The following is a 114,969-nucleotide window of genomic DNA, read 5'->3' as shown; positions in this document are numbered from 1 at the left end:
GAGCGTCTGCACCGAGGCCAGTCCCGAAGGCTTCGACGTGGTGCAGTACAACTCGTTGACCACCACCAACGCCTCGGCCGACGTGCTGATGAATCGGCTGGTGGACTTCGACACCGCCAGCGGCAAGGTCGTCCCGAGCCTGGCCGACAGCTGGGAAGTCAGCACCGATGGCCTGACCTACGTGTTCAAGCTGCACCCGCAGGTGAAGTTCCACACCACCGACTACTTCAAGCCGACCCGCGAACTGACCGCCGAAGACGTCAAATTCAGCTTCGACCGCATGCTCGACCCGGCCAACCCGTGGCACAAGGTCGCCCAGAGCGGCTTCCCGCACGCCCAGTCGATGCAGTTGCCGAGCCTGATCAAGAAGATCGACGCACTGGATCCGCTGACCGTACGTTTCACTCTCGACCACCCGGACTCGACGTTTCTGGCCACCCTGAGCATGGGATTCGCCTCCATTTATTCTGCTGAATACGCCGACAAGCTGCTGAAGGCTGGCGCGACCGATAAGCTCAACAGCCAACCGGTCGGCACTGGCCCGTTCGTGTTCACCCGCTTCCAGAAAGACGCCTCGATCCGCTACAAGGCCAACCCGGACTACTTCCGCGGCAAACCGGCAGTGGACCCGCTGATCTTCGCCATCACCCCGGACGCCAACGTGCGCCTGCAAAAACTGCGGCGCAACGAGTGCCAGATCGCCCTGTCGCCAAAACCATTGGACGTACAGGCCGCGAAGCAGGAGCCGACGCTGAAAGTCGAAAAGACTGACGCGTTCATGACCGCCTTCGTCGGCATCAACAGCCAGCATCCACCACTGGATAAACCGGAAGTGCGCCAGGCGATCAACCTCGCCTTCGACAAGGCCAACTACCTCAAGGCTGTATTCGAAGACACCGCCGAAGCCGCCAACGGTCCGTATCCGCCGAATACCTGGAGCTACGCGAAAAACCTGCCGGGTTACGCCCACGACGTGGACAAGGCCAAGGCACTGCTCGCCAAGGCTGGATTGAAGGACGGTTTCCAGACCACCATCTGGACGCGCCCGTCCGGCAGCCTGCTCAATCCGAATCCGAGCCTCGGCGCACAACTGCTGCAATCGGATCTGGCAGAAATCGGCATTCAGGCGGAAATCCGCGTGATCGAATGGGGCGAACTGATCCGTCGCGCCAAGGCTGGCGAACATGACCTGCTGTTCATGGGCTGGGCCGGCGACAACGGCGACCCGGACAACTTCCTCACCCCGCAGTTTTCCTGCGCGGCGGTCAAATCCGGCACCAACTTCGCCCGCTATTGCAATGCCGACCTGGACAAGCTGATCAGCGCCGGCAAGACCACCAGCGAACAAGGCGTACGTACCAAACTGTACGAACAGGCACAGGCGCAGATCCAGCAGCAGGCCTTGTGGCTGCCGCTGGCGCATCCGACTGCGTATGCGCTGACGCGTAAAGACGTGCAGGGTTACTCGGTGAGCCCGTTCGGGCGGCAGGACTACTCCAAGGTCACCCTCAAGTAATCCGCCCCGGCTTGCAGCAACTACAGTCGCTGCAAGCTACATCCAGCCACACTCCGCCATCGATAACGGTTCCCCATCGCCAACGATGAAGTGGTCGAGCACCCGCACATCGATCAGCTCCAAAGCCTTCTGCAAACGCTTGGTCAATAATCGATCAGCCTGACTCGGATCGCTGTTTCCCGACGGATGGTTATGACACAGGATCACCGCTGCCGCGTTGTTGGCCAGGGAACGCTTCACGACTTCCCGGGGATGCACGGCGGTGTTGTCGATCGAGCCGCGAAACAGAGCCTCGAAGGTGAGCACTTGATGCTTGGAATCCAGAAACAAGCAACCAAATACCTCGTGCGGCTCGTGGCGCAGCATGACTTTGAGGTAATCACGAACCACTTGTGGGTTTTCAAGCGCTGTTTTTTGCCGTGAACGCTCGGCCAGATGTCGCTTGCTCATTTCTTGAGCAGCTTGCAGCTGGGCGAACTTTGCAGGGCCGAGACCCAATTGCTTGCTGAATGCTTCCTGATCGGCCTCAAGCAACAATCTCAAGCTGCCAAACTGATTCAACAAGTGCCGCGCCAGATCAACTGCACTTTTCCCCGGCACGCCGGTTCGCAGAAAAATCGCCAGCAGTTCCGCATCCGAAAGGCTCGCAGAGCCCTGTTCCAACAACCTTTCCCGCGGCCTTTCCGCCGCCGGCCAATCGCGAATACTCATACACATTCCTTGTCTGTGGGCGCCGCTGTTCCGTAGCGGTCGCTGTGATATCGTAGCCCATCTTTTTTGCGGGCGAATTCACTCTGGGGAGGGGGTTTCGCCACGTATGTCACCAACGAAATGAAAGGCAGACCTATGCAGCGGCTGTATCGGAAACGCATCGTTCTGGGCGTCGGCGGCGGCATTGCTGCCTACAAGAGCGCCGACCTTGTGCGCCGCCTGATCGACCAGGGCGCCGAAGTGCGCGTGGTCATGACCCGCGGCGGCAGCGAATTCATCACCCCGCTGACCATGCAGGCCCTGTCCGGCCACCCGGTTCACCTGGACTTGCTCGACCCGGCTGCTGAAGCCGCAATGGGCCACATCGAACTGGCCAAATGGGCCGATTTGGTGCTGATCGCCCCGGCGACCGCCGACTTGTTGGCCCGTCTGGCCCAAGGCATTGCCAACGACCTGCTGACCACGCTGGTGCTGGCCACCGATGCTATCGTCGCGGTCGCTCCGGCCATGAACCAGGCCATGTGGCGCGACCCGGCGACCCAGGCCAACCTGCAACTCCTTGAAAGTCGCGGCCTGAAGACCTTCGGCCCGGCCTCCGGCAGCCAGGCCTGCGGCGACGTCGGCATGGGCCGCATGATGGAAGCCACCGACCTGGCCCAGCTCGCGGCGGACTGCTTCCAGCGTCAGGCGTTGACCGGCAAACACGTAGTGATCACCGCCGGCCCGACCCAGGAAAACATCGACCCGGTGCGCTACATCACCAACCACAGCTCCGGCAAAATGGGTTTCGCCCTGGCGGAAGCGGCGGTGGAAGCCGGCGCCCGCGTCACGCTGATCAGCGGCCCGGTGCATTTGCCGACGCCGGATCGCGTCACCCGCATCGACGTGGTCAGCGCCCGCGACATGCTCGCCGCGTGTGAAGCCGCGATCCCTTGCGACATCTTTATCGCCTCGGCGGCAGTTGCGGACTACCGTCCGGAAGTCGTCGCCCCGCAAAAATTGAAGAAAGACCCTACGAGCGGCGACGGCTTCGTCCTGCAAATGGTGCGTAACCCGGACATCCTGGCCACCATCGCGACCCGTCCCGACCGTCCGTTCAGTGTCGGCTTCGCCGCCGAGACCGAACACCTGCTCGACTACGCTGCGCGCAAGCTGAAGGACAAGAATCTCGATCTGATCGTCGCCAACGACGTCGCCAACCCGAGCATCGGTTTCAACAGCGAAGAAAACGCCTGCAGCGTCATCGACCGTGCGCTGCACGCCACGGTTTTCGCCCAGACCAGCAAGAGCAAGATCGCTCGCCAACTGGTCACTTTTATCGCCGAACGTCTGAACCAGGTTTAATTTACATGCACGCTTTGCAAGCCAAGATCCTCGACCCACGCATCGGTACCGAATTCCCGCTGCCGCAATACGCCACACCGGGCTCCGCCGGCCTCGACCTGCGCGCCATGCTGCAAGAGGACATCGTGATCAAGCCGGGTGAAACCGTGCTGATCCCTACCGGTCTGTCGGTCTATATCGGCGATCCGAACCTCGCCGCGTTGATCCTGCCGCGTTCGGGCATGGGCCATAAGCACGGCATCGTGCTGGGCAACCTCGTCGGCCTGATCGACTCCGACTACCAGGGCCCGTTGATGGTGTCCTGCTGGAACCGTGGCCAGACCGAATTCACCATGCCGGTCGGCGAGCGCCTGGCTCAACTGGTACTGGTACCCGTGGTGCAGGCGCACTTCGAAATGGTTGAAGAGTTCGTCGAGACCGAGCGCGGCACGGGTGGTTTCGGCCATTCCGGCACCAAGTGATCGGCTGAAAACCCGTCGTGGCGAGGAGGCATTCCCCGCCACGAACTTCAAAATGTCATCTGCAAGGTTTAGCGCTGAAAATCAACGCATTGGCAGGCCAACACCACGCCGGACAAGGCGTCATGGCCCTTTCACACCACGAACTCTCTGTGAAAACCGCCGTCATACCCTTCAGTTTGAACTTGCCGTCGAATAGTCGTCGGTGTGTCCAGCCACTTTCGAGATGGAGCATTTTCGCAGATGAGCACCCCCGCCCAAGTCGCCCCGAAGCTTCCCGACAGCATCTTCCGCGCCTATGACATTCGCGGCACCGTGCCGGAATTCCTCAATGGCGAAACCGCCTACTGGATCGGCCGCGCCATCGGCTCCCAGAGCCTGGCCCAGGGCGAACCGAACGTGTCCGTCGGCCGTGACGGCCGTCTGTCCGGTCCGGAACTGGTTGCCGAACTGATCCGCGGCATCGCCGAAAGCGGTTGCCATGTCAGCGACGTCGGCCTGGTGCCGACGCCGGCGCTGTACTATGCCGCCAACGTGCTGGCCGGCAAATCCGGCGTGATGCTCACCGGCAGCCACAACCCGTCGAACTACAACGGCTTCAAGATCGTTATCGCCGGCGACACCCTCGCCAACGAACAGATTCAGGTCCTGCATGAACGCATCAAGACCGGTAATCTGAGCAGCGGCACGGGCAGCGTGACCCAGGTCGAGATCCTCGACCGCTACACCACTGAAATCGTCCAGGACATCAAACTGGCCCGCCGCCTGAAAGTCGTGGTCGACTGCGGCAACGGCGCAGCCGGCGTGATCGCCCCGCAACTGATCGAAGCGCTGAACTGCGAAGTCATCCCGCTGTTCTGCGAAGTCGACGGCAACTTCCCGAACCATCACCCGGACCCGGGCAAGCCTGAGAACCTCGTCGACCTGATCGCCAAGGTCAAGGAAACCAACGCCGACATCGGCCTGGCCTTCGACGGCGACGGCGACCGCGTCGGCGTGGTGACCAACACCGGCACCATCGTGTTCCCGGATCGCCTGCTGATGCTGTTCGCCCGTGACGTGGTGGCGCGCAACCCGGACGCGGAAATCATCTTCGACGTCAAATGCACCCGTCGCCTGATCCCGCTGATCAAGGAATATGGCGGTCGGCCGCTAATGTGGAAGACCGGTCACTCGTTGATCAAAAAGAAAATGAAACAGTCCGGCGCACTGCTGGCCGGCGAAATGAGCGGGCACATTTTCTTCAAGGAACGCTGGTTCGGTTTCGACGACGGCATTTACAGCGCCGCACGGCTGCTGGAAATCCTCAGCAAGGAAAAATCTTCGGCCGAGGAGCTGTTCGCGACCTTCCCGAACGATATTTCCACGCCGGAAATCAATATCCATGTGACCGAAGAGAGCAAATTCAGCATCATTGATGCACTGCACGATGCGCAGTGGGGCCCAGGCGCCGACCTGACCACCATTGACGGCGTGCGGGTCGACTACGCCAAAGGCTGGGGCCTGGTGCGCGCATCCAACACCACACCGGTGCTGGTGCTGCGTTTCGAGGCCGATGACGAGGCTGAACTGCAGCGCATCAAGGCTGTGTTCCATGCCCAACTGAAACGCGTTGCACCTGATCTCCAACTACCGTTCTGATTGCTGATTCACCCGGAGCCCTGAATGACCCTCGAACGCGATGCCGCCGCCAACACTGCCAAGGTCCTGTCCGAAGCGCTGCCTTATATCCGCCGATACGTCGGCAAGACCCTGGTGATCAAATACGGCGGCAACGCGATGGAAAGCGAGGAGCTGAAAACCGGCTTCGCCCGCGACATCGTGCTGATGAAGGCCGTGGGCATCAACCCGGTAGTGGTGCACGGGGGTGGCCCGCAGATCGGTGATCTGCTCAAGCGCCTGTCGATTGAAAGCCATTTCGTCGATGGCATGCGCGTCACCGACGCCGCGACCATGGACGTGGTGGAAATGGTCCTCGGCGGTCAGGTCAACAAAAGCATCGTCAACCTGATCAACCGTCACGGCGGCAGCGCCATCGGCCTGACCGGTAAAGACGCCGGGCTGATTCGCGCGAAGAAGCTCACCGTCACCCGCCAGACCCCGGAGATGACCCAGCCGGAAATCATCGACATCGGCCATGTGGGCGAAGTGGTCGGGATCAACACCGAACTGCTGAACCTGCTGGTCAAAGGCAATTTCATCCCGGTGATCGCACCGATCGGCGTGGGTGAAAACGGCGAGTCGTACAACATCAACGCGGACCTGGTGGCCGGCAAGGTTGCTGAAGCGCTGAAAGCCGAGAAGCTGATGCTGCTGACCAACATCGCCGGCCTGATGGACAAGTCGGGCACCGTGCTGACCGGCCTGAGCACCCAGCAGGTCGACGACCTGATCGCCGACGGCACCATCTACGGCGGCATGCTGCCGAAGATCCGTTGCGCGCTGGAAGCGGTTCAGGGCGGTGTGGGCAGCTCGCTTATCATCGACGGCCGCGTACCGAACGCGATCCTGCTGGAAATCTTCACCGACACCGGTGTGGGTACGCTGATCAGCAATCGCAAGCGTCCGTAAGCGATAGCGCAAACAAGAAGACCCCGCTCAGCCTGGCTGAGCGGGGTCTTTTTTTGCCCTTGAAGAAGCGATCAGACGCCGAACTGGGCGCGATAGGCTTCAACGGCTGGCAGGTGCTGCTTGAGTTGCGGGTCGTCTGCCAGGAATTCCAGTACCTGGTTCAGCGACACGATGCTGATGACCGGGATGCCAAAATCACGCTCGACTTCCTGGATTGCCGACAGCTCGCCGTTGCCGCGCTCCTGACGGTTCAGGGCGATCAGCACGCCGGCGGCCTTGGCGCCGTCCTGGGAAGCGATGATCTGCATCACTTCACGGATCGCGGTGCCGGCGGTGATCACGTCGTCGATGATCAGCACGTCGCCGGTCAGCGGTGCGCCGACCAGGCTGCCACCCTCGCCGTGGGCCTTGGCTTCCTTGCGGTTGAAGCACCATGGCAAGTCACGGTTGTGGTGTTCGGCCAGTGCCACGGCAGTGGTTGCCGCCAGCGGGATGCCTTTATAGGCCGGGCCGAACAGCACGTCGAACGGAATGCCGCTCTCGGCGATGGCTGCGGCGTAGAAACGACCCAGCTGCGCCAGCGCGGAACCCGAGTTGAACAGGCCCGCATTGAAGAAGTAAGGACTGGTACGCCCGGACTTCAGGGTGAACTCACCGAAGCGCAAAACGCCGCGATCGATGGCAAAACGAATGAAATCGCGCTGATACGCTTGCATGAAAAAAACCCCAAATACCACGGATTTAGCTAATTAGCTTGACGCCGTGTATCATACACGCACGCGATTTTTGGGGCCATTTATGCGGATCATCAGTGTGAACGTCAATGGTATTCAGGCTGCAGTCGAGCGCGGTTTGCTCAGTTGGCTGCAAGCACAGAATGCCGACGTCATCTGCCTGCAGGACACCCGTGCCTCCGCCTTTGAACTGGATGACCCAGCCTTCCAACTGGACGGCTACTTCCTTTATGCCTGCGATGCTGAAGTCCCTGCCCAAGGCGGCGTGGCTTTGTATTCGCGGTTGCAACCGAAGGCTGTCATCAGCGGTCTCGGTTTCGAGACGGCCGACCGCTACGGGCGCTACCTGCAAGCAGATTTCGACAAAGTCAGTATTGCCACCTTGCTGCTTCCTTCGGGGATGAACGGCGATGAGGACTTGAACCAGAAGTTCAAGCTCATGGACGACTTCGGCAAGTACCTGGACAAACAGCGGCGCAAACGTCGCGAGTACATTTATTGTGGCTCGCTGTACGTCGCGCAGCAGAAGCTCGACATCAAGAACTGGCGCGACAGCCAGCAATCCCCGGGCTTCCTGGCGCCGGAGCGCGCCTGGATGGACGAGATTGTCGGCAACATGGGCTACGTAGATGCCCTGCGCGAAGTCAGCCGCGAAGGCGACCAGTACAGCTGGTGGCCGGACAACGAACAGGCCGAGATGTTGAATCTGGGCTGGCGCTTCGACTACCAGATCCTGACTCCGGGACTGCGGCGCTTCGTGCGCAGCGCACGCCTGCCACGTCAGCCACGGTTCTCGCAGCATGCACCGCTGATCGTCGACTACGACTGGACGCTGACCATCTGAGCGGCCTTTCGCAGACACAAAAAAACCGACATCACTGTCGGTTTTTTTGTGGGCGATCGTTCGTTATTTGATCAACCGCCAGGTGAACGGATAGCGGTAAGGGAAACCCTCGTTGGCTTTAACCCCACCGATAATTGTCAACACCAGCGCCGCGATGGCCAGCAGGCCAAACAGCACGAACCCGATAAGCAACAGCATCAGCACGAAGCAGATCATCGAAGCGATCGCCACGGTGATCTGGAAATTCAACGCTTCCTTGCCCTGGGCGTCGATGAACGGATCGGTCTCGCGTTTCATCTGCCACAGGACCAGCGGCCCGATCAGCGTGCCGAACGGAATCCAGATCCCCAGCAAGGCGGACAAGTGACAAAACATGGCCCATTGGCGAACCTCCTGGCTCGGCTTGGGCAGCAACTCTTGCTCATCACTCATCGTGTCCTCCTTGCGGGTTACGAACCTGCTCAGTCGGCCAGTGCAGCCTTTTGCAGTTCGAAGATCTCGTTCATGCCTTTCTTCGCCAGCTCCAGCATCGCGTTCAACTCTTCAGGCTGGAACGGCGCGCCTTCGGCAGTGCCCTGCACTTCGATGAAACCACCGGTGCTGGTCATCACCACATTGAGGTCGGTCTCGGCAGCGGAATCTTCAAGATAGTCCAGATCCAGCACCGGCTCGCCCTGGTACATGCCCACGGAAACGGCGCCGATCATTTGCTTGAGCGGGTCGCCGCCTTTCAGGCCGCCGCGCTTCTTGATCACTTTCAGTGCATCGACCAGCGCAACCATGGCGCCGGTGATCGACGCGGTGCGGGTACCGCCGTCAGCCTGGATCACGTCGCAGTCGACGTAAAGGGTGACGTCGCCCAGCTTGGACATGTCCAGCGCGGCGCGCAGGGAACGACCGATCAGGCGCTGGATTTCCAGGGTACGGCCGCCCTGCTTGCCGCGGCTCGCTTCACGCTGGTTACGCTCGCCGGTGGCGCGCGGCAACATGCCGTATTCGGCGGTCAGCCAACCCTGGCCCTGGCCTTTGAGGAAACGCGGCACGCCGTTCTCGACGCTGACGGTGCAGATGACTTTGGTATCACCGAATTCGACCAGTACCGATCCCTCGGCGTGTTTGGTGTAGTTGCGGGTAATGCGGATCGAGCGGAGCTGATCGGCAGCGCGACCACTTGGACGTTTCATAGGAGATACCTGTACTGGGGACGGAAAACTGCGGAGCATTATAGAGCTGTGCACCGCGCCTGGGCACTCGTTAAAAAATCCGGCCGACGACCGAAGGCCCTGAAGCGCGCTTTGCCGACGGCCTGCAGCCCTTTGTCACACCGTGTGTTTGGGCGCATCCGCCGCACTGCGCTACAATCCTGCGCCTTTGCTGCCAGTCGGCTTAAATTCATTGATATCGAGCTGCGGAGCTTCCATTCGCGCCGATCTGTATCGCGAGGTCACCCCATGGTGCACAGCATGACCGCCTTCGCCCGCGTCGAAAAAGCCGGCGTTCAGGGCACCCTGAGCTGGGAACTGCGCTCGGTCAACAGCCGCTACCTGGAACCCCACCTGCGCCTGCCTGAGTCGTTCCGCGACCTCGAAGGCGCCGTCCGCGAAGCCCTCCGCCAGGGCCTGTCGCGCGGCAAACTGGAATGCACCCTGCGCTTCACCGAGGAAAGCACCGGCAAGCCGTTGCAGGTGGATCGCGAGCGCGCCGCGCAACTGGTCGCCGCGGCCGAAACGGTTGCCGGCCTGATCAAGAATCCGGCGGCGCTGAACCCGTTGGAAGTGTTGGCCTGGCCAGGCGTACTGGTCGCCGACGCCACCGACCCGCAGGCGCTGAACGCCGAGGCGCTGGCCTTGTTCAATCAGGCTCTGAAAGACCTCAAGGCCGGCCGCGAGCGCGAAGGCGCGGAGCTCGCCCGCCTGATCAATGATCGCCTGACCTCCATCGAGGAAGATGTGGTGACCCTGCGCGAACTGGTTCCGCAGATGCTCGCCACCCAGCGTCAGAAAGTCCTCGACCGCTTTGCCGACATGAAGGCCGAACTGGACCCGCAGCGCCTGGAACAGGAAATGGTCATCCTCGCGCAGAAGAGCGACGTGGCCGAAGAACTGGATCGCCTGAGCACCCACATCATTGAAGTTCGCCGGGTGCTGAAATCCGGCGGGGCCGCCGGCCGGCGCCTGGACTTCCTGATGCAAGAGCTCAACCGCGAAGCCAACACACTGGGCTCCAAGGCCTTCGACCCGCGCAGCACACAGGCAGCGGTCAACCTCAAGGTGTTGATCGAGCAGATGCGCGAACAAGTGCAGAATATTGAGTAAGGCTACCCCGACATGACCCACAGCACCGGCACCCTGTACATCATTTCCGCCCCTTCGGGTGCGGGCAAGAGCAGTCTGGTCAAGGCCCTGACCGACACCAATCCGGACATTCGCGTCTCGATTTCCCACACCACCCGCGCCATGCGCCCGGGTGAAGTGGACGGCGTGAACTATCACTTCGTGACCCGCGAAGAGTTCGTGAAAATGGGCGAGCACGGCGATTTTCTGGAACGCGCCGAAGTCTTCGGCAACTTCTACGGCACCTCGCAAAGCCGCCTACAGCAGACCCTGGACGAAGGCCACGACCTGATTCTGGAAATCGACTGGCAAGGCGCCGAGCAAGTGCGCAAGCTGATGCCGCAGGCCCGTTCGATCTTCATCCTGCCGCCATCACTGCAGGCCCTGCACCAGCGCCTGACCAACCGTGGCCAGGACAGCGACGAGATCATCGATGGCCGGATGCGTGAAGCGGTCAGCGAAATGAGCCACTACGTCGAGTACGACTACCTGATCATCAACGACGATTTCGCCCATGCGCTGGACGATCTGAAGGCGATTTTCCGCGCCAATCAGTTGCAACAGAAACGTCAGCAAGTGCGTTTCGGCAAATTGCTGGCTGAATTGCTGGGCTGAAACAGCACTTCCCAAAACCGCTGCAAGGGCTTTACATTGGCACTTGCAGCGCGTTGAAGAGTCTGGTCAAAAAATCAGCGCTTCCCTAATCGCTGGTGATTTTTTAAACTGTTGAGTCCGCTCGCCCAACCGGGCAGCGCGCATATTGCATTCGCTCCGAGGAATACCATGGCCCGCGTAACCGTTGAAGACTGCCTAGAACACGTGGAAAACCGCTTTGAGCTGGTCATGCTCTCTACCAAGCGTGCCCGTCAACTGGCCACCGGCGGCAAAGAGCCCCTGGTTCAGTGGGAAAACGACAAACCGACCGTAGTTGCGCTGCGTGAAATCGCTGAAGGCCTGATGAGCTACGAGTTCATCGCCGAGCAGGAAATCGTCCACGAAGACCCTGTCTTCGCTGCGTTCGAGGACGAGTCCAACGAGGCCGTCTAAGCCTATGCCTGGTCGACGTAGCACGGCGCGGGATCACAGCCTACGGCAGGAGTTATCATGCCGAGCATAGACGCCCTCGCCGATCGCTTATCGACCTACCTCGGCAACGACCAGGTCAACCTGGTCCGCCGAGCGTATTTCTACGCCGAACAAGCCCACGACGGCCAACGCCGCCGCAGCGGCGAGGCGTACGTCACGCATCCTCTTGCCGTGGCGAATATTCTTGCCGACATGCACATGGACCATCAGAGCCTGATGGCTGCGATGCTGCATGACGTGATCGAAGACACCGGTATCGCCAAGGAAGCGCTGCAAGCGCAGTTCGGTGAAACCGTGGCCGAACTGGTCGACGGGGTCAGCAAACTGACCCAGATGAACTTCGAGACCAAGGCCGAAGCCCAGGCTGAAAACTTCCAGAAGATGGCGATGGCGATGGCACGCGACATTCGCGTGATCCTGGTCAAGCTCGCCGACCGCCTGCACAACATGCGCACGCTGGAAGTGCTGTCCGGCGAGAAACGCCGGCGCATCGCCAAGGAAACCCTCGAGATCTACGCCCCTATCGCCAACCGGCTGGGCATGCACGCGATCCGCATCGAATTCGAAGACCTCGGCTTCAAGGCGATGCACCCGATGCGTTCCGCGCGGATCTACCAGGCCGTCAAGCGCGCCCGGGGCAACCGCAAGGAAATCGTCAACAAGATCGAAGAATCCCTCGGCCACTGCCTCGCCATCGACGGCATCCAGGGTGAAGTCAGCGGTCGCCAGAAACACCTCTACGGCATCTACAAGAAAATGCGCGGCAAGCGTCGGGCCTTCAACGAGATCATGGACGTCTATGCGTTCCGGATCATCGTCGACAAGGTCGATACCTGCTACCGCGTGCTGGGTGCTGTACATAATTTGTACAAACCGTTGCCGGGACGCTTCAAGGATTACATCGCGATCCCCAAGGCCAACGGCTATCAGTCGCTGCATACCACGCTGTTCGGCATGCACGGCGTACCGATCGAAATCCAGATCCGCACCCGCGAAATGGAAGAGATGGCCAACAACGGCATCGCCGCCCATTGGCTGTACAAGTCCAGCGGCGACGAGCAGCCGAAAGGCACTCACGCCCGCGCCCGTCAGTGGGTCAAGGGCGTGCTGGAAATGCAGCAACGCGCCGGCAACTCGCTGGAATTCATCGAGAGCGTGAAGATCGACCTGTTCCCGGACGAGGTCTACGTGTTCACGCCCAAAGGCCGGATCATGGAGCTGCCCAAAGGCTCCACGGCGGTCGACTTTGCCTACGCGGTGCACACCGACGTCGGCAACAGCTGCATCGCCTGTCGGATCAACCGTCGTCTCGCGCCGCTGTCCGAACCGCTGCAAAGCGGCTCCACGGTCGAGATCGTCAGCGCCCCCGGCGCACGGCCGAACCCGGCGTGGCTCAACTTCGTGGTCACCGGCAAGGCGCGCACACACATCCGCCATGCGCTGAAACTGCAGCGCCGCTCCGAATCCATCAGCCTCGGCGAACGCCTGCTGAACAAGGTGCTCAACGGCTTCGACAGCGCGCTGGAACAGATTCCGGCCGAACGCGTGAAGGCGATGCTCACCGAGTACCGCCTCGAACTGATCGAAGACCTGCTCGAAGACATAGGCCTCGGCAATCGCATGGCCTACGTCGTGGCGCGCCGCCTGCTCGGCGAAGGCGAGCAACTGCCAAGCCCGGAAGGCCCGCTGGCGATTCGCGGCACCGAAGGTCTGGTCCTCAGCTACGCCAAATGTTGCACACCGATCCCGGGCGACCCGATTGTCGGTCACCTGTCGGCAGGCAAAGGCATGGTCGTGCACCTGGACAACTGCCGCAACATCAGCGAAATCCGTCACAACCCGGAAAAATGCATCCAGCTCTCGTGGGCCAAGGATGTCACCGGCGAATTCAACGTCGAACTGCGCGTCGAGCTGGAACACCAGCGCGGCCTGATCGCCCTGCTGGCCAGCAGCGTCAACGCAGCCGACGGCAATATCGAGAAAATCAGCATGGACGAACGCGATGGTCGCATCAGCGTTGTCCAGTTGGTGGTCAGCGTCCACGACCGTGTGCACCTGGCCCGCGTGATCAAGAAACTGCGCGCCCTGACCGGGGTGATCCGCATCACCCGCATGCGTGCATAACCACCTAATTACAAGGAGTCATTCATGACCAAAACCGTTATCACCAGCGACAAGGCCCCAGCCGCCATCGGTACTTACTCTCAGGCGATCAAGGCCGGTAACACCGTTTACATGTCGGGTCAGATTCCCCTCGATCCAAAAACCATGGAACTGGTCGAAGGCTTCGAAGCCCAGACCGTCCAGGTGTTCGAGAACCTGAAAGCCGTGGCCGAAGCCGCCGGCGGTTCGTTCAAGGACATCGTCAAGCTGAACATCTTCCTCACCGACCTGAGCCACTTCGCCAAGGTCAACGAGATCATGGGCAAGTACTTCGACCAGCCGTACCCGGCGCGCGCCGCCATCGGCGTGGCAGCCCTGCCAAAGGGTTCGCAGGTTGAAATGGATGCCATTCTGGTCATCGAGTAATGCGCACGGCGCGGCCTCAGACGCCGCGCCGATTGCTCTGCGGTAAAGAAAAGGTTTTGAAAGGATTCCACCATGCGCAAAGCGCTTGCTCTCTCGCTGCTCGCCATTTTCCTCGGCGGTTGCGCCAGCAACCCTGCCGACCGTGACATCAGCGGCACCTGGATCAATCAGGTCGCCATCGATGCCGCTGCCAAGGGCGGCCCCCTGCGCGAAGCGCTTCAGGCCTACGGCCCGAACCTGGAGTGGGACGTCAACACCAAGGCCGGCCAGGCCCGCTACACCAACGGTTTTGAAAACGTGGAAGGTCGCTTGCTCGGCGAACAGTCCGGCGCCTGGAAAGTCGACTTCTATGGCAGCTCCGCCAGCGAGCTGAAACGCGACGGTGGCCAACTGCAACAAGCCGCCAACGAAAACGAACCGGAACAGGTCTTCGACCGCGCGCAGATTCCGGTGCCGGAAGGCGCACCAATCGGCGCCAGCTTCGAACGCGCACTGTATTCCGCTTATCTGGGCGGCAACTGGACGATCACCAGCGGCCAGGGCGAAGGCGCTACCGTGCAGTTTCAGGCTGACGGCCAAGTCTCCGGCCTGCCGGGTGCCGACCGCTATGCCCTGTGTCTCGCCGGCGATTGCGCGTCGATGAGCAGCGGCAACGACAGCATGTGGTTGCAGCAGAACGGTCAGGGCAACAACTGGATCTTTGTGCGCAAGGGCAAGGAACTGGAAATCCTGCAGGCCGTGAACACGGCACTGGCGGACGAACAACCGCAGTTCACCCCGGGTGAGCGCAAGTGGTTGCTCAAGAAGCAGTGATCGGCGCTTGAGACAAAAAAGGCGGGAGCAAACATTTGCTCCCGCCTTTTTGACACTCGAAAGTCAGCAACGCCCCTCTAGAATCGCGGCATACCCCTCACGATAACTCGGATACTTCGGCACCCAGCCCAGCGTCTTCGCCCGCGCATTGCTGCAACGCTTGCTGCCGGTGCGCCGTACGCTCTCGTCTTCCGACCATTCGGTGACACCCAGATATTCCCGCAACCACGCCACCACCTCGGCCAGCGGCGCCGGCGCATCGTCCACGCCGATATAGATGTCATCCAGCGTCACGCCCTTGCGATCCGCGTCCAGCAAGAACGCCATCAACCCCGCCGCGTCATCGGCATGGATGCGATTGCCATACAGCGGCGGATCGACCGCCACGCGATAGCCACGACGCACTTGGGTCAGCAGCCATTCACGGCCGGGGCCGTAAATGCCGGTCAGGCGCACGATGCTCGCGGGAATGCCGCTGTTGAGCGCAACCTGCTCGGCCTCCAGCATCAACCGACCGGAATAACCCGCAGCGACGGTTTCGGATTTTTCATCGACCCACTCGCCGCTCTGCTGCCCATAAACACTGCTGCTGGAAACGAACAGCAGCCGCTCAGGCTCCTGCCCGTAATCGTTCAGCCAACCCAGCACATGCTGCAAACCCTGCACATACGCCGCACGATAACCGGCCTCATCGTGATCGGTGGCTGCCGCGCTATACACCAGGTAATCGATAGCGCCCACCGGCCAGGTTGCCGGGCAATCCTCATTGAACAAGTCACCGGCGACACCGATAACGCCGTCCGGCAAACGTGAAATATCACGGCGCAGGCCATAGACCTGGAAGCCGGCAGCCAGCAATTGCGTGGCCAGACGGCTGCCGACATCACCGCAACCGGCGATCAAAACAGAAGGCGCGGACATCAAAAATCTCCCATCGGAAAGCGACAGACTAGCCTCGGCAAGGGACGAGCGGCTAGCAATGAAGGAAAAAAAGCAACTCTATTACTTCTGTTAACAAGAATTACTTGCAATAATGCACGCCACTTTTGTTCTCGGCCTCACGAGGCCTGGAAGAGCATTACCGTTTTTCTATCTCAGGTCCGGCCAGCATGACACGCATTCAAAACTCCGCTTCGCCAACCAACCGACCTCGCGCCTGGAGCGCCGTGGCTGCCCTGCTGGTCAGCCTGATGCTGGCGCCAGCCGCCTTCGCTGACGCACAAACCCCGGCTGCGCCAGCCGCCACCGAGCAGAGCGCTCCGGCCGCCGCACCTGCCGCGACCGACCCGGTGCAGGCCGTAGACGCCAGCGCCGCCGACGCGCCGGAAGTCCTTGAAGCCGACAACACCCTGGGCATGGCCCACGACCTGTCGCCATGGGGCATGTACCAGAACGCCGACGTGATCGTTAAAGCCGTGATGATCGGCCTGGCCATCGCCTCGATCATCACCTGGACCATCTGGATCGCCAAGGGCTTCGAGCTGATGGGCGCCAAGCGTCGTCTGCGCGGCGAGATTGCCGCCCTGAAAAAAGCCGCCACGCTCAAAGAGGCCAGCGCCACCGCCGCGAAGGAAGGCACCCTCGCCAACCTGCTGGTACACGACGCGCTGGAAGAAATGCGCCTGTCGACCAACGCCCGCGAAAAAGAAGGCATCAAGGAGCGCGTAAGCTTCCGCCTCGAGCGCCTGGTCGCAGCCTGTGGCCGCAACATGAGCAGCGGCACCGGCGTCCTCGCCACCATCGGTTCCACCGCACCGTTCGTCGGTCTGTTCGGTACCGTGTGGGGCATCATGAACAGCTTCATCGGCATCGCCAAAACCCAGACCACCAACCTTGCCGTCGTAGCACCGGGTATCGCTGAAGCGCTGCTGGCTACCGCACTGGGTCTGGTGGCCGCGATTCCTGCCGTGGTCATCTACAACGTCTTCGCCCGCTCCATCGCCGGTTACAAGGCTCAGGTGTCCGATGCGTCGGCTCAGGTGCTGCTGCTGGTCAGCCGCGACCTCGACCACCAGCCTGAGCGCAGCAGCTCGCATCCGCACATGGTGAAAGTGGGGTAATCGGCCATGGGCCTGCATTTGAAAGAAGGCGCAGACGACGATCTGGCCGAGAACCACGAAATCAACGTCACGCCGTTCATCGACGTGATGCTGGTGCTGTTGATCATCTTCATGGTGGCCGCGCCGCTGGCCACCGTGGACATCAAGGTTGACCTGCCTGCCTCGACCGCCAAACCGGCACCGCGGCCGGAGAAACCGGTGTTCCTCAGCGTGAAGGCTGACCAGCGCCTGTTCCTGGGCGATGACGAAGTGAAAGCCGAAACCCTCGGCGCCGCACTCGACGCCAAGACCCAGGGCAAGAAAGACACGACGATCTTCTTCCAGGCCGACAAAGGCGTGGATTACGGCGACCTGATGAGCGTGATGGATAACCTGCGCGCCGCCGGTTACCTGAAGGTCGGCCTGGTCGGACTCGAGAGCGCAGTCAAGAAATGATCACGACGCGCCATAAGCTGACGCGTTACAGCGGTAGCCTGGCCGTGGTGCTGGGTGTTCACGCGCTGGCCATCGCGCTGGCGCTGAACTGGACCGCCCGCCCGCCCATCGAATTGCCGCCGCAGGCAATGATGGTCGAGCTGGCACCGGTTCCGGCCCCGCCACCGCCCGCACCGCCGAAAGTCGTCACGCCACCGCAGCCACCGGCTCCGGTTGAAGAACTGCCGATCCCGAAACTGGCTGAAGCGCCAAAAGCCGAGATCGCGGTGCAGAAACCGAAGCCTAAGCCGAAACCAAAACCGCCGAAGCCGATCGAGAAGAAACTGCCCGATCCGCCGAAGGAGAAACCGTCCGAAGAGAAGCCCGCCGATACCCAGCCGACTCAGGCCCCGACGGAGAAATCCGCCCAGCCTGCACCGGGCCCGTCGCCTGCACAAATGGCCGCCAAGGCCAGCTGGCAAGGCACCCTGCTCGCGCACCTGGCCAAGTACAAGAAGTACCCGGCCAGTGCTCAGGCACGGGGCAAGGAAGGCTTGAACCGGTTGCGTTTCGTGGTCGATGGCGAAGGCAACGTGCTGTCGTTCGAACTGGTGGGGCGCTCCGGCAACGCCGATCTGGACCGGGCCACCCTGGAAATGATCCGCCGCGCCCAACCGCTGCCCAAGCCACCGGCCGACATGCTGACCAATGGCGCGATCGAAATCGTTGCGCCGTTTGTGTACTCGCTGGAACGCCGCCGCTGATTCGCACTCACGCAGCTCGGCCTGATTCAGCCAAAAAGGCACCGAAAGGTGCCTTTTGCTTATCCATCCACGGCAAACCGGCATTGCCCGGTGTCGCATTCATCACTCAGTCTGATAACGTGCGTCTATCGATTGCAGCCGGTATGCTTGGCCCGCATCTTCATGGACGCTTGCTATGACTCTCACAGAATTACGCTACATCGTTACCCTCGCCCAAGAGCAGCATTTCGGCCACGCGGCCGAGCGTTGCCACGTCAGCCAGCCGACCCTGTCGGTGGGCGTGAAAAAGCTTGAAGACGAACTCGGTGTGCTGATTTTCGAGCGCAGCAAAAGCGCCGTTCGCCTGACCCCGGTCGGCGAAGGCATCGTCGCCCAGGCGCAGAAAGTGCTGGAGCAGGCCCAGGGCATCCGCGAGCTGGCCCAGGCCGGCAAGAACCAGCTGACCGCCCCACTGAAAGTCGGCGCAATCTACACCGTCGGCCCCTACCTGTTCCCGCACCTGATTCCACAACTGCACCGGGTCGCCCCGCAGATGCCGTTGTACATCGAAGAAAATTTCACCCACGTGCTGCGCGACAAACTGCGCAACGGCGAGCTCGACGCGATCATCATCGCCCTGCCGTTCAACGAAGCCGACGTGCTGACCCTGCAACTCTACGACGAGCCGTTCTACGTCCTGATGCCGGCCCAGCACCCGTGGACCCAGAAAGAATCCATCGACGCCGCGCTGCTCAACGACAAGAGCCTGCTGCTGCTCGGTGAAGGCCACTGCTTCCGCGATCAGGTGCTGGAAGCCTGCCCTACCCTGACCAAGGGCAACGACGGCGCCAAGCACACCACGGTCGAATCCAGCTCGCTGGAAACCATTCGTCACATGGTCGCGTCCGGTCTGGGCATCTCGATCCTGCCGCTGTCGGCGGTGGACAGCCACCACTACGCCCCCGGCGTGATCGAAGTGCGCCCGCTGTCGGCACCAGTGCCGTTCCGCACCGTGGCCATCGCCTGGCGCGCCAGCTTCCCACGGCCGAAAGCCATCGAGATCCTCGCCGACTCCATTCGCCTGTGCTCGGTCGCCAAGCCTGCCGCGCCGGTTACGGCCGGGTAAGTCAGCGTCATGACTGAGCTGTCGCAGGTCTCGGTCACCGCACTCAAGGGTGTCGGTGAAGCCATGGCCGAGAAACTGGCCAAGGTCGGCCTGGAAAACCTTCAGGACGTGCTGTTCCACCTGCCGCTGCGTTATCAGGATCGCACCCGCGTGGTGCCGATCGGCGCATTGCGTCCCGGGCAGGACGCCGTGGTCGAAGGCACCGTCAGCGGCGCCGACGTGGTCATGGGCCGGCGTCGCAGCCTCGTCGTGCGTTTGCAGGACGGCACCGGCGGCTTGAGCCTGCGCTTCTACCACTTCAGCAACGCGCAGAAAGAAGGTCTCAAGCGCGGCACGCGGATTCGCTGCTACGGCGAAGCCCGGCCCGGCGCCTCGGGGCTGGAGATCTACCACCCGGAATACCGCGCCATCAACGGCGACGAACCGCCGCCGGTGGATGAAACCCTGACCCCGGTCTACCCGCTGACCGAAGGCCTGACCCAGGCGCGCCTGCGTCAGTTGTGCATGCAGACCCTGACCCTGCTCAAGCCATCCACCCTGCCCGACTGGCTGCCGACCGAACTGGCTCGCGACTATCAACTGGCGCCGCTGGCCGACGCGATCCGTTACCTGCACAACCCGCCCGCCGATGCCGACGTCGATGAACTCGCCCTCGGTCATCACTGGGCCCAGCATCGCCTGGCTTTCGAAGAACTGCTGACCCATCAACTGTCCCAGCAGCGCCTGCGCGAAAGCATGCGCTCCCTGCGCGCGCCGGCGATGCCGAAAGCCACCAAACTACCGGCGAAATACCTGGCCAACCTCGGCTTCAACCCGACCGGCGCCCAGCAACGAGTCGGCAACGAAATCGCCTACGACCTCAGCCAGCACGAACCGATGCTGCGGCTGATTCAGGGCGACGTCGGCGCGGGCAAAACCGTGGTCGCCGCCCTCGCCGCGCTTCAAGCGCTGGAGGCGGGTTATCAGGTCGCGTTGATGGCGCCGACCGAGATCCTCGCCGAGCAGCACTTCATCACCTTCAAACGCTGGCTCGAACCGCTGGGCATCGACGTGGCGTGGCTGGCCGGCAAGCTCAAGGGCAAGAACCGCGTCGCCGCGCTGGAACAGATCGCCAGCGGCACGCCGATGGTGGTCGGCACCCACGCGCTGTTCCAGGACGAAGTGCAGTTCAAGAACCTCGCGCTGGTGATCATCGACGAACAACACCGCTTCGGCGTGCAGCAACGTCTGGCGCTGCGGCAGAAAGGCGTCGGCGGGCGCATGTGTCCGCATCAACTGATCATGACCGCCACACCGATTCCGCGGACGCTGGCGATGAGCGCCTACGCCGACCTCGACACCTCGATCCTCGACGAACTGCCGCCCGGTCGAACCCCGGTCAACACCGTGCTGGTCACCGACACCCGCCGCGTCGAAGTCATCGAACGGGTGCGCAGCGCCTGCGCCGAAGGCCGTCAGGCCTACTGGGTGTGCACGCTGATCGAAGAGTCCGAAGAGCTGACCTGCCAGGCCGCCGAAACCACTTTCGAAGACCTGACCGCCGCCCTCGGCGAGTTGAAGGTCGGGCTGATCCACGGCCGCATGAAACCTGCCGAAAAAGCCGCCGTCATGGCCGAATTCAAGGCCGGCAACCTGCAACTGCTGGTCGCCACCACCGTGATCGAAGTCGGCGTCGACGTACCCAACGCCAGCCTGATGATCATCGAGAACCCTGAGCGTCTCGGCCTTGCGCAACTGCACCAGTTGCGCGGTCGTGTCGGCCGGGGCAGCGCGGTCAGCCATTGCGTGCTGCTCTACCATCCGCCGCTGTCGCAGATCGGTCGCCAGCGCCTGGGCATCATGCGCGAGACCAACGACGGTTTCGTCATCGCCGAAAAAGACCTCGAACTGCGCGGCCCCGGCGAAATGCTCGGCACCCGCCAGACCGGCCTGCTGCAATTCAAGGTCGCGGACCTTATGCGCGACGCCGATCTGTTGCCCGCCGTGCGCGATGCCGCCCAGGCATTGCTCGAACGCTGGCCTACCCACGTCAGCCCGTTGCTCGACCGCTGGCTGCGACACGGGCAGCAATACGGCCAAGTGTGAGCACCGTCGCAGTTTCTGACAGCTCGTTCCAACCAAGCTGGTTATACTCCAGCAATTGTTTCAAAAACGGATACAGACCATGACCGAAGCTGCTCTCGCTCCCGAATCACCGCACGCTCCGTCTGTTATTCGGCTGCTGCTCAACAAGCTGGGCGTCGCCTACGAAGAAGTGCTCGACCACCACGGCCTCAACGCCTCGCGCAAAGTGCAGGCGGTGTTGCTGGACGACGCGGTCGGTGCGCTGATGGTGCTGTTTCCACAGAGCCAGCTGCTGGATCTCAACCGCCTCGCCGAACTGACGGGCCGTCGCCTGACCGCCGTGTCCACCGAGCGCCTGGAAAAGATGCTCGGCAAACACAGCCTGAGCCTGTTGCCGGGCCTGCCGGCGCTGACCAGTTCGCCGTGCCTCTACGAAGAAAGCCTGCTGCGTGAACCGAAGTTGCTGATCAACTCCGGCGAGCCGGGCCTGCTGCTGGAAATCGCCAGCGAAGACTTCAAGACCATGCTGACCAAGGCCAGCGCCGCCAACTTCGGCGAAGCCCTGAGCAGCATCCGCCCGAACCTCGACCGCCCGGACGATGACCGCGAGGAAATCACCCAGGCCGTTCAGGCGTTCACCGCGAGACGCATCCAGCAGCGTCTGGAAGCGACCATCGAGATTCCACCGCTGGCCGAAACCGCACAAAAAATCATCAAGCTGCGCGTCGACCCCAACGCCACCATCGACGACATCACCGGCGTGGTCGAAACCGACCCGGCGCTGGCTGCGCAAGTGGTGAGCTGGGCGGCGTCGCCGTACTACGCGTCGCCGGGCAAGATCCGTTCGGTGGAAGACGCGATCGTCCGCGTACTGGGCTTCGATCTGGTAATCAACCTGGCGCTGGGCCTGGCCCTCGGCAAGACCCTGAGCCTGCCGAAAGACCACCCGCAACACACCACGCCGTACTGGCAGCAGTCGATCTACACCGCCGCCGTCATCGAAGGCCTGACCCGCGCCATGCCGCGCGCCCAGCGTCCGGAATCCGGCCTGACCTACCTCGCCGGCCTGCTGCACAACTTCGGCTACCTGCTGCTGGCCCACGTGTTCCCGCCGCACTTCTCGCTGATCTGCCGCCACCTGGAGGTCAACCCACACCTGTGCCACAGCTATGTCGAGCAACACCTGCTGGGCATCAGCCGCGAACAGATCGGCTCCTGGCTGATGCGCTACTGGGACATGCCGGACGAACTGGCCACCGCCCTGCGCTTCCAGCACGACCCGAACTACGACGGCGCCTACGCCGAATACCCGAACCTCGTCTGCCTGGCCGTGCGCCTGCTGCGCAGTCGCGGAATCGGCTCCGGGCCGGATGAAGACATTCCGGATGCGCTGCTGGAGCGCGTTGGTTTGAGCCGCGACAAGGCCAATGATGTGGTCAGCAAAGTGCTTGAGGCGGAAGTGCTGCTGCGGGAACTGGCTTCGCAGTTCAGCCAGGCTTAAAAGCATCGCGGGCAAGCCACGCTCCCACAAGATCTACGCGATCCCTGTGGGAGCGGGCTTGCCCGCGATGAATCCAACTCGGTCCAACTGAACGCATCAAGCCTTTGGCTTGGCCTTCCTAGGCTTCAAATACTTCATCAACCCCTGAAACCACATGACCAGCGCCGGGTTGCCCTTGAGCTGAATCGACTTGTCCTGAATCCCCTGCATGAACGCCAGTTGCTTGTTCTTCGCCTGCATCGTGGCAAACCCGAACGCCGCGTCCTTGAACGCAATCGCAAACGCCGGCTCCGCCACCACACCAGACTTGCTGGTAATGCGCTGGTCCTTCACCACGAAATGCCGCGCCACCTTCCCGTCCAGAGTCTGCAGCTGAAACACCAGATCCTTGTCACCCAACTGCTGCTGGAACGCAGGATTTGTCCGACTGGCCTTACCCATCAACAGACCCAGCATCCACAGAAGAAAACGAAATTTCATGCGCACAGCCTCAAAAGGAAAATGAACGGCTGGGGGAGTGTAAGGGATTCGGATGGATTCGCCACTATCCTGGATTGATAGAAGACGATGCAGGTCTTTTCTCGCATGATGACTACCAAGTCACGCTTGCAAACCCTTGAGCCTGATCGTTCCCACGCTCCGCGTGGGAATGCCTCCCGTGACGCTCCGCGTCACACCATCCCCCGTCCTACACCTGAAGAAACACATTCCTGTAGGAGCTGCCGATAGCAATGGTTTCTTGTTCCTCTACCCCGCAAATCCTTGGGAAATCTCCTTCAAACTGCGGTGCTGTCCGTGAACTAGGCAGGCTGGACCATCGTCGATAGCCTCTATGTGTCACCGCAAAATCGGTGACCGGATGTGCAAGTCCGAAAACCGGAGCAAATCTTTCCAACTCAAAAGGATTTACACCGATGATCGACCCAACCTTCACTGACGAAGAAGTTTCCCCTTACGAATTCCCAGACTCAAAGAAACTCCACGAAGCCGCCGAACGCGCCCTCGACCACCACTTCAAACCCACCGCCCCACGCCCCAAACGCCTGGGCGGCCTGTTCGCCCTCTGCCCCAACGCCGACGCCGAAGCCCTCATGGCCAACGCCTCCGAAGACCTCCTGTCCATCAGCGCCTTCGCCGCCAACCTGGCCGACGACCTCGACGGCCCCCGCCGCTCAATGGCACTGGGCCTGAGCAGAATGGCGGACGGCGTACGGTTGATGGTGGAAGGCACGCTCGATCACATTGAGTTTCGGGAGTATCACGCCAAGCCGTAGCTGAATTGCGGGCGGCAAAAAGGGGACGTTGAGTCCCCTTTCCTGATCTTCGGCAGCAGCGACTAGCGAAAGTCCTCCGCGCTTTTTGGTCGCGTCTCCAACCCGAAATCCGCCAACCGATGTACGTAAGCATGACCACCGGCATTACAGGACTGCCGGAATACAACTTTGTCCCCCTTGAGTACCGTCAGAAAACTTACGAAGGCCTGGCTAACGAGGTAGGTATACGCACCGCTTTTGAACTTGATGATGTTCAGGTTCACGCTGCCTTCCGACGCATCTACAACAAAGAATTTGCCCTTGGGTGGCGTAGCATTCTTCGGGTAGACCATCTCGATATTCCCCGGCACACCGTAGCGATACTGAACAGAACCGGCCGTGGGCTTGCTGTTTCCCCGCGCACAAACAGAAACCGTCTTGCCGCCCTCCAGCGGGCAGCTGAAGTAAATGTCTTCGTCATCCGAGCACAACGTTCCATCCTGCCCGCCCTTCAACGGCGCCGTCTCCTGCGAAACGCGCTCCGGCGCTTTCGCGATATCAGCACAGTTGGACAGGCAAATTAGCTTCGAAAGATCCGGATCATCGCTTTCAGTGAACAGGTAAGTCGCTGAACCATCGCGGTTGCGGGCGTGATAAACGGGAACACTGACGGCCAGCCCTTTGGCCGACACCGGCACCTTGGTATCCCCGCCCGAGACGACCCAGCCTTCGGCCTCCCCGCATAACGCATCCAAAGCGACTTCACTGAACGAGTCTTTCGTAGGCACGGCGAACGGCTTGGCATCACCTCGGCAGTCGTAGCCATGCCAGTAGGGCCCGGTGTTCATATCAATGTCGATCGAGAAAACATAAGCGCCGTCGAGCACCACTTTGCCGCTGTCATAGGTGAAAACCAGCCAACGGCGCGACTTCGCCTGGGAGTAATTTTCTTCCTGAAGGATGTAGCGCTCGCCATCTCGATACAGCCAGAAGTCACTCATCGCCCCTGCCGGCTCCGCCGTCTCGGAAAGGCGCTGCCCGGAATGTGCGTCCACCAGAAAGTTGTCTTTCAGCGCCAGCGCACAGTCGCTGTCAGCATCCCTGCACGACGTGAGAGACGGGAACATCGGCGCCGCCACCGCAGAGAAAGAACACATCAATAACGCAATCAAACCTAATCTTTTCAACTTGCCACCTGTTTCAAAGCGAGTAATCCATCACTTCTTCAAGCTGCCAGCATGGCCCACGGGCAAACCGATACTCGAAGACATAATCGGTATCTGGTTTCTGCAGGATGGCGACGGCGTGATCACCCTGCTCTTCCTTGACGGTCAACGTCAGGCCCTGGGCCTCTCGCTTCGCTACATCCGGGATGATCGGGAAATTGAGCTGATCGCCGCTGAGGCTGCTTTTTTGCATCTCGGGCTCGGGATCACCGGCCACGGTCGTGACCATTTTCAGCGGCTGCTGGACGAAGGCTTTCTGCACCTCTTCGCGTTCAGAGAAGGTTGAGAGGAACGTTGAAAAGTTGGGTGAGGGGCAAGCGACACTCGCCTTGTCACCCTCGGTTTTGAGTGGCTTCTGACGGTTACCCTGATCCAGTTTCGAATCCGAAATCATCCTTCCATCCAGATCCGCCAAGTACTTCTTGATGCTCGCCGCATCCTTGTAAGCACACTCGACTTCTACGCCATCTTCCCGATTGATACCGTCAAGGCAGTTCTGTAACTCAGGATCTGGCAGGTCACCCCGAAAGAACTGCAAAGCCAAGTGGTCACCGTCCTTGAAGAGCGGCAATTCCAGCACCGAATAGGAATCTCCTTCGAAATGCTCGTGCAGAACTTTGTGTTTTGTCAGGACAAACATGGACTTCCCCGCTCGCTCAGGGAATTTGCGCTCGAAGAAGAACACCGAGGCAATTTGTTCGCCTTCAACCTTCCACACATAATTCAGCGAAGGTTTCACCGCATTCATGGGCGCGTAGAAAATCTCGGCACCTGGCACATGCACGCCCCTGACCTGACCCTTGAGGTTGTTCTTCAAAAAGAACACCGTGATCTTTTGATCACCCAACGAAGCAACCACCGGAGGATGCAGTTCACCGATGGTTTGAGGGTCACTTGCCGATGCCGGCTGAGTCGACAAGCCGACGATAAGCCCGAGCACACCAAAACAACTTAAGAGCCTGTTCAATTCCGATCACTTCCCTGCTGATCAATCTTCTAAATATTTACGCTGATGGTTTCACGATGACTCAGGTGCGCCGCATTTCAGCTCTTTGATTCGCTCGTTTTGAATCGGAATTACACAGGCGAGGCGCTTCTCTGCCTCCTCACGAAGCTCGAACAAGCTGAGCGTCAGCTGTAAACCATCCGAAGTGAATGCATGATCCTCAAACAAGGCACTGGCGTAACCATCCCAAAACGATTTGCCGTTAAAACTGCAAAACCGTTTTGAGGAGAGCTCCCGCCAATTGCCCTCGGGCGCGAGGATCTGAACATTGAGGCAGGGGCTACCAAACGTAGTGACATAACGAGCCACCACATCGCCGTATCGTTGCGAAGCAGAACTGGAAACCTTGGCGACATCGACCACTTCACTCGGACCATCCGGAACGACCGCATCCAGGAAGGCTGCACGCTCTAGACTCATTCTGGCGATGCACTTATTGAGCACCAAGGTATATGCCTGCGAACCAGGTTCGACATCCGTGGCATCGAGGGGGCAAGTGGTATCGCGCAACTTGATCCAGGCGCGCTGCGAGTCTTTTGCCATAGCCATGTAAGCCTTTCCTTGTTCAGGCTCAGGCTTCCATCGAGATTCAAATCGCGCCATCAGTTTTTTGTAGCTGGAATTGAGTTTTGCGTCGGCACTCTTGCGGTCGGCTTCCACACACTCATCGTACTGCCAGCTCACGGTGATGACTTTGCAAGTGTCCTCAGCGAGCACGGCTGAAGCGGACAGCAGGCCTAAGGACAACGCGATACAGCGCACAAACATGTTCAATGTTTCATTCCCTGAATAACGGATCGCTCAACTGCACGTTGAGGTATTTTCTGCGCCTTACCGTCCGCGCTCATCGCGTCGCGGTACTCGCTGTAATAGCGCTGCGCTTCGTCTTTGCGATCAAGGCGCCAGAGTGAGTCGGCGATGTTCAACATCAGTACCGTGCGTTTGCCGACGGCCTCAACGCCTCGATAAAACTTCAATGCAAGTTCATCGTTACCGCCCTCGGCCAGGTAGAAGGCTAGGTCGTTGAGAGCTTGAACATTGCGCGCCGGTGGGTGACAAGCCATATAGGCGTCTGGACTTATAGTGCGAAGATTGAATTCGAGTTCTTCCACGCGAGATTGCGGCACCTCAATACTTGCGACTCGATTCAACAAATCCTTTGGAGACGGTGTCGTCAAGGCAAGGTCAAGAACTTCCCCTTCACCGGAGGTCCATCGATTGCCCTCCCACTTGCCGTAGCAAAACGTGGCTGCGTGCTGACTCAGTACGCAACCGGTCTCCATCGAAACGACACCGCAACCAGTCTCCTCTGTTGGAATTTCTTCAGCCTCTTGACCAATGACAACGCCATACAGAGTCTGAAGAAGCAGCACTGTTTTTTTGTCAGGGCTTAGCCAACTGTCATGCGTTTCGGTACCAACGTCGGAAACATAGAGTGGGAAAGTCTTGCCATTCGCGGTAAACGAGGCGATCGCCAACTCCGCAGCAGGCCTGCTCCATTTCTTATCCTTCAGCGTCAACATGTGCCCGCCAACCCCGACGATCTGAATGCTCTCAGCCAAGGCATTGGCGGAAGCGAAGAGGCTGATGACAATCATCACCCACTTAAGGCTGCCCGCGAGTAGACGGTTCATCCACTCATTCCTCATCAATCGACGGTGATTCCACGTCGGTCATGCCAAGCAGCCGGAACTCGTTGTTCACGAATTCGTAGTACCGATCCCGGTTACGGTTTTCCAGAGGATTTCCTTGGGCATCTTCTTCGCCATCGAGCGTGACGCCGGAAATGATGATCAAGCGACTATCGGGCAGGTACGTCGTGTCGAAAGTGCTGCCGTCGTAGGCATTCGGAAGACCACCAACGACATCACCGGTCTGGGCGTCCAGCACTTCGCCACAAATGGCGCCGCCGCCACAGCCGAACCTGTACAGGATGTAATGGCCGGCGAAGTTGACCTTGCCTTGTAGGGCCTTCGCCCGGGTGCTGTCCATGACCGCGTTGCTTTGCTCTTGCTGCACCGGCTCATGGTTGGGGCCGCTGAAAACGGGGGTGACGGCGTAATCCTTGAAGTCGGGATCAGCGGCGAATGCGATGGAAGTGGCAGCTGACAGCAAGCTGCCGAGAACAATCGAAAATCCTTTCACGCTGTAACTCCATCTCTGACATTCATCGTCTGGGTATTCATTCGAAGGCGATGCTGCGCACCGCTGTTTTGATTTGTTCAAATCCTTCGGTGCTGATCGCCAACGGTTTGGCCGAGCCTGATTCCGCCGAGCCGATCAGCACGTCTTTACCCCGCAGCAGGCAAAAAGCGACGCGGGTAATGTGCCGTCGTGACTTGTCGTGGAAGCCGAAGATGAACCCTGAAGAAGCCTCCCCAGCCCATTGCTCGAAGGTGTAGGTGCTCCCGCGACCCGCCAACTCGTTGGGCACCCAACCGTGATCAGTGAGGGTCGCCGGGCACCTTCGGTCGTTGTCATCACGCAGGACTTGCACCGCAAACGCATCGTCTTCCGGAGGTTTCCAGGCGGTGAGGCGGGAAAAGAATTCCGTACTTTCACACATCAAACCAAACCACGGCTGGCTCAGGTTGGAGGGTTTCTCGAAGTGCCAATCGGAGCCACTCGACGTTGGCGCTTGCCACAAGCGAGGCGCGCTGGACGATTTGGGCAACTGTTTGGCTGCCACGAAGACCGGATAGAAATCATCGAACGTCAACCATTGGTCTTGCAGCAGCGGCATTGAGAACCGACATGACTCCATGTCTACAACTGCCGCCGCCGGGCCGTGAAGGACCTGTGACTGACCCATTGAATTGCCGACTATCACGGCATCGGCGGCATGGCCCACCTGAGCAAGCACGAGCAAACCAGACATCAACCCATGGAAGTATCGGGCGTTCACTTCACATCCTTCGAATTCATCAATTCCAGCTCACCATCCCGATACAACACTTCGCACCCGATCCACGCCAGATCCACCTGCGGCATCACCGCCGAAGGCTTGCGCAGTTCCCGCAACAACGTCGAACCATGCGACAACCGCCCGCCCATCCGCGCAATCACCGCCCGCGCGGCCTGATAGTGCGCGTGGCGCCCGGGATCGAGGGTGTCTTCCAGCAAGATGTCTTCGCCAAGAATGCCCCTCACCTGCCCCGGGTAAATCATGAATCCGGTGGCCTGTTCGGCACCTTCGCGGCCGTCCTGCCAGAAGCTGCCGTCGCGCGTGCGGATGTCCGGGTGCGGCGCAAACCAGTGTTCGCGATCCGCCAGCGGCATGGCGTGATGCAGGCGGAAGAAGATGCGCATCAGGTTGTCGCGATACCACTCGCGCACTTGCAGGTAGTAACCACGCAGGCCCGGCAGGCCGGTCGAATGCGCGAGGCGAATCAGCCCTGACCATTGCGGGAAGGCCTGTAATGGCAACGCGCTCGATACGGGTCGAGGTGTGGCCGGATCGGTCTCCCATGGCAGTCGATGGGGGCTGTTTTCCAGGTTGTCGTAAGCGGTGGGTGGTCGGCCAAGCCAGTCCCCGCCGCTGCTGGCCAGCGCCGTGGCGATGCACAGATTGCCCTGTACCACGAACACATAGAACCGGGTAAACCAGTCGGCGAGTTGTTGCCCGTCCGCACCCTGGGCGACGAGGTCCGTCAGCTCCCGGTCGAAGCGCTGCAAGCCGTGCTCAAGGCTCAGCAAATGCCCGCGAGCGATACGCTGCATGCGCAGAAACAATGGCAGCGAACGCAACATCCGCAGCGGTCGCCACGGCAGATGCGGAGTCGCGCCGCCGACTTCACCTGCATAGTTGCTGGCGCTGATGCCCCAGTCGGCCAAGCGTGCGAGAAACAGGTCGTTGTTGATGTAGGACGCGCCGCCAAATACCGCCGTGAACGGCTCGTTGTCCTGCAACACCCGCGCATCCCAACGGGCCATGATCGCCGGAATACTCGCGGCGGCCCGGCGCTGGGCGTACTCCACCAGCACACTGGGTTGCGGCGGCAAGATCTCGGCGATGTTGGCGGCCGTCAGGTGCCGGCGCCAGCCGTAGTCGCTGATCGGCCGATATTGCAGCAGCCACAGTTGCGAACCGTCCCAGGCCCATTCGACATCGCCGGGCACATAGTGAAACACCCGCAAGACATCCTGGAGAAAGCGCCACAGCACGTCTTCGGTCAAACCGTGGGCGGTCGTGAACGTGCCGGTGCGCCAGGCATCGCCGAGCCGCGAAAGCGTCGCTCGTTCCGGGCTGATCTGACCATCGGCAAGGGACTCAAGATGACCTTCAACCCATTCGAGTTCCACCGACAGATGACGCACAAACGCGATGCCCGACACCTGCGGCGTGATGAAGCGCTGCACCACCACTTCCTCGACACCTTCGGTTGTCAGCTCGGCGATACGTGCCGGCACGTTGGCGGCCGGCTCGCGCAGGTAGGTCGTGCTCAAACCGGCATTCGCCGAGTCGGCCTGATCTTCGCCATAACTGGAGGAGCGCACCGCCCAGATCGTCTGTGGTTGGCGGGCGAGGAAGGTCGGTAGTCGCGGGTCGTTGCAATCATTGAGGGTCAGCGCCGCCGGCACCGGTTGCCGGGCCAGTTCCGCCAGACGCAAACGCCCGCCCTTGGTGTGCGCGACAAACCCGCGTTCGCCTGACTCCAGCCACTGCGCAAACTGCGCGGGCGCGTCGATCCACGGGTAATGGCCCCAACCGGGTTGAAGGCTGATGGTCAGATCTGCACGCGCAAGAATCGCTGACCACGCGGCGGCTTGCTCGATGCCGAGCACCTTGTCCTGATCACCCCAGACCAGTTGGACCGGGTCGGTGATCCACTCCAGCAATGGCAGCGCGGTGTCGGCACGGATCAGATCCCAGTGCGGCACAAACGCACGGCAACGCGCATAACCGGCGCCCATGCGCTGGTACTGCGCGGGTGTCCAGGTCTGGTTGGAGAACTTGCGGGCGAACAGCGTGGGTTTGTTCGACAGCAGCCAGTGAATGGACTTGCGGATCGGCAGCGGTGACATCAACGCCGGCAATCGGCGCTGCCACAAAAAGGCGCCCACCGGCGCCAACAGAACACTACGAGAAAAGTACCCGGGCCGACGTTGCAGCGCATGCAGCACCAGCAACGCGTTGACCCCGACGGCCATGATCGCGCTGCCTTTTTGCGTCATCGCCAACAAGGTTTGGGCGTAAGCCGCCAGATCCTCGCAGGGCGGCTGCGGGTTGGCGCCGAAGCCCGGCAGCTCCAGCGGCACCACGTCGTAACGCTGAAAATGCGGCAGCGCGTCATTCCACCAATCGGCGGCGCTGCCGTTGCCGGCCAGCAGGTACATCAGAGGCTTGCTCATGGGCGATCCTCAGGCCAGATCGCGCAGAGCGGCGTCGAGGGTCGGATAGCGAAACTCGTAACCTGCCTCACTCAAACGCCGCGGCACCACACGCTGACCGTCAAAGAACAGCTGAGCCATTTCACCGACCAACGCACGCACGGGCGCTGCAGGAATGTGGAACCACACCGGGCGCTTGAGGACTTTGCCGACGCTCTCGGCGAAGGCTGCCTGACTGACGGTTTCAGGCGCGACCATGTTGTAGGTGCCGCGCAAATTTTCATCGTGGAAGGATCGAGCGATCACCTGAATCACATCGTCGCGATGCACCCAGCTCATGATCTGCTGACCATCACCCATGCGCCCGCCGAAACCCAGGCGAAACGGAATCAGCAACGGCAGCAGCGCACCGCCCGGACCAAACACCACGCCGAGGCGCAGCACCACCTGACGCACGCCAAACTGCGTGGCGGGTTGCGCCGAAGCCTCCCAACGCGCACAGAGCTCGGCCATGAAACCGTCGCCCTTGCTGGCTTGTTCATCGAGGCTTTCGCTGGCATCGCGCACGCCGTAAAAACCGATGGCCGAGGCCTGAATCCACAGCGCCGGTTTGTGCCTGGCGTTTTTCAGCCAGGTCATCAACGCTTCAGTGGTGTTGACCCGACTGGCGAGCAATTGCGCCTGCCGCTCGGGGCTCCAGCGTGGACCGGCGACCGGTGCGCCGGCGAGGTTGATCACTACGTCGAAGGGTTCGTCACGGCCGAGTTCGCTCAACGACCGTACACAGCGGACGCGACCGTCGAACAGGTTCGCCGCTTTCAGCGGATCACGCGCCAACACGCTGACGGTGTGGCCGGCATCGAGTAATTGATTGACTACGGCTTCACCGATAAACCCGGTGCCACCGGTGATCAGCACACGCTTGTAGGCGCCGCCGACAAAGGGGTTGGACTTGCTCACGGTCCTTTCTGGTGGGGATTTTCGACGATCATGGCGCAGCAACCAGACCAGCGGCGGCAACAGCACCAGCAGCGCAAAACCGTCGAGCCACAGATGCGACCAGACCTGTTGTTGCGCTGAAAGCCACATGTCCTGAGGCGCCCATAACAGCACGCCCGCCATCAACCAGCCCCACACACTTGATGATTTCAGGCGATTGCCCAAATGCACCAGCGCGAGCATGTACAGCGAATAACTTTGCAGCGTCGCGCCGAACAGTGCGAGCCACCAGACCTGCAGCTCTTGACCGGCGGCAGGGACCGCATCGGCGCCCCAGAACGCGAGTTCGAGGGTGTGCAAATAGCCGTCGAGTAATCCGGAATGACCGGCCCAGGTCAGCGTGAGACCGGCGAGCACATGCACGATTGCCGCGGCGTACAGCCAAAGCACCATCACGGGGCGAAGAGAGAAAGAGGGGGCTGGCATTCCGTGTCCTGAGCGCGTTCCTTGAGGGCGGGGAGTTTAAAGGAGACAGGAAGAATACAACCCGTCTCCTTCCAACTTACTTCAATGCTTTGATGGTTGGATCTTGATAGCTTGAGTCAATTTTAATACCCGCCTTTTCCGCCTTGTCTTCTCGGGACTTCCGAATAGCAGCATATTCTTTCATCTTGGCTGGCAGCAGCTCTTTCCAACGCTTTTTATCTTCAGCCTCGGTGAAAGCAGCACTCCAGTATTCACGCTCGGTGGTGAAGCTCAAACTTACCAAATACGTTCCGCGCTCATCAGGAGCAGCATCAGAGTCTCGCCGCCATGCTTGCAACGTAAGATGATTGCCATCCTTATAAAAATGCCAATTGTAGAATTTACCGACTTTCAACCATCGCTCATGATCCAGATTATAGTTCGGATCCAGCCACGGATGACTTAATACGCTATCACCCATGACTTCATCAGCTGAATTAATCTTGCCAATTTGACTACCGGAAATTCTAGGATCAGAAGGTGCGTAATAGTGTACCCAGCCCGCCTTCTTTATATCTTTTATGAGATCGTATAGAAACGCTCGATACTCATCATGCTTGCTTCCATCCGGGAGACTCCGAACTGATAAGTCGAGGTTCTCCACAGTAGTGCCTACCTCACCATCTACTGCAGTACTGACACTCGCAACCTGGTCTAGACGCAGAGATTTATTCACCTCGACTGATGGAAGGTCTTCATCACCGAATGACTTTTTAACTTTATACCAGCACATATCCACATCAGAAATGCACTCTTTTGAAAAAGACACAGGAGAACTAGAAAGTAGATTGCTTATCTCCTCACCAATCTCAACATTGATTAACTGGGTTTTGTTTGCCATGGAAACAGTCCCTACTTTGTCTGAGTCACCGCATGCAGCGAGCAATAAAAAAATCAACAACCCGTAAAATTTCATTTTCGGCTTTTCCAGGTAGAAATCGTCTCTATTTGCTGCTCCATATAATCTTTCTTTTGCCCCATCATTTTATGGTATTGCTTTGCAATTTCCAGAATAAACTCCATTCGATCAGATTCGTTAAACAAGTCCCCTTTAGTCATCTGAACCCGCAACTCCTTATTGTTTACATCACAGGCAGAACTGAAAGAAGCAACCCGCAACGGTACAAACGGCGCACCCTCAGCGGCAGCTTGTGTCTGCAGAACTTTCTGAAACAAAAAGCCGTTATAGATAAGCGGTTGAAGAATTCTTCTTTGTTCATGATCAGCAATTGCCAATAGTGATTGCTGTTGAATATTTCGTTTCGCAACCGGATCAGATGTCGTCTCGGATTTTTTTATGAGGTTGAAGCCTGCAGTGATGTCAGGAGTCAGTCCCAGATTTTTCAGAACAGGTAGTGCTTTATCCGCCCAAGGCAACTCATCGATATTCATCTGAACTTGCGCATCGCAGCTCTTCGCGTTTCGCTTCGGGGCACAGTCATTAAATTGCTCCGGATATTTTTTATAGAACCAATGCCAGACAAAAATATCCTGAAACAGCCAAAAGTTGCCCATGCCGAGGCCATTTTTGCCTATTTTGTAGGGGATCTGAAATGGCAACGGCACTATGCCTGTCAGGTACGGTTCCGAAGGAATGTAATCGAGACCACACATGACTTGCTTGCTCGCGAAAGCTGCCAATCCCATCCAGTAAAAGCGTCCCTTCAAGTCAGGTTTGCCGTCCTCACCACGCTCTAGATAAAACTCAGCATAGGCTGCTGCAATGCGCGCGGCTCGCGCGCTGAAGTCACCCACCAATACCATTTTGCTCGACGAAGAAAACCAGCTCTTTTCTGAGACACTCAGTCGGCTGATAGCCTCTTGCTGCCCCATCGTCCATAGCTTGTCGCATTTCAACGTGATGTCTTGAACGGAGCAGCTTTGGTTATTGGTTTTGAATGTAGCAACGGGTGCGCTCATTTATTTCTACTCGCTTCGTAATCGTCGGAGCCTTCCGGCACGATGAGTTCGTCCCACATCAGATGGACCTCAGCGGTTTCCTCGCTGTCAGTCACCACACGCGGATGCAGACCATCTGCGTTGCTTTTGGAGATTTTAGGAGCGACCGACGAAGGGACAATAATCGCTGCCTTCACAGACTTTATGGGTTGACCGAGCCCGGTCACAAAACGGATTTGTTCGTCATACTTCGGACTATTGGCAGTACCAGACTTCAGTGTGTTCCCCGCCCTAGCCTGATCCGCAATCAGCGGAATGACCGGTGCCAGAATGCCAATCCCCGTACCGCTTCCCGCCGAGCCTCCGGCATTGATCTTCACCACCGGTCCAACCACCGTCACACCACCGCCATCGAGCTTGATAAAGCTCCCACCGCCCAGAATGGTCAGTTCGGTGCCAGCCTCAATCACCATCTTGTCGCCAGACTTCAGGTGGATCTCTTTCCCCACACTGGTCAACTGGGCGGTACCGAGCTTGATGTGCTGGCTTTCTCCTACCGTCAGGTGATCGTCGGCTTTCGCTTCGATCTTGCGGTCGCTTATGGTGGTGCGGTGTTCTTCTGCCTTGAGCTCGGTGTAGCTGTTCTTCACCACCGTGTCGTGACGTTCATTCCCGACGCGAATCTTCTGGTCGTGCTCAACGTTTTCATCCCAGTCCCGCTGGGCGTGGATGAATATCTGTTCGGCGCCTTTTTTGTCTTCGATGCGCAGTTCGTTGTAGCCACCGCCGCCCGGGGAGCTGAGGGTTTTGAAGACGCTGCGGGTTTTGTTTGCCGGCAAGGCGTACGGCACCGGGTTTTCCTTGTGGTACAGGCAGCCGGTGACCAGCGGTTGATCGGGGTCGCCTTCGAGGAAGGTGACGAGGACTTCCATGCCGATGCGCGGGATGGAGATGGCGCCGTAGCGGTCGCCGGCCCAGGAGCTGGAGACGCGCAGCCAGCAGCTGGTTTTGTCGTCGGCCAGGCCTTCGCGGTCCCAGTGGAATTGCACTTTGATGCGGCCGTATTGGTCGCAGTGGATTTCTTCGCCTTTGGGGCCGGTGACCATCGCGGTCTGGCTGCCGAGCACGCGGGGTTTCGGGTGTTCGAGCGCGGGGCGGTAGAACACGTCCCACGGGGTGGCGAGGAAGCGGTTGCGGTAGCCCTGGTGGAAGTCGTCCTTGTTGTCGGTGGTGTCGCTGGTCACCGATTCTTCGAGGACTTGCGGCTGTTTGCCTTCGTGGAAAATTTCGGTGAGCAGCCACAGGTCGTTCCACTCGCTGCGCGGGTGGTCGGACATTTCCATGAAGTGGCCGCTGACGAGTCTGGTCTGGTCACCGCGACCTTCGGCCTGGCGGTAGTCGGCACGGTGGCGTTCGAGGGCGCGCTGGCTGAGGAACTTGCCGCGCGCGCGGTCGATGAAACGGCCGGGGTAGTCGTAGTCTTCGAGATCCGGTTCAGTGCTCTCGCCGTCCGGTTTGTACGCCGCCTCCATTTGCAGGCGCGGTTTCTCGAAATCGTAGTCGCGGCGGGTGGTGCGGCTGGTGCGGGTTTCCAGACGCAGCTTGAAGCCTTTGATCACCGGTTCTTCGGCGACCATGCCGCTGCCCTGTACATACGCGGTCGGTTGGCCGAGGTTCGGAAACACGGTCTGGTCATCGCCGAACACCAGCAGATGACCTTTCTTGCTGTGCTGGAAGTGGTAGTGAATCCCCTCTTCTTCGCACAGGCGCTGGACGAAGTGCAGATCGGTTTCGTCGTACTGCACGCAGTAGTCGCGGTCCGGGCACGGCTGGCTCAACTGAAAGCTGTAGGCGTTGCCCTTGATGCCGTGCTCGTCGAGGATCAGTGCGATGATTTTCGGCGCCGACATCTGCTGGTAGATGCGCTGGTTGGTGCGGTGATGCAGGTATTGCAGCTGCGGCACCAGCGAGACTTTGTAGCGGGTCAGGCGCTTGCCGGCATCGCCCTGGGCCACGCGGTAGATCTGGCCGTGGATACCCGAGCCCTGCGGATCGAGGGCGAGGAAGGCCTGTTTGTGCAGGAGCTTTTCCAGGTCCAGATCCGGGTTTTCGCTGACCAGTTCGATGTCGAAACGGAACGGCTGGCTGATGCCTTCGGTGCCGGTGAACGACAGGACTTGCAGGTCGCCTACGTAATCTTCAACGGTCAGGCTGAAGTGCGTTTCGTTAGCTGGGTTGAACATAAAGTGCTCCCTGTTCGAATGTCATCCGTTACGCCCGCAGTCGCAAACGCTGCAGCCAGGACGAAGTGGCGCCCAAGGCGTCACGCAATTGTTCGGCAGAAATGTTGCGCTCTGCCGCGTCAAAGGCCAGCGCGGTGCGCAGCGCGGGCCAGCAGTGTGTCGGTAGATTTGCCGGGGCTTGCAGCTCGCGCTCCAGGTGTTCGTCACGGGCCTGGGTCGAGGGCAAGCGGCGGAACGGGTGTTTGCCGCCCGCCAGTTCATAGATCACGCAGGCCACGCCGTACACGTCCGCGCTGGCCGACAGCGGTTGGCCCTCAAGCAGTTCGGGGGCGGCGTAGCCCGGTGTCCAGGCGTTGAAGCGCTCGCGGCTCAGGTGCGGCAGGCCGGGCAGGATGCCCTCCTCGGCTTGCCCGAGACCGAAGTCGAACAGGCGCACGCCGTCTTCGCTGAGCATGACGTTGCTCGGCTTCATGTCACCGTGCAGCACGCCGCGACGGTGGGCGTAGGCCAGCGCGTCGAGCAGCGGCAGCGCGATGTCGCGCAGTTCTTTCCACGGCAGGCCCAGCGGCCGCTCGCAGAGCAGTTTGTCCAGAGTCAGGCCACGCATGAGTTCCATGGTGATGAAGGCCCGCTGGCAATCGGTGTCGACTTCGAACGTGTGCGGTCGCAGCACGTTGTCGTGGCGCAGGCGTCGGGTCAGGGCAAACTCGCTGTAGAGCAAGGCACTGGCGTCCGGCGACTCGGCAAATTCTTCGCTGAGGATTTTCAGCGCAATGTAAGGATCGGGATCGCCGAACTGCTCGTGCAGCAGATCCCGGGCCCGGTAAACCGCTCCCATGCCACCGGCCCCGAGCAGACGCTCGAGGTGGTAGCGGCCTGCCAGAACATCCGGCAGTGCGCCGACGCTGGCCTTGGTCGGCGCCAGCGCGGGTTCGGCATTATGTTGCTTGGCGAAGGCGAAATAAGTCAGGTTGTTGGCCTGCTCTTCGCTCATCAGCAAGTCGTCGACTGAGGATTCGATTTCAGTCATTGGCGGATCACCACGGCCGTCAGGTTGTCGCGAGCGGCACCCCGCAGGGCGCCGTCGAACAGACGTTCCAGCGCCACGTGTGGCGCCGCCAGGCTGAGAGCATTGCCGAGGGCATCGCTGCTCAGGCCTTGATACAAACCATCGCTGCACAGCAAGAACACATCACCGGGATAGACCTCGAGTTCCAGCACATCCAGGGTCAACTGTTCCGCCGCGCCGACCGCCCGGGTCAGGGCCTGGGCCGCCGGGTGCGCCGCTGCCTGTTCGACGCTCATCTGCTGTTCGTCGATCAGTTGTTGCTGCAGCGAGTGATCCTTCGACAGCTGATATAACCGCTGCCCGCGCCACATGTAGCAACGGCTGTCGCCGGCCCAGATGCAGGCCGCGCGATTGCCGTCCACCAGCAGCGCCACGACGGTGCTGCCCATGATGCTGTCGTGGCGCCCGGCGGTGACGGTCAACTCCTGCCCCAGGCGCCGGTTCAGCCAGTGCAGGCACTGGCGGATGGCTTTGAGGCGTTCGTCGAAATCTTCGTGCTGCGGCAGTTCAGCCAGGCTGGCGACGATCAACTGGCTGGCGATGTCGCCACCCTGATGACCGCCCATGCCGTCCGCGACCACCCACAGCCCATGCTGCGGGGTGTCGAGGAAGGCATCTTCGTTGCGCGACCGCACCTTGCCCGGGTCGGTTCGCGCCGCGCTGCGCCAGGGACTGGCCACCAGCATCAGAGCTGCACCGGCATACGGAAGGTACGCATTACGCCCATGTCGAACGGGTTCGGCGTGCGCTGGCTGGTCAGCAGGTAGTTGGCGCGCAGGCCACCCACATCGGCTTTCAGCACCAGCACGTCGCGACCGGTCAGGTACTCCGTCTGCATCAGGTCGAACAGACGGAACAGCGACCACGGGCCGGAGTTCTTCTCGATGCCGATCGGGCGCCCGGCCATCTTGTCCATGACCAGGCTGGTGCGACCGTCTTCAGCATCGGTCGGCCACTTGAAGGTCATGGGCAGGATCGGACCGTGGCGGTATTCCATGGTCTTGTCACCGAACTTGAACTCGGAACGGCTGACGGCCGGATCGAGGGTGTACGGCTCCAGCTTGAACTGCACGGTCGGCTCGGCCGGATTGATCGAGAAGAAGCTCTGACGGATGTTCAGGGCCGCCGCCATCTGATCGAGGAAGACCTTGGACACCGGCAGGCTGCGGCCGTCGACGCTGCGCATCCGGTAGTTGCCCGGATCACCGCTGACGAACGGACGCATGTAGCTGTCGAAGAAGCGGTCGATGGTGCCTTGAGCCCGGAAAAACTCGCGGAAATCGCTGATCGCCACATCGCTGGTGCTCGAGGCGCTGAACGGGTAACGCTTGTTGATGGTCTTGCCATACACGCTGTACAGCTCGTTCTGATAACGGCCGTTCAGGTACTGGTAGGCATCGTTGAGCACCAGGCGCCACGAGTCCTCAGCCAGCACGTTGAACCACACGCTCAACGGACGCGGCAGACGACCCGATGCATTGCGCAGGTTGGTCAGCGCATCACGCTGGCCGCTCATGCGGGTCTTGGCCAGTTCGAACGCGGCCTGCTCCGGCGTGCTGGAACGGGCGAGGCCCGCCAGTTGCAGTTGCAGGTCGTTGAGCGCGGTGAAGGCCGGGGTCAGGTCAGCGGCCGGGCCGTTGTTGTCGTCGAGCAACTTGTGCAGCGGCTCGAAGCGACGTTGCAGGGACTTCTTGGCGGTGTCCGGCAGGTTCTTCGCCACGTTCAGGGCCGAGGCCTTATCCGCTGCCGCCGCGGCGAGTTTGCCCACCTTGCCCAGTTTGCCTTTCTGTCCGGCCAGCGCATCAGCCGCGTCACCCGCCTCGTCCACCGGATCGGCAGCGGCCGGGAAGCGGGTGTTCTCGCGCACTTCGGTCAGCAGCGCCAGCACCGGCGAGTTGGCCGAGGTCAGGCCCGCCAGTTGCTCGGCGCCTTCACCGGCATCGCTGATCGGCGGCAGTGCTACCTGGCCAACGGCCTCGCTCCAGTAGTTGGCGTAGTCGCGGAAGTACAGTTGCTCCAGCTCGACCATCAGGCGACGCAAGTCCATGTCGCTGATGCCGGCGCCTTCGCCCAGCACCCAGTTGTCACGCAGGATGTCGGTCACCAGCGATGCGCCTTGGACCGAGAAATACTGCTGATAGCCGGTCTGGGTGTAGAAGCCCGGAATCACGTATTCAGTGCCAATGAACAGCGAGCCCTGCGGCCCGAGGTGCTGGCTGAAACGGTAATCCGGCAGGTTGCGCGCCTGCTCGCGGAGCATGCGGTAAACCACGGTCGCCAGCGACTCGCTACGTAGGATCTGACGCGCCTGGGCCACCAGTTGCTCGTTGAGCGGATAGATAAACGGCTGCTGCAACAGACGCTCAAGGTGCGTGTTCAGACCGTTCTGCACCGCAGTGTTGCCGGTGTAGCGCTGCGACCAGTCAGCCGCGATCCAGTCCTTGAGCCATGCCGCGTCACGACGATCCTTCATGTTCAACATCAGGTACGCGCGCAGGCTGTTGATCAGCTTTTCGCGGTCCTTCATGTTGGCGCGGATCTGGCCTTCAAGCATCGTTGCAACGCGCGGCAGCAGTTGCTTTTCGAGCTCGTGCTCGTAAGCCTCCTTGACCACCGGATTGACGTCCTGGCCCTGATACAGACCCATCCGCTCGTGGTACGCCGCGTCGCCTTTTTTCGGGAACACCTGGGTGGCAGCGTAGCTGGTGTCGAGGGTTTTCAGCGCGCCCATCGCGTCATCGCGCGGCGACAGTGCCGTGCGTTGCTGGGTCCAGTTCTGCGCCAGGTTGCGCAGGTTTTCCAGACGCTCGTAGTTGGCCGAGAATCCACCGGCCCAGAGCATGCCGAACAGAACCAGAGCACCCAGCGCGCCGACGTACAACGCACGCTGGCCCCAGTGGATGCGGCTGCGTTCGCGCTTGTCCAGACCGGCCAGATCGGCCTCCGGGAAAATCACCCGGCTGAGCAAATGATGGATGAAACGCGAACGACCGCTGCGCAGTGTCGGCAACACGCCGGCGCTCATGCCCAGACTCGCGCCGATGCCGGCGGTGGTCGAATCCATTTCCTGAGTCAGGTGCGGTGCGCTGGTCAGGTAGAAACCACGCAGTTGTGTCGCACGCTGGTAGCGGTTGCCGGTGAACGCCATATCGACGAGCAGGCACAGACGCTCGCCGATCTGGCCCATCTGGTGCGGGAAGTCGAGGATGCGGCCACGGCGCTGGGTGTCGCGCTCGGAGTGCATGCGCATGATCACCTGGCTGTTGAGGCGACGCAGCAGCTCTTCGAACTCGTTGCGCAGCACCGTCACGTCGGTGCCGACCTGATCCTTGCGGAAACTGGTACCCAGCACCTGATCGCTTTCTTCGCGAGTCAGTTGGTCGAAGAACTCGTCGAAGCCCAGCAGCTTGTCGGCCTTGCTCAGCACCAGATACACCGGCACATCGACGTGCAGCTTCTGATAGACGTCTTGCAGACGCGCACGCACCTGGCGGGCCAGGGTTTCGATGTCCTGTTCGCTGCCACCGGTCAGGGTTTCCACCGGAATGGTCACCAGCACGCCGTTCAGCGGACGACCGCGACGACGCTTGCGCAACAGTTCCAGCAAGGTGGTCCAGGCGCTGCCGTCGACTTCCGCATCCGGCTGGGTCAGGTAGCGGCCGGCGGTGTCGATCAGCACACCGTGGTCGGCGAAGTACCAGTCGCAATGACGGGTGCCGTGAGTGTCGCGGGTCAGCTTGCGGTCGATCTTGTTGATCGGGAATTCCAGCCCGGAGAAGTCCAGCAGGCTGGTCTTGCCGCTGGCCTGCGGGCCGATCAGCAAGTACCACGGCAAGTCATTGCGCCAGCGCTCGCTGCGGCCGCGGTACAGGCTCGAAGTCTTGAGGGTTTTCAGGGCGTCCTTGAAACGCTCTTTCAACTCTTTCTGCTCTTCGTCGATCAACTCTTCGCGGCGGATACGGTCCTGGCCGTCTTCGGTTTCTTCGACGGCTTTCTTGCGGATCCCGGCGCGCCAGCTGACGAAGACCATGGTCAGGCCCCAGATCAGGAACAGCACGCTGATGGTCAGCAGACGCGAGGTCGCGCTTTCCCAGAACTTGTAGTCATCCACTGCCAACAACGGGCCGACGAACCACACCAGCAGCGCCACGAACAGCACCAGCAGCAAGGTCCAGACCCAGGTCTGGCGCAGGAAGGCGCCGACTTTCTTGAAAAACTTTTTCATCACACGTCCCTGTTTACGGCTGCGACTGCGGCTGGGCCGCGGCCGGATCAAGCGGCTGATAAGGTTGCAGAACGGTGTCGCGCTGCTCGCCCAAGACCCAGGCGAAGCCCGAATACATCATCACCAGACAGACGAAAGTGAACAGCACCACCATCCACGCCGGCACGATGCGCACCAGATTGCGGCGCTGATCGTTGAGGCCTTCCCACTGCGGCGACAATTCGCGCGGCACATCGCCACGCAACTGACGGATCTGCCGGTACAGGGCGTCGCGGATGCCTTCGAGTTCCAGCATGCCGCGCGCCTGCACGCGGTACTTGCCCTCGAAACCGAGGGACAGGCACAGGTACATCAGCTCCAGCATCGGCAGGTGCTTGACCGGGTTTTTCGACAGCCGATCGAGCAACTGGAAGAACTTCTCGCCACCGAAGGTTTCGTTGTGGAAGCTGCTGAGCAGGCTCATCTGCGACCACTCGCTCTCGTTGCCCCACGGCGTGGTCACGACGGCTTCGTCGACCACGGTGCAGAGCACGTAACGGGCGGCCATCACCTGGCTGCTTTCGGCGCCGTTGTGCAGGGCGCGCACTTCAAACAGCTTGAGCCCGGCGGTCAGGCGCTCGTTGAGCGCGTAGAGGTCTTCGCGGGTTTCGCTGTGTTTGAGGCGCACCACTTCCGACAGCAGCTCGGACGACGCGGCCACCAGCGAATTGAGGCTGATATTGAAGGCCTCCGCCGGGCGCAGGCGCGCGGCGTAGATCATCCGTTCTTCCAGTTGTTCGAAGCGCGGCGGCGCGGCGAAGTCGGTCAGCGGACTCGCCGCAGGGCCATGGCCCTGACGGTCGAGCAGGACGGTTTTGTCGTCCTGGTTGTGTTCCATGTCCTTGATCATGTCGGTCAGTTCCTGATGGCCCAGAATTTCAGTTCAAGCTCGGCGAATTCGCCGGACACGTGGAACGCGAAGCCGCCGGAGCGCTCGAGTTGTGCCAGGTCTTCGGAACTGAGTTCGAGGATGAAATAGGTTTTGTTGGAGTGGAACGCGATCTGCCGCGGGGCCACCGGCAACGGTTTGACCTTGATCCCCGGCAGGTGCAGGTTGACCAGTTGGCGGATGCGCTCCACCGGGCCGACCTTGAGGTGCGCAGGCAAGCGGTTGCGCAGTTCTTCGGAGTCGCAGTTGGCACTGGCTGCCAGCACGAACGACGCCGAGCCCAGCAGTTTGTGGTCGTGCAGCGGCGACACGATGATCCCGTACTGACGCGCTTGCAGGATCAGTTCGATGGCGTGCTGTTCCAGCACCATCGACAGCACCTGACGGATCGACTCCATCAGTTTGCGGAAGCTCGCGCCCTGGTCGGCGTGGGAGTAGCGGCTGTCCAGACGCGGGCGTTTGCTGTCGCTGGAGAACGTCGCCAGATCGCCGAGCATGGTCAGCAGCGTGCGGTACAACTCTTCCGGGTGAACCTGCTCCAGGCCCAGGTAGTGGCGCAGCAGCAGTTCGGTGCGGTTGATCAGTTGCAGCATCATGAAGTCGCCGATTTCCGCGCCGCCGACCTTGCCGTTCGAACGAATGCGCTCGGCAATGGTGTCGCCCCGGTGGCCGAGCATGCTGATCACTTCTTTCAGGCACGACAGCAGGTAGCTGGAGGCGTGGGCCTGAATGTAGGTCGGCACGAAATCCGGATCGAGGCTGATCACGCCGTCCGGCGTGGTGTCGAGCACATCGCAGATCTTCAGCTTCACGTAAGCCTGGTCACTCTGCTGCTCGCCGAGCAACAGCTTGAAGTCCGGGCGGCCGCAACTGACCTGGCTGGCGGAATCATCACCGGCGTTGGAGTCGGCGACTTCGGCGTCATATGCGGTGTAGCGCGCCAGCACATCGGACTGCTCCGGGCGCCGGGCCTCGATGTGGTTACCGGTGACCAGCGGCAGCGCCAGGTAGATCGGCATGTTGCCGGTGTTCGGCGGTACGTCCAGCGCCAGCGGCTCGGTGTTGCCACCGAGTTCGAACAGGCTGCCGTCCGGCAGGATCCCCGAGGCTTCACTGATCACCAGTTTGCCCATGTTGAGGAACTGCAGGTCGATCTCCAGATTCAGGAAACCCCAGGTGTAGCCGCCCAGCAACTGGGTGCGGGTCTTCATCTGGTGATCGTAGTAGCGGTCGTTGTGCTGGAAGTGCTGCGGGCGCAGCAGCATGCCTTCCTGCCAGATGACTTTATGGGTATTCATGGTCAGTCATCCGCCTTGGCGAGCACTTCGTTGGTCTTGCGGATACCGGCCTGATCCAGGGTCAGATCGGCTTCGGTGACTTCCAGCGGTGTGATCGGGAACGTGTGGCGCCATTTGGTTTCCGGCAGGTCACGGTACGCGGCGAGGATGCCGATGAAGCGGCTGCCCTCCTCCACACTGAGTTTCAGCTCCACGGTTTCACCCGGGCGCAGTTCGAGTTCTTCGCTGGCCACCAGATCCGGGTTGAGGGATTCCTTCGCGCGCTCGTAGAGGCTGAAGAAATCGGCGTTCTCGAACGTCACCGGGTGCTTGAGTTCGAACAGGCGCACCACGATCGGCGACGGACGACCGTTGAGGTCCGGGTTCAATTGATCGCTGCCGGTCAGCTTCAGGTTGATCTTGGTCACTTTCGAATACGGCGACAGCGACGAGCAACCGGCGAGCAGCACCAACAGGGTGAGCGCGGTCAGCGTCTTGAAAAAAGCGGTCGAGCGGCGAGACATGCGCATCATCCTTGGTGGTCGGTGTGGAGGGTGGAGATCAGGCGGATCTGTTCTTCGTAGGCCTGGGCGAAGTCGCGGGCCAGCAGGCGCTCGCTCCAGTCGTCGTCCTGACGCAGCGCGTGGTGGTAACGGTTGAACGCTCTCCAGCGCCCGCCAGCGGTGGCGAGCAACGGCTTGTTGTCGCGCTCGAAACGCAGGGTCAACTGCTCCGGCGAGAAGTGCTCCAGAGTGCCGCGTACCGCCGCGCGGCTGGCGGTCAGCAGCGCCACCTGATGCGCCTGCAAATCGCGGAACGCGCGGGAAATCGCCTGCTCGGCCGGCAAGTGGCCCGGTTTGTTCGGCTGCAACAGGATGTCCAGCGCTTCGCTCGGGTCGACGGCGAATTTCAGCGGATTCTTGTTGGTGCCTTGCACGGTGGTCTGGGCTAGACGCAGCTCGTTCTTCAGCTCGGAACGGGTGCGCAGGCTCTGTTGCAGACCGCCGATACTCTGGCGCAGCAGACGAGCAGCGTTCAGCGCAAGAGCTTCACGCTCGTCGTGGCTGAGGTTCTTCACGTTCACGCCGAGGGCCGCGCCGAATTTGTCCCAGAAGGTTTCGCTCTGGCGCTCGACTGCTTTCGGTGCCGGTGCAGGCTCAGGCTTGGGCTCGACGATCAGCTCCGGCACCATCAGGCTTTCCATGTCGATACGCGCATAGTCGGCGCGCTGACGGGAGTCTTCAGGGTCGGTCACCGGTGCGAGCATTTCCTCGAACTCCGAGTACACGCGCTCTTGCTGCTCCAGCGACTTCAGCGGATCGAGGTCGAGAAACGCATCGTCCGGAATGATGCTGCCGGCGGCGCGTGGCAGGCCGACTTCACCGTCGAAGGTCGCCGGGTCGCGCACCAGGCGCGCGCGAATCTCGAAGTCGCCCAGCACGTAGGTGCTGCCGTGCTCGATGCGCACCGGTTCGCCCTTGTGCAGGCGTGCGCCGCTGTCGCCGTCCTGAACACCGTTGCTGCTGGTGTCGGTCAGGAAAAACGTACCCTCGCGATAGCTGACGATCGCGTGGTGGTTGGACAAGTGACGCTTGCGGTCAGGGATGATCCAATCGCAGTCCTCGCCCCGCCCGATCACGCCACCGGCCTGTTTGAAGGTCCGCTGGCACAGCTCGGTGGGCACGAACTGCTTGGTGTTCAGCATTTCGAAAACCAATTCCATGTTTGATGCTCCTTGCGGTCACTTGCCGCGATTGACCGCCTGCGGATCACCCAGCGGGCGGTAATCGTTATCGTTGAATTTGTAATTGCCGCTGCAACCGCCGAGGCCGCATAGAACGACGAGGGTCAGCAGGACAGCGTGCCAGTGACGAACAGACATCAGAGGGTCTCCAGGTGTAGACAAAGCACAAAGCGCCGACCCTTGCGGGCGGCGCTGAAATAGGTGTTCGAGGTGAATCCGACGGACTTTCGCCTACCCATCGAAATCACCCAGATTGATGTTCAAGCGGCCGAGCCGGTACAGCAGCGTGCGGCGCGGCAAGCCCAGTTCCCGGGCGGCGAGCGTCTGGTTGCCGTCGTTCTTGCGCAGGCAATCGAGCAACAGATTGCGTTCGACCGCTTCCAGTCGTTCGCGCAGATTGAGGCCGCAGTGGTCTTCCGGCGCTGGCGCCGATTCCAGGCGCAGCGAGAAATGTTCGGCCAGCAACTCGCCGCCCTCGCACAACAGCACCGCGCGTTCGACCAGACCTTTGAGTTCACGCACGTTGCCGGGGAAGGTGTAACCGGACAGGTGTTCCAGCGCTGCGTCCGACCAGCGCACCGGATCACGTTGCAGGAAAGTGCAGGCCTTGTCGGCGAAGTGTTTGGCGAGGTCGAGGATGTCGCCTTCACGCTGGCGCAGGGCCGGCAGTTCGATCGGAAATTGTGCGAGACGGTAGTACAGGTCTTCGCGGAATTTGCCTTCGCTGACCAGCACCGACAAATCGCGGTGCGTCGCGGCGATGATGCGCACGTCGATCTTGTGGGTGTCGTTGGAACCCAGCGGACGGATCTCGCCTTCCTGCAAAACACGCAGCAACTTGGCTTGCAGCGACATCGGCATGTCACCGATTTCGTCGAGCAACAGAGTGCCGCCGTTGGCCGCATCGAACAGCCCGGCGCGGTCGCGATCGGCGCCGGTGAACGCACCTTTGCGGTAGCCGAACAGCTCACTTTCCAGCAGGTTTTCCGGGAACGCCGCGCAGTTCTGTACGATGAACGCCTGGGACCGGCGCGGGCCGCAATCGTGGATCGCCCGCGCGACCACTTCCTTGCCGGTACCGGTCTCGCCACGCAACAGCACGGTGTACGGGCTGTGCAGGACTTTGCTGATCAGCGAGTAGGTCTGGCGCATCGCCGCGCTCTTGCCGATCAAGCCGTAGCCGCTGGCACTCGGCAGACTGCGCACGACCGGTGCGGCCGCATCCACTGGCTGGCGCAGACGTTGCAGCAGATGCAGTTGACCAAGCACGAACGAGCCGAGCTGGCCAAGGGAATCGGCGAAGCCTTGCAGGTCGATGTGGCGACGACTGGCGCACAGCAACAGGCCTTCGACGGCCTTCTGCTGATTGACCAGCGGCACGCACAACAGCGACTGCCACGGCGTGGACGACGCCGGCAGAAAACTGGTTTCGTGCAGGCTGCCGCCCAGGTCGTCGAAGCTCACCACGCGGTTCTGGCACAGGGCGAACTGCAACAGTTGCTCGCCGTTGTAATCCGCCGGCAGGCTCGCCGCGCTGCGCGGTTGCAGCACGCCGTCGAGGCATTCGGCGTTCATCCCCAGCGACGTATGCGTGGCGTCCAGCAAGTACAGCTGCGTCAGTTCGCAACCGCTCAGCCCGGCCAGGCCGCGCACGAAGTCACCCAGCAGCGCAGCACCGTCCGCCGCGCGCGACAGGCTGGCGAACTGCGCCAGCAAGGCTTCGGCATAGAGCAGTGGCTGCGGCACTTGGGTGAACATCACACTCACCTCAGGCGAACTCGCAGGTCACGCTGGCTTCACCGTCAAGCGTCGCATGCACGCGCTTGAGGCTTTCACCGGTGGCCATGGCGTCGAGCAAACGGTCGGCCACCAGCGGCAGCACGTGCTGGTCGAGCAAATGGTCGATCAGGCGCGCACCGCTTTCGCTTTGAGTGCAGCGCTCGGACAGGTGATCGACGAGGTTCTGGCACCAGGTGAAATCCAGCTGTCGACGGTTCAGACGCTCGCCCAGACGACCGAGCTTGATCTCGATCAGCTCGCGCAGCACCGGGCCGCCGACCGGGTAGTACGGCACCACTTTCATCCGCGCCAGCAGCGCCGGTTTGAAGTGTTTGCTGAGCACCGGGCGAATGGTTTCTTCCAGCACTTCGGCGGTCGGACGCGCACCGTCTTCGCAGAGGTCGCTGATCTTGTCGCTGCCCAGGTTCGAGGTCATCAGGATCAACGTATTACGGAAGTCGATCTCGCGCCCTTCGCCGTCGTTGGCCACGCCTTTGTCGAAGATTTGGTAGAACAGGTTAAGCACGTCCGGGTCGGCCTTCTCGACTTCATCGAGCAGCACCACCGAGTACGGCTTCTGGCGCACGGCTTCGGTGAGCATGCCGCCTTCGCCGTAACCGACGTAGCCTGGTGGTGCACCGATCAGGCGGGAAACGGTGTGCTTCTCCTGGAACTCGGACATGTTGATGGTGGTGATGAAGCGGTCGCCGCCGTACAGCAGGTCGGCGAGCGCCAGCGCGGTTTCGGTCTTGCCGACGCCGCTCGGGCCGACCAGCAGGAACACGCCGACCGGTGCGTCAGGCTTGTTCAGGCCGGCAGCGGTGGCGCGCATCGAGCGATCCAGGGCGTGCACGGCTTGTTCCTGACCCCGGATGCGGGTGCGCAGGTCGGTGGCGAAGCTCGCGACCTTGGCGTTGTGCTCTCGGGCCAGTTGCGCCAGCGGCACACCGGTCCAGGCGCTGATCACTTCGGCCACCAGACGCGGGCAGACTTCGAAGCTGACCAGGCGCTCCTTGACCTGAGCGGCGGTCAGCGCGCTGTGGGTTTGGTTGAGTTGTGCTTCCAGCGCTTCGACACTAAGAGCTTCGTCAACTTCGGCGGCGTGGGTTTCGATCACCGTGCCTTCGGCGTCTTCTTCAACAGTCACTGTCGGCTCGACCGCAGCGGCTTCACGGGCCTTGGCCAGTTGCTGGCGCAGTTCCAGCAGGCGCTCGGCCAGTTGTTTCTGCTCGGTCCACAGGGTTTCCAGTGCGACCATTTCGGCTTCGGCTTCGTCCAGACGCGCTTCCAGTGCCTCCAGCGCTTCGTGATCGATCAGCAGACCGGCTTCGGCATCGCGGCGCAGGGCCTGACGCTGACGGCCACCTTCAGCCAGTTCGCCGCGCAGGCGTTCCAGGCTTTCCGGGGCAGCGGCGAGGCTGATGCGAACGCGGGCGCACGCGGTGTCGAGAACGTCGACGGCTTTGTCCGGCAGCTGGCGACCGGCCAGATAGCGGGCGGACAACTCAGCGGCGGACACCACCGCGTCATCGCGCAGGTAGATGCCATGACTCTTCTCGTAGACCTGAGCCAGGCCACGCAGGATGGTCACCGCTTCGCTCACGGTCGGTTCGTGCAACTGAACCGGCTGGAAACGACGGGCCAGCGCCGGGTCTTTCTCGAAGTATTTCTTGTACTCGGCCCAGGTGGTCGCGGCGATGGTGCGCAGTTCACCGCGAGCCAGTGCCGGTTTTAGCAGGTTGGCCGCATCGGAACCGCCGGCATTACCGCCCGCGCCGATCAGGGTGTGGGCTTCGTCGATGAACAGGATGATCGGTTTCGGCGAGGCTTTGACCTCGTCGATCACGCCTTTCAGACGACGTTCGAATTCACCTTTGACGCTGGCGCCGGCCTGCAACAGGCCCATGTCCAGCGACAGCAGCTCGACGCCCTTGAGCACTTGCGGCACTTCACCGGCAGCGATGCGCGAGGCCAGGCCTTCGACGATGGCGGTTTTACCGACACCGGCCTCACCGACCACGATCGGGTTGTTCTTGCGGCGACGGGCAAGGATGTCGACCATCTGGCGGATCGCGCCATCGCGGCACAGCACCGGGTCGAGTTTGCCGTCGCGGGCCTGTTGGGTCAGGTTGTGAGTGAAGCGCTCCAACAGCGATTCGCCCTGGGCGGCCGGTTTACCGTTGGCCGCTGCCTGGGGCTGTTGCGACAGCGCAAATTCCTTCAGGCGATCGATGTTCAGTTTGGCCAGCAACGGCTGGTAGCGGCTGCCGGCGTAGCGCATCGGGTTGCGCAGCAGCGCGAGGATCAGCGCCGCGTCTTCGACCGAGGTCTGGCCCAGCTCAAGGTTGGCCACCAGCAGTGCGTCTTGCAGCCACTGCACCAGTTCCGGGGCGAACACCGGGTTGCGCGAAGCGCTGTGCTCGACCCGCGATTGCAGCGCCGCGCTCAGTTCGCCAGCGTCAACGTCGGCATCCTGCAGCGCGCGGGAGAGCAGCCCGTTCGGGCGCTCCAGCAGGCCGAGCAGCAAGTCTTCGACCAGAATCTTGCTGCCGCCACGGGCCACGCAGCGCTCGGCCGAACGCTCCAGATCGCGACGGGTTTCGGCGTCCAGCGCCTGGATGAGTTGTTGCAGGTCTACGTTGATCATGGCTCACGTCCTTAATGAATTTTGCTGCCCAGGGTCACTACGCCGTCTGCTTTTTCGCAGCCCAGCCAACTGGTCCAACCCAGGCGACAGTCGTTCTTCTCGCCAATGCGCAGTTCGCGGATTTCTTCCGGGCGCAGCACCAGGCGAATGTCGTAATCGAGCGGGTCACGCAAGGTGAACCGCACCAGCGCGCAGAGCGGCTGGTAACCGAAACCGATCGGCAGGAATTCGTGGAATCGCTCCCAGTCGAGTTCGGTGATGTGAATGCGGAATTTGCCGCTGCGATCGCGCACGCGTTCGCCCAGCACCAGGTCTTCACCCAGTACGCTGTTGGCGAAGCCGAGGCGGTTGCGCTGTTCTTCGAGGATTTCCACGCGGCGCTCGATGCACTGCTCGATGACAAGGTCTTCGTGCTTGAAGTAGTAACGCAGCACCGCTTCGATCAGCGCCGCCGAGTGCGCCCGCAGGCTCAGCAGGCCGAGGTACGGCAGCAGGCGCTTCCAGTTCAGTTCCTTGGCCTTGCGAATCTCGTCGCCACCGAGGCCGATCAGGGCGAACAGTTGCGAGGAAAACGGGTCGACCGCGCCGCTCTGGAAGCTCGCGCGATAGCGGTACTTGCGCCAGATCGGCAGCATCAGCCGTTGCAGGCGATGGTGGAACAGGTCGAGGAAATTGCGCGTCGGGTTGCCGTCTTCGCTGTCGCCCAGGGCTTGTTCGCCATAGAACGCCGGCAGCGGTGAACCGGAACCGACCAGGCCGATCAGGTTGAACCGCAGGCGCGCGCGCATCTTTCCGTGCTCTTCGAAAAACTCCACGCGATCGACGTCGCTGCGCGGAAATCCGAGGCTCGGGTTGGCCTGGAATTCCAGCTGGTCGTACAGGTCGTCTTCGCTCAGGTACGGGTGCGCATCGCGCAGCCGGTCGATCACCAGCAGCACGGCCTGAAACAGCGAGTACTCGCGTATTACCTTCGTCAGCCCGCTTAAAGCAGGGGCTGCAGGCCCATACGTGGTGTCCATTGGTACACCTCTCCCTGTGTGCTTTTTACCCGCAGCTCATGGAATGAATTGAGACTGGCGTAAAGCGCGAAAAACTCATTGAGAACCGAGGCGAAGACGAACAGGTCGCCTTCGCCGATATACCCTTCCGGGTCGATGGTCAGTTCGGTGCGCAAACCGCGTACCGGCAGACCACGGTGCAAGCGGTCCACGTGGTGATGCTTGATGTGCTTGAGGCCGCCCAGCAGACGTTTGCTGACCTTCTCCGCGTGCTGGTCGTAGTAGCGCGGCAGGTCGTAGGTTTCGAGAATCACCTTCAATGCATTGACGTCGGCCAGCGACAGATAGTTAAGCGACATGTTGCTGATCAGCTTCCACAGGAAGTCACGGTTCAGCGGTGGCGCAAAACTGGAAGTGGCCGGGGTGATGTTGCGGAAACTCAGGAACTCCGGGGTCTCTTCGCAGGCCATGCAGATCTGCCCGAGCTTGAGTTTGCGCGGCAGGTTCTGGTTGGTGCAGACCAGCTCGATCGACAGGGTTTCATGGGCTTCGGTGTGGCGGATACCGAAGCTCAGGTAAGTGTCGAGGCCGTCGTGCAGCAGCGACGAACGCTGGCGGATGCTGTAATGCGGACGGCTGTTGGGCACGTCGAAACTCGGGTCGTGCTCGAAGGATTCGAACGGCACGTACTCCTGATAACCGAGACCGCCGGGCTTCCAGCCGGTCACGGTTTCCACCGAGAACACGCCGCAGTTTTCCAGATCGTATTCGGCCGGCAGCAGCAGGTATTCGTCCTGTTTGCCGTCGAGACGGATCGGCAGTGCGTCGTGCTTGAACAGGTTGACGATCGGTGTGCAGAACAGCTTCACGTTATCCAGGGTCGGACGCATGCGCATGATGCCGCTCTTGCGGATGTCGAAGCGCAATTCCAGGCCTCGCATCTGCTTGAGAGTGTCTTCCGGCAGTGCCTTGAGAATGTCCAGGCCGTGGACATCGACGAACAGGAACTTGTCCTGGAAGGCGAAGTATTCCTGCAGGTAGCGATAGCCGCGGAAGGTGTTCAGCGGATACGGGATCAGCGCTTCTTCTTCGGCAAAGCCCACCGGTTTCACCCGATCGCCCGGAATCTTGAACGCCATCGGCTTGCCGCTCACGCCATCGATCGGCTTGCCGGCGCCGTCGAGCGGGATCAGTTCGATGCCGTCGAGGTTGCGCAGCAGGCTCAGGTAGAGCATCTGGCTGATGTAGCGCTCGCCGGCAAAGTGCAGGCGCAGTTTGCTCAGCTCCAGCTCGCCGAGGTGGCCGTCGGCACTCATCTCCAGGCGCAGGCTGAGCAGCGAACCGTCGCCCTTCACCGAGTAGTTCAGCGCGGCCAGATCCAGCGCCATGACTTCGGTCGGGTAGCAGGTGCGAAAGCGGCAACGCACGTCTTCGATCGGCACGCTCTCGATCGGCGTATCACGCTCGACCTTCAGCGCCGGCCCGGAACGCTTGAGCGGGTCGAACTGCAGAATGCTGAACGCCGGCAGCGGGCGCATGTAGTTCGGCCACAACAACTGCATCAGGGAATGGCTGAGCTCCGGCAACTCGTCATCGAGCTTCTGGCGCAGCCGCCCGGTCAGAAACGCAAAGCCTTCAAGCAACCGCTCCACATCCGGATCCCGCCCGGCCTGCCCCAGGAACGGCGCCAACGCCGGGCTACGCTCGGCGAAACGGCGGCCCAGTTGGCGCAGTGCGGTGAGTTCGCTTTGGTAGTAGTGGTTAAAGGACACGGGTTACCTGCCTGGTAGTGGAACTCATCAAAAAAATATCCTGTAGAGCGCAACCGTCACGCCGGCGCAGAAGTAACCGGCGATCAGGAGGTACGGCACAAGCAGGATCCAGCCATAGGCCATGAAAGCATTGTCGAACGGCCCGATGACCAGGCTGCACAAGCCATAAAGCATCCAGGGCACCGCGTAGAAAGGGATGATCTTCAACGGCGCCAGCCAGACCATTCGCAGCGCCTGCTGCTCATTGCGGCTCTTCGCGGTTCGCGATACCCACAGCGCAAATAACAACAGTCCGGGCATGCCAAACCACAACAGATACACCCAGTGGGTCTCGGACGAATCGAATGTCGAATAATCGCCAATCCACAGGCCATAGGATGAAAACGCCAGCATGGCCAAGAATGGCGTCCACAAGGCACCCATGAAAAAACTCAGCTGCGCGCGGCTGAGGATGGGCATCTGATTCGATACACCGATCACGGGCAGGTCCTCATCTTCGAAAGCACGTTCTGCGAAGCAATCGCAGGCATTGCCTGCCGCATCAACGCGCGCTTTTCCAGGCGCAGCTCAATGAGCTGCGTGGCCAGAATCGCCAGCAACGTCACCCCGCCCTGAGCCACGGTGTAGAACAGCGCCCGCAACGGGTTGTCGGGCACCATCATGAATAGAATCCAGGCAACCATTAGTGTGAGCAGGCCGAGCTTGGCCCACAGTTTCGGGATAATCGCGGCCAGCGCGTTCACCCCGAAAAAGATGTAAATGAACATGTAGTGAGCAATACCGATCGCCACCCCACGGGTAGTAAATCCGCCGTTAAACGCCTTGTAGGCCACAACGACTGCGTTGTTCAGAAATACGTAGGCCACGCATCCCACCGCGTGAATCACCAGACACAGAGCAAGGCGCACGTAGATATTCATTGCTGCGCAATTCCCTGTTTTTGCGACGTGATCGCGACGCCCGTGTACAGATAGAGCTCGACGCCATCGTAGCCGCCGACAGCTGCGGCGCTGAGCGGATAACTGTCCCGTGTGCCATAACGAATCCAACCTTCGGTCCACATTCCACCACCCTCGTGGCGGATCTCAACGTAGTAGTCCGGTGCCTCGCTCCTGGTAATTTCAACGAATACCCCGCCATCTTCGGCACCGATCCACAGAGCATTGGGATGGGCGAACAGCTTGGGCTCGGTGGAGTGTTCCATTCGCAACAGCAACGCAAGGCCGATCAGAATCGCCAGCAAACCGACCGAGCTGAGAAAAGCTACAAGGCATTGCCAGGCACTGAGCTTCTTGGAGCCGATCCGAAAAAAGCGCTTCATGGGCAGAAAGCCCCGTTATCGACCGTCCATGAGCGAACACCCCTTTCTTCAGTTTTTTCTATGCTCGCCAAGGCTTTTCGTAATGTCTGCGCGTCGATGGTTTTAGTCGCGGCCGGACTTTTAAGCTTCAGGCTGTATCGGTCGCTGATCTGACCGGATACGTCTTCGCCGAAGGATTGATAGTTGGCGACAGAGCTGCGCTCATTCGGAGCCAACGTGAAGCTGCGTGGTTGATCGTCGTAGTTGGAGTCGTTTGCCAACGTCAGCTCCAGCGGTACTCCACAAGTGTTCTGCAGGTACACGTCATTGCGATAGACCCGTTGAGCAGCGCAGGCAGTCAACGTGGCCAAAAACGCGAAAGGCCCGGACCAGCCCAACATGCAGATGATTCCTGACAGCTTCATGGGCAGATCGAAGCCTCACGGATCGTCCACTCGCGCTGGGTTCCTTCAGTAACTTTCTCGACAACTGCCAGGCGCTGTTTCAACTGAGTGGCGTCAATGGATTTACTGCCCGCAGCGTCGTCGATGGTCAGCTGATAGTTGCTCGGGATCTGTTCGATCACGTCTTCACCGTACGAGGCAAAACTCGCCACGAGCGCACGAGCGCCTGCTGCAACTGTCAGGGTGCGATCCAGTGAGTGCATGTTTGAGCTATTGGAAACCTTCATCTCGAGTGGCTGGCCACAACGGTTCTCCATGTACACATGGTTGTTGTAGACCTGCTGCGCCGCACAGCCGTACAAGGAAACAAACAGCAGGATGAAACCGGCGAACCTAGTCATTGAATTCAACCCTGGCCAACCAAAGCAGGCTTTTCACGTCCTGTTCAGAAGCGGCCATGCGCTTCTGCAGGTTGGTGGACGTCTGGGTGTAGCTGCTGAAGTAATGCATGACATCCACCTCACCCGTGCTCGGTGTCGGGTGGTTTGCCTTGGGGTTTTGCATCAACGTTGAGGTTTCTTTGTGCGTCCACGAGTAGTTCGGGATCAGCCCACCACCGTATTCGTTGAGAATCAGATGCCCGAATTCATGGGCCGAGGTCTCTTTGAACTCTTCCTGCGCATAGTTGGCAGCATCCGCAGCCGTAAGGCCTTGACGCTTGACGAGTTGGTCAAAGGCGTAGCCAGCGTTGTGGTAAACCTTACGGGCAATTGCCAGGCTGGTCGAACGACCGAAGTCCGCTGACAACGAGTCAATCAACGGGAAGTTCCCGGCCTTTGGCTCGACGTTGACCTCGGCCTTGACCGTGACTTTGTAGACCCCTTTGCTGGTCGCGATTCCTTCGGCAATGCCACCACCGCGCGAACCATTGCGTGACCAATACAATTCGATGCCCTCCTTGGCCCAACCCAGCAAAGTGCTGAGCGGCGTAGGCACCAGGCCAGGCGTGGAACCAGTGCTGCCACCCTCCGAGAAGCTCGGGCGCAGCGTCACTTCCACGGTCTTGGCATTGCGATCAATACGCGCATCGACCCACTTCACCTCTTCAGCCGAACAAGTGAGCTTCACTTCGGTGACTTGCTGCTTGCCCGCTCCGGTCGCGGTCAGACGAACTTTGAGGTTCGGGCTTTTCAGGATTTTGGTGTCGAGGATGCCGGCAGTGTCGTACCCATCCCATTGCCACGGGTGCTTGCCAGGGGGCAAGAACGGGGCGGTATTGGCTTCGGTGTAGACCGGCTTTTCGCCGTCCAGCACTTCCAGCTTCACACTGTCTGCCGCGTCCATCCGGTTCTCGACGACGAAGTCGACCAGTTCGCGGTTTTTCGATGTTCCGGACTTCAGTTCATCGAAGTCCGGTATTTCCAGCGGGGTCAAAACCGAGTTGCCACCCGACTTCAGACCCAGTCGGTATTCCAGAGCAGCGGCGACCGCCAGGGCAGCAAGCCCCGAAAACGGTGCAGGCGTATGCGAATTCCCGATGATTACCGTCCCGGAGCCGGCAGTGACCTTGTTGCCATGGGCCCCGACTGAACCTACGGTGGCGGCCGGCTTGCCATTGATCAGAACCGTGGTCGCAAGGTCGCCGACCAATGCACTGCCACACGCCGAGGCATCGCCCTGGCGGGCCGCCGGCAGGCCGTCGAAGAACACGTCGCCGGAACCGGCGGCGATCGGGTTGGTGCCGTGGCCGGGGAGCGGGCAAGCGGTGGGGTCGGATACGCGTGCTGCAGGTTTGCCAGACATCGGGGTTCTCCTTAGTTGACCTTCACTTGACCGCTGCCATCCAGGCGCGCGGAGAAACTGACCTGACGCTTGAAACCCTCGACTTCCAGCAGACCTTCGATGCTGAAGGCCAGGCGAAGCTGATCGTGGTCACGCGGCAGGGAAATGACACGCACGTTGCTCAGGCGCGGCTCGTAGGCTTCGATGAAGCTTTCGATGGCCAGGCGGGCCTGACTCAGGGAGTCGTGCAGGCTCAGGCGCATGTCATTGAGATCGGGCAACCCGTAGTCGGACAGCGTTTGCACGCTGCCGGCCCGGGTGCTGAGCATTTTGGCCAGATGGGCAGCCACCGACGCCATGGCCGAAGCCTCGAGGCTCCTGCCCTTGCGTAGTTCCGCGTCGCCGTTGAGGCGTTCGAAAAGGCTGCCGTATCCGTCCATGAGTCGCTCTTACTCTTTGTCCAGCTTGCCAACCAGCGACAGGGTGAAATCGGCACCCATGTACTTGAAGTGCGGACGCACGTTCAGGCTGACGCGGTACCAGCCCGGCTCGCCTTCAACGTCGCTGACGATCACTTGCGCAGCGCGCAGCGGACGACGGCCACGGACTTCGGCGCTCGGGTTTTCCTGGTCGGCCACGTACTGGCGGATCCACTTGTTCAGTTCCAGCTCGAGGTCGGTACGTTCTTTCCACGAACCGAGTTGCTCGCGCTGCAGCACTTTCAGGTAGTGAGCCAGGCGGTTGACGATCATCATGTACGGCAGTTGGGTCCCGAGCTTGTAGTTCAGCTCTGCTGCCTTGCCTTCTGCGCTGATGCCGAAGAACTTCGGCTTCTGCACCGAGCTTGCGGAGAAGAACGCCGCGTTGTCGGAGCCTTTACGCATGGTCAGGGAGATGAAGCCTTCCTCGGCCAGTTCGTATTCACGACGGTCGGAAACCAGAACCTCGGTAGGAATCTTGGTTTCGATTTCGCCCATGCTTTCGAAGTGGTGCAGAGGCAGGTCTTCAACCGCGCCGCCGCTCTGTGGGCCGATGATGTTCGGGCACCAGCGGAACTTGGCGAAGCTGTCGGTCAGCTTGGTGCCGAACGCGTAAGCGGTGTTGCCCCACAGGTAGTGCTCGTGGCTGTTGGCAACGTTTTCCTTGTACACGAACGATTTGACCGGGTTTTCTTCCGGGTCGTACGGGTTACGCAGCAGGAAACGCGGCACGGTCAGGCCGACGTAGCGGGAGTCTTCCGAGGTACGGAAGCTCTGCCATTTGGCGAATTGCGGGCCTTCGAAGTGATCTTTCAGATCCTTCAGGTCCGGCAGGCCGGTGAAGCTTTCCAGGCCGAAGAATTTCGGGCCGGCGGCGGCGATGAACGGTGCGTGGGACATGCAGGCTACGCTGGACACGTACTGCATCAGCTTCACGTCCGGCGAGCTTGGGGACATGTAGTAGTTGGCAATGATCGCGCCAACCGGCTGACCACCGAACTGGCCGTACTCAGCGGTGTAGATGTGCTTGTACAGGCCCGACTGCATCACTTCCGGCGAGTCTTCGAAATCGTCCAGCAGGTCTTCTTTGGAGACGTTGAGGATTTCGATCTTGATGTTTTCGCGGAAGTTGGTGCGGTCGACCAGCAGTTGCAGGCCACGCCACGACGATTCCAGGGCCTGGAAGTCCGGGTGGTGCAGGATTTCGTCCATCTGACGGCTGAGCTTGGCATCGATCTCGGCGATCATGCGGTCAACCATGGCTTTCTTGACCGGCTCACCGTTGTTCTGCGGCTTGAGCAGCTCTTCGATGAACGCCGACACACCGCGTTTGGCGATGTCGTAGGCTTCGTCGTCCGGCGTCAGGCGGGTTTCGGCGATGATGCTGTCGAGGATGCTGTACTCGCCGTTTTCTGCGGCGTTCTGTTGTGCTGCGCTAGTGCTCATTGTGTTGGCTTCCTTGGCTGCTGGAGTCTCAAGCGTCCGGAGCTGCGGCGTTCAGGCCCAGCTCACCGAGTACGCGACCGCGGGATTCGTCGTCGGCGAGCACGCCTTCGATGGCTTTACGGAACGCAGGTGCGTTACCCAGCGGGCCTTTGAGGGCCACCAGCGCGTCGCGCAGTTCCATCAGTTTTTTCAGCTCAGGCACTTGCTCGACCAGGCTGGCCGGGTTGAAGTCCTTCATGGAGTTGACGCGCAGTTGCACAGCCAGCTCGTCGGCCTCGCCATCTTCCTGCAGACGGTTCGGCACGCTCAGCGTCAGACCCAGCTCTTGCTTGGCCAGCACTTCGTCGAAGGTCATCTTGTCGATGCTGATCGGCTTGCGATCCTCGATCTTGCGATCGTCCTTGCGGTGGGTGTAGTCACCGATTGCCAGCAGCTTCAGCGGCAGTTCAATCTCTTCCTGAGCACCGCCGGTGGCGGGTTTGAAGGTGACGTTGATGCGTTCCTTGGGGGCTACCGAGCCTTCTTTGGCCATGGCTTTTCTCCTTGCGGTTGTGGCCCTGGGGCCTATTCGAGTACCACTTCGAGGTCGAGGTGGCACAGCCTGCGATAAATCTCTTCCTTGCGTTCACGTACGGCATGGTTCTGCGGTAACAACTCGCAGCAACTGTGCAGCAGGTGCAGCACTTCCAATGCAAGATCGGGCTCCCAGGCGTGCAGGCCTGAGTCCTGTAATGTCTGATCGAGGGTTTCGAGCTGGTTCTTGGCGAGTTCGTATTTCTTGGCCAGGAAGCACAGCCGCGCGAGGGCGAACTGCCAGAAGAAGCGTTCGCGGCCGCCGTGCGCCGATTGCAGGCCCTGCTTGAGGATCTGCACCGCCGGTTTGAGGCCTTCCTTGCGCAGGATCGGCTGGACTTCTTCGAGGGCCTTTTCCCAGGCTGGCTGGGTTTCGACGTTCTCGGTTTCGACCTTGCGCGGCGCGCTGGCGCTTTGCAGGTGCGGCATGACGTTGCCGGCGATCCAAGCCCGGGTGGACGGATCGGCGAACGGCGCGCCGTCATGGAAACGCAGCTCGATGATGCCGGGCAGGCGTTGAATCAAAAGCGCGAAGTGGATTTCCACTTCGCGCATGGCCAGCTCGGCGTTGAGGTTCTGGAGACATTCCCAGACCATCCTCTGGCCATCGAACCAGAACGGCGCCTTCGCCAGGCTCGCCTCCAGTTCCACCAGCAGGTCGGCGTATTTGCCCTGATCGAAACGGTCCTGATACTGCTTGAGCTTGTCGACCGGCAACCCGCGCAGCACGGTGATCTGCTCGGCGTTGCGCTCGGGCACCGCGTCGATCGTCATCCACAGCAAGGTGCGGTTGAGGCGCAGGGCGCGCAGGTCGGTAGCTTTCTGCTTGAGCCACCAGGCGCACAACGGGCGGGCGCTTTCCTGCTGTGCACGCAGGGCCTTGTGGGCTTCTTTCTCGTTGTCGATCGGCGCGCCCGGCGCCAGCAACTGGCTGGCGGCCTGCTTGACCTGCGCCACCGCCGCGCCCACAACACCGGGTGCCGGCTGGTTGTCGGCGGCGCGCTGGATCATGGTTTTCAGACGGCGGGAAAGCGGCAGCAGCAGTGGCGCATCATCGCCCAGATGCTCGGTGCAGGCGGCGTCGAGACCGGACAGATGCTCGGACAGTTGCCGGAACATCGGCAGCTGTTCCTTGATCGCGATGTTCTCGGTGATGACCTGCTCAAGACGCGGCACCAGCCAGCCGATGGCGGCGGCCCGGGTGCGGGGTTTGAGCGGGTGAACTTCGGCCCAATTGTTTTCCGACAAGTGGTGCAGCAGACCGAGGCCGGCCAGCAGGCCGGGGAAGGATTCACGCTGGTACAGCGACCACGTCAGCCAGGCGCCGACACGCAAATCCTTGGATTGGGTACGCAGGAGGTTTTCGCTGTTTTCGCGAATTTTCAGCCAGTCGATCTGCCCGCTTTCGTGCATCGACGAGGCTTTGGCCAGCTCGCTTTCCAGCGCCTCGAATTCGCTCGAAAAGCGAACGTCTTCGCCCGCAAAATTCTCTTTGGAAACAGAGACTTTAGCGAGTTCGAGGTAATGGGCGGAAAGTTTGCTTGAGTAGGACATCCATGGCCTTTATTAGGATTACGGTCGTGCGCCTATTGGAGTTGCAGCGGCGCGGGACAGTATCGAAGAGCAGTCGGAAGACTCATCCAATTGAGTGTTTGCTCTTTCAAGTGCGCGCATCGTAATCACTATGATGGCCACTAGCAAGCATCTGATTAAACAACAAGACGAACTGTTCATTGGGCGCTGTAGGAGATCGCCCTATATGTGCCAGGGGTTTCCCTGATGTGCCTTTATATTTCACTTTTAAGCCTATCCCTTCCGGAAGCATTGGGCCAGAGCGGCCGGAGCGCGGCGTCTGGAACATCTGCACGCTCGTTCCACAAGTAAGCGGAGAAAGCATGACAAACCCCGAAAAAATTTGAAGTAGGACGCTTCCGAAAATACACCGCCATTTATTAACAAATGACTGGCGACAACAGACAACATTAAAAGTGCCATCAATTTGATGGCATTTTATATATTTAATAGTCATGAATCCTTGGCTGCACAAGACTATTACGCAGAATTCCAATCATCCGCTGTCACTTTCTCACAGCCTTTTCCCACAATTTCCACGTTGTTTTACAACCCGGAAAGCTCCGACTTAAACAAGCGATCCTTCTTACATAAATCTGTTTAACGCCTTGTTAGCGTGCCGGCCAATGTTCGCGTGCGCTGACCAGGGAGGGTTTCGACATCACGCCGATTTCTCTCTCTGCTTAAGGACAAGCGTATGCCTGGAGCTGTCAGTTCTGCGCACTTCACTCTGCAGATTTCTGCTGTTCGCAATGACTTCAAGGTGCTGGCCTTCGAGGGCACCGAGACCGTCAGCACCCTTTATGCCATTCACGTCGAACTGGTCAGTGAAGATCCCGACTTCGATATGGAAGGCCTGCTCGGTCAGACTGCCTTCCTGCAGTTCGGCCTGAACGATGAAGGCATTCATGGATGCATCGACGATGTGTTGGCGGGTGAATCCGACAAACGCCTGACCCGCTATCGCCTGACACTGGTGCCGAGCCTCCACTATTTGCAGTTCAGTCACGATCAACGGATTTACCAGAGTCAGACCGTCCCGCAGATCATCACGCAAACGCTCAAGCGACACGGCATCCTCGTCGATGCGTTCACTTTTCATGTCCAGCCCCTCGTGGCACGGGAGTACTGCACCCAATACGGCGAAAGCGATTTCGAGTTCATCCAGCGCCTGTGTGCCGAGGAGGGAATCGCCTGGCATCATCAGCACTCGGCGCAAGGCCATTTGCTGGTGTTCACCGATGATGCGGTTTTCCTCCCGACATTGCGTCCCACGCCCTTCCGGCGGGAAAACGGGATGGTCCCGGAATATCCGGTGGTCAGCAGCTTTTCCTTGCGCGCCGCCACTCGGACAAGCCGGGTCACCCGGCGTGGTTACGACCTGAAGCGACCGACGCTTTTACTCGAAAGCCGCTTCAGCGCCGGATTCACACCGACGCTTGAGGACTACCGATACCCGCTGCTGCTGGACAACGAAAAGCGCGGCAAGCATCTGGCCCGTCAGGCCCTGGAACGCCATCGCGCCGATTATGAAATAGCCGAGGGTCAAAGCAACCAGACGACCCTGCGCTGTGGCCATCTGCTTGAACTGACCGAACACCCTCGTCAGAACTACAACGGTCTGTGGCTGCTGCTCGGTGTCACCCACACCGGACGGCAGCCGCAAGTTCTGGAGGAGTCGGCCAGCAGCGAAACTCAATCGGCGGACGGCTTTACCCAAGGCTATCGCAACACCTTCTGCGCCATTCCTGCCGAAGTAGTGTTCCGCCCGCCACTGCCCGCACGCCGGCCCCCGCTGGTCAGCCAGACCGCCAGGGTGACAGGCCCCAAAGGCGAAGAGATCTACTGCGATGAGTTCGGTCGGGTAAAAGTCGAATTCCACTGGGACCGAGCCGAATTAAACAGTGAGCGCAGCAGTTGCTGGGTGCGGGTGTCGTCAAGCTGGGCCGGTAACGGTTTCGGTGTCGTCACCCTCCCCCGCCTCGGCATGGAAGTGGTGGTGACCTTCGTGGAAGGTGATCCCGACCAGCCGCTGATTACCGGCTGCGTGATCAACAAGGTCACCCCTGCACCCTACAAGCTTCCCGAGCACAAGACCCGAACCGTGCTGCGCAGTCGCAGTTCGCCCGACACCGGCGGCTACAGCGAATTGACGATTGAAGACCGCGCCGGACTGGAACTGGTCTACCTGCGTGCCCAGCGCGACATGGAGCGGCAGGTTCTCCATGACAGCCGGCTGGCGGTCGGGCGTGATCGTTGGGAAAGCATCCAGGGCAGCAGCCAGACGACGGCCGGAAAAATCATCACCGTCGAGGCGGGCCAGCAGGTGCAGATCAAGGCCGGCGCCAGCGTGGTGCTGGATGCAGGCGCCAGCATCACACTGAAGGCGGGCAGTCACCATATCGTGATCGACAGGGGTGGGATCTTCAGCAGTACCGAGATCGTGGCGGGAGGAAAGACGTCCACCAGCGGAGCCGTTGATCATCCAGAAGCCGCGATGGCGGGGGCATTGGAGGTCGGGCTGACGGCCTCATCCACTCAAGACCCGGAAGACGCCGAACTCGAAGAAGAGGAGGAAGAGGTCGAACTGGAGGATGAAACGCCTGCCGGCATCACCTTGCGGATCGGCGTGTTTTTCGATGGGACGGGGAACAACAAGGCCAACAGCGAAACGGTCGCGGCCTGCTATGCGCCAGATGCCAATCTGGCGGAGGCAGCCGAAGAGATTCAGAAGCACTGCGCCGCTTATGGCTATGACGGAAATGGCAACTCGCCGGATAACAGCTACGGCAATGATGTAAGCAATATCGTGCGGTTGCATGAGCTGTATACAGACCATGCCTTTGACGTATTACCAGAGAACACGAAACAGGCTTCCTTGCGCGTATACATCGAAGGCATCGGTACAACCGCTGATGGAGGCGATTCACTTTACGCACAGGCAACCGGCCGAGGCGAAACCGGTGTTCTGGCTCGTGTGGAGCAGAGCCCTGAAAAAATCATGGACCAAATGCGAACACTGATTAAAAAAAACCCCAATGCGCTAATAGAAAGAATCGAGCTCGATATTTTCGGTTTCAGTCGCGGCGCCGCCGCTGCACGGCACTTCGCGAACGAGGTACTCAAGGGCAAGCGCAGCATTCTCGCAAAGGCGCTGCCAGCGGGCTCTCCGTTCTTGGTCAGTGGCTTTGACTGGGATCCACAATCCAGTATCGGCATCAACTTCATTGGTCTGTTTGATACCGTCGCGGCAATCGCCAATCCATGGTTGCTCGACTTCACTGGCGCCAACAGCAGAAATCCGGGACTGAACTTGAAGCTGCCGGAGGGTTGCGCCAACAAAGTGGTGCACCTGGTGGCGCGTGATGAACATCGCGAGAACTTTGCCCTTAACAGCCTGGGTGAGATTGATCTGGTATTACCCGGCGCCCACTCGGATCTGGGAGGTGGTTATCTGCCCAGGGCCAGGGAGAAACTTCTATTGAGCAGTCCGGTCACCAGCACCATCAGCCGAAGCCACGAAGCGACCCGTAGCGCAGCTTACGTCACTGCCGAAAAGGAGGCGTTTGCCTGGTATACAAAAGGCGTCATCGAAGATGACGCTCCAGGCAATCAACTGCGGGTTGCACTCTGGGAAACCCCTGTCATTCAACGATTGGAAAGGGGCCGATCCACACCGGATCCCCAGAAGCGGGTTTATGCTGCGGCCATGATTGAGCGCCCGGTACACGGTGAGTTGTCGCTGGTGTATCTACGCATCATGCATGAGCTTGCGGTGAGAGCCGGTGTACCGCTCAAGTTGATTCCCGACAGGCCAGAGCTAAATTTGCCCGTAGAGTTAATACCCATTCACAAAAAACTCCAGGCTTACGCCTTGGGCGAGTCATCTGTTGAAGGACTGACTATCAAAGAACGGGCTTTGTTACGCAGTCGCTATATCCATCTTTCTGCGCACTGGAACGCAGCCAAAGATTTCAACAACAGCGACATGAGCATTGTTTTCATAAACCGACCGACAAAAGACAAACAACGAGTGGTGCACCCCCATGAATAAACCCACTCGTCCCATCAAAAAAAACACAGGTTTCATCTTCGGATTGCTGTTGTTGCTCTGCACTCCAAGCAATGCACAGCCGATCACCAAACAGCCCTGGTATCTTGGCTTCGGTGCACCCACCTACATGGAGGTCTGGATTGAAACGGCCGACGTGGTGGATATCCGCGAACGTGTATTCAAACGCGCCGGCGCCGGGATTGCCTCGGTGAACACCCCCGCCGACAACAAGGGCAAGCCCGCAGGATGGCCTGACAGCCCCGGCAGCGGCGCCGGACGTGACGTCACCGGTGCCGATCTTCCCCGCTTGATCTATGTGCGATGGCAATCATTGGCAGAGCCTCAAACCTACGAGGCCTACATTGTTATTCCCGAGTCCGCGCGGGAAATCATGCGCAAACCGGAAAAGGCTTTTTGCAGACTGGATGGCAAATGGATCACAGACTACCGCGACCGCATAGGTATTGGCTTGGCTCCAGGCGGCATTGCCAAGGTCTGGCTGGGAGCGCCTTGTCTCAAGTCTGTCGAGATAACTCGGGTTGAAGGGAGCATCGTCAAGCAGGGGCCGTATCAAGGGAAAAATGGAGGACGCTACGCGCTACCTCTTTCACCGGAGTCCAAAACCTACATCGAAAAATACGGCATCCCCTTCGGGAGCTGGTAAGGCATCTCACCCCCTCCAGTCACTTGCCAATCTGCAATCACTGAACAAAGGGATCCATAAGTAACGTCAGGGAGCGTTAAACCATCATGAGCGGCAGACACAATAAACGATCAATATCAGGGTTTGGATGCGCTTTGGTTGTCATGCTAACGCTCACAACCAGCACCTCTGCTCGTGCTGAGGGCTGCATCGGATTTGGATGCCTATTGAACGGTGGCCCCTTGGAGTTCTCGATGCTGACCGGGATCGGGTTGCTATTCACAACGGTTGGACCGTTCATTTCAACTTCAGACGCCAGTTTGGATGGCCCCTCGAAACATTACACCCAAGCCTTGATAGACGATGCAGCTGCGCATCTGGCGACGGAGGGCGAATACGAAAGTCCCATACTCGAATCCGAGTGGCGTAAATACCTGAAATCTTATGGACACCAGCCAAGCAAGAACGAGTTCGCCAGAATGGTGCTGGCCACCTACGGGTAACCGGCTAGACGAATCCCATAACGATCCACCAAGACCAGCTCGGCTCGCCATCAGCCAAAAAAATGGGCATCCGACCGCAATCGGTATGCCCATTTTTCATGCAGCGCGCCCAGCTGACCGGGCATTCGCCGCGATTACGGATTAACGCTGTCTTTCAACGATTTGCCTGGCTTGAACGCAACGGTGTTGCTGGCCTTGATCTTCACCGGTTCACCGGTTTGCGGGTTTTTGCCGGTGCGGGCACCGCGGTGGCGTTGCAGGAAGGTGCCGAAGCCCACCAGCGTGACGCTGTCCTTGCGGTGCAGGGCGCCGGTGATTTCTTCGAGAACGGCGTTGAGAACGCGGTTGGCCTGCTCTTTGGTCAGATCCGCTTTTTCAGCGATTGCAGCGGCGAGTTCTGGTTTACGCATTAGTGAAGCCCCTTTGACGGTTTTTTGTTGTTATGTCCGTGCTGTTCTCGTTGGAACAGCGCCCAAGGCGCCGCAGGCTCTACTCTGCGGCAGACGGGAGTGAGGATGGCACGCGGTTAAGGGCGGCGCCAGTCTCCCCGCGACGTTTGTGGGGGCAAAAGCGGGGTGATTCCGACAGAACGACCGGTATTTACGCCAGCAAGGCCGGAAGCTGTTTGTTCAGTGCGAGTTTTTCCATCACCGCCGCGCCGGTCAGGGCGTAACCGAGCAATTGCCCTTCTGCGTCGTGGCACAACACCTTGATATCGGCGCCCTGCCCCTCAACGGTCCAAACACCCTCGCGGCCCCGAGGCGGCGGGGAAACCACCAGTGGGCAGACCGGGGTTTTCACGGTGATCGGCATCGGTCCATAGTTCACCACGGTCGGGTTGCCGGCCAGGGTTTGTGCCAGCGCTCGCGCACAACTCATGAGGGGCATGACGTACAGAAGATTCAGCCCGTCGACCTCGGCGCAGTCGCCCAGGGCGTAAATGTTGGTGTGAGAGGTTTGCAGGTGACGGTCGACCACCACGCCGCGATTGGTCTGGATGCCGGCGGCTGCCGCCAGGTCGATCCGCGGGCGCAGGCCGATGGCCGAGACCACCACATCGCACGGGACAACCTGACCGTCGGACAGGTGCGCTTCCAGCCCATCCGCGACTTTTTGCAGGCGGGTCAGCACCGGGCCGAGGTGGAAACGTGCACCGAGGCTTTCCAGCCCGGCCTGCACCGCAGCCGCCGCCGCGGGATGCAGAAGAGTCGGCATGACCTGTTCGCACGGCGCGACCAGCTGCACCTCGTAGCCGCCCAGAATCAGGTCATTGGCGAACTCGCAGCCGATCAGTCCGGCGCCGAGCAGCAACACCCGACGCTTGCCGGCCGCTGCGGCGCGAAAACGGGCGTAGTCTTCGAGATCGTTGATCGGGAACACCAGGTCCGCGCCATCGCCTTCGATCGGCACACGCACGGTTTCCGCGCCCCAGGCGAGGATCAGGTCGCGATAGCTCACCGCTTCCTCGCCGATCCACAGACGCTTGTGGCCCGGATCGATGCCGCTGATGCGGGTGTGGGTGCGGATTTCGGCCTTCAACTGTTCGGCCATGGCGCCCGGCTCGGCCATGCTCAGGCCGTCGGCGTCCTTGTTCTTGCCGAAGCCGGTGGACAGCATCGGCTTGGAGTAGGAGCGACCGTCATCGGCGGTAATCAGCAGCAACGGGGTTTCGCCATCGAGTTTGCGAAACTCGCGGGCCAGGTTGTAACCCGCCAGCCCGGTGCCAACGATTACGACAGGTGCGCTCATGCCCTACTCCTCAGTGTTTTCTCAGTTGATTTCGATCATTTCGAAGTCCATCTTGCCGACGCCGCAGTCCGGGCACAGCCAGTCTTCCGGCACGTCCTGCCACAGGGTGCCCGGCGCAATGCCGTCATCCGGCCAGCCGTCGGCTTCGTTGTAAATCAGGCCGCAGACCACACATTGCCACTTTTTCATTCAGGTACTTCCTCAGGGTTCAGGCTTTAACCGGCGCGGACGGTCGATGGTGCAGCGCTGCCGTCCGGCTCAGGGCGTTTTGTACTGATCGTGCCGGGCAGATGCAAGCCTGTTCGGCGCAGCGGCGACCCGGATCAATCAAACTCGCGGCTCACCATGGTAAGCTCGCCGCCTCATTTGCTGCCAATACTGACTCATTGTGCAACTCAAAAATGCCCCGCTGTGGTGCCCGCAAAGCCACCTGACACCCCTCCCCGACACATCCACGCTCGACTGGCTGTTCGACGAAGGCTCCCTGACCCGCCGCCTGACCCGTCTGTCCGATGACGGCTTCAGCGTGACGCCGCTGTTCGAAGGCTGGCAGACCCTGCGCGACGACGAATGCGCCGCGCTGGACCTGGCCGAAGGCAGCGAGGGCTGGGTGCGCGAGGTGTATCTGCGCGGCCATGGCCAGGCCTGGGTGTTCGCCCGCAGCGTGGCGTCGCGCAGTGCCTTGCAGGGCGACGGCTTGCACATGGATGAACTGGGCAGCCGCTCGCTGGGCGAACTGCTGTTCTGCGATCAAGCCTTCCAGCGTCGCGCCATCGAGGTCTGTCATTACCCGGAGCACTGGCTGCCCGAGTGTTCCCGGGCCACCGGTCTGTGGGGCCGTCGTTCGCGTTTCGACCGTGGTGCATTGAGCGTACTGGTGGCGGAGATTTTCCTGCCTACGCTGTGGGAAGCCGTCCGCGCCCGTCCGGAGAACTGCTGATGTATCAAAGCCTGCTCAAATCTCTGAATCGCTTGAACCCGCGCGCCTGGGACTTCATCCAGCTGACCCGGATGGACAAGCCGATCGGCATTTACCTGCTGCTGTGGCCGACCCTCTGGGCCCTGTGGATTGCCGGTAAAGGCTCGCCATCGCTGGCCAATATCGTGATTTTCGTCCTCGGCGTGGTGCTGACCCGTGCCGGCGGCTGCGTGATCAACGACTGGGCCGACCGCAAGGTCGACGGCCACGTCAAACGCACTGCGCAGCGACCTATTGCTGCCGGCAAGATCAGCTCGAAAGAGGCGCTGGTGTTCTTTGCGCTGCTGATGGGCGTGAGTTTCCTGCTGGTGCTGTGCACCAACGCCGCAACCATCTGGCTGTCGCTGGGCGGTCTGGCGCTGGCGTTCACCTATCCGTTCATGAAGCGCTATACCTACTACCCGCAAGTGGTACTGGGCGCGGCGTTCTCCTGGGGGATGCCGATGGCGTTCACCGCCGAAACCGGTGAGCTGCCAGCAACGGCCTGGCTGCTGTGGATCGCCAATCTGCTGTGGACGGTGGGTTACGACACTTATTACGCGATGACTGACCGCGACGATGACCTGAAGATCGGCGTGAAATCCACGGCGATCCTGTTCGGCGATGCCGACCGGGTGATCATCCTGACCTTGCAGGCTCTGTCACTGGGCTGCCTGGTGCTGGCGGGATCGAAATTCGAGCTGGGGATGTGGTTCCACCTCGGCCTGCTGGTGGCGGCCGGATGCTACGCCTGGGAGTTCTGGTACACCCGCGACCGGGACCGGATGCGTTGCTTTAGGGCGTTCCTGCACAATCACTGGGCCGGGCTGGCGATTTTCGTCGGGATCGTGCTGGATTATGCGTTGCGTTGATCCACAGAACCTGTGGGAGCGAGTTTGCTCGCTCCCACAGGGCATTTGCGTTTATTTGTGCTCGCGCATCACGTGCCACACGTCCTTCATGCCATCGCCCTTCATTTCTCCGGGCTTCTCATCCTTCATGAACGTATACAGCGGTTTGCCGTCGTAGGCGTATTGCATCATGCCGTCATCGCGTTTGATGACCGTCCATTTGCCTTCGGCCTTGGCGCCTGCGGGAGCCATCAGCGGCGGCCAGTTCTTGGCGCAGTCGCCGTTGCACATCGACTTGCCGCCACTGTCCTTGTCGAACGTGTAAAGCGTCATGCCCTTGTGGTCGACCATCATTCCGTCTTTCATCATGGCCGGCTCGGCCGCCATCGCCAGTCCAGGCAGAGTCAGGGCGGCAGCCATCAGCAAAGCCTTAAAGGAAGCAGTCATTTGAGTCATGGAAACCTTCTCTTGTGGTTGTCAGGATTCGGACTTAGAGCTTAGTTCAGGATTCGCACAATCGCCGCCGGACTAAAATACTGTCACACGACTGCAATAATTCCGTTATCTAATGCGGCGCAAGACAGTTAAATGACAAGAGGATTAAGGCATGGTTGGCAGGAGCATTCTGATCGTCGACGACGAAGCGCCCATTCGCGAAATGATCGCCGTTGCGTTGGAAATGGCCGGCTATGACTGCCTCGAGGCAGAGAACTCGCAGCAGGCCCACGCCATCATCGTCGACCGCAAGCCGGACCTGATCCTGCTCGACTGGATGCTGCCCGGCACCTCCGGCATCGAGCTGGCCCGCCGCCTCAAGCGTGACGAACTGACCGGGGACATCCCGATCATCATGCTCACCGCCAAGGGCGAAGAGGACAACAAGATCCAGGGCCTGGAAGTCGGCGCCGACGACTACATCACCAAACCGTTTTCCCCCCGCGAACTGGTGGCACGCCTCAAGGCCGTGCTGCGTCGCGCCGGCCCGACCGATGGCGAAGCGCCGATCGAAGTCGGCGGCCTGCTGCTCGACCCGATCAGCCACCGCGTGACCATCGACGGCCGTCCGGCCGAGATGGGCCCGACCGAATACCGTCTGCTGCAATTCTTCATGACCCACCAGGAGCGCGCCTACACCCGTGGCCAGTTGCTGGACCAGGTCTGGGGCGGCAACGTCTATGTTGAAGAGCGCACCGTCGACGTGCACATCCGGCGCCTGCGCAAGGCCCTCGGCGACGCCTACGAAAATCTGGTACAAACCGTGCGCGGCACCGGCTACCGGTTCTCCACCAAGGCCTGAGCCGAGCGCCAGCCCCGTAGACAAGGACCGCATTTTCCGTGAACCAAAACTGGCATGGCACCCTGATCCGCCACATGCTGTTGCTGGTCACCGGCTGCCTGGTGATCGGCCTGATCACCGGCTACTACGGCTGGAGTCTGGCGGCAGGCCTGGGCCTGTACCTGGCCTGGACGCTCAAGCAACTGCTGCGCCTGCACGAATGGCTGCGCCTGCACCAACCCGATGAAGCACCGCCCGACGGCTATGGCCTGTGGGGCGAGGTGTTCGACAGCATCTACCACCTGCAACGCCGCGACCAACGGGTACGCGGGCGCCTGCAAGCGGTGATCGACCGCGTCCAGGAGTCCACCGCTGCGCTGAAAGACGCGGTGATCATGCTCGACAGCGACGGCAACCTGGAATGGTGGAACCGCGCCGCCGAAACCCTGCTCGGTCTCAAGACCCCGCAGGACAGCGGTCAACCGGTGACCAACCTCGTCCGCCATCCGCGCTTCAAGGAATACTTCGAGCAGGAAAGCTACGCCGAACCGCTGGAAATCCCCTCGCCGACCAACGATCGCGTACGCATCCAGCTGTACCTCACGCGCTACGGCAACAACGAACACTTGATGCTGGTGCGCGACGTCACGCGCATCCATCAACTGGAACAGATGCGCAAAGACTTCATCGCCAACGTCTCCCACGAGCTGCGCACCCCGCTGACGGTGATCTGCGGCTACCTGGAAACCCTGCTCGACAACGTTGAGGAAGTGAACCCGCGCTGGAGCCGCGCCCTGCAGCAGATGCAGCAGCAGGGCGGGCGCATGCAGACCCTGCTCAACGACTTGCTGTTGCTGGCCAAGCTGGAAGCCACCGATTACCCGTCGGACAATCAGCCGGTGCACATCGACACCCTGTTGCAGTCGATCAAGAGCGACGCCCAGCAGCTGTCAGGTTCGAAGAATCAGAAAATCACCCTGGAAGCCGACACCAGCATTCTACTCAAGGGCAGCGAAGCGGAACTGCGCAGTGCGTTTTCCAACCTGGTGTTCAACGCCGTCAAATACACCCCGGCCGAAGGCAATATCCGCATCCGCTGGTGGGGCGACGATCAGGGTGCGCACCTGAGCGTGCAGGATTCCGGGATCGGCATCGACAGCAAACACCTGCCGCGCCTGACCGAACGCTTCTACCGCGTCGACTCCAGCCGCAACTCCAACACCGGCGGCACCGGCCTGGGCCTGGCCATCGTCAAACACGTGCTGCTGCGCCATCGCGCACGGATGGAGATCAGCAGCGTGCCCGGTCACGGCAGCACCTTCACCTGCCATTTCGCCCCGGCCCAGGTCGCTCAGGCACGGGTCATCAGCGCCGCTGAGTAATGCCGGACTAGGCAATCGCCAGGTCAGCCGCTACATTGGCTGACTTGCGCCTGCCTTTCAGGTGCGGATTTTTCTTTCTTTCGAATCACACGGAACCCGCAAAACTCCATCATGGACCCTTCCCCTGGCTTGTCCCTCGCAACCATATTCGCCGATTTCGGCATGATTCTTTTCGCTCTGATCCTGGTTCTGCTCAACGGCTTCTTCGTTGCGGCGGAGTTCGCCATGGTCAAACTGCGCTCGACCCGGGTCGAAGCCATCGCTGAACAGCACGGCTGGCGCGGGCACATCCTGCGCACCGTACACAGTCAGCTCGATGCTTACCTCTCGGCGTGCCAGCTCGGTATCACCCTCGCCTCCCTCGGCCTGGGCTGGGTCGGCGAGCCGGCGTTCGCGCACATTCTCGAACCGCTACTGAGCGCGGTCGGCGTGCAGTCGGCCGAAGTCGTCAAAGGCATTTCGTTCTTCACCGCGTTCTTCATCATTTCCTACCTGCACATCGTGGTCGGCGAACTCGCACCCAAATCCTGGGCGATCCGCAAACCCGAGCTGCTGTCGCTGTGGACGGCGGTGCCGCTGTACCTGTTCTACTGGGCCATGTACCCGGCGATCTACCTGCTCAATGCCAGCGCCAACACCATCCTGCGCATTGCGGGTCAAGGTGAACCCGGGCCGCATCACGAGCACCATTACAGCCGCGAAGAACTGAAACTGATCCTGCACTCCAGCCGTGGCCAGGATCCGAGCGACCAGGGCATGCGCGTGCTGGCCTCGGCGGTGGAAATGGGCGAACTGGAAGTGGTCGACTGGGCCAACTCCCGGGAAGACCTGATCACCCTCGAGTTCAACGCCCCGCTGAAAGAAATCCTGGCGATGTTCCGTCGCCACAAGTTCAGCCGTTATCCGGTGTACGACAGCGAGCGCAAGGAGTTCGTCGGCCTGCTGCACATCAAGGATCTGCTGCTGGAACTGGCAGCGCTGGACCACATTCCCGAGTCGTTCAACCTCGCCGAACTGACCCGCCCGCTGGAGCGCGTATCGCGGCACATGCCGCTGTCGCAACTGCTGGAGCAGTTCCGCAAGGGCGGCTCGCACTTCGCCGTGGTCGAAGAAGCCGACGGCAACATCATCGGCTACCTGACCATGGAAGACGTGCTGGAAGTGCTGGTCGGCGATATCCAGGACGAACACCGCAAGGCCGAGCGCGGCATCCTCGCCTATCAGCCGGGCAAGTTGCTGGTGCGGGGCGATACGCCGCTGTTCAAGGTCGAGCGCCTGCTGGGGATCGACCTGGACCACATCGAAGCCGAAACCCTCGCCGGGCTGATCTACGAAACCCTGAAACGGGTGCCGGAAGAGGAAGAAGTGCTGGAAGTCGAAGGCCTGCGGATCATCATCAAGAAGATGAAAGGTCCAAAGATCATTCTGGCCAAGGTGCTGATGCTCGACTGACGGGGTTTACTGCTTGCCCAACGCAAAGTTGGGCAACGCCCCCAGCGGCCGGTTGAACTGATACGGAATCGACACCAGCCCCATCCCGGTATTGCGCTGCACCACGAAGTGCAGGTGCGGGCCGCTGCTGTTGCCGGTATTGCCTGACAGCGCCAGCGGGCTGCCCACCGTAACCCGTTGCCCCTCCCGGACACTCACCGATCCTTGCTTGAGATGCAGGTACACACCCATCGTGCCGTCGTCGTGCAGTATCCGCACGAAGTTGCCGGACGGATCGGTGCCGCGCCCGTTCTGGGAATTCTCGGTCTTCACCACCACCCCGGCCCGCGCCGCAATGATCGGCGTGCCGACCGGCATGGCGATGTCCATCGCGTACTTGTTCTTCGGCCCGAAGTGGCTGTAGTCGCCGTTGGCGCCCTGGCTGAGGCGAAACGGCCCGCCACGCCACGGAAACGGATAGCGATAGCCCTGAGCCGCGCCAGCCGGGTCACCGAGGGAATAATGGAACTGCGGCGTGTACACCAGCGGCTTGCCACCGGACACCGCCGTCAGCAGCGCCAGCCGCGTATTGCTGCGCGCCGGCAACACCCGGCGGATCGTTTGCGCCGGCGCGCCGCGCACGTTGCTCATCCCGGTAAACGCCAGGGCAATCTCGACCGGCGCGTACAGGTCGTTGCGCACGAACACCACGTCCGCGCCCTTCTGCTTCTTGATGTCGAGATAGACCTGGCGCTCGAGGCGCTCGACCATCCGGTCCTGAAACACGAACACCTGGGAGCCTTTGCTCGGACGGTCGCTGTACGAAACCACTCCGTTGGCATCGGTGGATTTGTAGATCGTCATGGCCACAGTCGAGGTGGAGGCCATGAACAGACCACAAAAAAACAGCAGGCGCAGGGGCATGGGCAAAAATTCTGTCGAGTAAGGCCTGGGAATGAGCCTAGCAGCTGAAGCAGACCAGGCTAGTCGACAGATGTTTCAAATTGGGCAGCGCGAGAGATGGGTGGTGCTTTTGATGGTCCCATCGCCAGCAGGCTGGCTCCCACAGGTTCGGTGTGAACCCTGTGGGAGCCAGCCTGCTGGCGATGGCGGACGGTCAGTCGACGAAGATCAAGCGCCCGGTACGAAGTGCTTCTGCGCCGTACCGCGAGCAATCAGGCGGGAGATGTAGTCGAGCTTCTGCGCGTCCTGGTCGACGAAGCGGAAGGTCAGTTGCAGCCAGTCGCTGTCGGGTTTCGGCTCGTGGGCAACGACGGCGTGCAGGTAGCCGTTGAGGCGGGCGATTTCGGCGTTGTCGCCCTGCTCCAGATCGAGCACGGCGCTGTCGAGGATCTGCGGCAGGGTGTCGGTGCGTTTCACCACCAGCAGCGCTTCCTTGATGCTCAGTGCCTTGATCACGCATTGCTGGGTGCCGCTCGGCAGGCGCAGTTGGCCCTGGCCGCGACCGCCGGCCGGAGCGCTGGAGGCTGCCGGAGCTTTCACCGGCGGGCTGTTAAGCAGGCCACGCTGTGGCGCGGCGGCAGGTGCCGGGGCCGCAGCGGCAGGCTTGGCAAACGGATTGGCTGCCGCAGCGGTCGGTGCGGAACCGACGACCGCAGCCTTGCCACCGGTCAACGCGCTCAGGGAGTCGTTGCCGAACGCCGAGTTCATCTTGGTCGGGGCGCTGTTCATCAGGGTGTCGAGCTTGCCGACCTTGTTCAGGGCCTGCTTGACCTTGGTCAGCAGTTGCTCGTTGGTGAACGGCTTGCTGACGTAACCGGTGACGCCGGCCTGGATCGCCTGCACGACGTTTTCCTTGTCGCCACGGCTGGTAACCATGATGAACGGCATGGTCTTGAGATTGTCCTGCTCACGGCACCAGGTCAGCAGTTCGAGGCCGGACATTTCCGGCATTTCCCAGTCGCACAGCACCAGGTCGAAGGCTTCCTTGGCCAGCATGGCCTGGGCCTTCTTGCCGTTGATGGCGTCCTCGGTGCGGATCCCCGGGAAGTAATTACGCAGGCACTTTTTCACCAGGTCACGAATGAACGATGCATCGTCCACGACCAACACACTGATCTTGCTCATCCAACACCCCTATTAAAATCCCGGCAAGCATAACGCTGGCTGATGGCACATTGCCAAAACTCTTCAGTCACGCCGGGACTTTTCGTTCGCGGGTGCTGCTTTTTAATTCGGTTCTGCCCATGAAAAGCAGAAACAAAAACGCCCGGCCAAAGGGCCGGGCGCTCTTCTCAGGCAATCTTACTTATCGTCAGCATCGCCCGGAACATTAGCGGTTTCACCACTTGTCCCTTCAACTTCTTCCTTCATGCGCTTGAGGCCCATGTGGCGCACATCGGTGCCGCGCACCAGATAGATCACCAGCTCGGAGATGTTGCGGGCGTGGTCGCCGATCCGCTCCAGCGAACGCAGCACCCAGATAATGCTCAAGACCCGCGAGATAGAGCGTGGGTCTTCCATCATGTAAGTCGCCAGCTCGCGCAGGGCGGTCTTGTATTCGCGGTCGATGATCTTGTCGTACTGCGCCACCGACAACGCCAGATCGGCGTCGAAGCGGGCAAACGCGTCCAGCGCATCGCGGACCATGTTGCGCACCTGGTCACCGATGTGGCGCACTTCGACGTAACCGCGCGGCGCTTCGCCTTCTTCGCACAGCTGAATCGCGCGGCGGGCGATCTTGGTCGCTTCGTCGCCGATGCGCTCAAGGTCGATCACCGACTTGGAGATGCTGATGATCAGACGCAGGTCGGAGGCCGCAGGCTGACGACGGGCCAGAATGCGCAGGCATTCTTCGTCGATGTTGCGTTCCATCTGGTTGATCTGGTCGTCGATCTCACGCACTTGCTGGGCCAGGCCCGAGTCGGCCTCGATCAGCGCGGTGACCGCGTCATTGACCTGCTTCTCGACCAGCCCGCCCATGGCCAGCAGGTGGCTGCGCACTTCTTCCAGTTCGGCGTTGAACTGCGCGGAAATGTGATGGGTAAGGCCTTCTTTACTAATCATGTTGGCGTCCTTGGAGCGTCCGGTAAGGTGCGGCGGGCCGCAGCGTCAATTCTGTGAATAACCCGCAACTGTCAGCCGTAACGACCGGTGATGTAGTCCTCGGTCTGCTTCTTGGCCGGATTGGTGAACAGGGTATCGGTGTCGCCGAATTCCACCAGTTTGCCCATGTACATGAACGCCGTGTAGTCGGACACCCGCGCCGCCTGCTGCATGTTGTGGGTCACGATGACGATGGTGAACTTGGATTTGAGCTCGTAGATCAGCTCTTCGACTTTCAGGGTCGAGATCGGGTCAAGCGCCGAGCACGGTTCGTCGAGCAGCAGCACTTCCGGTTCCACGGCGATGGTGCGGGCGATCACCAGACGCTGTTGCTGACCACCGGACAGGCCGAGTGCCGAGTCATGCAGACGGTCTTTCACTTCGTCCCACAAGGCCGCGCCTTTCAACGCCCACTCGACGGCTTCGTCGAGGATGCGCTTCTTGTTGATGCCCTGGATGCGCAGGCCGTAGACCACGTTCTCGTAGATGGTCTTGGGGAACGGGTTAGGCTTCTGAAACACCATGCCGACCCGGCGACGCAGCTCGGCCACGTCTTCGCCCTTGCGGTAGATGTTGTTGCCGTACAGGTTGATCGCGCCTTCGACGCGGCAGCCGTCCACCAGATCGTTCATGCGGTTGAAGGTACGCAGCAGCGTGGACTTGCCGCAGCCTGACGGGCCGATGAAGGCGGTCACGCGCTGTTTCGGGATGTTCATGCTGACGTCGTACAGCGCTTGTTTCTCGCCGTAGAACAGGCTCAGGCCCGGCACTTCGATGGCCACGGTTTCCTGCTCGAGGTTCAGGCTCTGCTTGTCGCGGCCCAGGGCAGACATGTTGATGCCGTGGGTATGTGTTTCGTGCTGCATGGGAGATCCCCTGTGCTAACAAATTCGGTTCGGTTGGCTGCCGGGATACAGGCCGGCAGCCCTTCAATTCTTGTGACGGCGATCAGCTGTCCAGCGCCTTGTACTTCTCGCGCAGGTGGTTACGGATGTACACCGCCGACAGGTTCAGGGTGGCGATCACCAGCACCAGCAACAGCGCCGTGGCGTACACCAGCGGCCGCGCGGCCTCGACGTTCGGGCTCTGGAAGCCGACGTCATAGATGTGGAAGCCCAGGTGCATGATCTTCTGATCCAGGTGCAGGTACGGGTAGTTGCCGTCCACCGGCAGCGACGGCGCCAGTTTCACCACACCCACCAGCATCAGCGGCGCCACTTCACCGGCGGCGCGGGCCACGGCGAGGATCATGCCGGTCATCATGGCCGGACTGGCCATCGGCAGAACGATCTTCCACAGGGTTTCAGCCTTGGTCGCGCCCAGAGCCAGCGAGCCTTCACGCACGGTGCGAGGAATCCGCGCCAGACCTTCTTCAGTGGCCACGATCACCACCGGCACCGCCAGCAGCGCCAGGGTCAACGAAGCCCAGAGCAGACCCGGCGTACCGAAGGTCGGTGCCGGCAGCGCTTCAGGGAAGAACAGACGGTCGAGCGAGCCACCCAGCACGTAGACGAAGAAGCCCAGACCGAACACGCCGTAAACAATCGCCGGAACACCCGCCAGGTTATTCACCGCGATCCGGATCACCCGGGTCAGGGTGTTCTGCTTGGCGTATTCACGCAGGTATACCGCCGCCAGCACGCCGAACGGGGTCACGATCATCGCCATGATCAGGGTCATCATCACGGTGCCGAAGATCGCCGGGAAAATCCCGCCTTCGGTGTTCGCTTCACGCGGGTCGTCGGACAGGAATTCCCAGACCTTGCTGAAGTAGAAACCGATCTTGGTGAACGTACCCATCGCGTTCGGCTGGTAGGCGTGAACCACTTTGCCCAGGCCGATTTCGATTTCCTTGCCGTTGGCATCACGAGCGGTCAAAGCGTCACGGTTGAACTGCGCGTGCAGGTCGGCCAGACGGGCTTCGATGTCCTGATAGCGGGCGTTCAGCTCGGCGCGCTCGGATTCCATGTCCGCTTGCGCGGTGGCGTCGAGCTTGCCTTCCAGTTCCAGCTTGCGACCGTGCAGACGGATGCGCTCGAGACCGGCGTTGATCGCACCGATATCGACTTTTTCCAGAGTCTTGAGCTGGGCGGCAAGTTTGTTCACGCGATCGATCCGCGCTTGCAGCTCAGGCCAGGCGGCTTCGCCTTCGGCGATCACCTTGCCGTCCTGTTTGACGTTGACCAGGTAGCCGTAGAAGTTGCCCCACTCACGACGCTCCAGCGCCATCAGCTCCGGCGGATTCTTCTGGTCGGTCAGCCACTCGCCGACGATCCAGGTGAAGTCGTTGCCGTTCAGGTCACGGTTACCGACCTTGATCAGCTCGCGGGTCATGAATTCCGGACCTTCGTCCGGCACCGGCAGGCCGGCGCTCTTCAGACGGGCGCGCGGCACTTCTTCTTTCTGCACCACCTCGCCCACGACCAGATGCTGGCCCTGGCCCGGTACGTCATAGCTGGCGTGGATCAGATCCGCCGGCCAGAAGTGACCCAGACCGCGCACGGCAATCACCGCCAGCAGGCCAATGGTCATGATGACCGCGATGGACACCGCGCCACCGCTGATCCAGACGCCCGGGGCGCCGCTCTTGAACCATCCTTTCAGGGAGTTCTGTTTCACAGACTTCTACCTTTCTTAAAGCGACGAGTATTTCTTGCGCAGACGCTGACGAATCAGTTCTGCGAGGGTGTTCATGACGAAGGTGAACAACAGCAGCACCAGCGCCGAGAGGAACAGCACGCGGTAGTGGCTGCCGCCGACTTCCGACTCCGGCATTTCCACCGCGACGTTGGCGGCCAGGGTGCGCAGGCCTTCGAACAGGTTCATTTCCATGACCGGGGTGTTGCCGGTGGCCATCAGCACGATCATGGTCTCGCCGACTGCACGGCCCATGCCGATCATCAGTGCCGAGAAAATGCCCGGGCTGGCGGTCAGGATCACCACGCGAGTCATGGTCTGCCAAGGCGTGGCACCGAGGGCCAGCGAGCCCAGGGTCAGGCCGCGCGGCACGCTGAACACGGCGTCTTCGGCGATCGAGTAGATGTTCGGGATCACCGCAAAACCCATGGCCAGACCGACCACCAGAGCGTTGCGCTGGTCGTAGGTGATGCCCAGGTCGTGGGAGATCCACATGCGCATGTCACCGCCGAAGAACCAGTTCTCCATGAACGGGCTCATGTACAGCGACAGCCAGCCCACGAACAGGATCACCGGGATCAGCAGCGCACTTTCCCAGCCGTCCGGGACTTTCAGGCGGATCGATTCAGGCAGGCGGCTGAAGGTGAAACCGGCGATCAGAATGCCGATCGGCAGCAGCATCAGCAGGCTGAAGATGCCCGGCAGGTGCCCTTCCACATACGGCGCGAGGAACAGACCGGCGAAGAAACCAAGGATCACCGTCGGCATCGCTTCCATCAGCTCGATCACCGGTTTGACCTTGCGGCGCATGCCCGGGGCCATGAAGTACGCGGTGTAGATCGCAGCGGCGACGGCCAGCGGTGCAGCCAGCAGCATCGCGTAGAACGCGGCTTTCAGGGTGCCGAAGGTCAGTGGCGACAGGCTCAGTTTCGGTTCGAAATCGGTGTTGGCCGCAGTCGATTGCCAGACGTATTTAGGCTCGTCGTAGTTCTCGTACCAGACCTTGCTCCACAGCGCGCTCCACGAAACTTCCGGGTGCGGGTTGTCGAGCAGCAGCGGTTGCAGCTTGCCGCCGGCTTCGACGATCACGCGGTTGGCGCGCGGCGACAGGCCGAACAGGCCCTGGCCTTCGACGACTTGATCGACCAGCAAGGTGCGGTGCGCGGTGCTGTGGAACACGCCGAGCTTGCCGCTGGCATCCAGGGCCAGGAAGCCCTTGCGACGTTCTTCGGCGGAGATTTCCACGATCGGCGTGGTGCCCATCTGAAAGGTGCGGATCTGCTTCAGGCGCAGTTCGCCATCGGTGTCGCGGGCCATGAACCACTGGGCCAGACCACCCTTGGAGTCACCGACGATCAGCGAGATGCCACCCACCAGTTGCGTGGCGGCGGTGACTTCGGCGTCGGCGTTTTCCAGCAGCTTGTAGCGTCCGTTGAGGCTCTTGTCGCGCAGGCTGAACACGTCGGCCTGGGCACGCCCGTTGACCACGTACAGCCATTGCTGGCGCGGGTCGACGAAGATGTTTTTCACCGGCTCGGTCATCTGCGGCAGATCAATCCGCTTCTGCTCGTTGGTGACTTCGCCGGTCATCATGTTTTCTTCGCTGGTCAGCGACAGCACATTGAGTTGCGAACCGGTGGAGCCGACCAGCATCAGGGTCGAATCGGTGGCATTGAGGCTGACATGCTCCAGCGCACCGCCGCTTTCGTTGAGTGCGATCGGTGTCTCGCCGTACGGGTACTCGATGGCCGGAGTGATGGTCTTCTTGCCATCCGGGTAGCTGACTTTATAAGTGTGACGGAACACCAGCGCCTGGCCGTTGGACAGGCCCACGGCCACCAGCGGATGGCCCGGCTGGTCTTCGCCGATCGAGGTCACACTGGCGCCTGCCGGCAGGGGCAGATCGACGCGCTTCAATTCAGCGCCACTGTCGATGTCGAAGAACAGCGCCTGGCCCTTGTCGGAAACGCGCATGGCCACCTGATTCTGCTCTTCGAGCGAAATCATCAGCGGCTTGCCGGCGTCCTGCATCCAGGCCGGGGTGATTGCATCTTTCGCAGTCAGGTCAGCACCTTTGAACAGCGGCGCGACCACGTAGGCGAGGAAGAAGAAGATCAGGGTGATGGCTGCCAGCACCGCCAGACCGCCGACGAGGACGTACCAGCGGGTGAAGCGATCCTTGAGCGCGCGAATGCGGCGCTTGCGTTGCAACTCAGGCGTATTGAAGTCAATGCGCTTGGGAGGGTTCGTAGTCATTTTGGAATTGGCCAGATCATTCATGCGCACACCCTAGCGATCCTGTATGACAGAAAGATGACAATGCAGTGACGCACCAAATCCGCCGCCAGCAGGGCACTGGCAGTGGATAGAAGAATTCGGGGAGTATGGGGGCCGGGCCGCTTGCGGGCCGGGCCCCACACGGGAGTCAGGCGTGGTTCACCCCTGACTCAGTTTGTTACTTTTTTGCGACTTCAGCGCCGCCTTCCTGCAGACCCAGGTCAGCCAGTGCTTTTGCAGCAACCTTGGCTGGCAGCGGGATGTAGCCGTCTTTCACGACCACTTCCTGGCCCTGTTTCGACAGAACCAGTTTCACGAACTCGGCTTCCAGCGGGGCCAGAGGCTTGTTCGGGGCCTTGTTGACGTACACGTACAGGAAACGCGACAGCGGGTATTTGCCGTTCAGGGCGTTTTCTTCGGTGTCTTCGATGAAGTCAGTGCTGCCCTTCTTCGACAGAGCAACGGTTTTCACGCTGGCGGTCTTGTAGCCGATGCCCGAGTAACCGATGCCGTTCAGCGAGGAGCTGATCGACTGCACGACCGAAGCCGAGCCTGGTTGTTCGTTGACGTTAGGCTTGTAGTCGCCTTTGCACAGGGCTTCTTCCTTGAAGTAGCCGTAGGTGCCGGATACCGAGTTGCGACCGAACAGTTGAACCGGCTTGTTGGCCAGGTCGCCGGTCACGCCCAGGTCACCCCAGGTTTTCACGTCGGCCTTGGCGCCGCACAGACGGGTGGACGAGAAGATCGCGTCAACCTGTTCCATGGTCAGGTGCTGGATCGGGTTGTCCTTGTGCACGAAAACAGCCAGGGCGTCCACGGCAACCGGGATAGCGGTTGGCTTGTAGCCGTATTTCTGTTCGAAGGCCGCCAGTTCGGTGTCCTTCATCTTGCGGCTCATCGGGCCCAGGTTGGAGGTGCCTTCAGTCAGCGCAGGTGGCGCGGTGGCGGAGCCAGCGGCCTGAATCTGGATGTTTACGTTCGGGTATTCTTTTTTGTAGTTCTCAGCCCAGAGGGTCATGAGGTTGGCCAGGGTATCGGAACCGACGCTGGACAGGTTGCCCGACACACCAGTGGTCTTGGTGTAGCTCGGGATAGCAGGGTCAACAGCGGCAACCGCGTTGGCAGTCGCAACGCCAGCAGCGACAAAAGTCATTGCCGCCATCAAACGCTTCAGTTTCATGCCTTACTCCTAGCAGATAGGGTGTGTTAAGTCGGGGCCAAGTATCAGCAGGCCGTGTGAACACTCTATGGCTGAAATATGACAATTGGATGAAAGGCCAGCATCCCTGTCGGAAGGCTGGCCTTTCAGTTGTAACGGCAAGTGTGAAGATGGCTTAGCGACCTTTGCTCCACAACCACGCGCCGACCAGGATCCCCATCCCGCACAGCACCGCCACATAGTAGGCAGGCCCCATCGCGCTTTCTTTCAGCAGCAGGCTGACGACCATCGGGGTCAGGCCGCCGAAGATCGCGTAAGCGACGTTATAAGAGAAGGACAGACCACTGAAGCGCACCACCGGCGGAAACGCCTTCACCATCACATATGGCACCGCGCCGATGGTGCCGACCAGGAAACCGGTCAGCGCGTACAGCGGGAACAGCCAGTCCGGGTGATCGGCGAGACTGTGATAGAACGTCCAGGAACTGGCCAGCAAGCCCAGGCAACCGAATACGAACACGCGACCGGCGCCAAAGCGATCCGCCAGCGCACCGGAAATGATGCAGCCGAAGCTCAGAAACACGATCGCCAGGCTGTTGGATTGCAGCGCGGTAGTCGGCGAGAAGTGATAGACCGTCTGCAGCACGGTCGGGGTCATCAGGATCACCACGACGATGCCGGCGGATAGCAGCCAGGTCAGCAGCATCGACACCGCGATCGCCCCGCGGTGGTCACGCAGCACGGCGCGCAGCGGCACTTCTTCGGCCAGCGCCTTGCGCTGTTGCAGTTCGGCGAATACCGGGGTTTCGTGCAGCCAGCGACGCAGGTAGACCGAGAACAGACCGAACACGCCACCCAACAGGAACGGGATCCGCCAGGCGTAATCCGAGACTTCCGTTGGGGTATAGATGCTGTTGATCGCAGTGGCGACCAGCGAGCCGAGCAGGATACCCGCCGTCAGGCCGCTGGTCAGAGTGCCGCAGGCGTAGCCGATGTGCTTGCCGGGCACGTGTTCGGAAACGAAGACCCACGCCCCCGGAACCTCACCGCCAATCGCCGCGCCCTGAATGACGCGCATCAACAGCAACAGAATCGGCGCCCACAGGCCGATCTGCGCGTAGGTCGGCAGCAGGCCCATGATCAGGGTCGGCACGGCCATCATGAAAATGCTCAGGGTGAACATTTTCTTGCGCCCCAGCAGGTCGCCGAAGTGCGCCATCACGATCCCGCCCAGCGGCCGCGCGAGGTAACCGGCGGCGAAGATGCCGAAAGTCTGCATCAGGCGCAGCCACTCGGGCATGTCGGCCGGGAAGAACAATTTGCCGACCACGGTGGCAAAGAACACGAAGATGATGAAATCGTAGAACTCCAGCGCGCCCCCCAGGGCCGATAGCGACAGAGTCTTGTAGTCATTGCGGGTCAACGGTCGTGCGGGTTGGTCGGGCTGCGCGAGGCTCGAGGGCGCTGTGGTCATGGCAAGGTCTTCTCTTATAGTCGGATCTGCCGCCACAACAACGCTGGCTGTGGCTCGGGCAGGTTCGGCACCATAGCAAATTGTTCGAAAAAGCACATAGAGGTGCGTATTTGCCGGTCGAAATCAGAACCGGACGGTCGTCGCGGAGTCTACCGATCGATATACTCGCCACCTTGCTCCGGTTTGTAAGGGGTTGCTGTGCGAAAACGCCGTTGGCCCGACCCTTGCTCGGGATTAGCCGGTTTCGCAGAGTTTCTCCTTAGGCGCCTGATGGAAAACGTGACGAACGTAGTATGTTCGGTGCTGAATCGTTTTTCCCGAAGACGGCTACCACCAGCAATACCCAACGAAGAGTCACGGGTCAGAGGCCCCCCGGCATGATAGAGCTCGAACAAGAAGATCCGATCCCGCAAGGCGACCTGGCCTTGCAAATCACCGCGCTTCCCCGCGAAACCAACGGCTTCGGCGATATTTTCGGCGGCTGGCTGGTGGCGCAGATGGACCTGGCCGGCACGGCCATGGCCAGCCGTGTTGCCGGTGGCCGTGTCGCGACCGTGGCCATCGACCGCATGGCGTTTCTGGTACCGGTGGCTGTCGGCGCGCAATTGTCCTTTTATACCCAGACCCTGGAAATCGGTCGCAGCTCGATCCAGATGATGGTCGAGGTGTGGAGCGACGACCCGCTGTCCAGCGAGTGGCGTAAAGTGACCGAAGCGGTGTTCGTGTTCGTCGCCATCGATGGCAGCGGCCGCACCCGTTCGGTTCCGCCACGCGCACGTTAAACCTCGCGGCCGTTTCACGGTCGATAGTCGTCCAAGTTGCTGATCGAGAGTTGTCCCATGAACACGCCCAACGTTGAAGCCGTGAAACTGGATGAACTGAACTGCTGGCGCATCCGCCACGGTCAGGCCGAAGTGCTGGTGGCCCAGCAAGGCGCGCACATCCTCAGTTATCAGGTGGACGGCCAGCCGCCACTGATCTGGCTGAACGACAAGGCCGTGTTCAAGACCGGCAAGAGCATCCGCGCCGGTGTGCCGGTGTGCTGGCCGTGGTTCGGCAAGTTCGAACGCAACCCGCAGAACGTGCAGGCGATGCGCACGAGCGAAGAACCGGCCGGTGCCCACGGATTTGTCCGGGCGATGGATTGGGAACTGGGCGGCATCGAAACCGAAGGCGAAAGCCTGAAAGTGGAATTCAAGCTGCCCTACCCCGAGGGCGGTTTTCCGGAGTGGCCGCATCAGGTCGACCTGACCCTGACCCTGCGCCTCGACGATCAGTTGCACATCAGTCTGACCAGCCACAACCGTGGCACCGACACCGTCAGCATCAGTCAGGCGCTGCACAGCTATTTCGCGGTCAGCGATGTGCGCAACGTGCGCGTCGAAGGCGTGGATGGCCTGGATTACATCGAGACCCTGGACGACTGGAAAACCTTCACCCAGCAGGGTGATCTGCGTTTTGCCGGGGAAACCGACCGCATCTACCTCGACGCCCCTGCGCAACTGAGCATCGTCGACCCGGCCTGGGAACGGCGCATCGTGCTGACCACCACCGGCTCCCGCACGGCGGTGATCTGGAACCCGTGGATCGACCGCGCCGCTGCGCTCAGCGACATGGACAACGATGGCTGGCAGCGCATGCTCTGCATCGAGACGGCGAACGTGATGAGTGATGTGATGAACCTGGCGCCGGATGCCAGCCACACCATGGGTGTCAGCGTCGGCAGCCAGCCACTCTGAAAACAAAAATCGCAGCCCTGGGGCTGCGATTTTTTTTGCGGGTCTGAATTACAGATCCGATTCCTGCACCACCCGCACCTTGTCTGCCTCCAGCGCATAGGCCGCGTCGGCGAGATCATTGCTGACCTTTTCGATCTTCAGCGTGCCGGTCACCCATAGCGGCGTATAGATGTCATCCAGCTTCAAGCCTTTTGGATAACGCACCAGCACCAGTTGATTCGGTGGCGGTGGCGGCACATGGATGCACGCGCCCGGATACGGCACGAGGAAGAACAGCGTGCTGCGACCCTTGGCGTCGGATTCCAGCGGCACCGGATACCCACCGATGCGGATGTGTTTGTCGTTCATCGACGCCACGGTCTTGGTCGAATACATCACCGCCGGCAAACCCTTGGCCTGCTTCATCCCGCCCTTCTCGGTGAAGGTGCCGGTGGCTTCCGGGGAGTTGTGATCGATTTCAGGCATGGCCTCGAGGGCTTTCTGATCCGACTTGGGCATCAGTTCCAGCCAGTCGGTTTCCGGCAGATCGCCGGCGTGGGCCAGACCGCTGCCCAGCAAAAGGAGAGTCAACAGAAAACGGCGCATGAAGGTGCTCGGTAAAGGATGCTCGAAGTAAGGAGGGAACGCTGAATCGCCGAGCATTTTAGCCCTCCCCGCCGGATTGGCAGAGAGGGTTTTGTCGCTTTGGATCAGTTCTTTTTGATCAGGCCGTAGATCACCAGCAGCACGATCGCGCCGACCAGTGCGCCGATGAAACCGGCGCCCTGACCCGCCTGATAGATGCCCAGGGCCTGGCCGCCGTAAGTGGCTGCCAGCGAACCGCCGATACCGAGCAGGATGGTCATGATCCAGCCCATGCTGTCATCGCCCGGTTTCAGGAACCGCGCCAGCAGGCCGACAATGAGGCCGATAAAGATGGTTCCGATAATTCCCATGGCATTTCCCTCTGAATGGTAGATATGCGATGAAGCCTAGCCAGACTTTCGCATCCTGCCATCAGAGAACGGCGGCCCCTTAATGGTTCCGCCGCTGCCAGATGAAACTGTCGTTACTCGGCGATCAGCGCTTCGACCTTGAGAATCTGTTGCTCGAGGGTCGCCTTGTCCTTGCAGCGCAGGTTGGCGTGACCGACCTTGCGCCCGGCCTTGAAGGCCTTGCCGTAGTGGTGCAGGTGGCAATCGTCGATGGCGATGACTTTTTCAACCGGCGGAACAACGCCGATGAAGTTGAGCATCGCGCTCTCGCCGACCTTGGCGGTCGAACCCAGCGGCAGACCGGCAACGGCCCGCAGGTGGTTTTCGAACTGGCTGCACTCGGCGCCTTCGGTGGTCCAGTGCCCGGAGTTGTGCACGCGCGGTGCGATTTCGTTGGCCTTGAGGCCGCCGTCGACTTCAAAGAACTCGAACGCCATCACACCGACATAATCCAGCTGTTTGAGCACGCGGCTGGAATAATCTTCGGCCAGGGCCTGAAGCGGGTGATCGGAGCTGGCGACCGACAGCTTGAGGATGCCGCTGTCGTGGGTGTTGTGCACCAGTGGATAGAACTTCGTCTCGCCATCGCGGGCGCGCACGGCGATCAGCGACACTTCGCCAGTGAATGGCACGAAGCCTTCCAGCAGGCAAGGCACGCTGCCCAGTTCGGCGAAGGTACCGACCACATCTTCCGGCTTGCGCAGGACTTTCTGGCCCTTGCCGTCGTAACCCAGGGTGCGGGTTTTCAGGACGGCCGGCAGGCCGATCGACGCAACGGCGGCGTCCAGGTCGGCTTGCGACTGGATGTCGGCGAACGCCGGGGTCGGAATCCCCAGGTCCTTGAACATGCTCTTTTCGAACCAGCGGTCGCGGGCGATGCGCAGGGCTTCAGCGCTCGGGTAGACCGGCACGAACTGCGAAAGGAACGCCACGGTTTCCGCCGGGACGCTTTCGAACTCGAAGGTCACCAGATCGACTTCATCGGCCAATTGACGCAGGTGATCCTGATCGCCGTAATCGGCCCGCAGGTGTTCGCCCAGCGCAGCGGCGCAAGCGTCCGGCGCAGGGTCGAGGAAAGCGAAGTTCATGCCCAGCGGGGTGCCCGCCAGGGCCAACATGCGACCCAACTGGCCGCCACCGATTACACCGATTTTCATCTCAACAACCTCAGGCAATACGTGGGTCTGGATTGTCCAGGACGCTGTCTGTCTGCTCGGCACGGAAGGTTTTCAGTACCGCGTGGAATTGCGGATGCTTGGCGCCCAGGATGCTCGCCGACAGCAGGGCTGCGTTGATCGCACCGGCCTTGCCGATGGCCAGAGTGGCAACCGGAATACCGGCCGGCATCTGCACGATCGACAGCAGCGAGTCGACGCCCGAAAGCATGGCTGACTGCACCGGCACGCCCAGCACCGGCAGGTGGGTTTTGGCCGCACACATGCCTGGCAGGTGGGCTGCGCCACCGGCACCGGCGATGATCACCTCGATGCCGCGGCCTTCAGCCTCTTCGGCGTACTGGAACAGCAGATCCGGGGTGCGGTGGGCGGAAACCACCTTGACCTCGTAAGGGATGCCGAGCTTTTCCAGCATATCGGCGGTGTGGCTAAGGGTGGACCAATCGGACTTGGAGCCCATGATCACGCCAACCAGTGCACTCATCGTCGCGCCTCTTCTCTCTGGGCGCCCGCAGGCGCGTCAAAAACAACAAGCCACGCAGGATGCGTGGCTTGTTGTAGGAAAAATGGCCGGACGAACCGGCCGAAGGCCGCGCAGTATACCGCAAAGAAAGCAATAAACAGCCCCCGTTGCGACCATCTGTCATCTGCCTTGAATACCTGACTTTACTGACTCAAAAATCAAGAATACACCTTGGATTTTCCCAACTTAAAAAACACCCGCTTGATTGCATGGCGACTGCACTTCGACACTTCCCTTAACTTCACGCAATAAAAACAAAAACACTCCAGAAAGTAATCAACGATTAATAGTTTATATTCAACCCACTCCCGACGCTCACTACTCAATTGAATAACCGGGCATCCAAAAAACATTCAACAGCACATCTTTACCACAAAACTCAATACAAACCGGCTACGTCATTCCAACTGACGAAGCACCAAAATCATAAAAAGGATAACCATGTTCAAGGAACCACTGGCGCTACTTGTCTTCATCCACCAGGACTTGGCTGATTACAGTAAAGACGACCTTTACGAAAATTGTTTCTCGTGGCTCTCCGAGGAAATGGAGAGTATTTCCGGCCGCAAGATGTTGATTCGCCTGATCAGCCCGGAAGAGGCGCCAGGTCTGACCAATCATCCGTATAAAAACAGTGATGCCAGCACTTCGCTGAGCGCCTGGAAAATCGCCGTCGACAACTACCGACGCAACCGTCCGAGGAAAGATCTGAACCCGCGCTTCAACAAATTCTTGCTACTGACGCGCAGCGCTATCAATAGCCAAGTACTAGGAATTGCCGATTTGCCAGGCTACGCGGGTATAGCCTCAATAGAAAAACGTCGCACCGCTGCTCACGAAGTTGGCCATATGTTCAATGCAGTACACCAAGACAGCGAAGTCTTATACAACGGTTGGTGGAGTGAAACAGTCATGAAACCGACTGATGATTTTTCTGAACTTCGCCACGATGCCGATCGCTTCAGTGATAAAAACCGAGAGAACATCCGAGCCTATCTGGACGCAAAGAAAACATCAGGTCCGACACGAGCAGTCCCGCGCCCCGAATATGATGATGAAGAGGACTGAAGCAGATACACGCCTGCTTCATTCCCGGCTTTCCGTTACGCGCTATCAGTGCTCCATCAAGATGAGGAGCCCGCCGCACCACCTTCAAGCTTGCGCCACAACAACCGCACGTTGGCCTTGCGCACCAGCGCGCAGCGGTACAGGCGAATCTCCAGCGGCACATGCCATTGCGAGCCGCCGCAAACCACCAGTTCACCGCGGGCCAGTTCAGCCCGCACGCTGAGTTGCGGCACCCAGGCAATGCCGAGACCTTCCAGCGCCATGCTTTTCAGGCTGTCGGCCATGGCCGTTTCATAAATCGTGGTGAAGCGCAGCTGACGCTGGCGCAGCAAGCCATTCACCGAACGCCCGAGAAACGCCCCGGCGCTGTACGCCAGCAACGGCACACTGCCCTCGCCTTCCAGATCGAACAACGGTTTGCCATTGGCATCTGCCGCACACACCGGAAGCATTTCGGTCTGGCCCAGGTGCAGCGACGGGAAGATTTCCGGGTCCATCTGCATGGCGGCGTCCGGGTCGTAGAACGCCAGCATCAGATCGCAACCACCTTCACGCAGCGCGTGCACCGCGTCGCCAACGTTGGTCGCGACCAGCCGGGTAGCGATGTTCAGGCCTTCGTTGCGCAGTTGCGCGATCCAGCGCGGAAAGAAGCCGAGTGCCAGCGAGTGCGCCGCCGCGACCTGGATCACTTCGCCCTGCCCGCCTTCCAGATGATGAAGATGGCGCAGCACTTCACCGAGCTGTTCGACCACGGTACGCGCGGTTACCAGGAACAGTTGCCCCGCCGCCGTCAGCTCGATCGGCGTACGCGAGCGGTTGACCAGCGTCAGTCCGAGAGCCGCTTCCAGACTGCGGATCCGCCGACTGAACGCCGGCTGGGTCACGAAGCGCCGTTCGGCCGCCTGCGAGAAGCTGCGGGTGGCGGCCAGAGCACTGAAGTCCTCGAGCCATTTGCTTTCCAGATTCATCACGTCCTCCCGGACACGCACCAAAACAGGTCACACGTCTGCCGCGCACGCGGCGTCACACGGGCATTATGCCGAATGTGCATAGGGCAGTGTTTAACAGCATTGGCCCAAAAATTCCCACAAGCCTAGCATTCGCAGCGTTCCGGCACAGACCGGGTCCATATCGAGATGATTTCTATCATGTCCTCCGCTGCATCATTCCGCACAGAAAACGACCTGCTTGGCACCCTCGAAGTCCCTGCTCAAGCGTATTACGGCATCCAGACCCTGCGAGCGGTGAACAACTTCCGTCTCTCGGGCGTTCCGATTTCGCACTACCCGAAGCTGGTTGTCGGTCTGGCGATGGTCAAACAGGCTGCCGCTGACGCCAACCGCGAGCTGGGTCACCTGAGCGAAGCCAAGCACGCTGCCATCAGCGAAGCCTGTGCCCGTCTGATCCGCGGCGATTTCCACGAAGAGTTCGTGGTCGACATGATTCAAGGTGGCGCCGGTACCTCCACCAACATGAACGCCAACGAAGTGATCGCCAACATTGCTCTTGAAGCGATGGGCCACCAGAAAGGCGAATACCAGTACCTGCACCCGAACGACGACGTGAACATGGCGCAGTCGACCAACGACGCCTACCCGACCGCGATCCGCCTGGGTCTGCTGCTGGGTCACGACGCGCTGCTGGCCAGCCTCGACAGCCTGATTCAGGCGTTCGCGGCCAAGGGTGAAGAATTCAATCACGTCCTGAAGATGGGCCGTACCCAGCTGCAAGACGCCGTACCGATGACCCTGGGTCAGGAATTCCGTGCTTTCGCCACCACCATGGGCGAAGACCTGGCCCGTCTGAAGACGCTGGCCCCGGAACTGCTGACTGAAGTGAACCTGGGCGGCACCGCGATCGGTACCGGCATCAACGCTGACCCGCGTTACCAGGCCCTGGCCGTACAGCGTCTGGCGCTGATCAGCGGTCAACCGCTGGTTCCAGCCGCCGACCTGATCGAAGCCACCTCCGACATGGGCGCCTTTGTACTGTTCTCTGGCATGCTCAAGCGCACCGCGGTCAAACTGTCGAAGATCTGCAACGACCTGCGCCTGCTGTCCAGCGGCCCGCGCACCGGCATCAACGAAATCAACCTGCCGGCGCGTCAGCCAGGCAGCTCGATCATGCCAGGCAAGGTCAACCCGGTAATCCCGGAAGCCGTGAACCAGGTGGCATTCCAAGTCATCGGTAACGATCTGGCGCTGACCATGGCAGCCGAAGGCGGCCAACTGCAACTGAACGTGATGGAGCCGCTGATCGCCTTCAAGATCCTCGACTCGATCCGCCTGCTGCAACGCGCCATGGACATGCTGCGCGAGCACTGCATCGTCGGCATCACCGCCAACGAAGCGCGCTGCCGCGAACTGGTCGAACACTCGATCGGTCTGGTCACCGCACTGAACCCGTACATCGGCTACAAAAACGCCACCCGTATCGCCCGTATCGCCCTTGAAAGCGGCCGCGGCGTGCTGGAACTGGTGCGCGAAGAAGGTCTGCTCGACGAAGCCATGCTCGCCGACATCCTGCGCCCGGAAAACATGATTGCTCCGCGTCTGGTTCCGCTCAAAGCCTGAGCCGACGCGTGACGTGTAGCACCGCTCACCAGGTCGAGGGACTAGACACCTCTCACCTTTTGAGGGCTTGGGGAGCATTCCCCGAGCCCTTTTTTTTAACTGTTTGAACCTGAGAACCGTATGTATGGAAGCTGGCTGCAAACCGGCTCCCAGACAAGCCCGACGCCGGTAACGTCGGGTGTTTCAAAGCTTCGTTTCGTCGCTTGCACCACAACCGTGCAGACGGGCGCCGCACTGATCGGTATAGTGCCGCCCCTCTTCGCGTGAGCGGTCGTCGGTAACGAGGCCATAACCCATGCGAAACCCGAACTAATAACAAACCCGCGATATGGATCCGGGACGAAACCCTCGCCTCGCCCGTTGTGCCGCACGCACACCGGTGTAACGCGATGTTTCTGACCATCCAGCATTTGCTTAAACAATAAACAGCGAGGAAAAATCCATGCTCGAAGTCATCAACGACTTCCTCTCAGGGAAAGTACTGATCGTGCTCATTGTCGGGCTCGGTAGCTACTTCACGATTCGCTCGCGTTTCGTTCAATTGCGCCACTTCTTCCACATGTTCGCGGTGTTCCGCGACAGCCTCAAAGGCAGCGCCGGGCAACTCAGCTCGTTCCAGGCCCTGATGCTCAGCCTCGCCGGCCGCGTCGGTGCAGGCAACATCGCCGGTGTCGGCATCGCCGTGACCCTGGGTGGTCCGGGTGCGGTGTTCTGGATGTGGGTGACCGCACTGGTCGGCATGTCCAGCAGCTTCTTCGAATGTACGCTGGCCCAGGTCTACAAGCGCGCCGATGGCGACGGCCTGTACCGTGGCGGTCCGGCCTACTACATCCAGCACGGCCTGAAGCTCAAGGGCATGGCGGTGGTGTTCTCGATCCTGCTGCTGGTCACCTACGGCTTCGCCTTCATCGGCCTGCAGTCCTACACCGTGACCCACTCGCTGCAGAACGCCTTTGCCTTTGACCCGCAACACACCGGCATCGTCCTGGCAGTGCTGCTGGCCATCACCTTCATCGGCGGCATCAAGCGCATCGCTTCGGTGTCTGACCTGCTGGTACCGATCAAGACCCTGGCCTACATCGGCGTGACCCTGTATGTGATCGGCACCCAGATCGAACACGTGCCAGCCATGCTGGTCACCATCTTCAAAAGCGCCTTCGGTCTCGACCCGGCCTTCGGCGGCCTGCTCGGCAGCGCAATCGTGATGGGCGTGAAACGTGGCGTGTTCGCCAACGAAGCGGGCCTGGGCAGTGCGCCGAACGTCGCCGCCGTGGCCGCCGTGAAGCACCCGGGCGCTCAGGGCGTGGTTCAGGCGTTCAGCGTGTTCCTCGACACGTTCGTGATCTGCACCTGCACCGCACTGCTGATCCTGCTGTCGGGCTTCTACACCCCGGGCTTCGAAGGTGACGGCATCGTCCTGACCCAGAACTCGCTGGCCGCCGTGGTGGGTGACTGGGGCCGCATGTTCGTCAGCGTCGCGCTGTCGCTGTTCGTCTTCACGTGCATCCTCTACAACTACTACCTGGGCGAAAACAGCCTGCAGTTCCTCACCCGCAACCGCGCTGCGCTGATGACGTTCCGCGGTCTGGTGCTGGCGCTGGTGGTCTGGGGTTCGATGCAGGATCTGTCGACCGTGTTCGCCTTCGCCGACATCACCATGACCTGCCTGGCCTTCGTCAACCTGATGGCCCTGGCCTTGCTGTTCAAGGTCGGCATGCGCGTGATGCGCGACTACGATGCGCAGCGCCGCGCAGGCGTCGACCAACCGGTGTTCGACTCCAGCAAGTTCAGCGACCTGGATCTGGACCTGAAAGCCTGGCCTGCCAACCCGTCGGCCGACACCCAGGCCAACGCTCAGCCGCAAGGCATCCCGGCAGCGCAACGCTGATCGGGTAAAAACCAGGCGCAGATCCTGCGCCCGGCGTGACACAAGCAGCGGTCGGCGTCATGCTCGACCGCATGCTGTCCTCGTTCAGGAGAACTCCCCATGAATTCCTCGACCTACCCTGCCGCCCAGCACGTCATGGTGCTGTACACCGGTGGCACCATCGGCATGCAGGCCAGCGCCAATGGCCTGGCCCCGGCCTCCGGTTTCGAAGCGCGGATGCGCGATTACCTGCACAGCCAGCCGGAGCTGGTGGTGCCGCAGTGGCGCTTTCGCGAGATGTCGCCGCTGATCGACAGCGCCAACATGACCCCGGCGTACTGGCAGCAACTGCGTGAAGCGGTGGTCGACGCCGTCGATGTGCAAGGTTGCGACAGCGTGCTGATCCTGCACGGCACCGACACCCTGGCCTACAGCGCCGCCGCCATGAGCTTCCAGTTGCTCGGCCTGCACGCCCGCGTGTGCTTCACCGGCTCGATGCTGCCGGCCGGCGTCACCGACAGCGACGCCTGGGAAAACCTCAGCGGCGCACTGGTCGCCCTCGGCCACGGCCTGGCGCCGGGCGTGCACCTGTACTTCCACGGCGAGCTGCTGGCGCCGACCCGTTGCGCAAAAGTGCGCAGCTTCGGCCGTCACCCGTTCAAACGCCTGGAGCGCCAGGGTGGCGGCGTGAAAGCCACTTCCCTGCCAGCAGCGTTGAACTACAACCAACCGAAGCAACTGGCAAAAGTTGCCGTGTTGCCGCTGTTCCCGGGCATTGGCGCCGAGATCATCGACGGCCTGCTCGACAGCGGCATTCAGGGTCTGGTGCTGGAGTGCTACGGCAGCGGCACCGGGCCGAGCGACAACCCGCAATTCCTCGCCAGCCTCGGCCGGGCGCGGGACAGCGGCGTGGTCGTGGTGGCGGTCACGCAGTGCCATGAAGGCGGTGTGGAACTGGATGTGTATGAAGCCGGCAGCCGCTTGCGCGGTGTTGGCGTGTTGTCCGGTGGCGGCATGACTCGCGAGGCAGCGTTCGGCAAGTTACACGGGTTGCTGGGGGCAGGACTCGAAGTAACAAACATTCGGCAGCTTGTGGAACTGGATCTCTGTGGAGAACTGTCTTTGTAACTTGGTTCGTTCTGCAGTCAACTGATCAATGACGATCAAAAATACCCCTCCTTACTGCCAATGGAGGGGTATCAACTATTTCACAGACTGAACAATAAAGAGATGCGCCGCCAATTTTTCCGTTTCAGGATTTTGCGGATCACCACGATAAACTGTTGCTCTAACGTCGCATTCATACTTTCCCGTGACGCTGTCAAACGTTGTATTTAAAATAATTGCTGTGTCCGCCCACCAACGCACATCACCAACACTTAGCTTCGTATTTAAATATTCGCGCTTACTCATTTAAAGTGTATAGGTACTCAAGTTCAGCGCTGACTCTGGGATCTCAAGGTTAAAATCAGAATGCTTGCTCTTAAATATAAGAATTATACTTCTTCCGTGTTGACCATTATTTACCACAAAGGAGTCGGCATCAGAGAGTAAGTGTTTGTTACCTACTGCCCCTTCAACGTGCCCCTCAGTTGCAGGATTCTTTCCATTTCCATATTTTTCCCATATTTTCCATATCATCCCATTGAGCCTCGACATCACTATCTTTCGAACTCATTTCCCATTCTCCTCTATTGAAAAACTTCACAGACATTACGACTGCAAACTTGAGCGTAGCCCCAGAAAATACAAATCAAATAAAAAAACGAAAATCAAGAAAACCAGTAACTAAACGACCAACGGTGCACTTATATTTGAAAACTTGTTACTTCTGACACTCGTCAAAAGAGCAATCTCGCATTAAGTTAAACAGGCGGGAGCCATGACCCTATAACTAACAAATCAATCTGGTCTCCTCTGTTAACTTTAATTAGCGCAAACAACTTAAACCGGCAGGTGGCATGTAATTTGCCCCTTCAAAGTTGTATTCGCTCAGGACATTCCCATGCTCCACTCCCACCTCACCACCCTCAACGCCGTCTCCCTGATGCTCATCACCTTCAGGGATCAGGGCCTGTCCAGCGAAGCGCTGCTGGCCGGCAGCAGCATCGGTGCGGCGGAACGAGTCGCCCTCGGCCACGGCCTGGCGCCGGGCGTGCATCTTCGTGGTTGCGGTCACGCAGTCGAAGCGGGCAGCCGCTTGCGTGGTGTGGGCATGCTGTCCGGTGGCGGGATGAATCGTGAGGCAGCGTTTGGCAAGTTGAATGCCTTGCTGGTGGGGGCAGGCCTTGAAACGGCCGAAGTACGACGCCTGGTCGAACTCGATCTATGAAGTGAGCTAATCTGATTCGACGTACAAACCTGCAGCCGGATAGATATGGCCCTGCCCCAATGGATGTTAGGGGGCAGGGTCAATAGACCTGGACAACTCCACAGGCTTCTCGCTCTCGATACGTGAAGATTTGCGTTAATCACTTGATGCTGAAAATGCCGTCTTTTAACTGTTTGATCGTGCTGTCTGGATGAGCGAACTCGGCCTCCACGATTCCGTAAAAATATCCGCCGATGGGATCCCGATTTATTTGGATGACCCCGCTCGTAGCAATATTATGTTCATCTTTGTAGATAGCTTGAATGGCCCCGTACTCTTCTGGAATACGAACCTTTTTTCCAAGATCTTTTGCATCAATGAAGAACGCGATCGTTTGCTCGAGTTTATTGTCAGGACCCAAAATGGCGAAAGCAATCAAAATATTACTTTCAGGGTCAAGCCTGTAGGCAGAGAGCCTGACATCTTGCCCATCACGATTTATCTTAATCTCGCCCTCAAGCGCGTTTTTCGCGATTAGATCGATTTTTTTATTCAGATCTTCAAAAGATTTCATTGCCTGATTCTCCGTAGGGATAAAACTGGATTTCACATCTGTTACCGCCATGGTTCAGTCTATGAATTTGCCAGAATGAAAGCCGTCAACCCATTGCCAACTCCAGATTGATCGTACTCCAACAGGCCGAATCCAGTGACACGACCATTCGAAAATAGATGCGGAAGTGCACCAAGTCAAACCAAAAACCGCTCCCGACAAACGGTACACTTTACGGGAAAAACCTGTAACTTCTGACAGTAGCCAGCAAATATCAAATAATATAAATTAATTGAGCGCCGCTCTAACTTATTACTGCCAAATTTCTATTTTTGCTTGTGATGAGCATTTAAAAAACAACAAATCGTCCAACTAACGAATCGGGCAAAGTTATCTTGCTGATTTTCGACAGCTGTCGCCGGCACATAATTTGCTCGCCTTTCCGGCACCGCCCGGCTGGAAGATCCTATGCTTCACTCCCACCTCACCACCCTCAACGCCGTCGCCCTGGTGCTCAACACCTTCAGGGATCAAGGCCTGTCCAGCGAAGCACTGCTCGCCGGCAGCGGCATCAGCGCGGCGGATCTAAGCCGGGCCGACACCCGCATTACCACCAATCAGGAGATGCAGGTCTGCGCCAATGCGGTCGCGCTCAAGCACGACATCGGTCTGGAGCTGGGCCGGCGCATGCATGTTTCCTGCTACGGCATCCTCGGTTACGCGCTGCTGACCTGTGCCACCTTCGGTGACGCTTTGCGGCTGGCGATCCGTTATCCGGCACTGCTGGGAACACTTTTCGAATTGAGCCTGGAGGACGACGGCGAGCGCGTCTGGTTCGTCGCCGCCGATTACCGCGAAAGCCCGGCGATGGCGGTGTTCAACGCCGAGTTCTGTCTGGTGTCGCTGAAAGTCATCTGCGACGACCTGCTCGGCCATCCGCTGCCATTGCTGGCCGCGCGCTTCGAACACACCGCGCCGGATTACCGCGACAGCTACGCCGAACACTTCAAGGCGCCGCTGCACTTCGGCGCCAAGGACAACGCCTTCGCCTTCGACCGGCGCTGGCTCGACCAGCCGCTGCCGCTGGCCGACATCATCACCCACCAGGCCATGGCCGAGCGTTGCCGCAAACAGAACACCGAGTTCACCGGCCGCCAGGCGTGGCTGGGGCGGATCCGCCAGTTGCTCAGTGCGCAACTCAATGCCGCACCGGGGCTGGAAGGTCTGGCGCAGCAGATGAACTGCTCGCCGCGCACCCTGCGCCGGCATCTGAAGGACATGGGTTGCAGCTATCAGGAACTGCTCGACGAACTGCGTTTCGAGCGGGCCAAGCAGATGCTTTGCGAGGATCAGTTGCCGATTTATCGCATCGCCGAAACCCTCGGCTTCAGCGAGACCGCAAGCTTCCGCCATGCCTTCGTGCGCTGGAGCGGTGTGGCACCGAGTCAATTCCGGCCACACGGTTAAACCGTCGAGGGGCGATATCAGGTCAGTATTTTTGGCCACATCGATCCCCTTTTGGCCTCTCTGGCCGTTCTCCGATTCGCCTCGCGCCGCAACACTGGAGCCAACCGAATCAGCCCCTGCGGAGAACAACAAATGCTGACGATCTACTCTGACGATCACCACCTGCACCATGGCCGCTGCGAATTGATCGACGGGCAACTCAAGCCTTGCTTCGAGATGCCGTCGCGCGCCGACCACGTGCTGCAACGGGTAAAAAATCAAAACCTCGGCCCGGTCGAAGCACCGAAGGATTTCGGCCTCGGGCCGATCGAGCGCATTCACAGCCGCGACTACCTCGACTTTTTCAAAGGCGCCTGGGCACGCTGGACCGAATTCAACACCGACGGCGACTTGCTGCCTTACACCTGGCCGGCGCGCACCTTGCGTCAGGTCAAGCCGACCAGCCTGCACGGCCAGCTCGGTTATTACAGCTTCGACGGCGGCGCGCCGATCACCGCCGGCACCTGGCAAGCGGCGTACAGCGCGGCGCAAGTGGCACTGACCGCACAAGCGGAAATCCAGCGTGGCGCCCGTGGGGCCTTCGCCCTGTGCCGTCCGCCGGGACACCACGCTGCCGGTGATTTGATGGGCGGTTATTGCTACCTCAACAACGCCGCCATCGCCGCGCAGGCATTCCTCGATCAGGGCCACAAGAAGGTCGCGATCCTCGACGTCGACTACCACCACGGCAATGGCACCCAATCGATTTTCTACGAGCGCAGCGACGTGCTGTTCACCTCGATCCATGGCCACCCGGAAGCGGAATTCCCGTTCTTCCTCGGCTACGAAGACGAACGCGGGGAAGGCGCCGGGGAAGGCTTCAACTTCAACTATCCGCTGCCAGCCGGTTCCGGCTGGGATATCTGGAGTGCGGCACTGGATCAGGCCTGCCAGGAGATCGACAACTACGGCGCCGACATCATCGTCGTGTCGCTGGGTGTGGACACCTTCAAGGACGATCCGATTTCGCAGTTCAAGCTCGACAGCCCGGACTACCTGGCCATGGGCAAGCGCATCGCGGCCCTCGGCAAACCGACCCTGTTCGTCATGGAAGGTGGCTACGCGGTGGAAGAAATCGGCATCAACGCGGTGAACGTGCTTGAAGGTTTCGAACAATGAGCAGACTCAAGCACTTCATCGCGCCGGCGTTGTGCGCGGCTCTGCTAAGCGGCGCCGCACACGCCGAGGAACGCACCCTGCGGGTCTACAACTGGTTCGACTACATCACCCCCAAGGCACTGGAAGATTTCAAGGCGCAGAACAGCCAGACCAAACTGGTCTACGACATCTTCGACACCAACGAAGCGCTGGAAGCCAAGCTGCTGACCGGCAACTCCGGCTATGACGTGGTGGTGCCGTCCAACGTGTTCCTGGCCAAGCAGATCGAGGCCGGGGTGTTCCAGCCGCTGGATCGCAGCCAGTTGCCGAACTGGAACCACCTCGACCCGAAACTGATGAAGCTGATCGAGGCCAACGATCCGGGCAACCAGTTCGCCGTGCCGTACATGTACGGCACCATCCTGATCGGCTTCAACCCGGCCAAGGTCAAGGCCGCGCTGGGCGACAACGCGCCGGTGGACAGCTGGGACCTGATCTTCAAGGAAGAGAACATCAGCAAGCTCAAGCAATGCGGCGTGGCCCTGCTCGATTCGCCGTCGGAGATCCTGCCGCTGGCCCTGCAACACCTCGGCCTGGATCCCAACAGCAAGAACCCGGCGGACTACGCCAAGGCTGAAGCGCTGTTGATGAAGATTCGCCCGTACGTGACCTACTTCCATTCGTCCAAGTACATGGCCGACATCGCCAACGGCGACATCTGCGTCGCGGTCGGTTATTCGGGCAGCTTCTCGCAAGCGGCCAACCGCGCCAAGGAAGCGAAGAACGGCGTGGTGGTGGACATGCGCCTGCCGAAAGAAGGCGCCCCGATCTGGTTCGACATGCTCGCGATCCCGAAAGGCGCGAAGAACCCGCAGGACGCCTACACCTTCATCAACTACCTGCTGCAACCGCAGGTGATCGCGCCGGTCAGCGATTTTGTCGGTTATCCGAACCCGAACAAGGACGCCACCGAACTGGTCGACCCGGCGATTCGCAACAATCCGAATCTGTACCCGACCGATGCGGCGATGAATACGCTGTACACCCTTCAGCCATTACCGCGCGATGCGGAACGGGCACGCACGCGGGCGTGGACGAAGATCAAATCCGGCACCTGAAACTTGCTCATCCAACCCGGACCCGCCCCGGCGGGTCTTTGGATACCGACGCTGCGCCTTCACTCACCCCAGGCTTGACGCAAACGGGCCAGGGCCGACTTGATCGCCGGCTCCGGCACCGCCGCAAAACCCAGCACCAGACCGGCGCGCTGATCGAGCGGCGTCGTCGAGTCCGGCAGCCAATATTTGCTCAAGCCATTGACCTCCACCTTTACCCTGGCGGCCTGTTCGATCAATTGCTGTTCACGGGCCACGCTGTCGACCGCCACGGTGAGATGCAGTCCGGCCGACACGGCTGGCAGTTCGCCGACACCCTCCACCCCCTCGGGCCAGCCATTGAGAAGTACATTGCGCCGGCTCAGGGCTGCCCGACGCATCCGCCGGATGTGCCGCTGAAAGTGCCCGGCCGCCATGAATTCGGCCATCACCGCTTGAGTGCTCACTTCGGAATGCCGGACATCCACCGCCCGCCGCTGCGCAAACGCCTCCACCAGTGTCGGCGGCAACACCAGATACCCCAGGCGCAGCGCGGGGAACGCGACTTTGCCGAAGGTGCCGACATACAACACGCGGCCCTGGCGGTCGAGCGCCGCCAGCGGGGCCAAGGGTGCGCCGGTGTAGCGATACTCGCCGTCGTAGTCGTCCTCGACGATCCAGCCGCCGGTGCGCTCGGCCCAGGCCAGCAGTTCCAGACGTCGCGCCAGGCTCATCACCACACCGGTCGGGTATTGATGAGACGGTGTGACATACGCCACCCGGCAATCTTCGGCGGCCGCCAGTGCCGCGCAGTCGATGCCCTCCTCATCCACCGCAATGCCGTGCAATCGACCGCCGGCCAGCGCGAACGCATGACCCGCTGCGCGATAGCCGGGATTCTCGATGCCCACGCCGGCGCCCGGCTCCACCAGCAACTGTGCACAAAGGCTGATTCCCTGTTGCGCGCCACTGGTGATCACAATTTGCTCAGCCGAGCACTGCATGCCGCGCGAACTGCGCAAATAAGCGGCGATCAGCCCGCGCAGGCGCGCATCGCCCGCCGGGTCGCCGTAACACAGTTGCTGCAAATCGGGTTTGCGCCAGAACGCCGCGCTCAGCTTGGCCCAGACGTCGAACGGGAACAGATCGAACGCCGGAACACCGACCCGGAATGCTCGCGGCGGACCGCTTGGTGGCGTCGGCAAATGGTTCTGCTCAAGCCGCTGCAATGCACCGCTGTGGATAACCTTGCTGGATAAATCCCCAGTGGAATTGGCCGAAATTGTGGATAAGGCTGTGGGTAAGTCTGTTGAAAACCCTGTGGATACTTTTGTGGATAATTTTTTCGCGGGCGCCACCGATTGCGGTAACTGCGCCACATAAGTGCCGTCCCCGACCCGACCTTCAATGAAGCCCTCGGCATACAGCTGATCGTAGGCACGCACCACGCTGTTGCGGGAAATCCCCAACGCTGCCGCCAGATCGCGACTGGCCGGCAGGCGCGTGCCGCTGGCCAGACGTCCGTCGAGCACCCGTAGGCGCAAGGCCTGATAGAGCTGACGGCTCAGGCCTTTGCGGCGGTCGAGCTCGATACCGGCAGGGTTGAACGGCAGCGACAGCGTGGTCGAATCGGGCATGACAATGGACCTATGAAATTGGTCATCAATGGCTCTTACAACAGACCAATAGCCTGCCTACGATGCAGGCATTCGCCAAGGAAATTTTCTCCATGTACACGCCCCGCGCCTTTGCCATCGACGACCTGTCCCAACTGCACGAACTGATCCTCGCCACCCGCCTCGCCATATTGGTCACCCATGGCGAACAAGGCTTGCAGGCCAGTCATGTGCCAGTGCTGCTGCATCGTGAACAAGGTCCGAACGGCACGCTGTACGGGCATCTGGCCAAGGCCAATCCGCAGTGGAAAGACCTGCGCGACGGCGCCGAGGCGATGGTGATTTTTCCCGGTGCCGATGCCTACGTCAGCCCGGGCTTTTACCCGAGCAAGGCCGAGCACGGCAAAGTCGTGCCGACCTGGAACTACGTCGCTGTGCACGCCTACGGTCACGCCGAAACCTTCAGCGATGGCGGTCGGTTGCTGGACATCGTCAGCACCCTCACCGACCGCCATGAAGCGGGTCGCGACCAGCCCTGGTCGGTCGACGATGCTCCGGCGGATTACATCGACGGCATGCTCAAGGCCATCGTCGGGTTCGCCATTCCGATCGACCGCCTCGAAGGCAAGCGCAAGCTCAGCCAGAACCGCAGCGCCGAAGATATCGCCGGCGTACGCGAAGGCCTGGCCGCCAGCCCCGACATCAACGATCAAACCCTCGCTCACTTGATGCGTTAAGGAAATCACCATGAGTCAGATCGACATCCGCCCGGTCAGCGCCGCCGATCACGCGGCGTGGCTACCGCTGTGGCAGGCCTACCTGCGCTTCTACAACACGGAATTGCCGGACGCCGTCAGCCAAAGTACCTGGCAGCGATTTCTCGACCCGAACGAGCCGACCCACGCCGCCCTCGCCTGGGCCGACGGCAAAGCGGTGGGCATGGTGCATTTCATCTACCATCGTTCGAACTGGAGCATCGAAAACTCCTGCTACCTGCAAGACCTGCTGGTGGAGCCACAAACCCGTGGCACCGGCGTCGGCCGCCTGCTGATCGAACACGTGTACGCCACGGCCAAGGCCGACGGTTGCTGCAAAGTGCACTGGCTGACCCACGAAACCAATGCCACGGCGATCCAGCTCTACGAGCGCATCGCCGAACGCCCGGGTTTCATCCAGTTTCGCAAAGCCATTTAAGGAGCCACGTGCATGACGAATTCTCTTGCTGACTGGAAAGGCGTACCGCCGCCCTCCACCACCCTGATCGAAGGCCGCTTCATCCGCCTGGAAAAACTCGACCCGACGCGGCACGGCGACGACCTGTTCAACGCTCTGCAAGGCCCCGGCGCAGACCCGAAACTCTGGGATTACTTGCCCTACGGCCCGTTTCCCGAGCGCAGCGCCTTCAATGACTGGCTGAACAACCACGCCGCCCACAGCGATCCGTATTTCTTCAGCGTCATCGACCGCGCCAGCGGCCAGGTGCAAGGCATCCTCAGCCTGATGTCGATCGTCCCGGCCCAGGGCCGCATCGAAATCGGCCACGTCACCTTTGGCGCGCCGATGCAGCGCTCGCCGAAAAGCACCGAGGCGGTCTACCTGCTGGCCAAAGAATCCTTCGCCCTCGGCTACCGCCGCCTCGAATGGAAATGCAACAACGGCAACGCCCGCTCCAAATACGCTGCCGAGCGCCTGGGCTTCAGCTTCGAAGGCGTGTTCCGCCAGCACATGGTGGTCAAGGGCCAGAACCGTGACACCGCGTGGTACTCGATTCTGGACTCGGAATGGCCGGCGATTGCGGCGGGGTTCGAGCGCTGGTTGAGCGATGAGAATCAGACGGCGGATGGGCAGGTGAAGGGGTTGGTTGAGTGCCGCGGTTGAGCCAGTGAACGTAAAAGAGCGCAGCCTGCGGCATCTCATTCAAGCGATGTCCAAGGCTGCGATTTCGACTCTGCACCACCGTCGGATCTGCAATGAATTGCAGATGAACGTCCAAATCTGAGGCCTGAACTGCAAAAGAATGCACATAGGCCGTACATCATTCTGTAAAAACCCTCCGCTATACAGGACGCCCCGCTTATAACAAAAAGGACGTTCTGCCCATGCCCTTCCCGCCCCAGCGCCTGTCGTTTGCCATTGCCCTGCTGATCGCCACCAGCGCCGCCCACGGCAAGACCGTGCAGATCGACACCGCCACGACTGCATCGCAGACATTGGGTGGCAGCGACACGCTGACGATTTCCGCGCCGGGCAGTATTACCAACAGCGGCAAGGCCGTGAGCCTCAAGGATGGTACCAGTGGGATCGGCGTGATCATCGACAACGCCGGCAAGATCATTTCCAGCGGCGGCCGGGCCATCGACAGCAGCGGCGACCTGACCCAGGCGCGCAACTACACCCTCTATAACCGCAGCGGCGGGCAGATTCTCGGTTCCAACGACGCGATTCGCATCGACAGCAACTTCGTCAGCGGCAGCCTGTTGATCGACAACAGCGGCACCATTCGCTCGACCACCGGCCAGGGCCTGGATCTGGATGCGCTGCGCAGCGCCGGGGTGAAAACCACGATCATCAACCGCGCGGGCGGGCTGATTCGCGGTGACGCCAGCGACGGTATGAAGACCGGCGCCAATGCGACCATCAGCAACTACGGCGAAATTTCCACGGGTGACTCGCACAACGCCGATCAGAAGTTCGACGGCATCGATATCGACACCGCGACCGGCGTCAGCGTGACCAACTACGGCGTGATTTCCGGCGGCCGGCATGGCATCACCACTGACCTCGGAGCGACGCTGGTCAACTACGGGCAAATCACCGGGCGCAACGGCTCCGGTTTCGGTTCCGACGGCGACGGCACGGTGATCAACCACGGCACCATCACCGGCGCCTATTCAGGGTTGCAAGCCAATGGCGACGGTGACGGCGTAGACATCGACAACATCGCTCACATCGAAAACTACGGCACCATTCAGGGCGTCGGCGCCGGCGGTGTGGACAAGGGCGGTTTCGCCAATGGCAGTGAAGGCATCGCGCTGGGCGGCGGTTACATTCTCAACGCCAAGGATGCGCTGGTCAGCGGCGCCAACAGCGCGATTCTGGTGGACGACGGCAGCGGTGGTTCAGGGCTGGCGGCCACCACGCTGGAGAACTACGGCACGATCCAGGGCCTCGACGGTTTCGGCGTGAAGTTCGTCGGTGAATTCGCCGACAGCGTGATCAACGGCGGCGCCATCAGCGGCAGCAACGGTCTGGCGCTTGACCTGGGCGGCGGCGATGACAGCCTGACCCTGCGCAACGGCAGCCGCTTTGTCGGCGTGGTCGACGGTGGCAGCGGATATGACCGCGTGGTGATGGACGACGCGGCGGGCGGCAGCTTCGGTGCCAGCCGCAATTTCGAATGGCTCGAGATCAAACAAGGCGCCTGGACGCTCACCGGCAGCGGCGACTTCAGCGACGGCGGTGCCGTGCGCAACGGCGCCACTTTGGTCAACCAGGGCGGCATCGCCGGCAATCTGACCGTGGACGCCGGTGGTGTGTACGCCGGGGGTGGTTCAGTGGGCAACCTCAGCGTCAATGGCACGTTGCGCACCGACACCCGCTTCGGCACCGCGACCGTCGTGCACGATTTGAACATGAGCAGCACATCCACCCTCGCCTACGGCGTCAACGCCGATGGCAGCAGCGCGCCGGTTCAGGTCGGCGGCACGGCCAACCTCAACGGCGCGACGCTGGCGGTCAATCCCGGCAGCGGCACCTATCCGTGGCAGAGCCATTACACGGTACTGCAGGCTGCGCGGGTCAACGGCACATTCGGTGCAGTCACCAGCGACTACGCCTTCCTCACGCCGACCCTCGCTTACACGCCGACTCAGGTCGATCTGACCTACACCCGCAATGACGTGGCGTTCAATGAATTCGCCGCCACCGGCAACGGCAGCAACGCCGCCAACAGCCTGGCCTCGATCGGCAAGAACAACGCGCTGTACAACGCGTTGCTCAACACCACTCAAAGCAGTGCAGGCGCGGCCATCGAGCAACTGGCCGGCGCCAGCAACGCCAACCTGACCAGCGCCACCCTCGGCGCCAGCAGCCAGGTCGGCAGCAGCATGCTCTCGGCGATGCAGCAAATCGGTGGCAGCCCAGGCTTGCTGGTCGGCCTCGATCAGCGTGATACGCCGATCCTCGCGGCCAACGGCGTACCGTCCGAAGCGCGAAACCTGAATGATCCGAACGCCCGTGGCCGGCTCTGGCTGCAGGCCATCGGCGGCTACGGCAAGCTCGATGGCGAACACGGCAGCAGCGGCCTGGAACAACGCACCAAAGGCAGCGTGCTCGGTGCCGACTGGGCACTGAATCCGCAATGGCGTCTGGGTGTGCTCGGTGGCTATTCGAAGACCGATCTGGATGCCACCGGCGTCGACGGCAATGTCGAGAGCTGGCACGCCGGTGTTTATGCGCAGCATCAAAACGGCCCGCTGGCCTTGCGCCTGGGCGCGGCTTACAGCGGTCATCAGGGCGAAAGCAAGCGCACCATCGCGTTCAACGGTTTCAGCGACCGCCCCAAAGGCGATTACGATGCCGACAGCCAGCAAGCCTTCGCCGAACTCGGCTACGCCATGGGCACTGGCCGGCTCAGCGCCGAACCGTTCGCCAGCCTCGGCTATCAGCGTTATCACCGCGAGCGCTATCAGGAAAAGGGCGGTGCGGCGGCGTTACAAGTTGACAGTCAGACTCAGGACAACTTCAGCAGCACCTTCGGCCTGCGCCTGGCGCACCTCGGCTCGCTGGACAATGGCATGAGCTTCACCCCGCGAATGGCCGCCGGCTGGAAGCACACCTACGGCGATGTCAGCAGCTCGACCCGTCAGGCGTTTGTGGTCGGCGGCACGGCGTTCAGTGTCGATGGCAGCTCGCTGGATCGTGACAGTCTGGTGCTGGAAGCAGGGCTGGATCTTGGTATTTCCGCGCGGCATACGCTGGGCTTGGGATACAGCGGCGAGATTGGCAGCAACAGCCGTAATCACGGGTTGATCGGGCAATGGCAGATGAGTTTTTGAGATTTCGCCAATCTGGATTTCAGCGGAAGTTGTAGGTAAAGGCGTCTGGATGGTTGGGTAATCATGGCGGGCTCGCCTCCCGCCGACGACCGGGCTACAAAAGCAGACGCGATCACCTGCATGTGGCTCGGAATTGCCCGGCATCGGAGGACCGGCGTCGACTTTTACAGTTTGGCCTCAATTCACCTGAGGCGAACGGAATGCCCATTCAATGCAAATACAAGCTCCAACATCTTGTCCTCGCGGTTGCGCTGGCAGTCGGTTGCGTAGAGTTTTCTCTTGCGGAGCAGACTGAGCCAGACACGTCTGTCGTGAAAGAGGTGAAACCCAAGAACCCGCGCAAACCTAAGGACAAACCTGCTCCGCTCAAGCTCGCTGAAGAAACAACGCGTGAGGAAAAGATCGCTCCCCCCCTGGAAAAAATCCCCGTCAGCACTGAGCTTCCCGTGGTCCCCGCTCACACAGCCGACGACATTTCATCCAAAAAAATTGCCACGACAGAGAGCGGCAGCGCACTCAAAGAAAGCCTGGAAAAACCAGCGCCCTTACCGGAACCGGTTCTGGCCGAAACGCCTGCGACTCAACAAGCCTCATTGGCTGACCAGCCACCGTCAACGGACTCCCCTTCACCAGCAGGCAACTCAGCCATTGCGGCTCTGCTCGCTGCCGACGAAACCACCGCAGCACTCGCCCTCAATCAATTGTCCGGCGGCAGCAACGCCAACCTCGCCAAGGCCACCTTGAGCAGCGTCACACCGGTCAGCGCCAGCCTGCTGTCGGCCATGCTTCAGCTCGACGACCAGCATGACAACCAGCCAAGCGCACCCCGCCACGCGGCCGGAAACGCCGAGAGCGGCAGGATCTGGCTGCAAGCCCTCGGTCATAGCGGCAAACTGGATCGCGATGTGGAGCCCATGCAGCATTCCACCAAAGGACTGCTGCTCGGTGCGGACTGGCGCCTCAACGAAGAATGGCGACTGGGCTTGATGGGCGGCACCTCCGACACACGTATTGATAGCAAGGAACTGGACGGCGATCTCGACAGTTGGCACCTCGGCGCCTACGCCATGCGCCAGACCGGTCCGTTGGCACTTCGGCTCGGCGCAGCCTGGAGCAACCATGAAGGCAGTACCCGTCGCGAAGTCGCGTTCGGCCGCTTCCATGACCGACTCAAAGGCAACTACCAGGCCAGCACCCAGCAAGTGTTCATCGAGTCGGGATACAACCTGGGGCGGGCCAACGTCAGCATCGAGCCCTTTGTCGGCCTCGGCTACCAACGCTACCAGCGCAACGGCTACACCGAGAAAGGCGGAGCGGCGGCACTCAAGGTTCACGCTCAATCCCAGGGTAACTTCAACACTACCGTCGGTCTGCGCATGGCGAACGTCAGCACACTGGATAACGGTATGCGCCTCACGCCACGATTCAGCGCGGGATGGAAACACGTTTACGGCGAGACCTACACCAGCACCCGACAACGTCTGGTCACCGGCGGCCATGGCTACACCGTTTACGGCGCAGAGCTGGATCGCAATAGCCTGACGCTGGACACCGGGCTTGATCTGGCCGTCTCGTCCAGCCACACATTCGGCATTGGCTTGTCGGGCGAGATCGGTACCGACAGCCGAAACCACGGCGTATCGGGCCAGTGGCGAATGGCGTTCTGAGTCCAGACTGGCTGCTGCCGCACGTTGCGGCAGCAACCTGAAAGCAAAAAAAAGGGGAGCACATGCTCCCCCGAGGTTTAAAGCGTTGTATCGAGGCCGTTATCTCAGCCTTCGATCTCGATCAGGATTTCGCCCGGGTTGACCCGGTCGCCCTTGGCAACGTGGATGGCGGTGACCTTGCCGGCAATCGCGGCCTGGACTTCGGTCTCCATCTTCATCGCTTCGGTGATCAGCACGGCCTGGCCCGCCTTGACGGTGTCGCCTTCCTTGACCAGCACATCGACGATGTTGCCCGGCATGGTGGTGCTGACGTGGCCCGGTGCCGAAGCCTGCTTGCGCTTGCTGCTGCCGCCGCCGACGAATTCGTTGAGCGGCTCGAACACCACTTCTTCCGGCATGCCGTCGATGGACAGGTAGAAGTGACGCTTGCCCTCAGCCTTGACGCCGACACCGGTGATGTCCACGCGGTAGGTTTCGCCGTGGACGTCGATGACGAACTCGGTCGGTACGCCTTCGCCGCCGGCCGAAGCCACCTTGCCCGCTTCCGGGATCGGCAGCAGCACTTCCGGGGTGAGGGTGCCGGCGGCACGCTCTTCGAGGAACTTGCGGCCGATGTCCGGGAACATGGCGAAGGTCAGCACGTCTTCTTCGGACTTGGCCAATGCGCCGATATCGGCACGCAGCTTGGTCATTTCCGGCTTGAGCAGATCGGCCGGGCGTACGTCGATCACCTCTTCGCTGCCGATGGCCTGGCGACGCAGCTTCTCGTTCACAGTGCCGGGCGCCTTGCCGTAGCCGCCTTGCAGGTAGAGCTTCACCTCGTTGGTGATGGTCTTGTAGCGCTCGCCGGCCAGCACGTTGAAGAACGCCTGGGTGCCGACGATCTGCGAAGTCGGGGTCACCAGCGGCGGGAAGCCGAGGTCTTCACGTACGCGCGGGATCTCCGCCAGCACTTCGCCCATGCGGTTGAGAGCGCCCTGCTCTTTCAACTGGTTGGCCAGGTTGGAAATCATCCCGCCCGGCACCTGGTTGACTTGAACACGAGTGTCGACGGCAGTGAATTCGCTTTCGAACTGGTGGTACTTCTTGCGCACGGCGTAGAAGTACAGACCGATCTCTTGCAGCAGCTCCAGATTCAAACCGGTGTCGAACTCGGTGCCTTTCAGCGCAGCAACCATCGATTCGGTGCCAGGGTGACTGGTGCCCGACGCGAAGCTGGAGATCGCGGTGTCGATGTGGTCGGCACCGTTTTCAATGGCCTTGAGCTGGCACATCGCTGCCAGGCCGGCGGTGTCGTGAGAGTGGATGAACACTGGCAGCGACTGCTCGGCTTTCAGTGCACGCACCAGCTCACCGGTCGCGTACGGGGTCAGCAGACCGGCCATGTCCTTGATCGCCACCGAGTCGCAACCCATGGCTTCCATTTGCTTGGCCTGGGCAACGAACGCGTCGATGGTGTGCACCGGACTGGTGGTGTAAGCGATGGTGCCCTGGGCGTGTTTGCCGGCAGCTTTCACCGCTTCGATCGCCACGCGCAGGTTACGCACATCGTTCATCGCGTCGAAGATGCGGAACACGTCGATGCCGTTGACCGCGGCCTTGGCGACGAACGCCTTGACCACGTCATCGCTGTAGTGGCGGTAGCCCAGCAGGTTCTGCCCGCGCAGGAGCATTTGCAGACGGGTGTTGGGTAGCGCGGCGCGCAGCTGGCGCAGGCGCTCCCACGGGTCTTCTTTCAGGAAACGTACGCAGGCGTCGAAGGTTGCGCCGCCCCAGCATTCCAGTGACCAGTAGCCGACTTTGTCGAGCTTGTCGCAGATCGGCAGCATGTCTTCGGTGCGCATGCGGGTGGCGAGCAGCGATTGGTGGGCGTCGCGCAGGATGGTGTCGGTTACGAAAATCTTTTTAGTCATTGTTCTATTCCTCACAGGCCTGCGTGGGCGGCGATGGCGGCGGCGATGGCCAGGGCCAGCTCTTCGGGTTTGCGCTTGATCGAGTAGTTGGTCAGTTCGGGGTGGCTTTCGACGAAGCTGGTATTGAACTGGCCGCTACGGAATTCCGGGTTGCGCAGGATTTCCTGGTAGTACGCGGCGGTGGTCTTCACGCCTTGCAGGCGCATGTCGTCGAGGGCGCGCAGACCACGGTCCATCGCCTCTTCCCAGGTCAGTGCCCAGACCACCAGTTTCAGGCACATCGAGTCGTAGAACGGCGGAATGGTGTAGCCGGTGTAGATCGCCGTGTCGGTACGCACGCCAGGTCCGCCGGGGGCGTAGTAACGGGTGATCTTGCCGAAGCTCGGCAGGAAGTTGTTCTTCGGGTCTTCGGCGTTGATCCGGAATTGCAGGGCAAAACCGCGATGCTGGATGTCCTCCTGCTTCACCGACAGCGGCAGCCCGGAGGCGATGCGGATCTGTTCGCGGACGATGTCGATCCCGGTGATTTCTTCGGTGATGGTGTGTTCCACCTGCACCCGGGTATTCATCTCCATGAAGTACACCTCGCCCTCGGCGAGCAAAAACTCCACGGTGCCGGCGTTCTCGTAACCCACGGCCTTGGCCGCACGCACCGACAGGTCGCCGATGTAGGCGCGCTGTTCCGGGGTCAGCTGCGGGCTCGGGGCGATTTCGATCAGCTTCTGGTTACGGCGCTGGATCGAGCAGTCACGTTCGAACAGATGCACGACGTTGCCGAAGCTGTCGCCGAGTATCTGCGCTTCGATGTGCTTGGGATTGACGATGCATTTTTCCAGGAACACTTCCGCCGAACCGAAGGCCTTGGTGGCTTCGGAAATGACGCGAGGGAAGTTCTGTTCGAGTTCTTCGCGGCTGTTGCAGCGACGGATACCGCGACCGCCACCACCGGAAGTGGCCTTGAGCATCACCGGGTAACCGATGCGGTCGCCCTCGCTCAATGCTTCCTCGATGCCGGAGACGTTGCCTTCGGTGCCCGGCGTGACCGGCACGCCGGCCTTGATCATGCTGCGGCGCGCTTCGGTCTTGTCGCCCATGCGGCGGATGACTTCCGCCGACGGGCCGATGAATTTGATCCCGCGTTCGGCGCAGATGTCTGCCAGCTCGGCGTTTTCCGAGAGGAAACCGTAGCCGGGGTGCAGCGCATCGCAACCGGTTTCCACGGCCAGGTTCACCAGCTTGCGCGGGTTCAGGTAACCGGCCAGCGGCTCGGCACCAATGCTGTGGGCCTCGTCCGCACGCTTCACATGCAAGGCATGCCGGTCGGCGTCGGAGTAGATCGCGACCGAGCGGATGCCCATCTCGGCGCAGGCACGCACGATTCGTACGGCAATCTCACCACGGTTGGCGATCAGGATCTTTGTTATCACTTGGAGGTTCCCTTGAGCCGGTGGCACCACGACCTGCTAGACCAGGTCGGCACGTGACCAAATGTTTCAATCTGGTCTCGGCTCCACACTAGCGCTGCCAAGGGATTAACAAAAATGAATAAAAATTGGGTCAGGCATAAGTAAAGACTTATAGTCAGCGCATCAGCCAACGGCCAGAGTCGGTAGAAAATGCGTAAGTCCCTGATGCGTATGACATTGCGTCAATTGCAGATCTTCAACGAAGTGTGTGATTTACGTTCCTACAGCCGAGCGGCCGAGGAAATGTCGCTCACGCAACCGGCCGTCAGCCTACAGATTCGTCAGCTCGAAGAGCTGATCGGCCAGCCATTATTCGATTACGTCGGCAAAAAACTCTACATGACCGAGGCCGCCGAAGCACTGCAGCGCGCCAGCCGGGACATCTTCGGCCGCCTGGAAAACCTCGACATGCAGCTGTCGGACATGCAGGGTTCGCTGCAGGGCCAGTTGAAACTGGCGGTGGAATCCAGCGCCAAATACTTCGTGCCGCACCTGTTCGCGGCGTTCAAGCGCCAGCATCCGGAAGTGAACCTGCAACTGACGGTGGTCAACCGTGGCCAGGTGATTCGTCGACTCTCCGACAACCGCGACGATCTGGTGATCATGTCGATGGTGCCGCAGGACATGGGCCTGGAATTCCTGCCGTTCCTCAACAACCCGATCGTTGCCGTGGCGCGTCCCGATCATCCGCTGGCGCACATGGGCCCGCTGCGCTTGCAGGATCTCGAACCGTATACCTTGCTGATCCGCGAACCCGGCTCGGGCACACGACTGGCCTGCGAGGAGTATTTCAAAGAGAAGCGCGTGCACTTCACCCAGACCCAGGAAGTGGCGTCAGCCGAAGCCCAGCGTGAATGCGTGGTGGCGGGTCTGGGCCTGGCGCTGTTGACACGCCACGCCCTGAACCTGGAGCTGGCGACCGGCGGCCTGGTCGAGCTGCCGGTCGAAGAGTTGCCGCTGTTTCGCAGTTGGTGCCTGGTGCAAGCCAAAGCCAAACGGCTGTCACCGGTGGCGCACGCCTTCCTGGCGTTTATCCGCAGCGAACGGGTGCAGATCAGCGCGCTGGTTGAGCGCTTCGACGGGAAGCTGCCGGTGCTGCCTGCCAGTGATTGATGTCCTCGGGAAAATCGCCGATTTCGGCCTGAAGCTGGCGGAGTTCGAAGCGATCTTCGATAGCGCGGCGAAACTCCATGCGGCGCTGGTCTTCCTGCTGACGACGGGTTTTCGCGGCGCTGTTGCGTTCTTCGTAAGGCTGAGCCATTTCGAGTCTCCCAAGGCGATTACGGGAGTTTCACGATAGGCTTGGGGGATGACGGTTTAGCTTCGTCGGGGTTACAGGCAGATGAAGATTGCCGTCACCCCAAGACAATCAGTCGTCCAGCGCTTTTACCGATTTTGGCGACAGCCGCAAGCTGCGCAGGCTGCGCTTGACGCTCTTGAGGTGGTTGACCAGGCTCGGCCCGCGCGCCATGGCCACGCCCATCGCCAATACGTCGATCACCACCAGGTGAGCGATACGCGAAGTCAACGGGGTGTAGATTTCGGTGTCTTCGTGAACGTCGATCGCCAGGTTGACGGTCGACAGCTCGGCCAGCGGCGTCTGGCTCGGGCACAGGGTAATCAGCGACGCCCCGCTCTCGCGAACGAGGTTGGCGGTGATCAGCAGGTCTTTGGAGCGGCCGGACTGGGAAATGCAGATCGCCACGTCGGTGGGCTTCAGCGTCACCGCCGACATCGCCTGCATGTGCGGGTCGGAATACGCCGCTGCCGTCAGCAGCAGACGGAAGAACTTGTGCTGCGCATCCGCCGCCACCGCGCCCGACGCACCAAAACCATAGAACTCGACGCGCTGGGCCTGGGACATCAGCGTCACCGCCCGTTGCAGCTCCAGAGGATCGAGCTTTTCGCGAACCTCCATCAGCGTGTGCAAGGTGGTGTCGAAGATTTTCAGGCTGTAGTCGGCGACGGAATCGTCTTCATGGATCGCGAACTGACCGAAGCTGGCGCCGGCCGCGAGGCTTTGCGCGAGCTTGAGTTTCAGATCC

General features: G+C 60.6%; 103 protein-coding genes and 3 pseudogenes (2 of these 106 running past the window's edge). 43 read left to right on the top strand and 63 right to left on the bottom strand.

Going from position 1 to position 114,969, the window contains the following annotated elements; genetic code table 11:
• Positions 1–1,516, top strand: partial view of an ABC transporter substrate-binding protein gene (locus ACODTD_RS12640; RefSeq protein WP_221615806.1) — the 3' portion only. The gene continues 71 nt to the left of window position 1, outside the view; only the last 1,516 of its 1,587 coding nucleotides appear in the window; its start codon lies beyond the left edge, outside the window; the stop codon is at positions 1,514–1,516.
• A gap of 36 nt (positions 1,517–1,552) precedes the next feature.
• Here ACODTD_RS12640 and radC read toward each other — a convergent pair whose 3' ends face one another.
• A complete protein-coding gene (gene radC, locus ACODTD_RS12635; RefSeq protein ID WP_011336554.1) occupies positions 1,553–2,227 on the bottom strand; it encodes a RadC family protein in 675 nt (224 codons plus the stop codon).
• Between the two features lie 135 nt (positions 2,228–2,362).
• Here radC and coaBC point away from each other — a divergent pair, with 135 nt between their 5' ends.
• The 4 genes and pseudogenes from coaBC (at position 2,363) to argB (ending at position 6,600) form a co-directional block, all read left to right on the top strand.
• Positions 2,363–3,571: a bifunctional phosphopantothenoylcysteine decarboxylase/phosphopantothenate--cysteine ligase CoaBC gene (gene coaBC / locus ACODTD_RS12630; RefSeq protein WP_085606127.1), complete on the top strand. Its 1,209-nt coding sequence runs from the start codon at positions 2,363–2,365 to the stop codon at positions 3,569–3,571.
• 5 nt (positions 3,572–3,576) lie between these two features.
• Positions 3,577–4,032: a dUTP diphosphatase gene (gene dut, locus ACODTD_RS12625; RefSeq protein WP_011336556.1), complete on the top strand. Its 456-nt coding sequence runs from the start codon at positions 3,577–3,579 to the stop codon at positions 4,030–4,032.
• A 261-nt stretch (positions 4,033–4,293) separates the two neighbouring features.
• A pseudogene (locus ACODTD_RS12620) lies at positions 4,294–5,670 on the top strand (phosphomannomutase/phosphoglucomutase); the annotation flags it as partial.
• Positions 5,671–5,694: 24 nt separating this feature from the next.
• Positions 5,695–6,600 carry an acetylglutamate kinase gene (gene argB, locus ACODTD_RS12615; RefSeq protein ID WP_007954443.1) on the top strand — a complete coding sequence of 302 codons (906 nt, stop codon included), beginning with the start codon at positions 5,695–5,697 and terminating at the stop codon, positions 6,598–6,600.
• Positions 6,601–6,671: 71 nt separating this feature from the next.
• Here the strand turns inward: argB and pyrE are convergent, their stop codons facing one another.
• Entirely contained in the window at positions 6,672–7,316 is a 645-nt protein-coding gene (gene pyrE, locus ACODTD_RS12610; protein ID WP_011336558.1) for an orotate phosphoribosyltransferase, read from the bottom strand.
• A gap of 82 nt (positions 7,317–7,398) precedes the next feature.
• Here pyrE and crc point away from each other — a divergent pair, with 82 nt between their 5' ends.
• Positions 7,399–8,178, top strand: coding sequence for a catabolite repression control protein Crc (gene crc, locus ACODTD_RS12605; protein WP_007920349.1), 780 nt, complete (start codon positions 7,399–7,401; stop codon positions 8,176–8,178).
• 63 nt (positions 8,179–8,241) lie between these two features.
• Here the strand turns inward: crc and ACODTD_RS12600 are convergent, their stop codons facing one another.
• Positions 8,242–8,610, bottom strand: coding sequence for a DUF4870 domain-containing protein (locus tag ACODTD_RS12600; RefSeq protein WP_007954441.1), 369 nt, complete (start codon positions 8,608–8,610; stop codon positions 8,242–8,244).
• A 29-nt stretch (positions 8,611–8,639) separates the two neighbouring features.
• The gene (rph, locus tag ACODTD_RS12595; RefSeq protein WP_003229494.1) at positions 8,640–9,362 is read right to left on the bottom strand and encodes a ribonuclease PH; all 723 of its coding nucleotides are present in this window, start codon (positions 9,360–9,362) and stop codon (positions 8,640–8,642) included.
• Between the two features lie 267 nt (positions 9,363–9,629).
• Between rph and ACODTD_RS12590 the strand changes: the two genes are divergently transcribed.
• The 6 genes from ACODTD_RS12590 to ACODTD_RS12565 all read left to right on the top strand — a co-directional run bounded on the left by ACODTD_RS12590 (position 9,630) and on the right by ACODTD_RS12565 (position 14,939).
• Positions 9,630–10,493 (top strand): YicC/YloC family endoribonuclease, encoded by an 864-nt coding sequence (locus tag ACODTD_RS12590; RefSeq protein WP_011336560.1) that lies wholly within the window; start codon positions 9,630–9,632, stop codon positions 10,491–10,493.
• Between the two features lie 12 nt (positions 10,494–10,505).
• Positions 10,506–11,126 (top strand): guanylate kinase, encoded by a 621-nt coding sequence (gene gmk, locus ACODTD_RS12585; RefSeq protein ID WP_011336561.1) that lies wholly within the window; start codon positions 10,506–10,508, stop codon positions 11,124–11,126.
• Positions 11,127–11,294: 168 nt separating this feature from the next.
• Complete coding sequence (gene rpoZ, locus ACODTD_RS12580) at positions 11,295–11,558, top strand: DNA-directed RNA polymerase subunit omega (RefSeq protein WP_003229503.1); 264 nt, start codon at positions 11,295–11,297, stop codon at positions 11,556–11,558.
• A 57-nt stretch (positions 11,559–11,615) separates the two neighbouring features.
• The gene (gene spoT / locus ACODTD_RS12575; protein WP_007954439.1) at positions 11,616–13,721 is read left to right on the top strand and encodes a bifunctional GTP diphosphokinase/guanosine-3',5'-bis pyrophosphate 3'-pyrophosphohydrolase; all 2,106 of its coding nucleotides are present in this window, start codon (positions 11,616–11,618) and stop codon (positions 13,719–13,721) included.
• 24 nt (positions 13,722–13,745) lie between these two features.
• On the top strand, positions 13,746–14,126 hold the full coding sequence (locus ACODTD_RS12570) for a RidA family protein (protein ID WP_003229509.1): 381 nt from the start codon (positions 13,746–13,748) through the stop codon (positions 14,124–14,126).
• A gap of 72 nt (positions 14,127–14,198) precedes the next feature.
• Entirely contained in the window at positions 14,199–14,939 is a 741-nt protein-coding gene (locus tag ACODTD_RS12565) for a putative periplasmic lipoprotein (protein ID WP_221615808.1), read from the top strand.
• Between the two features lie 63 nt (positions 14,940–15,002).
• Here ACODTD_RS12565 and ACODTD_RS12560 read toward each other — a convergent pair whose 3' ends face one another.
• Entirely contained in the window at positions 15,003–15,860 is an 858-nt protein-coding gene (locus tag ACODTD_RS12560; RefSeq protein WP_011336563.1) for an SDR family oxidoreductase, read from the bottom strand.
• Positions 15,861–16,048: 188 nt separating this feature from the next.
• On the opposite strand from ACODTD_RS12560, the gene exbB reads away from it, so the two are divergent.
• From exbB to ACODTD_RS12530, 6 genes are all read left to right on the top strand, one after another.
• Complete coding sequence (gene exbB / locus ACODTD_RS12555; RefSeq protein WP_285354290.1) at positions 16,049–16,999, top strand: tonB-system energizer ExbB; 951 nt, start codon at positions 16,049–16,051, stop codon at positions 16,997–16,999.
• A 6-nt stretch (positions 17,000–17,005) separates the two neighbouring features.
• Positions 17,006–17,434 (top strand): TonB system transport protein ExbD, encoded by a 429-nt coding sequence (gene exbD / locus ACODTD_RS12550; protein WP_011336565.1) that lies wholly within the window; start codon positions 17,006–17,008, stop codon positions 17,432–17,434.
• Complete coding sequence (locus tag ACODTD_RS12545) at positions 17,431–18,177, top strand: TonB family protein (RefSeq protein WP_007954422.1); 747 nt, start codon at positions 17,431–17,433, stop codon at positions 18,175–18,177. Before exbD ends, ACODTD_RS12545 begins: the two co-directional genes overlap by 4 nt.
• A 175-nt stretch (positions 18,178–18,352) precedes the next feature.
• Complete coding sequence (locus tag ACODTD_RS12540) at positions 18,353–19,282, top strand: hydrogen peroxide-inducible genes activator (protein WP_007954418.1); 930 nt, start codon at positions 18,353–18,355, stop codon at positions 19,280–19,282.
• A 9-nt stretch (positions 19,283–19,291) separates the two neighbouring features.
• Positions 19,292–21,367 carry an ATP-dependent DNA helicase RecG gene (gene recG / locus ACODTD_RS12535; protein WP_074689971.1) on the top strand — a complete coding sequence of 692 codons (2,076 nt, stop codon included), beginning with the start codon at positions 19,292–19,294 and terminating at the stop codon, positions 21,365–21,367.
• A gap of 79 nt (positions 21,368–21,446) precedes the next feature.
• On the top strand, positions 21,447–22,847 hold the full coding sequence (locus tag ACODTD_RS12530; protein WP_011336567.1) for an aminoacyl-tRNA deacylase and HDOD domain-containing protein: 1,401 nt from the start codon (positions 21,447–21,449) through the stop codon (positions 22,845–22,847).
• A gap of 96 nt (positions 22,848–22,943) precedes the next feature.
• Here the strand turns inward: ACODTD_RS12530 and ACODTD_RS12525 are convergent, their stop codons facing one another.
• On the bottom strand, positions 22,944–23,327 hold the full coding sequence (locus ACODTD_RS12525; RefSeq protein WP_096817262.1) for an SCP2 sterol-binding domain-containing protein: 384 nt from the start codon (positions 23,325–23,327) through the stop codon (positions 22,944–22,946).
• A 434-nt stretch (positions 23,328–23,761) separates the two neighbouring features.
• Between ACODTD_RS12525 and ACODTD_RS12520 the strand changes: the two genes are divergently transcribed.
• Positions 23,762–24,121, top strand: coding sequence for a DUF6124 family protein (locus ACODTD_RS12520; protein WP_085647070.1), 360 nt, complete (start codon positions 23,762–23,764; stop codon positions 24,119–24,121).
• 62 nt (positions 24,122–24,183) lie between these two features.
• Here the strand turns inward: ACODTD_RS12520 and ACODTD_RS12515 are convergent, their stop codons facing one another.
• The 33 genes and pseudogenes from ACODTD_RS12515 to tssA form a co-directional block, all read right to left on the bottom strand.
• Positions 24,184–25,272: a hypothetical protein gene (locus ACODTD_RS12515; RefSeq protein ID WP_489104894.1), complete on the bottom strand. Its 1,089-nt coding sequence runs from the start codon at positions 25,270–25,272 to the stop codon at positions 24,184–24,186.
• Positions 25,273–25,300: 28 nt separating this feature from the next.
• On the bottom strand, positions 25,301–26,293 hold the full coding sequence (locus ACODTD_RS12510) for a hypothetical protein (RefSeq protein ID WP_489104893.1): 993 nt from the start codon (positions 26,291–26,293) through the stop codon (positions 25,301–25,303).
• A gap of 51 nt (positions 26,294–26,344) precedes the next feature.
• On the bottom strand, positions 26,345–27,100 hold the full coding sequence (locus ACODTD_RS12505) for a lysozyme inhibitor LprI family protein (RefSeq protein WP_489104917.1): 756 nt from the start codon (positions 27,098–27,100) through the stop codon (positions 26,345–26,347).
• 2 nt (positions 27,101–27,102) lie between these two features.
• A complete protein-coding gene (locus ACODTD_RS12500) occupies positions 27,103–27,966 on the bottom strand; it encodes a tetratricopeptide repeat protein (RefSeq protein WP_201819821.1) in 864 nt (287 codons plus the stop codon).
• A 4-nt stretch (positions 27,967–27,970) separates the two neighbouring features.
• The gene (locus ACODTD_RS12495) at positions 27,971–28,477 is read right to left on the bottom strand and encodes a hypothetical protein (protein WP_285354285.1); all 507 of its coding nucleotides are present in this window, start codon (positions 28,475–28,477) and stop codon (positions 27,971–27,973) included.
• Positions 28,478–28,514: 37 nt separating this feature from the next.
• Positions 28,515–29,237 (bottom strand): hypothetical protein, encoded by a 723-nt coding sequence (locus tag ACODTD_RS12490; protein WP_285354284.1) that lies wholly within the window; start codon positions 29,235–29,237, stop codon positions 28,515–28,517.
• Entirely contained in the window at positions 29,234–31,684 is a 2,451-nt protein-coding gene (locus ACODTD_RS12485) for a PEP-utilizing enzyme (protein ID WP_489104892.1), read from the bottom strand. Before ACODTD_RS12485 ends, ACODTD_RS12490 begins: the two co-directional genes overlap by 4 nt.
• Positions 31,685–31,693: 9 nt before the next feature.
• A complete protein-coding gene (locus ACODTD_RS12480; RefSeq protein WP_201819817.1) occupies positions 31,694–33,088 on the bottom strand; it encodes a TIGR01777 family oxidoreductase in 1,395 nt (464 codons plus the stop codon).
• A gap of 76 nt (positions 33,089–33,164) precedes the next feature.
• Positions 33,165–33,968 carry a hypothetical protein gene (locus tag ACODTD_RS12475; RefSeq protein ID WP_285354282.1) on the bottom strand — a complete coding sequence of 268 codons (804 nt, stop codon included), beginning with the start codon at positions 33,966–33,968 and terminating at the stop codon, positions 33,165–33,167.
• Between the two features lie 71 nt (positions 33,969–34,039).
• Entirely contained in the window at positions 34,040–35,047 is a 1,008-nt protein-coding gene (locus ACODTD_RS12470; RefSeq protein ID WP_011336580.1) for a DUF2515 family protein, read from the bottom strand.
• Positions 35,044–37,269: a type VI secretion system Vgr family protein gene (locus ACODTD_RS12465; protein WP_011336581.1), complete on the bottom strand. Its 2,226-nt coding sequence runs from the start codon at positions 37,267–37,269 to the stop codon at positions 35,044–35,046. Before ACODTD_RS12465 ends, ACODTD_RS12470 begins: the two co-directional genes overlap by 4 nt.
• Before the next feature lie 28 nt (positions 37,270–37,297).
• Positions 37,298–38,299: a serine/threonine-protein kinase gene (locus ACODTD_RS12460; RefSeq protein WP_011336582.1), complete on the bottom strand. Its 1,002-nt coding sequence runs from the start codon at positions 38,297–38,299 to the stop codon at positions 37,298–37,300.
• Positions 38,296–39,024 carry a PP2C family protein-serine/threonine phosphatase gene (locus ACODTD_RS12455; protein ID WP_011336583.1) on the bottom strand — a complete coding sequence of 243 codons (729 nt, stop codon included), beginning with the start codon at positions 39,022–39,024 and terminating at the stop codon, positions 38,296–38,298. The genes ACODTD_RS12460 and ACODTD_RS12455 overlap by 4 nt, the downstream gene beginning before the upstream one ends.
• Positions 39,024–42,563: a type VI secretion system membrane subunit TssM gene (tssM, locus tag ACODTD_RS12450; protein WP_489104891.1), complete on the bottom strand. Its 3,540-nt coding sequence runs from the start codon at positions 42,561–42,563 to the stop codon at positions 39,024–39,026. The genes ACODTD_RS12455 and tssM overlap by 1 nt, the downstream gene beginning before the upstream one ends.
• Before the next feature lie 13 nt (positions 42,564–42,576).
• Positions 42,577–43,452: a type IVB secretion system protein IcmH/DotU gene (gene icmH, locus ACODTD_RS12445; RefSeq protein ID WP_011336585.1), complete on the bottom strand. Its 876-nt coding sequence runs from the start codon at positions 43,450–43,452 to the stop codon at positions 42,577–42,579.
• A gap of 5 nt (positions 43,453–43,457) precedes the next feature.
• On the bottom strand, positions 43,458–44,789 hold the full coding sequence (gene tssK, locus ACODTD_RS12440) for a type VI secretion system baseplate subunit TssK (RefSeq protein WP_011336586.1): 1,332 nt from the start codon (positions 44,787–44,789) through the stop codon (positions 43,458–43,460).
• Positions 44,790–44,791: 2 nt separating this feature from the next.
• Positions 44,792–45,292, bottom strand: a complete 501-nt coding sequence (gene tssJ / locus ACODTD_RS12435) for a type VI secretion system lipoprotein TssJ (protein ID WP_011336587.1) — start codon at positions 45,290–45,292, stop codon at positions 44,792–44,794.
• A 5-nt stretch (positions 45,293–45,297) separates the two neighbouring features.
• Complete coding sequence (tagH, locus tag ACODTD_RS12430; protein WP_011336588.1) at positions 45,298–46,491, bottom strand: type VI secretion system-associated FHA domain protein TagH; 1,194 nt, start codon at positions 46,489–46,491, stop codon at positions 45,298–45,300.
• Between the two features lie 18 nt (positions 46,492–46,509).
• Positions 46,510–46,650, bottom strand: a complete 141-nt coding sequence (locus ACODTD_RS12425) for a hypothetical protein (protein ID WP_003229566.1) — start codon at positions 46,648–46,650, stop codon at positions 46,510–46,512.
• Between the two features lie 93 nt (positions 46,651–46,743).
• A complete protein-coding gene (locus ACODTD_RS12420; RefSeq protein ID WP_201819811.1) occupies positions 46,744–48,270 on the bottom strand; it encodes a sigma-54 interaction domain-containing protein in 1,527 nt (508 codons plus the stop codon).
• 10 nt (positions 48,271–48,280) lie between these two features.
• Positions 48,281–50,938 (bottom strand): type VI secretion system ATPase TssH, encoded by a 2,658-nt coding sequence (tssH, locus tag ACODTD_RS12415; protein WP_201819809.1) that lies wholly within the window; start codon positions 50,936–50,938, stop codon positions 48,281–48,283.
• 11 nt (positions 50,939–50,949) lie between these two features.
• The gene (tssG, locus tag ACODTD_RS12410) at positions 50,950–51,957 is read right to left on the bottom strand and encodes a type VI secretion system baseplate subunit TssG (RefSeq protein WP_201819806.1); all 1,008 of its coding nucleotides are present in this window, start codon (positions 51,955–51,957) and stop codon (positions 50,950–50,952) included.
• Positions 51,921–53,708 carry a type VI secretion system baseplate subunit TssF gene (gene tssF / locus ACODTD_RS12405; protein ID WP_011336593.1) on the bottom strand — a complete coding sequence of 596 codons (1,788 nt, stop codon included), beginning with the start codon at positions 53,706–53,708 and terminating at the stop codon, positions 51,921–51,923. Before tssF ends, tssG begins: the two co-directional genes overlap by 37 nt.
• A 27-nt stretch (positions 53,709–53,735) precedes the next feature.
• Positions 53,736–54,167 carry a hypothetical protein gene (locus tag ACODTD_RS12400; protein ID WP_011336594.1) on the bottom strand — a complete coding sequence of 144 codons (432 nt, stop codon included), beginning with the start codon at positions 54,165–54,167 and terminating at the stop codon, positions 53,736–53,738.
• A gap of 17 nt (positions 54,168–54,184) precedes the next feature.
• Positions 54,185–54,628, bottom strand: coding sequence for a hypothetical protein (locus tag ACODTD_RS12395; protein ID WP_201819804.1), 444 nt, complete (start codon positions 54,626–54,628; stop codon positions 54,185–54,187).
• Positions 54,625–55,029, bottom strand: coding sequence for a hypothetical protein (locus ACODTD_RS12390; RefSeq protein WP_011336596.1), 405 nt, complete (start codon positions 55,027–55,029; stop codon positions 54,625–54,627). Before ACODTD_RS12390 ends, ACODTD_RS12395 begins: the two co-directional genes overlap by 4 nt.
• A complete protein-coding gene (locus ACODTD_RS12385; RefSeq protein WP_201819802.1) occupies positions 55,026–55,409 on the bottom strand; it encodes a hypothetical protein in 384 nt (127 codons plus the stop codon). Before ACODTD_RS12385 ends, ACODTD_RS12390 begins: the two co-directional genes overlap by 4 nt.
• A 20-nt stretch (positions 55,410–55,429) precedes the next feature.
• Positions 55,430–55,813, bottom strand: coding sequence for a hypothetical protein (locus tag ACODTD_RS12380; RefSeq protein WP_011336598.1), 384 nt, complete (start codon positions 55,811–55,813; stop codon positions 55,430–55,432).
• Positions 55,814–56,921: 1,108 nt separating this feature from the next.
• Positions 56,922–57,215: pseudogene (locus tag ACODTD_RS12375) on the bottom strand (PAAR domain-containing protein); the annotation flags it as partial.
• Between the two features lie 11 nt (positions 57,216–57,226).
• A complete protein-coding gene (tssE, locus tag ACODTD_RS12370; RefSeq protein WP_039765135.1) occupies positions 57,227–57,634 on the bottom strand; it encodes a type VI secretion system baseplate subunit TssE in 408 nt (135 codons plus the stop codon).
• Positions 57,635–57,643: 9 nt separating this feature from the next.
• Positions 57,644–59,119, bottom strand: a complete 1,476-nt coding sequence (gene tssC, locus ACODTD_RS12365) for a type VI secretion system contractile sheath large subunit (RefSeq protein WP_011336600.1) — start codon at positions 59,117–59,119, stop codon at positions 57,644–57,646.
• A 28-nt stretch (positions 59,120–59,147) separates the two neighbouring features.
• Entirely contained in the window at positions 59,148–59,651 is a 504-nt protein-coding gene (gene tssB, locus ACODTD_RS12360) for a type VI secretion system contractile sheath small subunit (RefSeq protein ID WP_003229587.1), read from the bottom strand.
• Between the two features lie 32 nt (positions 59,652–59,683).
• Complete coding sequence (gene tssA, locus ACODTD_RS12355; RefSeq protein WP_007954369.1) at positions 59,684–61,246, bottom strand: type VI secretion system protein TssA; 1,563 nt, start codon at positions 61,244–61,246, stop codon at positions 59,684–59,686.
• A 715-nt stretch (positions 61,247–61,961) separates the two neighbouring features.
• Here tssA and tssI point away from each other — a divergent pair.
• From tssI to ACODTD_RS12340, 3 genes are all read left to right on the top strand, one after another.
• Complete coding sequence (tssI, locus tag ACODTD_RS12350) at positions 61,962–65,318, top strand: type VI secretion system tip protein TssI/VgrG (RefSeq protein WP_201819797.1); 3,357 nt, start codon at positions 61,962–61,964, stop codon at positions 65,316–65,318.
• Positions 65,311–65,982, top strand: coding sequence for a DUF2931 family protein (locus tag ACODTD_RS12345; RefSeq protein ID WP_201819794.1), 672 nt, complete (start codon positions 65,311–65,313; stop codon positions 65,980–65,982). Before tssI ends, ACODTD_RS12345 begins: the two co-directional genes overlap by 8 nt.
• A gap of 233 nt (positions 65,983–66,215) precedes the next feature.
• Positions 66,216–66,464 (top strand): hypothetical protein, encoded by a 249-nt coding sequence (locus ACODTD_RS12340; protein WP_236676644.1) that lies wholly within the window; start codon positions 66,216–66,218, stop codon positions 66,462–66,464.
• A gap of 134 nt (positions 66,465–66,598) precedes the next feature.
• Here ACODTD_RS12340 and ACODTD_RS12335 read toward each other — a convergent pair whose 3' ends face one another.
• The 3 genes from ACODTD_RS12335 to ACODTD_RS12325 form a co-directional block, all read right to left on the bottom strand.
• Complete coding sequence (locus tag ACODTD_RS12335; RefSeq protein WP_003213368.1) at positions 66,599–66,874, bottom strand: HU family DNA-binding protein; 276 nt, start codon at positions 66,872–66,874, stop codon at positions 66,599–66,601.
• A gap of 190 nt (positions 66,875–67,064) precedes the next feature.
• Positions 67,065–68,213, bottom strand: coding sequence for an NAD(P)/FAD-dependent oxidoreductase (locus tag ACODTD_RS12330; protein WP_201819789.1), 1,149 nt, complete (start codon positions 68,211–68,213; stop codon positions 67,065–67,067).
• 21 nt (positions 68,214–68,234) lie between these two features.
• Positions 68,235–68,402, bottom strand: a complete 168-nt coding sequence (locus tag ACODTD_RS12325) for a rubredoxin (protein ID WP_007954349.1) — start codon at positions 68,400–68,402, stop codon at positions 68,235–68,237.
• A 199-nt stretch (positions 68,403–68,601) separates the two neighbouring features.
• Here ACODTD_RS12325 and ACODTD_RS12320 point away from each other — a divergent pair, with 199 nt between their 5' ends.
• Together ACODTD_RS12320 and ubiA are read left to right on the top strand one after the other, a co-directional pair.
• Positions 68,602–69,153 (top strand): chorismate--pyruvate lyase family protein, encoded by a 552-nt coding sequence (locus ACODTD_RS12320; protein ID WP_489104890.1) that lies wholly within the window; start codon positions 68,602–68,604, stop codon positions 69,151–69,153.
• On the top strand, positions 69,153–70,043 hold the full coding sequence (gene ubiA, locus ACODTD_RS12315; protein WP_201819783.1) for a 4-hydroxybenzoate octaprenyltransferase: 891 nt from the start codon (positions 69,153–69,155) through the stop codon (positions 70,041–70,043). Before ACODTD_RS12320 ends, ubiA begins: the two co-directional genes overlap by 1 nt.
• A gap of 51 nt (positions 70,044–70,094) precedes the next feature.
• Here the strand turns inward: ubiA and ACODTD_RS12310 are convergent, their stop codons facing one another.
• The gene (locus ACODTD_RS12310; RefSeq protein WP_197868906.1) at positions 70,095–70,478 is read right to left on the bottom strand and encodes a COG4315 family predicted lipoprotein; all 384 of its coding nucleotides are present in this window, start codon (positions 70,476–70,478) and stop codon (positions 70,095–70,097) included.
• A 151-nt stretch (positions 70,479–70,629) separates the two neighbouring features.
• Between ACODTD_RS12310 and phoB the strand changes: the two genes are divergently transcribed.
• From phoB to ACODTD_RS12295, 3 genes are all read left to right on the top strand, one after another.
• A complete protein-coding gene (gene phoB, locus ACODTD_RS12305; RefSeq protein WP_003229608.1) occupies positions 70,630–71,319 on the top strand; it encodes a phosphate regulon transcriptional regulator PhoB in 690 nt (229 codons plus the stop codon).
• Between the two features lie 74 nt (positions 71,320–71,393).
• Positions 71,394–72,680, top strand: coding sequence for a phosphate regulon sensor histidine kinase PhoR (gene phoR, locus ACODTD_RS12300; protein WP_232253752.1), 1,287 nt, complete (start codon positions 71,394–71,396; stop codon positions 72,678–72,680).
• A gap of 111 nt (positions 72,681–72,791) precedes the next feature.
• Complete coding sequence (locus ACODTD_RS12295; RefSeq protein ID WP_007954342.1) at positions 72,792–74,132, top strand: hemolysin family protein; 1,341 nt, start codon at positions 72,792–72,794, stop codon at positions 74,130–74,132.
• Between the two features lie 6 nt (positions 74,133–74,138).
• On the opposite strand, the gene ACODTD_RS12290 is transcribed toward ACODTD_RS12295, so the two are convergent.
• From ACODTD_RS12290 to ACODTD_RS12255, 8 genes are all read right to left on the bottom strand, one after another.
• Entirely contained in the window at positions 74,139–75,035 is an 897-nt protein-coding gene (locus tag ACODTD_RS12290; protein WP_011336611.1) for a peptidoglycan DD-metalloendopeptidase family protein, read from the bottom strand.
• Between the two features lie 207 nt (positions 75,036–75,242).
• Entirely contained in the window at positions 75,243–76,199 is a 957-nt protein-coding gene (locus ACODTD_RS12285; protein ID WP_064600497.1) for a response regulator, read from the bottom strand.
• Positions 76,200–76,376: 177 nt separating this feature from the next.
• A complete protein-coding gene (gene phoU / locus ACODTD_RS12280) occupies positions 76,377–77,138 on the bottom strand; it encodes a phosphate signaling complex protein PhoU (RefSeq protein ID WP_007954334.1) in 762 nt (253 codons plus the stop codon).
• A 71-nt stretch (positions 77,139–77,209) separates the two neighbouring features.
• Positions 77,210–78,043 (bottom strand): phosphate ABC transporter ATP-binding protein PstB, encoded by an 834-nt coding sequence (gene pstB, locus ACODTD_RS12275; RefSeq protein WP_065258233.1) that lies wholly within the window; start codon positions 78,041–78,043, stop codon positions 77,210–77,212.
• Positions 78,044–78,125: 82 nt separating this feature from the next.
• Positions 78,126–79,796, bottom strand: a complete 1,671-nt coding sequence (gene pstA / locus ACODTD_RS12270; protein ID WP_011336614.1) for a phosphate ABC transporter permease PstA — start codon at positions 79,794–79,796, stop codon at positions 78,126–78,128.
• A gap of 15 nt (positions 79,797–79,811) precedes the next feature.
• Positions 79,812–81,845, bottom strand: a complete 2,034-nt coding sequence (locus tag ACODTD_RS12265; protein ID WP_170928910.1) for an ABC transporter permease subunit — start codon at positions 81,843–81,845, stop codon at positions 79,812–79,814.
• 424 nt (positions 81,846–82,269) lie between these two features.
• Entirely contained in the window at positions 82,270–83,271 is a 1,002-nt protein-coding gene (locus ACODTD_RS12260; RefSeq protein ID WP_011336616.1) for a phosphate ABC transporter substrate-binding protein PstS, read from the bottom strand.
• Between the two features lie 154 nt (positions 83,272–83,425).
• Complete coding sequence (locus ACODTD_RS12255) at positions 83,426–84,724, bottom strand: MFS transporter (protein ID WP_011336617.1); 1,299 nt, start codon at positions 84,722–84,724, stop codon at positions 83,426–83,428.
• 377 nt (positions 84,725–85,101) lie between these two features.
• On the opposite strand from ACODTD_RS12255, the gene ACODTD_RS12250 reads away from it, so the two are divergent.
• Positions 85,102–85,506, top strand: a complete 405-nt coding sequence (locus ACODTD_RS12250; protein ID WP_003229628.1) for an acyl-CoA thioesterase — start codon at positions 85,102–85,104, stop codon at positions 85,504–85,506.
• 57 nt (positions 85,507–85,563) lie between these two features.
• On the top strand, positions 85,564–86,463 hold the full coding sequence (locus ACODTD_RS12245) for a D-hexose-6-phosphate mutarotase (RefSeq protein ID WP_011336619.1): 900 nt from the start codon (positions 85,564–85,566) through the stop codon (positions 86,461–86,463).
• A 48-nt stretch (positions 86,464–86,511) separates the two neighbouring features.
• Here the strand turns inward: ACODTD_RS12245 and ACODTD_RS12240 are convergent, their stop codons facing one another.
• The 4 genes from ACODTD_RS12240 to purE form a co-directional block, all read right to left on the bottom strand.
• A complete protein-coding gene (locus tag ACODTD_RS12240; protein ID WP_041475465.1) occupies positions 86,512–87,048 on the bottom strand; it encodes a DUF3299 domain-containing protein in 537 nt (178 codons plus the stop codon).
• Positions 87,049–87,152: 104 nt separating this feature from the next.
• On the bottom strand, positions 87,153–87,398 hold the full coding sequence (locus ACODTD_RS12235) for a GlsB/YeaQ/YmgE family stress response membrane protein (protein WP_003229635.1): 246 nt from the start codon (positions 87,396–87,398) through the stop codon (positions 87,153–87,155).
• Between the two features lie 113 nt (positions 87,399–87,511).
• A complete protein-coding gene (locus ACODTD_RS12230) occupies positions 87,512–88,594 on the bottom strand; it encodes a 5-(carboxyamino)imidazole ribonucleotide synthase (RefSeq protein WP_011336621.1) in 1,083 nt (360 codons plus the stop codon).
• Between the two features lie 10 nt (positions 88,595–88,604).
• A complete protein-coding gene (gene purE, locus ACODTD_RS12225) occupies positions 88,605–89,096 on the bottom strand; it encodes a 5-(carboxyamino)imidazole ribonucleotide mutase (RefSeq protein ID WP_007954291.1) in 492 nt (163 codons plus the stop codon).
• Between the two features lie 480 nt (positions 89,097–89,576).
• On the opposite strand from purE, the gene ACODTD_RS12220 reads away from it, so the two are divergent.
• A complete protein-coding gene (locus ACODTD_RS12220; protein ID WP_285354278.1) occupies positions 89,577–90,203 on the top strand; it encodes a zinc metalloprotease in 627 nt (208 codons plus the stop codon).
• Between the two features lie 56 nt (positions 90,204–90,259).
• On the opposite strand, the gene ACODTD_RS12215 is transcribed toward ACODTD_RS12220, so the two are convergent.
• Complete coding sequence (locus ACODTD_RS12215) at positions 90,260–91,171, bottom strand: LysR substrate-binding domain-containing protein (protein ID WP_011336623.1); 912 nt, start codon at positions 91,169–91,171, stop codon at positions 90,260–90,262.
• 180 nt (positions 91,172–91,351) lie between these two features.
• Between ACODTD_RS12215 and aspA the strand changes: the two genes are divergently transcribed.
• The 3 genes from aspA to ACODTD_RS12200 all read left to right on the top strand — a co-directional run bounded on the left by aspA (position 91,352) and on the right by ACODTD_RS12200 (position 95,771).
• Positions 91,352–92,776, top strand: a complete 1,425-nt coding sequence (aspA, locus tag ACODTD_RS12210; protein WP_039765095.1) for an aspartate ammonia-lyase — start codon at positions 91,352–91,354, stop codon at positions 92,774–92,776.
• A 442-nt stretch (positions 92,777–93,218) separates the two neighbouring features.
• Positions 93,219–94,664, top strand: coding sequence for an alanine/glycine:cation symporter family protein (locus ACODTD_RS12205; RefSeq protein WP_011336625.1), 1,446 nt, complete (start codon positions 93,219–93,221; stop codon positions 94,662–94,664).
• A 99-nt stretch (positions 94,665–94,763) separates the two neighbouring features.
• Positions 94,764–95,771 (top strand): asparaginase, encoded by a 1,008-nt coding sequence (locus ACODTD_RS12200; protein ID WP_011336626.1) that lies wholly within the window; start codon positions 94,764–94,766, stop codon positions 95,769–95,771.
• A gap of 75 nt (positions 95,772–95,846) precedes the next feature.
• Here ACODTD_RS12200 and ACODTD_RS12195 read toward each other — a convergent pair whose 3' ends face one another.
• Complete coding sequence (locus ACODTD_RS12195) at positions 95,847–96,056, bottom strand: hypothetical protein (protein WP_489104889.1); 210 nt, start codon at positions 96,054–96,056, stop codon at positions 95,847–95,849.
• A gap of 772 nt (positions 96,057–96,828) precedes the next feature.
• Here ACODTD_RS12195 and ACODTD_RS12190 point away from each other — a divergent pair.
• Positions 96,829–96,975, top strand: a pseudogene (locus tag ACODTD_RS12190) (asparaginase); the annotation flags it as partial.
• Positions 96,976–97,114: 139 nt separating this feature from the next.
• Here the strand turns inward: ACODTD_RS12190 and ACODTD_RS12185 are convergent.
• Positions 97,115–97,579: a hypothetical protein gene (locus tag ACODTD_RS12185; protein WP_489104888.1), complete on the bottom strand. Its 465-nt coding sequence runs from the start codon at positions 97,577–97,579 to the stop codon at positions 97,115–97,117.
• Between the two features lie 396 nt (positions 97,580–97,975).
• Here ACODTD_RS12185 and ACODTD_RS12180 point away from each other — a divergent pair, with 396 nt between their 5' ends.
• The 3 genes from ACODTD_RS12180 to ACODTD_RS12170 all read left to right on the top strand — a co-directional run bounded on the left by ACODTD_RS12180 (position 97,976) and on the right by ACODTD_RS12170 (position 101,229).
• Positions 97,976–98,974 carry an AraC family transcriptional regulator gene (locus ACODTD_RS12180; RefSeq protein WP_489104887.1) on the top strand — a complete coding sequence of 333 codons (999 nt, stop codon included), beginning with the start codon at positions 97,976–97,978 and terminating at the stop codon, positions 98,972–98,974.
• Positions 98,975–99,106: 132 nt separating this feature from the next.
• On the top strand, positions 99,107–100,132 hold the full coding sequence (locus ACODTD_RS12175; protein ID WP_011336629.1) for a histone deacetylase family protein: 1,026 nt from the start codon (positions 99,107–99,109) through the stop codon (positions 100,130–100,132).
• Positions 100,129–101,229 carry a polyamine ABC transporter substrate-binding protein gene (locus ACODTD_RS12170; protein WP_221615824.1) on the top strand — a complete coding sequence of 367 codons (1,101 nt, stop codon included), beginning with the start codon at positions 100,129–100,131 and terminating at the stop codon, positions 101,227–101,229. Before ACODTD_RS12175 ends, ACODTD_RS12170 begins: the two co-directional genes overlap by 4 nt.
• A gap of 59 nt (positions 101,230–101,288) precedes the next feature.
• On the opposite strand, the gene pdxR is transcribed toward ACODTD_RS12170, so the two are convergent.
• Positions 101,289–102,842: a MocR-like pyridoxine biosynthesis transcription factor PdxR gene (gene pdxR / locus ACODTD_RS12165; RefSeq protein ID WP_489104886.1), complete on the bottom strand. Its 1,554-nt coding sequence runs from the start codon at positions 102,840–102,842 to the stop codon at positions 101,289–101,291.
• 92 nt (positions 102,843–102,934) lie between these two features.
• Between pdxR and ACODTD_RS12160 the strand changes: the two genes are divergently transcribed.
• The 5 genes from ACODTD_RS12160 to ACODTD_RS12140 all read left to right on the top strand — a co-directional run bounded on the left by ACODTD_RS12160 (position 102,935) and on the right by ACODTD_RS12140 (position 109,545).
• Positions 102,935–103,558: an FMN-binding negative transcriptional regulator gene (locus tag ACODTD_RS12160; protein WP_041475468.1), complete on the top strand. Its 624-nt coding sequence runs from the start codon at positions 102,935–102,937 to the stop codon at positions 103,556–103,558.
• 10 nt (positions 103,559–103,568) lie between these two features.
• Positions 103,569–104,015, top strand: a complete 447-nt coding sequence (locus ACODTD_RS12155; protein ID WP_011336633.1) for a GNAT family N-acetyltransferase — start codon at positions 103,569–103,571, stop codon at positions 104,013–104,015.
• A gap of 12 nt (positions 104,016–104,027) precedes the next feature.
• The gene (locus tag ACODTD_RS12150) at positions 104,028–104,699 is read left to right on the top strand and encodes a GNAT family N-acetyltransferase (protein ID WP_489104885.1); all 672 of its coding nucleotides are present in this window, start codon (positions 104,028–104,030) and stop codon (positions 104,697–104,699) included.
• A gap of 221 nt (positions 104,700–104,920) precedes the next feature.
• Entirely contained in the window at positions 104,921–107,878 is a 2,958-nt protein-coding gene (locus ACODTD_RS12145; protein ID WP_489104884.1) for an autotransporter outer membrane beta-barrel domain-containing protein, read from the top strand.
• A gap of 200 nt (positions 107,879–108,078) precedes the next feature.
• Entirely contained in the window at positions 108,079–109,545 is a 1,467-nt protein-coding gene (locus ACODTD_RS12140; protein ID WP_489104883.1) for an autotransporter outer membrane beta-barrel domain-containing protein, read from the top strand.
• A 104-nt stretch (positions 109,546–109,649) separates the two neighbouring features.
• On the opposite strand, the gene oadA is transcribed toward ACODTD_RS12140, so the two are convergent.
• Positions 109,650–111,458, bottom strand: a complete 1,809-nt coding sequence (gene oadA, locus ACODTD_RS12135; RefSeq protein ID WP_011336637.1) for a sodium-extruding oxaloacetate decarboxylase subunit alpha — start codon at positions 111,456–111,458, stop codon at positions 109,650–109,652.
• An 11-nt stretch (positions 111,459–111,469) separates the two neighbouring features.
• Positions 111,470–112,885: an acetyl-CoA carboxylase biotin carboxylase subunit gene (locus tag ACODTD_RS12130; RefSeq protein ID WP_007954255.1), complete on the bottom strand. Its 1,416-nt coding sequence runs from the start codon at positions 112,883–112,885 to the stop codon at positions 111,470–111,472.
• 189 nt (positions 112,886–113,074) lie between these two features.
• Here ACODTD_RS12130 and ACODTD_RS12125 point away from each other — a divergent pair, with 189 nt between their 5' ends.
• Positions 113,075–114,037, top strand: a complete 963-nt coding sequence (locus tag ACODTD_RS12125) for a LysR family transcriptional regulator (RefSeq protein WP_007954252.1) — start codon at positions 113,075–113,077, stop codon at positions 114,035–114,037.
• Here ACODTD_RS12125 and ACODTD_RS12120 read toward each other — a convergent pair.
• Positions 113,979–114,185 carry a PA3496 family putative envelope integrity protein gene (locus ACODTD_RS12120; protein WP_007954251.1) on the bottom strand — a complete coding sequence of 69 codons (207 nt, stop codon included), beginning with the start codon at positions 114,183–114,185 and terminating at the stop codon, positions 113,979–113,981. The genes ACODTD_RS12125 and ACODTD_RS12120 overlap by 59 nt on opposite strands.
• 108 nt (positions 114,186–114,293) lie before the next feature.
• Positions 114,294–114,969, bottom strand: partial view of a transcriptional regulator HexR gene (gene hexR, locus ACODTD_RS12115; RefSeq protein ID WP_007954250.1) — the 3' portion only. Its footprint extends 191 nt past the window's final position; the window shows 676 of its 867 coding nt (coding positions 192–867); the start codon falls outside the window, past its right edge; its stop codon occupies positions 114,294–114,296.

It is taken from the genome of Pseudomonas sp. FG35 (genome assembly GCF_057809295.1).
The sequence above is the reverse complement of the archived record's forward strand: the minus strand, read 5'-3'. Positions and strand labels throughout refer to the sequence as shown.

Bases quoted from the DNA above. Each gene is read 5' to 3' on its own strand.
- radC (WP_011336554.1), bottom strand. From the start codon at position 2,227: ATGAGTATTCGCGATTGGCCGGCGGCGGAAAGGCCGCGGGAAAGGTTG.
- coaBC (WP_085606127.1), top strand. From the start codon at position 2,363: ATGCAGCGGCTGTATCGGAAACGCATCGTTCTGGGCGTCGGCGGCGGC.
- dut (WP_011336556.1), top strand. From the start codon at position 3,577: ATGCACGCTTTGCAAGCCAAGATCCTCGACCCACGCATCGGTACCGAA.
- argB (WP_007954443.1), top strand. From the start codon at position 5,695: ATGACCCTCGAACGCGATGCCGCCGCCAACACTGCCAAGGTCCTGTCC.
- pyrE (WP_011336558.1), bottom strand. From the start codon at position 7,316: ATGCAAGCGTATCAGCGCGATTTCATTCGTTTTGCCATCGATCGCGGC.
- crc (WP_007920349.1), top strand. From the start codon at position 7,399: ATGCGGATCATCAGTGTGAACGTCAATGGTATTCAGGCTGCAGTCGAG.
- ACODTD_RS12600 (WP_007954441.1), bottom strand. From the start codon at position 8,610: ATGAGTGATGAGCAAGAGTTGCTGCCCAAGCCGAGCCAGGAGGTTCGC.
- rph (WP_003229494.1), bottom strand. From the start codon at position 9,362: ATGAAACGTCCAAGTGGTCGCGCTGCCGATCAGCTCCGCTCGATCCGC.
- ACODTD_RS12590 (WP_011336560.1), top strand. From the start codon at position 9,630: ATGGTGCACAGCATGACCGCCTTCGCCCGCGTCGAAAAAGCCGGCGTT.
- gmk (WP_011336561.1), top strand. From the start codon at position 10,506: ATGACCCACAGCACCGGCACCCTGTACATCATTTCCGCCCCTTCGGGT.
- rpoZ (WP_003229503.1), top strand. From the start codon at position 11,295: ATGGCCCGCGTAACCGTTGAAGACTGCCTAGAACACGTGGAAAACCGC.
- spoT (WP_007954439.1), top strand. From the start codon at position 11,616: ATGCCGAGCATAGACGCCCTCGCCGATCGCTTATCGACCTACCTCGGC.
- ACODTD_RS12570 (WP_003229509.1), top strand. From the start codon at position 13,746: ATGACCAAAACCGTTATCACCAGCGACAAGGCCCCAGCCGCCATCGGT.
- ACODTD_RS12565 (WP_221615808.1), top strand. From the start codon at position 14,199: ATGCGCAAAGCGCTTGCTCTCTCGCTGCTCGCCATTTTCCTCGGCGGT.
- ACODTD_RS12560 (WP_011336563.1), bottom strand. From the start codon at position 15,860: ATGTCCGCGCCTTCTGTTTTGATCGCCGGTTGCGGTGATGTCGGCAGC.
- exbB (WP_285354290.1), top strand. From the start codon at position 16,049: ATGACACGCATTCAAAACTCCGCTTCGCCAACCAACCGACCTCGCGCC.
- exbD (WP_011336565.1), top strand. From the start codon at position 17,006: ATGGGCCTGCATTTGAAAGAAGGCGCAGACGACGATCTGGCCGAGAAC.
- ACODTD_RS12545 (WP_007954422.1), top strand. From the start codon at position 17,431: ATGATCACGACGCGCCATAAGCTGACGCGTTACAGCGGTAGCCTGGCC.
- ACODTD_RS12540 (WP_007954418.1), top strand. From the start codon at position 18,353: ATGACTCTCACAGAATTACGCTACATCGTTACCCTCGCCCAAGAGCAG.
- recG (WP_074689971.1), top strand. From the start codon at position 19,292: ATGACTGAGCTGTCGCAGGTCTCGGTCACCGCACTCAAGGGTGTCGGT.
- ACODTD_RS12530 (WP_011336567.1), top strand. From the start codon at position 21,447: ATGACCGAAGCTGCTCTCGCTCCCGAATCACCGCACGCTCCGTCTGTT.
- ACODTD_RS12525 (WP_096817262.1), bottom strand. From the start codon at position 23,327: ATGAAATTTCGTTTTCTTCTGTGGATGCTGGGTCTGTTGATGGGTAAG.
- ACODTD_RS12520 (WP_085647070.1), top strand. From the start codon at position 23,762: ATGATCGACCCAACCTTCACTGACGAAGAAGTTTCCCCTTACGAATTC.
- ACODTD_RS12505 (WP_489104917.1), bottom strand. From the start codon at position 27,100: ATGTTTGTGCGCTGTATCGCGTTGTCCTTAGGCCTGCTGTCCGCTTCA.
- ACODTD_RS12500 (WP_201819821.1), bottom strand. From the start codon at position 27,966: ATGAACCGTCTACTCGCGGGCAGCCTTAAGTGGGTGATGATTGTCATC.
- ACODTD_RS12485 (WP_489104892.1), bottom strand. From the start codon at position 31,684: ATGAGCAAGCCTCTGATGTACCTGCTGGCCGGCAACGGCAGCGCCGCC.
- ACODTD_RS12480 (WP_201819817.1), bottom strand. From the start codon at position 33,088: ATGCCAGCCCCCTCTTTCTCTCTTCGCCCCGTGATGGTGCTTTGGCTG.
- ACODTD_RS12475 (WP_285354282.1), bottom strand. From the start codon at position 33,968: ATGGCAAACAAAACCCAGTTAATCAATGTTGAGATTGGTGAGGAGATA.
- ACODTD_RS12470 (WP_011336580.1), bottom strand. From the start codon at position 35,047: ATGAGCGCACCCGTTGCTACATTCAAAACCAATAACCAAAGCTGCTCC.
- ACODTD_RS12465 (WP_011336581.1), bottom strand. From the start codon at position 37,269: ATGTTCAACCCAGCTAACGAAACGCACTTCAGCCTGACCGTTGAAGAT.
- ACODTD_RS12460 (WP_011336582.1), bottom strand. From the start codon at position 38,299: ATGACTGAAATCGAATCCTCAGTCGACGACTTGCTGATGAGCGAAGAG.
- ACODTD_RS12455 (WP_011336583.1), bottom strand. From the start codon at position 39,024: ATGCTGGTGGCCAGTCCCTGGCGCAGCGCGGCGCGAACCGACCCGGGC.
- tssM (WP_489104891.1), bottom strand. From the start codon at position 42,563: ATGAAAAAGTTTTTCAAGAAAGTCGGCGCCTTCCTGCGCCAGACCTGG.
- icmH (WP_011336585.1), bottom strand. From the start codon at position 43,452: ATGATCAAGGACATGGAACACAACCAGGACGACAAAACCGTCCTGCTC.
- tssK (WP_011336586.1), bottom strand. From the start codon at position 44,789: ATGAATACCCATAAAGTCATCTGGCAGGAAGGCATGCTGCTGCGCCCG.
- tssJ (WP_011336587.1), bottom strand. From the start codon at position 45,292: ATGTCTCGCCGCTCGACCGCTTTTTTCAAGACGCTGACCGCGCTCACC.
- tagH (WP_011336588.1), bottom strand. From the start codon at position 46,491: ATGGAATTGGTTTTCGAAATGCTGAACACCAAGCAGTTCGTGCCCACC.
- ACODTD_RS12425 (WP_003229566.1), bottom strand. From the start codon at position 46,650: ATGTCTGTTCGTCACTGGCACGCTGTCCTGCTGACCCTCGTCGTTCTA.
- ACODTD_RS12420 (WP_201819811.1), bottom strand. From the start codon at position 48,270: ATGTTCACCCAAGTGCCGCAGCCACTGCTCTATGCCGAAGCCTTGCTG.
- tssH (WP_201819809.1), bottom strand. From the start codon at position 50,938: ATGATCAACGTAGACCTGCAACAACTCATCCAGGCGCTGGACGCCGAA.
- tssG (WP_201819806.1), bottom strand. From the start codon at position 51,957: ATGGACACCACGTATGGGCCTGCAGCCCCTGCTTTAAGCGGGCTGACG.
- ACODTD_RS12400 (WP_011336594.1), bottom strand. From the start codon at position 54,167: ATGCCCATCCTCAGCCGCGCGCAGCTGAGTTTTTTCATGGGTGCCTTG.
- ACODTD_RS12395 (WP_201819804.1), bottom strand. From the start codon at position 54,628: ATGAATATCTACGTGCGCCTTGCTCTGTGTCTGGTGATTCACGCGGTG.
- ACODTD_RS12390 (WP_011336596.1), bottom strand. From the start codon at position 55,029: ATGAAGCGCTTTTTTCGGATCGGCTCCAAGAAGCTCAGTGCCTGGCAA.
- ACODTD_RS12385 (WP_201819802.1), bottom strand. From the start codon at position 55,409: ATGTTGGGCTGGTCCGGGCCTTTCGCGTTTTTGGCCACGTTGACTGCC.
- ACODTD_RS12380 (WP_011336598.1), bottom strand. From the start codon at position 55,813: ATGACTAGGTTCGCCGGTTTCATCCTGCTGTTTGTTTCCTTGTACGGC.
- tssE (WP_039765135.1), bottom strand. From the start codon at position 57,634: ATGGACGGATACGGCAGCCTTTTCGAACGCCTCAACGGCGACGCGGAA.
- tssC (WP_011336600.1), bottom strand. From the start codon at position 59,119: ATGAGCACTAGCGCAGCACAACAGAACGCCGCAGAAAACGGCGAGTAC.
- tssB (WP_003229587.1), bottom strand. From the start codon at position 59,651: ATGGCCAAAGAAGGCTCGGTAGCCCCCAAGGAACGCATCAACGTCACC.
- tssA (WP_007954369.1), bottom strand. From the start codon at position 61,246: ATGTCCTACTCAAGCAAACTTTCCGCCCATTACCTCGAACTCGCTAAA.
- tssI (WP_201819797.1), top strand. From the start codon at position 61,962: ATGCCTGGAGCTGTCAGTTCTGCGCACTTCACTCTGCAGATTTCTGCT.
- ACODTD_RS12345 (WP_201819794.1), top strand. From the start codon at position 65,311: ATGAATAAACCCACTCGTCCCATCAAAAAAAACACAGGTTTCATCTTC.
- ACODTD_RS12340 (WP_236676644.1), top strand. From the start codon at position 66,216: ATGCTGACCGGGATCGGGTTGCTATTCACAACGGTTGGACCGTTCATT.
- ACODTD_RS12335 (WP_003213368.1), bottom strand. From the start codon at position 66,874: ATGCGTAAACCAGAACTCGCCGCTGCAATCGCTGAAAAAGCGGATCTG.
- ACODTD_RS12330 (WP_201819789.1), bottom strand. From the start codon at position 68,213: ATGAGCGCACCTGTCGTAATCGTTGGCACCGGGCTGGCGGGTTACAAC.
- ACODTD_RS12325 (WP_007954349.1), bottom strand. From the start codon at position 68,402: ATGAAAAAGTGGCAATGTGTGGTCTGCGGCCTGATTTACAACGAAGCC.
- ubiA (WP_201819783.1), top strand. From the start codon at position 69,153: ATGTATCAAAGCCTGCTCAAATCTCTGAATCGCTTGAACCCGCGCGCC.
- ACODTD_RS12310 (WP_197868906.1), bottom strand. From the start codon at position 70,478: ATGACTCAAATGACTGCTTCCTTTAAGGCTTTGCTGATGGCTGCCGCC.
- phoB (WP_003229608.1), top strand. From the start codon at position 70,630: ATGGTTGGCAGGAGCATTCTGATCGTCGACGACGAAGCGCCCATTCGC.
- phoR (WP_232253752.1), top strand. From the start codon at position 71,394: ATGCTGTTGCTGGTCACCGGCTGCCTGGTGATCGGCCTGATCACCGGC.
- ACODTD_RS12295 (WP_007954342.1), top strand. From the start codon at position 72,792: ATGGACCCTTCCCCTGGCTTGTCCCTCGCAACCATATTCGCCGATTTC.
- ACODTD_RS12290 (WP_011336611.1), bottom strand. From the start codon at position 75,035: ATGCCCCTGCGCCTGCTGTTTTTTTGTGGTCTGTTCATGGCCTCCACC.
- ACODTD_RS12285 (WP_064600497.1), bottom strand. From the start codon at position 76,199: ATGAGCAAGATCAGTGTGTTGGTCGTGGACGATGCATCGTTCATTCGT.
- phoU (WP_007954334.1), bottom strand. From the start codon at position 77,138: ATGATTAGTAAAGAAGGCCTTACCCATCACATTTCCGCGCAGTTCAAC.
- pstB (WP_065258233.1), bottom strand. From the start codon at position 78,043: ATGCAGCACGAAACACATACCCACGGCATCAACATGTCTGCCCTGGGC.
- ACODTD_RS12265 (WP_170928910.1), bottom strand. From the start codon at position 81,845: ATGCAGGACGCCGGCAAGCCGCTGATGATTTCGCTCGAAGAGCAGAAT.
- ACODTD_RS12260 (WP_011336616.1), bottom strand. From the start codon at position 83,271: ATGAAACTGAAGCGTTTGATGGCGGCAATGACTTTTGTCGCTGCTGGC.
- ACODTD_RS12255 (WP_011336617.1), bottom strand. From the start codon at position 84,724: ATGACCACAGCGCCCTCGAGCCTCGCGCAGCCCGACCAACCCGCACGA.
- ACODTD_RS12250 (WP_003229628.1), top strand. From the start codon at position 85,102: ATGATAGAGCTCGAACAAGAAGATCCGATCCCGCAAGGCGACCTGGCC.
- ACODTD_RS12245 (WP_011336619.1), top strand. From the start codon at position 85,564: ATGAACACGCCCAACGTTGAAGCCGTGAAACTGGATGAACTGAACTGC.
- ACODTD_RS12240 (WP_041475465.1), bottom strand. From the start codon at position 87,048: ATGCGCCGTTTTCTGTTGACTCTCCTTTTGCTGGGCAGCGGTCTGGCC.
- ACODTD_RS12235 (WP_003229635.1), bottom strand. From the start codon at position 87,398: ATGGGAATTATCGGAACCATCTTTATCGGCCTCATTGTCGGCCTGCTG.
- ACODTD_RS12230 (WP_011336621.1), bottom strand. From the start codon at position 88,594: ATGAAAATCGGTGTAATCGGTGGCGGCCAGTTGGGTCGCATGTTGGCC.
- purE (WP_007954291.1), bottom strand. From the start codon at position 89,096: ATGAGTGCACTGGTTGGCGTGATCATGGGCTCCAAGTCCGATTGGTCC.
- ACODTD_RS12220 (WP_285354278.1), top strand. From the start codon at position 89,577: ATGTTCAAGGAACCACTGGCGCTACTTGTCTTCATCCACCAGGACTTG.
- ACODTD_RS12215 (WP_011336623.1), bottom strand. From the start codon at position 91,171: ATGAATCTGGAAAGCAAATGGCTCGAGGACTTCAGTGCTCTGGCCGCC.
- aspA (WP_039765095.1), top strand. From the start codon at position 91,352: ATGTCCTCCGCTGCATCATTCCGCACAGAAAACGACCTGCTTGGCACC.
- ACODTD_RS12205 (WP_011336625.1), top strand. From the start codon at position 93,219: ATGCTCGAAGTCATCAACGACTTCCTCTCAGGGAAAGTACTGATCGTG.
- ACODTD_RS12200 (WP_011336626.1), top strand. From the start codon at position 94,764: ATGAATTCCTCGACCTACCCTGCCGCCCAGCACGTCATGGTGCTGTAC.
- ACODTD_RS12195 (WP_489104889.1), bottom strand. From the start codon at position 96,056: ATGAGTAAGCGCGAATATTTAAATACGAAGCTAAGTGTTGGTGATGTG.
- ACODTD_RS12185 (WP_489104888.1), bottom strand. From the start codon at position 97,579: ATGGCGGTAACAGATGTGAAATCCAGTTTTATCCCTACGGAGAATCAG.
- ACODTD_RS12180 (WP_489104887.1), top strand. From the start codon at position 97,976: ATGCTTCACTCCCACCTCACCACCCTCAACGCCGTCGCCCTGGTGCTC.
- ACODTD_RS12175 (WP_011336629.1), top strand. From the start codon at position 99,107: ATGCTGACGATCTACTCTGACGATCACCACCTGCACCATGGCCGCTGC.
- ACODTD_RS12170 (WP_221615824.1), top strand. From the start codon at position 100,129: ATGAGCAGACTCAAGCACTTCATCGCGCCGGCGTTGTGCGCGGCTCTG.
- pdxR (WP_489104886.1), bottom strand. From the start codon at position 102,842: ATGCCCGATTCGACCACGCTGTCGCTGCCGTTCAACCCTGCCGGTATC.
- ACODTD_RS12160 (WP_041475468.1), top strand. From the start codon at position 102,935: ATGTACACGCCCCGCGCCTTTGCCATCGACGACCTGTCCCAACTGCAC.
- ACODTD_RS12155 (WP_011336633.1), top strand. From the start codon at position 103,569: ATGAGTCAGATCGACATCCGCCCGGTCAGCGCCGCCGATCACGCGGCG.
- ACODTD_RS12150 (WP_489104885.1), top strand. From the start codon at position 104,028: ATGACGAATTCTCTTGCTGACTGGAAAGGCGTACCGCCGCCCTCCACC.
- ACODTD_RS12145 (WP_489104884.1), top strand. From the start codon at position 104,921: ATGCCCTTCCCGCCCCAGCGCCTGTCGTTTGCCATTGCCCTGCTGATC.
- ACODTD_RS12140 (WP_489104883.1), top strand. From the start codon at position 108,079: ATGCCCATTCAATGCAAATACAAGCTCCAACATCTTGTCCTCGCGGTT.
- oadA (WP_011336637.1), bottom strand. From the start codon at position 111,458: ATGACTAAAAAGATTTTCGTAACCGACACCATCCTGCGCGACGCCCAC.
- ACODTD_RS12125 (WP_007954252.1), top strand. From the start codon at position 113,075: ATGCGTAAGTCCCTGATGCGTATGACATTGCGTCAATTGCAGATCTTC.
- ACODTD_RS12120 (WP_007954251.1), bottom strand. From the start codon at position 114,185: ATGGCTCAGCCTTACGAAGAACGCAACAGCGCCGCGAAAACCCGTCGT.